This is a genomic window from Streptomyces melanosporofaciens (genome assembly GCF_900105695.1).
GTDB lineage: Bacteria > Actinomycetota > Actinomycetes > Streptomycetales > Streptomycetaceae > Streptomyces > Streptomyces antimycoticus.
In genome coordinates this window covers 5,027,473-5,142,365 of sequence record NZ_FNST01000002.1, presented here as the reverse complement: position 1 = coordinate 5,142,365, position 114,893 = coordinate 5,027,473, and the positions used below count along the sequence as shown (strand labels likewise).

General features: G+C 71.4%; 98 protein-coding genes, 5 tRNA genes, 7 pseudogenes and 1 riboswitch (2 of these 111 only partly in view). Of the genes and pseudogenes, 30 read left to right on the top strand and 80 right to left on the bottom strand.

All coding sequences use genetic code 11. The annotated features are described in order from the left end of the window. The 4 genes from BLV72_RS25165 to BLV72_RS25150 form a co-directional block, all read right to left on the bottom strand. Positions 1-1,224: the 5' portion of a polyamine ABC transporter substrate-binding protein gene (locus BLV72_RS25165; RefSeq protein WP_093465008.1), read on the bottom strand. The gene continues 24 nt to the left of window position 1, outside the view; only the first 1,224 of its 1,248 coding nucleotides appear in the window; its start codon is at positions 1,222-1,224; its stop codon lies beyond the left edge, outside the window. An 81-nt stretch (positions 1,225-1,305) separates the two neighbouring features. Beyond that, a complete protein-coding gene (locus tag BLV72_RS25160) occupies positions 1,306-2,826 on the bottom strand; it encodes a gamma-aminobutyraldehyde dehydrogenase (protein WP_093465006.1) in 1,521 nt (506 codons plus the stop codon). 267 nt (positions 2,827-3,093) lie between these two features. Further along, a complete protein-coding gene (locus tag BLV72_RS25155) occupies positions 3,094-3,516 on the bottom strand; it encodes a DUF4190 domain-containing protein (RefSeq protein ID WP_093465004.1) in 423 nt (140 codons plus the stop codon). Between the two features lie 153 nt (positions 3,517-3,669). Then, positions 3,670-4,584, bottom strand: coding sequence for a DUF4190 domain-containing protein (locus BLV72_RS25150; RefSeq protein ID WP_093465002.1), 915 nt, complete (start codon positions 4,582-4,584; stop codon positions 3,670-3,672). A gap of 112 nt (positions 4,585-4,696) precedes the next feature. Between BLV72_RS25150 and BLV72_RS25145 the strand changes: the two genes are divergently transcribed. After that, positions 4,697-5,719, top strand: a complete 1,023-nt coding sequence (locus tag BLV72_RS25145) for an adenosine deaminase (RefSeq protein ID WP_093465000.1) — start codon at positions 4,697-4,699, stop codon at positions 5,717-5,719. Beyond that, on the top strand, positions 5,716-6,405 hold the full coding sequence (locus BLV72_RS25140) for a glycerophosphodiester phosphodiesterase (protein ID WP_093464998.1): 690 nt from the start codon (positions 5,716-5,718) through the stop codon (positions 6,403-6,405). Before BLV72_RS25145 ends, BLV72_RS25140 begins: the two co-directional genes overlap by 4 nt. On the opposite strand, the gene BLV72_RS25135 is transcribed toward BLV72_RS25140, so the two are convergent. Then, a complete protein-coding gene (locus BLV72_RS25135; RefSeq protein WP_093464996.1) occupies positions 6,406-7,692 on the bottom strand; it encodes a glycoside hydrolase family protein in 1,287 nt (428 codons plus the stop codon). 77 nt (positions 7,693-7,769) lie between these two features. Next, positions 7,770-9,221: a gamma-aminobutyraldehyde dehydrogenase gene (locus BLV72_RS25130; RefSeq protein ID WP_093464995.1), complete on the bottom strand. Its 1,452-nt coding sequence runs from the start codon at positions 9,219-9,221 to the stop codon at positions 7,770-7,772. Positions 9,222-9,399: 178 nt separating this feature from the next. On the opposite strand from BLV72_RS25130, the gene BLV72_RS25125 reads away from it, so the two are divergent. Next, positions 9,400-9,870, top strand: coding sequence for an Lrp/AsnC family transcriptional regulator (locus BLV72_RS25125; RefSeq protein ID WP_043235601.1), 471 nt, complete (start codon positions 9,400-9,402; stop codon positions 9,868-9,870). 2 nt (positions 9,871-9,872) lie between these two features. Continuing rightward, positions 9,873-11,234, top strand: a complete 1,362-nt coding sequence (locus tag BLV72_RS25120; RefSeq protein WP_093464993.1) for an aspartate aminotransferase family protein — start codon at positions 9,873-9,875, stop codon at positions 11,232-11,234. Between the two features lie 159 nt (positions 11,235-11,393). On the opposite strand, the gene BLV72_RS25115 is transcribed toward BLV72_RS25120, so the two are convergent. Beyond that, the gene (locus tag BLV72_RS25115; RefSeq protein WP_093464992.1) at positions 11,394-12,938 is read right to left on the bottom strand and encodes a PucR family transcriptional regulator; all 1,545 of its coding nucleotides are present in this window, start codon (positions 12,936-12,938) and stop codon (positions 11,394-11,396) included. 265 nt (positions 12,939-13,203) lie between these two features. On the opposite strand from BLV72_RS25115, the gene BLV72_RS25110 reads away from it, so the two are divergent. From BLV72_RS25110 to BLV72_RS25090, 5 genes are all read left to right on the top strand, one after another. Beyond that, on the top strand, positions 13,204-14,679 hold the full coding sequence (locus BLV72_RS25110; protein ID WP_093464990.1) for a sodium:solute symporter family protein: 1,476 nt from the start codon (positions 13,204-13,206) through the stop codon (positions 14,677-14,679). Between the two features lie 88 nt (positions 14,680-14,767). Then, positions 14,768-16,444, top strand: a complete 1,677-nt coding sequence (locus BLV72_RS25105; RefSeq protein WP_093464989.1) for a thiamine pyrophosphate-binding protein — start codon at positions 14,768-14,770, stop codon at positions 16,442-16,444. 169 nt (positions 16,445-16,613) lie between these two features. After that, complete coding sequence (locus tag BLV72_RS25100) at positions 16,614-17,339, top strand: ABC transporter ATP-binding protein (protein WP_093464987.1); 726 nt, start codon at positions 16,614-16,616, stop codon at positions 17,337-17,339. Then, positions 17,321-18,577, top strand: coding sequence for a hypothetical protein (locus tag BLV72_RS25095; protein WP_093464986.1), 1,257 nt, complete (start codon positions 17,321-17,323; stop codon positions 18,575-18,577). Before BLV72_RS25100 ends, BLV72_RS25095 begins: the two co-directional genes overlap by 19 nt. A 105-nt stretch (positions 18,578-18,682) precedes the next feature. Beyond that, a complete protein-coding gene (locus BLV72_RS25090; protein WP_093464984.1) occupies positions 18,683-19,780 on the top strand; it encodes an LOG family protein in 1,098 nt (365 codons plus the stop codon). Between the two features lie 107 nt (positions 19,781-19,887). Here the strand turns inward: BLV72_RS25090 and BLV72_RS25085 are convergent, their stop codons facing one another. The 9 genes and pseudogenes from BLV72_RS25085 to rpsB all read right to left on the bottom strand — a co-directional run bounded on the left by BLV72_RS25085 (position 19,888) and on the right by rpsB (position 29,728). Then, complete coding sequence (locus BLV72_RS25085; RefSeq protein WP_093464983.1) at positions 19,888-20,925, bottom strand: ABC transporter ATP-binding protein; 1,038 nt, start codon at positions 20,923-20,925, stop codon at positions 19,888-19,890. Further along, complete coding sequence (locus tag BLV72_RS25080) at positions 20,926-22,539, bottom strand: ABC transporter permease (RefSeq protein WP_093470528.1); 1,614 nt, start codon at positions 22,537-22,539, stop codon at positions 20,926-20,928. Positions 22,540-22,634: 95 nt separating this feature from the next. Continuing rightward, entirely contained in the window at positions 22,635-23,708 is a 1,074-nt protein-coding gene (locus BLV72_RS25075; protein ID WP_093464981.1) for a thiamine ABC transporter substrate-binding protein, read from the bottom strand. Continuing rightward, positions 23,704-23,808: riboswitch (TPP riboswitch) on the bottom strand. Its footprint overlaps the gene before it by 5 nt. A gap of 73 nt (positions 23,809-23,881) precedes the next feature. Next, entirely contained in the window at positions 23,882-24,988 is a 1,107-nt protein-coding gene (gene rlmN, locus BLV72_RS25070) for a dual-specificity RNA methyltransferase RlmN (protein WP_093464980.1), read from the bottom strand. Between the two features lie 72 nt (positions 24,989-25,060). Continuing rightward, a pseudogene (locus BLV72_RS25065) lies at positions 25,061-26,241 on the bottom strand (phosphatidate cytidylyltransferase). Then, a complete protein-coding gene (gene frr / locus BLV72_RS25060; protein ID WP_059144208.1) occupies positions 26,241-26,798 on the bottom strand; it encodes a ribosome recycling factor in 558 nt (185 codons plus the stop codon). The pseudogene BLV72_RS25065 and the gene frr overlap by 1 nt, the downstream one beginning before the upstream one ends. A gap of 104 nt (positions 26,799-26,902) precedes the next feature. After that, positions 26,903-27,685 (bottom strand): UMP kinase, encoded by a 783-nt coding sequence (gene pyrH / locus BLV72_RS25055; RefSeq protein WP_014055206.1) that lies wholly within the window; start codon positions 27,683-27,685, stop codon positions 26,903-26,905. Positions 27,686-27,840: 155 nt separating this feature from the next. Beyond that, positions 27,841-28,677: a translation elongation factor Ts gene (tsf, locus tag BLV72_RS25050; protein WP_093464978.1), complete on the bottom strand. Its 837-nt coding sequence runs from the start codon at positions 28,675-28,677 to the stop codon at positions 27,841-27,843. Between the two features lie 109 nt (positions 28,678-28,786). Beyond that, the gene (gene rpsB, locus BLV72_RS25045; RefSeq protein ID WP_093464977.1) at positions 28,787-29,728 is read right to left on the bottom strand and encodes a 30S ribosomal protein S2; all 942 of its coding nucleotides are present in this window, start codon (positions 29,726-29,728) and stop codon (positions 28,787-28,789) included. 314 nt (positions 29,729-30,042) lie between these two features. On the opposite strand from rpsB, the pseudogene BLV72_RS50060 reads away from it, so the two are divergent. Then, positions 30,043-30,699 (top strand): annotated as a pseudogene (locus BLV72_RS50060) (peptidoglycan DD-metalloendopeptidase family protein); the annotation flags it as partial. Positions 30,700-30,974: 275 nt separating this feature from the next. Here the strand turns inward: BLV72_RS50060 and BLV72_RS25035 are convergent. From BLV72_RS25035 to proS, 18 genes are all read right to left on the bottom strand, one after another. Beyond that, positions 30,975-31,514, bottom strand: coding sequence for a TetR/AcrR family transcriptional regulator (locus tag BLV72_RS25035; RefSeq protein ID WP_078644001.1), 540 nt, complete (start codon positions 31,512-31,514; stop codon positions 30,975-30,977). 93 nt (positions 31,515-31,607) lie between these two features. After that, complete coding sequence (gene whiG, locus BLV72_RS25030; protein ID WP_014055202.1) at positions 31,608-32,441, bottom strand: RNA polymerase sigma factor WhiG; 834 nt, start codon at positions 32,439-32,441, stop codon at positions 31,608-31,610. Positions 32,442-32,570: 129 nt separating this feature from the next. Continuing rightward, entirely contained in the window at positions 32,571-34,013 is a 1,443-nt protein-coding gene (gene dprA, locus BLV72_RS25025) for a DNA-processing protein DprA (protein ID WP_093464975.1), read from the bottom strand. After that, the gene (locus BLV72_RS25020) at positions 34,013-35,635 is read right to left on the bottom strand and encodes a YifB family Mg chelatase-like AAA ATPase (RefSeq protein WP_093464974.1); all 1,623 of its coding nucleotides are present in this window, start codon (positions 35,633-35,635) and stop codon (positions 34,013-34,015) included. Before BLV72_RS25020 ends, dprA begins: the two co-directional genes overlap by 1 nt. Continuing rightward, positions 35,635-35,994: a YraN family protein gene (locus tag BLV72_RS25015; protein WP_086710348.1), complete on the bottom strand. Its 360-nt coding sequence runs from the start codon at positions 35,992-35,994 to the stop codon at positions 35,635-35,637. Before BLV72_RS25015 ends, BLV72_RS25020 begins: the two co-directional genes overlap by 1 nt. Positions 35,995-36,087: 93 nt before the next feature. Then, entirely contained in the window at positions 36,088-36,396 is a 309-nt protein-coding gene (locus BLV72_RS25010) for a DUF2469 domain-containing protein (protein ID WP_004944840.1), read from the bottom strand. Positions 36,397-36,435: 39 nt separating this feature from the next. Continuing rightward, the gene (locus BLV72_RS25005) at positions 36,436-36,966 is read right to left on the bottom strand and encodes an NUDIX hydrolase (RefSeq protein WP_093464972.1); all 531 of its coding nucleotides are present in this window, start codon (positions 36,964-36,966) and stop codon (positions 36,436-36,438) included. Beyond that, the gene (gene lepB, locus BLV72_RS25000; protein WP_093464971.1) at positions 36,959-37,729 is read right to left on the bottom strand and encodes a signal peptidase I; all 771 of its coding nucleotides are present in this window, start codon (positions 37,727-37,729) and stop codon (positions 36,959-36,961) included. The genes BLV72_RS25005 and lepB (BLV72_RS25000) overlap by 8 nt, the downstream gene beginning before the upstream one ends. A 96-nt stretch (positions 37,730-37,825) precedes the next feature. Next, positions 37,826-38,662, bottom strand: coding sequence for a signal peptidase I (gene lepB, locus BLV72_RS24995; RefSeq protein WP_093464969.1), 837 nt, complete (start codon positions 38,660-38,662; stop codon positions 37,826-37,828). Positions 38,663-38,708: 46 nt separating this feature from the next. After that, a complete protein-coding gene (lepB, locus tag BLV72_RS24990) occupies positions 38,709-39,899 on the bottom strand; it encodes a signal peptidase I (RefSeq protein WP_167746400.1) in 1,191 nt (396 codons plus the stop codon). Further along, a complete protein-coding gene (lepB, locus tag BLV72_RS24985) occupies positions 39,892-40,728 on the bottom strand; it encodes a signal peptidase I (protein ID WP_093464967.1) in 837 nt (278 codons plus the stop codon). Before lepB (BLV72_RS24985) ends, lepB (BLV72_RS24990) begins: the two co-directional genes overlap by 8 nt. Before the next feature lie 70 nt (positions 40,729-40,798). Then, entirely contained in the window at positions 40,799-41,149 is a 351-nt protein-coding gene (gene rplS / locus BLV72_RS24980) for a 50S ribosomal protein L19 (protein ID WP_014055193.1), read from the bottom strand. Positions 41,150-41,281: 132 nt separating this feature from the next. Continuing rightward, positions 41,282-42,112, bottom strand: a complete 831-nt coding sequence (gene trmD / locus BLV72_RS24975) for a tRNA (guanosine(37)-N1)-methyltransferase TrmD (RefSeq protein WP_093464966.1) — start codon at positions 42,110-42,112, stop codon at positions 41,282-41,284. Then, positions 42,109-42,735, bottom strand: coding sequence for a ribosome maturation factor RimM (rimM, locus tag BLV72_RS24970; protein WP_093470527.1), 627 nt, complete (start codon positions 42,733-42,735; stop codon positions 42,109-42,111). The genes trmD and rimM overlap by 4 nt, the downstream gene beginning before the upstream one ends. An 81-nt stretch (positions 42,736-42,816) precedes the next feature. Beyond that, positions 42,817-43,056, bottom strand: a complete 240-nt coding sequence (locus tag BLV72_RS24965; protein ID WP_003980229.1) for an RNA-binding protein — start codon at positions 43,054-43,056, stop codon at positions 42,817-42,819. Between the two features lie 2 nt (positions 43,057-43,058). Then, the gene (gene rpsP / locus BLV72_RS24960) at positions 43,059-43,502 is read right to left on the bottom strand and encodes a 30S ribosomal protein S16 (protein WP_093464964.1); all 444 of its coding nucleotides are present in this window, start codon (positions 43,500-43,502) and stop codon (positions 43,059-43,061) included. 155 nt (positions 43,503-43,657) lie between these two features. Further along, the gene (locus BLV72_RS24955) at positions 43,658-44,251 is read right to left on the bottom strand and encodes a hypothetical protein (RefSeq protein ID WP_014055189.1); all 594 of its coding nucleotides are present in this window, start codon (positions 44,249-44,251) and stop codon (positions 43,658-43,660) included. A gap of 159 nt (positions 44,252-44,410) precedes the next feature. Beyond that, on the bottom strand, positions 44,411-45,826 hold the full coding sequence (proS, locus tag BLV72_RS24950) for a proline--tRNA ligase (RefSeq protein WP_093464963.1): 1,416 nt from the start codon (positions 45,824-45,826) through the stop codon (positions 44,411-44,413). Between the two features lie 307 nt (positions 45,827-46,133). On the opposite strand from proS, the gene BLV72_RS24945 reads away from it, so the two are divergent. Further along, positions 46,134-47,024 (top strand): methyltransferase domain-containing protein, encoded by an 891-nt coding sequence (locus BLV72_RS24945; protein ID WP_093464961.1) that lies wholly within the window; start codon positions 46,134-46,136, stop codon positions 47,022-47,024. An 86-nt stretch (positions 47,025-47,110) separates the two neighbouring features. On the opposite strand, the gene ffh is transcribed toward BLV72_RS24945, so the two are convergent. The 5 genes from ffh to nsdA all read right to left on the bottom strand — a co-directional run bounded on the left by ffh (position 47,111) and on the right by nsdA (position 54,932). Continuing rightward, positions 47,111-48,655: a signal recognition particle protein gene (gene ffh, locus BLV72_RS24940; RefSeq protein ID WP_093464960.1), complete on the bottom strand. Its 1,545-nt coding sequence runs from the start codon at positions 48,653-48,655 to the stop codon at positions 47,111-47,113. A 215-nt stretch (positions 48,656-48,870) separates the two neighbouring features. Next, positions 48,871-51,465: a [protein-PII] uridylyltransferase gene (locus BLV72_RS24935; RefSeq protein WP_093464958.1), complete on the bottom strand. Its 2,595-nt coding sequence runs from the start codon at positions 51,463-51,465 to the stop codon at positions 48,871-48,873. A 124-nt stretch (positions 51,466-51,589) separates the two neighbouring features. Then, positions 51,590-51,928, bottom strand: a complete 339-nt coding sequence (locus BLV72_RS24930) for a P-II family nitrogen regulator (RefSeq protein WP_014055184.1) — start codon at positions 51,926-51,928, stop codon at positions 51,590-51,592. Further along, a complete protein-coding gene (locus BLV72_RS24925; RefSeq protein ID WP_093464957.1) occupies positions 51,925-53,211 on the bottom strand; it encodes an ammonium transporter in 1,287 nt (428 codons plus the stop codon). The genes BLV72_RS24930 and BLV72_RS24925 overlap by 4 nt, the downstream gene beginning before the upstream one ends. 206 nt (positions 53,212-53,417) lie before the next feature. Beyond that, positions 53,418-54,932, bottom strand: coding sequence for a transcriptional repressor NsdA (gene nsdA, locus BLV72_RS24920; protein ID WP_093464956.1), 1,515 nt, complete (start codon positions 54,930-54,932; stop codon positions 53,418-53,420). A gap of 450 nt (positions 54,933-55,382) precedes the next feature. Between nsdA and BLV72_RS24915 the strand changes: the two genes are divergently transcribed. Continuing rightward, entirely contained in the window at positions 55,383-56,054 is a 672-nt protein-coding gene (locus BLV72_RS24915) for a bifunctional DNA primase/polymerase (RefSeq protein ID WP_093464955.1), read from the top strand. Positions 56,055-56,275: 221 nt separating this feature from the next. Here the strand turns inward: BLV72_RS24915 and ftsY are convergent, their stop codons facing one another. From ftsY to BLV72_RS24890, 5 genes are all read right to left on the bottom strand, one after another. Further along, on the bottom strand, positions 56,276-57,496 hold the full coding sequence (ftsY, locus tag BLV72_RS24910; RefSeq protein WP_093464954.1) for a signal recognition particle-docking protein FtsY: 1,221 nt from the start codon (positions 57,494-57,496) through the stop codon (positions 56,276-56,278). 35 nt (positions 57,497-57,531) lie between these two features. After that, complete coding sequence (locus BLV72_RS24905; RefSeq protein ID WP_093464952.1) at positions 57,532-58,182, bottom strand: response regulator; 651 nt, start codon at positions 58,180-58,182, stop codon at positions 57,532-57,534. A gap of 298 nt (positions 58,183-58,480) precedes the next feature. After that, positions 58,481-60,580: a sensor histidine kinase gene (locus BLV72_RS24900; protein WP_093470526.1), complete on the bottom strand. Its 2,100-nt coding sequence runs from the start codon at positions 60,578-60,580 to the stop codon at positions 58,481-58,483. Between the two features lie 34 nt (positions 60,581-60,614). Next, entirely contained in the window at positions 60,615-60,923 is a 309-nt protein-coding gene (locus BLV72_RS24895; protein WP_093464951.1) for a hypothetical protein, read from the bottom strand. Positions 60,924-61,060: 137 nt separating this feature from the next. Further along, positions 61,061-61,459: a hypothetical protein gene (locus BLV72_RS24890; protein ID WP_093464949.1), complete on the bottom strand. Its 399-nt coding sequence runs from the start codon at positions 61,457-61,459 to the stop codon at positions 61,061-61,063. 203 nt (positions 61,460-61,662) lie between these two features. On the opposite strand from BLV72_RS24890, the gene BLV72_RS24885 reads away from it, so the two are divergent. Continuing rightward, positions 61,663-62,649: an LLM class flavin-dependent oxidoreductase gene (locus BLV72_RS24885; protein WP_093464948.1), complete on the top strand. Its 987-nt coding sequence runs from the start codon at positions 61,663-61,665 to the stop codon at positions 62,647-62,649. Positions 62,650-62,691: 42 nt separating this feature from the next. Here the strand turns inward: BLV72_RS24885 and BLV72_RS24880 are convergent, their stop codons facing one another. The 4 genes from BLV72_RS24880 to BLV72_RS24865 all read right to left on the bottom strand — a co-directional run bounded on the left by BLV72_RS24880 (position 62,692) and on the right by BLV72_RS24865 (position 69,611). Then, positions 62,692-64,110, bottom strand: coding sequence for a sugar porter family MFS transporter (locus BLV72_RS24880; RefSeq protein WP_093464946.1), 1,419 nt, complete (start codon positions 64,108-64,110; stop codon positions 62,692-62,694). Positions 64,111-64,326: 216 nt separating this feature from the next. Then, complete coding sequence (locus BLV72_RS24875) at positions 64,327-68,508, bottom strand: AAA family ATPase (protein WP_093464945.1); 4,182 nt, start codon at positions 68,506-68,508, stop codon at positions 64,327-64,329. A 238-nt stretch (positions 68,509-68,746) separates the two neighbouring features. Continuing rightward, positions 68,747-68,956: a hypothetical protein gene (locus tag BLV72_RS24870; RefSeq protein ID WP_093464943.1), complete on the bottom strand. Its 210-nt coding sequence runs from the start codon at positions 68,954-68,956 to the stop codon at positions 68,747-68,749. Between the two features lie 373 nt (positions 68,957-69,329). Beyond that, complete coding sequence (locus BLV72_RS24865) at positions 69,330-69,611, bottom strand: acylphosphatase (RefSeq protein ID WP_093464942.1); 282 nt, start codon at positions 69,609-69,611, stop codon at positions 69,330-69,332. A gap of 191 nt (positions 69,612-69,802) precedes the next feature. On the opposite strand from BLV72_RS24865, the gene BLV72_RS24860 reads away from it, so the two are divergent. After that, on the top strand, positions 69,803-70,729 hold the full coding sequence (locus BLV72_RS24860) for a CAP domain-containing protein (RefSeq protein ID WP_093464940.1): 927 nt from the start codon (positions 69,803-69,805) through the stop codon (positions 70,727-70,729). A 146-nt stretch (positions 70,730-70,875) separates the two neighbouring features. Next, complete coding sequence (locus BLV72_RS24855; protein WP_093464939.1) at positions 70,876-71,349, top strand: winged helix-turn-helix transcriptional regulator; 474 nt, start codon at positions 70,876-70,878, stop codon at positions 71,347-71,349. On the opposite strand, the gene mutM is transcribed toward BLV72_RS24855, so the two are convergent. The 9 genes from mutM to BLV72_RS24810 all read right to left on the bottom strand — a co-directional run bounded on the left by mutM (position 71,265) and on the right by BLV72_RS24810 (position 80,671). Continuing rightward, positions 71,265-72,197 (bottom strand): bifunctional DNA-formamidopyrimidine glycosylase/DNA-(apurinic or apyrimidinic site) lyase, encoded by a 933-nt coding sequence (gene mutM / locus BLV72_RS24850; RefSeq protein WP_093464938.1) that lies wholly within the window; start codon positions 72,195-72,197, stop codon positions 71,265-71,267. The genes BLV72_RS24855 and mutM overlap by 85 nt on opposite strands. Positions 72,198-72,315: 118 nt before the next feature. Further along, on the bottom strand, positions 72,316-73,152 hold the full coding sequence (gene rnc / locus BLV72_RS24845) for a ribonuclease III (RefSeq protein ID WP_093464937.1): 837 nt from the start codon (positions 73,150-73,152) through the stop codon (positions 72,316-72,318). Between the two features lie 19 nt (positions 73,153-73,171). Beyond that, on the bottom strand, positions 73,172-73,345 hold the full coding sequence (rpmF, locus tag BLV72_RS24840) for a 50S ribosomal protein L32 (RefSeq protein WP_009714764.1): 174 nt from the start codon (positions 73,343-73,345) through the stop codon (positions 73,172-73,174). A gap of 2 nt (positions 73,346-73,347) precedes the next feature. Beyond that, positions 73,348-73,938 carry a YceD family protein gene (locus BLV72_RS24835; RefSeq protein WP_228053356.1) on the bottom strand — a complete coding sequence of 197 codons (591 nt, stop codon included), beginning with the start codon at positions 73,936-73,938 and terminating at the stop codon, positions 73,348-73,350. A gap of 202 nt (positions 73,939-74,140) precedes the next feature. Then, positions 74,141-75,253 (bottom strand): F0F1 ATP synthase subunit B, encoded by a 1,113-nt coding sequence (locus BLV72_RS24830; protein ID WP_093464934.1) that lies wholly within the window; start codon positions 75,251-75,253, stop codon positions 74,141-74,143. 107 nt (positions 75,254-75,360) lie between these two features. Continuing rightward, positions 75,361-75,870 (bottom strand): pantetheine-phosphate adenylyltransferase, encoded by a 510-nt coding sequence (coaD, locus tag BLV72_RS24825; protein ID WP_093464932.1) that lies wholly within the window; start codon positions 75,868-75,870, stop codon positions 75,361-75,363. Then, the gene (gene rsmD, locus BLV72_RS24820) at positions 75,867-76,454 is read right to left on the bottom strand and encodes a 16S rRNA (guanine(966)-N(2))-methyltransferase RsmD (protein ID WP_093464931.1); all 588 of its coding nucleotides are present in this window, start codon (positions 76,452-76,454) and stop codon (positions 75,867-75,869) included. The genes coaD and rsmD overlap by 4 nt, the downstream gene beginning before the upstream one ends. 162 nt (positions 76,455-76,616) lie before the next feature. Next, positions 76,617-78,776, bottom strand: coding sequence for an ATP-dependent DNA helicase RecG (recG, locus tag BLV72_RS24815; protein WP_244321432.1), 2,160 nt, complete (start codon positions 78,774-78,776; stop codon positions 76,617-76,619). 128 nt (positions 78,777-78,904) lie between these two features. Beyond that, entirely contained in the window at positions 78,905-80,671 is a 1,767-nt protein-coding gene (locus BLV72_RS24810; RefSeq protein ID WP_093464928.1) for a DAK2 domain-containing protein, read from the bottom strand. A gap of 264 nt (positions 80,672-80,935) precedes the next feature. Here BLV72_RS24810 and rpmB point away from each other — a divergent pair. Further along, positions 80,936-81,046, top strand: a pseudogene (gene rpmB, locus BLV72_RS52065) (50S ribosomal protein L28); the annotation flags it as partial. Between the two features lie 177 nt (positions 81,047-81,223). Here the strand turns inward: rpmB and thiD are convergent. Next, positions 81,224-82,063, bottom strand: coding sequence for a bifunctional hydroxymethylpyrimidine kinase/phosphomethylpyrimidine kinase (gene thiD / locus BLV72_RS24800; protein WP_093464926.1), 840 nt, complete (start codon positions 82,061-82,063; stop codon positions 81,224-81,226). A 159-nt stretch (positions 82,064-82,222) separates the two neighbouring features. Then, positions 82,223-83,188, bottom strand: a complete 966-nt coding sequence (locus tag BLV72_RS24795) for a thiamine-phosphate kinase (protein ID WP_093464925.1) — start codon at positions 83,186-83,188, stop codon at positions 82,223-82,225. A gap of 137 nt (positions 83,189-83,325) precedes the next feature. On the opposite strand from BLV72_RS24795, the gene BLV72_RS24790 reads away from it, so the two are divergent. Next, positions 83,326-83,559 carry an Lrp/AsnC family transcriptional regulator gene (locus tag BLV72_RS24790; protein ID WP_014055158.1) on the top strand — a complete coding sequence of 78 codons (234 nt, stop codon included), beginning with the start codon at positions 83,326-83,328 and terminating at the stop codon, positions 83,557-83,559. A 74-nt stretch (positions 83,560-83,633) separates the two neighbouring features. Then, the gene (locus BLV72_RS24785; RefSeq protein ID WP_093464924.1) at positions 83,634-84,077 is read left to right on the top strand and encodes a DUF3515 domain-containing protein; all 444 of its coding nucleotides are present in this window, start codon (positions 83,634-83,636) and stop codon (positions 84,075-84,077) included. 11 nt (positions 84,078-84,088) lie between these two features. On the opposite strand, the pseudogene BLV72_RS24780 reads toward BLV72_RS24785, so the two are convergent. From BLV72_RS24780 to BLV72_RS24770, 3 genes and pseudogenes are all read right to left on the bottom strand, one after another. Next, a pseudogene (locus BLV72_RS24780) lies at positions 84,089-85,260 on the bottom strand (D-alanine--D-alanine ligase family protein). 34 nt (positions 85,261-85,294) lie between these two features. Further along, entirely contained in the window at positions 85,295-86,296 is a 1,002-nt protein-coding gene (locus tag BLV72_RS24775; RefSeq protein WP_093464922.1) for an NAD(P)H-dependent glycerol-3-phosphate dehydrogenase, read from the bottom strand. Further along, positions 86,293-87,057: a lysophospholipid acyltransferase family protein gene (locus BLV72_RS24770; protein WP_059144166.1), complete on the bottom strand. Its 765-nt coding sequence runs from the start codon at positions 87,055-87,057 to the stop codon at positions 86,293-86,295. Before BLV72_RS24770 ends, BLV72_RS24775 begins: the two co-directional genes overlap by 4 nt. Positions 87,058-87,228: 171 nt before the next feature. Here BLV72_RS24770 and cofC point away from each other — a divergent pair. Next, positions 87,229-87,843, top strand: a pseudogene (cofC, locus tag BLV72_RS24765) (2-phospho-L-lactate guanylyltransferase); the annotation flags it as partial. A 313-nt stretch (positions 87,844-88,156) separates the two neighbouring features. Here cofC and BLV72_RS24760 read toward each other — a convergent pair. The 4 genes from BLV72_RS24760 to leuC form a co-directional block, all read right to left on the bottom strand. Then, positions 88,157-88,729: an HU family DNA-binding protein gene (locus BLV72_RS24760; protein ID WP_093464919.1), complete on the bottom strand. Its 573-nt coding sequence runs from the start codon at positions 88,727-88,729 to the stop codon at positions 88,157-88,159. Between the two features lie 125 nt (positions 88,730-88,854). Beyond that, the gene (locus BLV72_RS24755) at positions 88,855-89,100 is read right to left on the bottom strand and encodes an SCO5555 family protein (protein ID WP_093464918.1); all 246 of its coding nucleotides are present in this window, start codon (positions 89,098-89,100) and stop codon (positions 88,855-88,857) included. Between the two features lie 124 nt (positions 89,101-89,224). Further along, a complete protein-coding gene (leuD, locus tag BLV72_RS24750) occupies positions 89,225-89,818 on the bottom strand; it encodes a 3-isopropylmalate dehydratase small subunit (protein WP_093464916.1) in 594 nt (197 codons plus the stop codon). Positions 89,819-89,824: 6 nt separating this feature from the next. Next, entirely contained in the window at positions 89,825-91,255 is a 1,431-nt protein-coding gene (leuC, locus tag BLV72_RS24745) for a 3-isopropylmalate dehydratase large subunit (protein WP_093464915.1), read from the bottom strand. Positions 91,256-91,397: 142 nt separating this feature from the next. Between leuC and ndgR the strand changes: the two genes are divergently transcribed. Continuing rightward, positions 91,398-92,114 carry an IclR family transcriptional regulator NdgR gene (ndgR, locus tag BLV72_RS24740; protein WP_030834082.1) on the top strand — a complete coding sequence of 239 codons (717 nt, stop codon included), beginning with the start codon at positions 91,398-91,400 and terminating at the stop codon, positions 92,112-92,114. 18 nt (positions 92,115-92,132) lie between these two features. On the opposite strand, the gene BLV72_RS24735 is transcribed toward ndgR, so the two are convergent. Continuing rightward, positions 92,133-92,624, bottom strand: coding sequence for a DUF4188 domain-containing protein (locus tag BLV72_RS24735; protein ID WP_208905714.1), 492 nt, complete (start codon positions 92,622-92,624; stop codon positions 92,133-92,135). A 94-nt stretch (positions 92,625-92,718) separates the two neighbouring features. Between BLV72_RS24735 and BLV72_RS24730 the strand changes: the two genes are divergently transcribed. Continuing rightward, entirely contained in the window at positions 92,719-93,360 is a 642-nt protein-coding gene (locus tag BLV72_RS24730) for a MerR family transcriptional regulator (protein ID WP_093464913.1), read from the top strand. A gap of 77 nt (positions 93,361-93,437) precedes the next feature. Here the strand turns inward: BLV72_RS24730 and BLV72_RS24725 are convergent. The 8 genes from BLV72_RS24725 to BLV72_RS24690 form a co-directional block, all read right to left on the bottom strand. Continuing rightward, positions 93,438-93,513: transfer RNA gene (locus tag BLV72_RS24725), tRNA-Glu, on the bottom strand. A gap of 22 nt (positions 93,514-93,535) precedes the next feature. Next, a tRNA-Gln gene (locus BLV72_RS24720) sits at positions 93,536-93,607 on the bottom strand. A 13-nt stretch (positions 93,608-93,620) separates the two neighbouring features. After that, positions 93,621-93,693, bottom strand: a tRNA-Glu gene (locus BLV72_RS24715). A gap of 31 nt (positions 93,694-93,724) precedes the next feature. Beyond that, positions 93,725-93,797, bottom strand: a tRNA-Glu gene (locus BLV72_RS24710). A gap of 50 nt (positions 93,798-93,847) precedes the next feature. Next, a tRNA-Gln gene (locus BLV72_RS24705) sits at positions 93,848-93,919 on the bottom strand. A gap of 168 nt (positions 93,920-94,087) precedes the next feature. Beyond that, positions 94,088-95,575 (bottom strand): glutamate--tRNA ligase, encoded by a 1,488-nt coding sequence (gltX, locus tag BLV72_RS24700; RefSeq protein WP_093464912.1) that lies wholly within the window; start codon positions 95,573-95,575, stop codon positions 94,088-94,090. After that, a complete protein-coding gene (locus BLV72_RS24695) occupies positions 95,568-96,359 on the bottom strand; it encodes a fumarylacetoacetate hydrolase family protein (protein WP_093464910.1) in 792 nt (263 codons plus the stop codon). The genes gltX and BLV72_RS24695 overlap by 8 nt, the downstream gene beginning before the upstream one ends. Positions 96,360-96,480: 121 nt before the next feature. Then, entirely contained in the window at positions 96,481-96,696 is a 216-nt protein-coding gene (locus tag BLV72_RS24690) for a hypothetical protein (protein WP_093464909.1), read from the bottom strand. 566 nt (positions 96,697-97,262) lie between these two features. Between BLV72_RS24690 and BLV72_RS24685 the strand changes: the two are divergent. The 8 genes and pseudogenes from BLV72_RS24685 (at position 97,263) to BLV72_RS24650 (ending at position 107,778) form a co-directional block, all read left to right on the top strand. Next, positions 97,263-101,185: pseudogene (locus tag BLV72_RS24685) on the top strand (sensor histidine kinase). A 9-nt stretch (positions 101,186-101,194) separates the two neighbouring features. Next, the gene (locus BLV72_RS24680) at positions 101,195-101,608 is read left to right on the top strand and encodes a roadblock/LC7 domain-containing protein (RefSeq protein WP_093464907.1); all 414 of its coding nucleotides are present in this window, start codon (positions 101,195-101,197) and stop codon (positions 101,606-101,608) included. 101 nt (positions 101,609-101,709) lie between these two features. Continuing rightward, positions 101,710-102,119, top strand: a pseudogene (locus BLV72_RS24675) (DUF742 domain-containing protein). Next, complete coding sequence (locus tag BLV72_RS24670) at positions 102,100-102,684, top strand: GTP-binding protein (protein WP_078643928.1); 585 nt, start codon at positions 102,100-102,102, stop codon at positions 102,682-102,684. Before BLV72_RS24675 ends, BLV72_RS24670 begins: the two are co-directional and overlap by 20 nt. A 333-nt stretch (positions 102,685-103,017) precedes the next feature. Then, positions 103,018-106,050 (top strand): sensor histidine kinase, encoded by a 3,033-nt coding sequence (locus BLV72_RS24665; RefSeq protein ID WP_093464906.1) that lies wholly within the window; start codon positions 103,018-103,020, stop codon positions 106,048-106,050. A 10-nt stretch (positions 106,051-106,060) separates the two neighbouring features. Next, the gene (locus BLV72_RS24660) at positions 106,061-106,474 is read left to right on the top strand and encodes a roadblock/LC7 domain-containing protein (RefSeq protein WP_020868201.1); all 414 of its coding nucleotides are present in this window, start codon (positions 106,061-106,063) and stop codon (positions 106,472-106,474) included. Positions 106,475-106,556: 82 nt separating this feature from the next. Continuing rightward, positions 106,557-107,219, top strand: coding sequence for a DUF742 domain-containing protein (locus tag BLV72_RS24655; protein ID WP_093464904.1), 663 nt, complete (start codon positions 106,557-106,559; stop codon positions 107,217-107,219). Further along, on the top strand, positions 107,200-107,778 hold the full coding sequence (locus BLV72_RS24650; protein WP_078610434.1) for a GTP-binding protein: 579 nt from the start codon (positions 107,200-107,202) through the stop codon (positions 107,776-107,778). Before BLV72_RS24655 ends, BLV72_RS24650 begins: the two co-directional genes overlap by 20 nt. 171 nt (positions 107,779-107,949) lie before the next feature. On the opposite strand, the gene BLV72_RS24645 is transcribed toward BLV72_RS24650, so the two are convergent. The 5 genes from BLV72_RS24645 to BLV72_RS24625 form a co-directional block, all read right to left on the bottom strand. Further along, on the bottom strand, positions 107,950-108,189 hold the full coding sequence (locus tag BLV72_RS24645; protein WP_093464903.1) for an acyl-CoA carboxylase subunit epsilon: 240 nt from the start codon (positions 108,187-108,189) through the stop codon (positions 107,950-107,952). 56 nt (positions 108,190-108,245) lie between these two features. Continuing rightward, a complete protein-coding gene (locus tag BLV72_RS24640) occupies positions 108,246-109,829 on the bottom strand; it encodes an acyl-CoA carboxylase subunit beta (protein WP_059144154.1) in 1,584 nt (527 codons plus the stop codon). A 332-nt stretch (positions 109,830-110,161) separates the two neighbouring features. Further along, entirely contained in the window at positions 110,162-111,760 is a 1,599-nt protein-coding gene (gene cimA / locus BLV72_RS24635) for a citramalate synthase (protein WP_093464901.1), read from the bottom strand. Between the two features lie 346 nt (positions 111,761-112,106). Then, entirely contained in the window at positions 112,107-113,192 is a 1,086-nt protein-coding gene (locus BLV72_RS24630; protein WP_093464900.1) for a branched-chain amino acid aminotransferase, read from the bottom strand. A gap of 201 nt (positions 113,193-113,393) precedes the next feature. Further along, positions 113,394-114,437: a 3-isopropylmalate dehydrogenase gene (locus BLV72_RS24625; RefSeq protein WP_093464898.1), complete on the bottom strand. Its 1,044-nt coding sequence runs from the start codon at positions 114,435-114,437 to the stop codon at positions 113,394-113,396. Between the two features lie 128 nt (positions 114,438-114,565). Here BLV72_RS24625 and BLV72_RS24620 point away from each other — a divergent pair, with 128 nt between their 5' ends. Then, on the top strand, positions 114,566-114,893 hold the 5' portion of the coding sequence (locus BLV72_RS24620; protein ID WP_093464897.1) for a purple acid phosphatase family protein. It continues 1,256 nt past the right edge of the window; only the first 328 of its 1,584 coding nucleotides appear in the window; the start codon lies at positions 114,566-114,568; its stop codon lies off the right edge, out of view.

Genomic DNA, 114,893 nt, shown 5'->3' with positions numbered 1-114,893 from the left:
CTTGTCCTCGAATGCCGCCTCTTCCTTGCTGGAGAGCGAGCGGAAGGCGTGGGACTTGGCGGCCATCTCCTCGTCCGGAAGGATCAGCGGATTGTCCGCCAGCGCCTTGTCGATCTTCGCGAGCTCCTCGCGCACCCCGTCGACCGGGCAGACGTAGTTGATGTACGCGGCTATCTTCGCGGCGACCTTGGGCTCGTAGAAGTAGTCGATGAGCCGTTCGGCATTCCTCTTATGGCGCGCCTTGTTGGGCACCAGAAGGTTGTCCGTGGCCGTCATATAGCCGGCGTCGGGGATGGCGAACTCGATCTCGGGGTTGTCCGACTGGAGCTGGATCAGGTCCCCGGCCCAGGCCATACAGGCGGCGATGTCGCCCTTGGTGAGGTCTCCGGTGTAGTCGTTGCCGGTGAAGCGGCGGACCTGGCCCCGGTCGGACGCCTTCTGGAGGCGGGCGATCGCGGCGTCGTAGTCGTCGGCGGTGACCGTCTCGGGGTTCTTGCCCATGTCCAGGAGGGTCAGCCCGACGGTGTCGCGCATCTCGGTCAGCAGCCCGACCCGGCCCTTGAGCTTGGGGTCCTCCAGCAGCTGGGAGACCGAGGTGACCTTACGGCCGCCGGTGGCCTTCTTGTTGTACGCGATGACGGCGGGGATGCCGGTCCACGGGTAGGAGTGGGCGCGGCCCGGGTCCCAGTCCGGGGTGCGAAAGGGTTTCCCCAGGTTGGTGTAGGCATGGGGCAGTTGGGCGGGGTCCAGGGGCTGTATCCAGCCGAGCCGGATCATCCGGGCGGCCAGCCAGTCCGTGACGCAGATGAGGTCGCGGCCGGTGTCCTGGCCCGCCGCAAGCTGCGGCTTGATCTTGCCGAAGAACTCGACGTTGTCGTTGATGTCCTCGGTGTACTTGACCTTGATGCCGGTACGGCGCTGGAACGCGTCCAGGGTCGGATGGCGGCCGCCCTTGCCGACGTCCATGTACTCGGTCCAGTTGGAGAAGGCGAGCCGCTTCTCCTCGGCCGAGTGGTCATCTGAGGCGTTGTCCACCTCGGTGCGCCCCGCGGGCGGGATACCGCAGCCGCCGAGCGCCCCGAGCCCGCCGACGGCGATGGCCCCGGCGCCTCCCGCGCGCAGCAGGGAGCGGCGGGTGAGCGCCATCCGGCCGCTGGTCATGGAGCGCCGTATCGCGGCGATCTGCGGTGGGGACAGGCTCTCGGACTCGTGCCGTGCTTCCATAAGCTGTGCCTTTCGAGGGTGTCGGCCGGTGGCGGCCCGGCCGAGGCCACGCGGAGGTGGCCGCACATTCAGGTCTGTCGGTCAGGTCTGTCGATCTCCGAAGACCGTGCGGTGCCAGTCCTTGCGGACCACTGCGGTGTTGTCGAACATCACGTGCTTGACCTGCGTGTACTCCTCGAAGGAGTACGCCGACATGTCCCTGCCGAAGCCGGACGCCCGCACACCGCCGTGCGGCATCTCGCTGATGATCGGGATGTGGTCGTTGATCCACACGCACCCCGCCCGGAGCTCGCGGGAGGCGCGGCCCGTCCGGTAGACATCGCGGCTCCAGGCGGAGGCGGCGAGACCGTAAGGGGTGTCGTTGGCGAGCGCGATGCCCTCGTCGTCGCTGTCGAAGGGGACGACCGCCAGGACCGGGCCGAAGATCTCGGACTGGACGATCTCGCTGTCCTGGGGCGCGCCGGTGATGAGCGTGGGCCGGTAGTAGGCGCCCTTGGCGAGGTCGCCCCCCGGGATCTCGCCGCCGGTGACGACGGTGGCGTAGCCGCGGGCCCGGTCCACGAAGCCCGCCACGCGGTCGCGCTGGGCGTGGGAGACCAGCGGGCCGAGGTCGGTGTGCGGATCGAAGGGGTCGCCGAGCCGTACGGACGCCATGAGTTCGGCGACGGCGGCGACGAACGCGTCGTACAGCGGGCGCTGGACATACGCGCGGGTGGCGGCGGTGCAGTCCTGTCCGCTGTTGATCAGCGCGCCCGCGACGGCGCCGTGCGCGGCGGCCTCCAGGTCCGCGTCGTCGAAGACGACGAAGGGTGCCTTGCCGCCGAGTTCGAGATGGATCCGCTTGACGGTGGAGGTGGCGAGTTCGGCGACGCGCTTGCCGACCGCCGTCGATCCGGTGAAGGAGGTCATCGCCACCGCGGGGTGGGAGACCAGCCATTCGCCCGCCTCCGGGCCGGTGCCGCTCACCACGTTGATGACGCCGTCCGGAAGGCCCGCCTCCGTGGCCGCCTGCGCGAACATCAACGAGGTCAGGGGCGTCAGTTCGGCGGGCTTCAGCACGATGGTGTTGCCCGCGGCGATGGCCGGGAGGACCTTCCAGGCCGCCATCTGGAGGGGGTAGTTCCAGGGGGCGATGGAGCCGATGACCCCAATGGGCTCGCGGCGGATGTACGAGGTGTGGTCACCGCTGTACTCGGCGGCGGCCTTGCCCTCCAACTGGCGGGCGGCGCCCGCGAAGAAGGAGACGTTGTCGATGGAGCCGGGCACATCGAACTCGGTGCTGAGCTTGATGGGCTTGCCGCACTGCAGCGACTCGGCGTAGGCGAGGTCGTCCGCGCGCTCGGTGAGCACCGCGGCGAAGCGGTGCATCGCGTCGGACCGCTCGCCGGGGGTGGCGCCCGCCCATTCGGGGAAGGCGGCCTCGGCCGCGGCCACGGCCGCGTCGACATCGGCCGCACCGGCGAGCCGGTAGCCGAACACCTGCTCGCCGGTGGCCGGGTCGACGACCTGATGTGTGCCCTCGGAGCCGCCCTGGCGCAGGCGGCCCGCGATGTACTGGGCACCGTCGGCGAACCGCTCCGTCACGTCGAACCGCTGATCCATCGCGCTCTCCTCCGCCGGTCCGCCCCAACGAGGCGCGGCGTAGCTCCAACCGGAATTGAAGGCCGATCCTGACAGAGAGCCTTCGCTTCAACAAGGGATTCCGTTGTTGCTTTTTGATTTCGCGACGGATTCAGTGATCAGAGCGGCTTCGGCGTCACCGTTTCCGCGTCGGATGCCGGTCCGGACCGACGGTTTGGACAGCCGGGCCGGACGCCGCTCCGGACGCCCGGTTCGGACGCTGACCGGATGCCGGTCCGGACCGTCGGTCTAGAAGATGGAGTCGAGGGCGGCGTCCACCGCCAAGATGTAGATCACCGGGAGCACCATGCCGATGATTCCGCAGACCAGACCGGCGGTGGCCGAGCCTGCGTTGTTCGCCTGACCCCGGCCGACCTTCCCCTTGCCTATGGCGCCGAAGGTGATCGCCAGGATGCCGAGGATGACCGCGAAGACCCACAGGAAGTAGGTGATCCCGCAGACCAGACCGACGATGCCGCAGACCAGCGCGGCCGTGCCCATGCCGTTGTTCGGCTGCATCGGCATCCCGGCCGCCCCCGGATAGACGGGCGGCGCGGCGGGGTAGCCGGCGCCGGGGTACTGCGGTGGCTGGGCCGGCGGCGCGGGCGTGGCGTAGGGATTGGCCTGGGGGTCGTACGGATCCTGCGGCGGGCCGGGCATGGAGCTGGACATCGGTGGTCTCCCCTCCTGGTAAACGTCCGGCAATGTTATGGGCATGCCTCATCCCGGGACAGCTCGATTGCCCAGGTCGGCGCCGCTGTCGACGGCGCCTGTCGGTGCGGGGTGGGAGAGTCCCGGGAAGCCGGTCGCGTTGCCGCAGGCGCGTCAGCGGCCGATATCGGCGAGCGGGAGCACCACCGCGCTCGAGACATCGGCATAGCCCGGATCGTCGCCGCTGTCCGAGCCGTCGTCCGCGGTGGCGATGTAGACAAAGATCATGACGACGCTCGCCACCACGGCGACCACCCCGAGGATCACCCCGGCGAGCGCCGAACCGCCGTTGGTCGCCTCGCCGCTTGCCGCCCTGACGCGGCCGAGCGCCCCGAAGACGATCGCGAGCACACCGAGGACGATGCCGAGCACGATGCTCGGGGAGAGGACCAGGCCGATGATGCCGAGCACCAGGGCGGCCGTGCCATGGCCGTTGTTCGGCACAAATGTCCCGCCCGGCCAGCCCTGGCCGTACGTCCCTCCGGGGAAGGCGGTGCCCGGATATCCGGTGCCGGAGTACCCCGTGCCGGGGTGGGCGGTGCCCGGGTAGCCGTAGCCGGGGAAGCCCGGCACCCCGCCGTACGGGGACTGCTTGGGGGGCGCCTGCTGGCCGTATCCGGGCCGGCCGTATCCCGTCGGCCCGTAGCCCGCTGGACCGTACGGCCCGGCGACCGGATAGGCGCTGGGCGTGCCCGGGCCGGTCGGCGCGGGCGGTGGCGGGGGCACCGCGCCCGGCGCGGCCACGGGGCCCGGCCGGGGCGGCGGAGGGGGCGGGGGCGTCGGGCCCGGCATGGCGGGATAGGAGGTGAGGGTCGGCTGCTCGGCCACCGGGGGGCGGGGAGCCGGAATCCCTTGTTCGTCCGCCGCCTTGTCCATCGGGCCCTTGTCCATCGGGCCCTTGTCCATCGCGACCCGCTGCGCCGGTGGAGCCCAGGGATCGCGCTCGAGCGGTTCGGGCTGCCTCGGCTGCCCGGGCCGCCGTGGCTCATCCTGCGCCTGCGGCTCGGACGGGTCGTGCTGGTCGGCCATGAAGCTCCCCCACAAAGACGTCCGCCCATGCTACGGCCTGCGGCGAGCCCGTCCGCGGCACACCATACGATGACCGGAACCCGCCGTCGGCGGGCGTCTCCCGGAGGTTTCGTTGACCGATCTGACCACCTTCATCGCCGGGCTGCCCAAGGCCGAGCTCCATGTGCACCACGTGGGGTCCGCGTCCCCGCGCATCGTGGCCGAGCTGGCCGCCCGGCACCCCGACTCCAAGGTGCCCACCGACCCCGAGGCCCTCGCCGAGTACTTCGTCTTCCGGGACTTCGCGCACTTCATCGAGATCTATCTCTCCGTGGTGGACCTGATCCGCGACGCCGAGGACGTCCGGCTGCTGACCTACGAGATCGCCCGCGACATGGCCCGGCAGAACATCCGCTACGCCGAGCTGACCGTCACCCCCTACAGCTCGACCCGGCGCGGCATCCCGGACACCGCCTTCGTGGAGGCGATCGAGGACGCCCGTAAGGCGGCCGAGTCGGAGTTCGGCACGGTGCTGCGCTGGTGCTTCGACATTCCCGGCGAGGCCGGTCTCGAGGCCGCCGAGGAGACCGCCCGGATCGCCTGTGAGCTGCGCCCCGAGGGGCTGGTCGGCTTCGGCCTCGGCGGCCCGGAGATAGGGGTGCCGCGCCCCCAGTTCAAGCCGTACTTCGACCGCGCCATCGCCGCCGGGCTGCGCAGCGTGCCGCATGCGGGCGAGACCACTGGACCGCAGACGATCTGGGACGCCCTCATCGAGCTGCGGGCGGAGCGCATCGGCCATGGCACCAGCGCTGTCCAGGATCCGAAGCTGCTCGCCCATCTCGCGGAGCACCACATTCCGTTGGAGGTCTGCCCGACCTCCAACCTCGCCACGCGCGCCGTCGCCACGCTCGATGAGCATCCCCTGAAGCAGATGGTCGACGCCGGGGTGATCGTCACGATCAACAGCGACGACCCGCCGATGTTCGGCACCGACCTCAACACCGAGTACCAGGTCGCGGCCCGGCTGCTGGACTTGGACGCGGCGGGCGTCGCGGCGCTCGCGAAGAACGCCGTCGAGGCGTCCTTCCTGGACGCCGAGGGCAAGGCGCGGCTCGCCGCGGAGATCGACGCCTACACGGCGGTCGCGGGCCGATGAGGGCGGCGGGGGCGCGATGCGTCCCGGTCGGCCACCGCGGCGACCCGTATGTGTGCCGTGAGAACACCCTGCCCTCCATCCGCTCCGCGGTGGGCGCGGGGGCGGGCGCGGTCGAGATCGACGTACGGCTGACCCGGGACGGCGTGCCGATGCTGCTCCACGACGCCACGCTGAAGCGGCTGTGGGGCCATGACCGGCCGCTGTCCGGGCTGACCGCCGACGAGGTGCGGGAGCTGACCGGCGGGGGCGTCCCGACCCTGCGCGAGGCACTCGCGTGCGCCGGCTCCACCCGGCTGCTGATCGACCTGCCGGACGCGTCGGCCGCGCCCGCCGCCGCCGCCCAGGTGCGGGAGAGCGGGGCGGGCGACCGGGTGTACTACTGCGGCGCCCTGGCGGCCCTGCACGCCGTGCGCCGCGCGGAGCCGACCGCCGAGATCGCGCTGACCTGGACCACGCTCGCCCCGCCGGCCCCGGCGCTGCTGGCCGCGCTGCGCCCCCGGTGGCTCAACTACCGCTTCGGGCTGGTCTCCCGGGAGCTGGTCGCCCGCCATCACGCCGACGGGCTGCTGGTCTCCGCCTGGACCGCCGACACCCGCCGGTCGATGTCCCGGCTGCTGAGGGCGGGCGTCGACGGGATCACCACCAACCGGGTCGGCGCCCTGGCGGCCCTTCTGCTCAGCGGCTGATCAGCGGCTGACCGCGCGGCGGGCGGAGGCGCCGCCCACCCACAGGTCGTTGCTGCCCGCGATGACGACCTCCCCGTCGGCACGGGTGGTGATGGCCGAGGGCAGCGCATCGCCGCAGCCGAGCTCGGCCCGCTCGGCGTCCGCGCCGAAGCCGGTCCACACCATGCCGCAGAAGAGGTGGTCCCCGCTGCGGAGGCCGAGGAGCACCAGCGCGCCCGAGCCGTCGACGCTCGCGCCCCGTATTCGCCCCTCGCCCAGCACCGAGGTGTCCTCGACCGTCCAGTGCAGGCCGTCCGCGCTGGTCAGCACGGAGGGTCGGTCGGGCTCGCCGTAGTCCTCGCGGCCGCCGTAGGAGCGGGCGCCGTAGGCGATCCACCGGCCGTCGTGCCACAGCACGCCGCTGACCGGGGCGTAGCCGTGCAGCCGGGGGGTGAGCGCGGTGCGCCAGGTGCGTCCACCGTCCGTGGACGCCCAGACCGGCAACTGTGGCCGGCCCTGCCCCTGGGCGTTGCCGCCGATGGCCACGATCCGGCGGCCCTCGGCGGCCATGGCCAGCACGCCCGTCCTGGTGAGGGAGGCGCCCTGAGCGTCGGGCAGCTCCGGGAGCCGCCGGCGCCGGACGGTCCTCCCCTGGTCCGTGGAGATCCATACCGTCGGTACGAGCCGCCGCTTCTCGGTCACCGAACCGCCGAGGACCAGCCGCTGCCCGCTGCGCACCATGACGGCCGCGCCGCCCGGGTCCCGGGCGCCCGGTTCGGCATCCGGATCCGGCTCCACGGGCGGGACCTCCAGGTCGGCCAGCCGGTGGACGCGCCCCGAGCGGTCGAGGCGGGAGAGGGACGTGCCGGCCGCGTACACCGAGCCGTCCTCGCCGGACAGCACCGCCCTCCCGGCGAGCCCGCCGCCGCCCCAGCCCTCGGCGCCGTTTCCCGGAGCCATGTCCCCGGGCACCTCGCCGGGGGTGGTACCGGTCTCCGGGGCCGGATCGAGCGAGAGCTTCGTACAGGCCGCGTCGCCGGTCCAGTTGACACCCACGTCGCGGTGGCCGTTGCTGTACGTGCCGAGGCCGAGGACGCAGTCGCCGTACGGCACGAGCGCGTCGAGGCCGTGTTCACCGCCGCTGTCCTTGGTGATCGCCGGGTACTGCACCGCCCCGGCGTAGTGCCGGAACCCCAGCTCGGACGCGGCCGGGCCGCCCTCATTCTTCTCGCCGCAGCCCGCGATGGCCGGCAGGATCGCGGCGGCCGCCGCGATCCACCGACGTCCGGATTTCCCCCACTTGGTCATGACAGGGGATCCTGCCATGACCAAGTGACAATCCCGGCGCGGGAATCGGCCGGGGGCGGCCCGGGATCGGCCCGGGATCAGCCCAGCGACGTCATGACGTGCTTGATGCGGGTGTAGTCCTCGAAGCCGTAGGCGGAGAGGTCCTTGCCGTAGCCGGACTTCTTGAAGCCGCCGTGCGGCATCTCGGCGACCAGCGGGATATGGGTGTTGATCCAGACACAGCCGAAGTCCAGGGCCTTGGACATCCGCATCGCGCGGGCGTGGTCCTTGGTCCACACCGACGAGGCCAGCGCGTACTCCACACCGTTGGCGTAGGAGATCGCCTGCGCCTCTTCGGAGAAGGTCTGCACGGTGATGACCGGGCCGAAGACCTCGTTCTGGATGATCTCGTCGTCCTGCTTGAGCCCGGAGACCACGGTGGGCGCGTAGAAGAAGCCCTTGTCGCCGACCCGGTGGCCGCCCGCCTCGACCTTGGCGTGGGCGGGCAGCCGGTCGATGAAGCCGGTGACCTGGGCCAGTTGGTTGGCGTTGTTCAACGGGCCGTACAGCACGTCCTCGTCGTCGGGCGCGCCGGTCTTGGTCTCGGCGGCGGCCTTGGCGAGCGCGCTCACGAACTCGTCGTGGATCGACTCGTGGACCAGCACCCGGGTGGCGGCCGTACAGTCCTGGCCCGCGTTGAAGAAGCCCGCGACCGAGATGTCCTCGACCGCCTTGGGGATGTCGGTGTCCTCGAAGACGACCACGGGGGCCTTGCCGCCGAGCTCCAGATGCACCCGCTTGACGTCCTTCGAGGCACTCTCGGCGACCTGCTTGCCGGCCCGCACCGAGCCGGTGATGGACGCCATGGCGGGCACGGAGTGCTCGACCATCAGCCGGCCGGTCTCGCGGTCGCCGCAGATCACGTTGAAGACGCCCTGCGGATGGCCCAGTTCCGCCAGCACTCCGCCGATGATCTCGGCGATCAGCACGGTGGAGGCGGGCGTGGTGTCCGAGGGCTTGATGACGACCGTATTGCCCGCGGCGAGGGCCGGGGCGAACTTCCATACGGCCATCATCATCGGGTAGTTCCACGGTGCGACCTGGGCGCAGACCCCGACCGGCTCACGCCGGATGATCGAGGTGAGCCCCTCCATGTACTCACCGGCCGAGCGGCCCTCCAGCATCCGGGCCGCGCCCGCGAAGAAGCGGATCTGGTCGATCATGGGCGGGATTTCCTCGTCCCGCGTGAGACCGATCGGCTTGCCGGTGTTCTCGGACTCGGCGGCGATCAGCTCCTCCGCCCGCGCCTCGAAGGCATCAGCGATCTTGAGCAGTGCCTTCTGCCGCTCGCCGGGCACCAGGTCGCGCCAGGCCGGGAAGGCGGCCTCGGCGGCGGCCATCGCCGCGTCCACGTCCGCCGCGCCCGACAGCGGCGCGGTGGCGTAGGGCTCGCCCGTGGCCGGGTTGACCACCTCCGTGGTCCGCCCGTCCGCGGCGTCCCGGAACGCTCCGTCGATGTAGTTGCGCAGACGACGCAGTTCGGTGGTCACGTGCCACCCCTCCTGTCAGCTGTCCGATGGGTGAGACACCCACAGTAGTCGCCGGGGCTGCGCTTTCAACATACCCGCCACACCAGAACAACGGAATCAGTGTTTTTAGGGCCCCTGAACGACGGAATTCATCGATGAAGGGTTGCGACACGGGCGAGGCTCGTGCACAGTGAGGGTCGTGGCCACACCTGACAAGAACGGCACGACCCTCGACTCCGTATCCCTGGCGATCATTGAGCAGCTCCAGGAAGACGGCCGCCGGCCGTACGCCGCCATCGGAAAGGCCGTGGGGCTCTCCGAGGCCGCCGTGCGGCAGCGCGTGCAAAAGCTGCTCGACCAGGGCGTGATGCAGATCGTCGCCGTCACCGATCCTCTCACCGTGGGGTTCCGGCGGCAGGCGATGGTCGGCATCAACGTCGAGGGCGATCTCGACCCGGTCGCGGACGCGCTGACCGCCATGGACGAGGTCGAGTACGTGGTCGTCACCGCGGGTTCCTTCGATCTCCTGATCGAGATCGTCTGCGAGGACGACGATCACCTCCTCGAAATGATCAACAAGCGGATCCGCACACTGCCCGGTGTGCGCTCCACCGAGAGCTTCGTCTACCTCAAGCTCCGGAAGCAGACCTATACCTGGGGAACGAGATAGCAATGAGCGCCGACCTCTCCAAGACGGCGTACGACCACCTGTGGATGCACTTCACCCGCATGTCGTCGTACGAGAACTCCCCCGTGCCGACGATCGTGCGCGGTGAGGGCACGTACATCTACGACGACAAGGGCAAGCGGTACATCGACGGCCTGGCCGGCCTGTTCGTGGTCAACGCGGGCCACGGCCGGGTCGAGCTTGCGGAGACGGCCTACAAGCAGGCCCAGGAGCTCGCCTTCTTCCCGGTGTGGAGCTACGCCCACCCCAAGGCCGTCGAGCTCGCCGAGCGGCTCGCGGGCTACGCACCCGGCGACCTGAACAAGGTCTTCTTCACCACGGGCGGCGGTGAGGCCGTCGAGACCGCCTGGAAGCTGGCCAAGCAGTACTTCAAGCTCACCGGCAAGCCCACCAAGCACAAGGTCATATCCCGGGCGGTGGCCTACCACGGCACCCCGCAGGGAGCCCTGTCGATCACCGGGCTGCCGGGGCTCAAGGCCCCCTTCGAACCGCTGGTCCCCGGTGCCCACAAGGTCCCCAACACCAACATCTACCGCGCCCCGATCTTCGGCGACGACCCCGTGGCGTTCGGCCGCTGGGCCGCCGACCAGATCGAGCAGCAGATCCTCTTCGAGGGCGCGGACACCGTGGCCGCGGTCTTCCTGGAGCCGGTGCAGAACGCGGGCGGCTGCTTCCCGCCGCCGCCCGGGTACTTCCAGCGGGTCCGCGAGATCTGCGACAAGTACGACGTGCTGCTGGTCTCGGACGAGGTCATCTGCGCCTTCGGTCGGCTGGGCACGATCTTCGCCTGTGACAAGTTCGGCTACGTCCCGGACATGATCACCTGCGCCAAGGGCATGACCTCGGGCTACTCCCCGATCGGTGCGTGCATCATCTCCGACCGGCTGGCCGAGCCGTTCTACGAGGGCGACAACACCTTCCTCCATGGCTACACCTTCGGCGGCCACCCGGTCTCGGCCGCGGTCGGCGTCGCCAACCTCGACATCTTCGAGCGCGAGGGCCTCAATCAGCATGTGCTGGACAACGAGGGCGCGTTCCGGTCCACACTGGAGCGGCTGCACGATCTGCCGATCGTCGGCGATGTCCGGGGGAACGGTTTCTTCTACGGCATCGAGCTGGTGAAGGACAAGGCCACCAAGGAGTCCTTCGACGAGGAGGAGACCGAGCGGGTCCTCTACGGCTTCCTCTCCAAGGCGCTGTACGAGAACGGGTTGTACTGCCGGGCCGACGACCGCGGCGACCCGGTCGTGCAACTGGCGCCGCCGCTGATCGCCGATCAGGCGCTGTTCGACGAGATCGAGCAGATCCTGCGGGCGGTGCTGACGGAGGCGTGGACCAAGCTCTGACGGTCGGTCGCTTCGGCAGCCCGAGGCGGCGCGGTTCGGGCTCGCTTGAGGCTCGGGCACATGTGAAGCGCAGGCTCACGTGGGGCTCAGGCCCGGTTGGGGTTCAGGCCCGGTTGGGGCTCAGGCCCAGCCCACGTGAGACTCAGGCCCACGTGAGACTCAGGCCCACTTGAGGGCGAACCACAGCTCCATCCGGACGTCCGCGTCGCCCAGGTCCACATCCAGCAGGGCCTCGGCGCGGGCGATCCGCTGACGGACCGTATTGCGGTGCACCTCCAGTGCCACCGCCGTACGGTCCCAGCTGCCGTGCAGCGACAGCCACACCCGCACCGTCTCCAGCAGCGCCGGTGCGCCGTCGAGCGGCGCGAGCAGGGCCCGGCCGTGCGCCCCCGCCTCGGCCGGGTCCACCAGCGAGACGACCCCGCCCGCGCGGGCCGGGCCGTGCCGCACCAGCGGCACCCGCTCGGCGACGGCCCGCCGCAGCGCACGGGCGGCGTCGGCGCCACCGCGCGGCAGATCCGCGGCCGGTACGGGCGCCCCGACGCCCAAGGTCCAGCCGGGCTGTGCCCGTACCTCCGCCTCACCTGGCACGAGGGCGCACAGCCCGTCCCCGTCGAGGTCGACCAGCGGCGTCCCGAGCCCGGCCGCGAGCGCCGCCGCGGCCAGCAGTCCGTCGTCCCGGCCGCGGCCGCGCCGCCGCCCGTGCACCACGGTCCACAGCCCGCCGCCCTCCCGGGTCCCGGATCTCACCTCGGGGGCCGTCCCCGCCTGCCCCGGCGAGCGGCTCAGCAGCCCGGCCACCCGTGCCGGTTCGGCGCCGAGCATCAGCCGTACCAGCGCCGCCGTGCGCTCGGCCTCGGCCCCGATCACCCGCCGCGCCGTCAGCAGCGACAGCAGCACCACGGCCACCCCCACGATCGCCCCGTCCGCGCCGTCCCGCCGGGGAGCGCAGACGCCGAGTGCGAGCCGGTCCTCCGGCCCCGCCGGGCCGCCCAGCCCGTACGCGGTCAGCTGCAGCTCCGCACCGTCCGCGCCGGCCGCCCTGCCCGCCGCCGAGGACGGGCCCGAGCGCAGCCGCGCCGCGAGCGCGCCGAGCGCCGTACGGGCCTCCCGCGACGGCCGCGGTCCGGCGGCCGCCAGCTCCGCGCCGTCCGGGTCGTAGAGCACCGTCCATGCCCCGAGGTGCTGGCCCAGCTGCCGCAGCACGGCCGGTACGGGGTGCGGGCGCGCCGCGGCCGTCGCCAGCGACTGCTGTGCCTCGGTGACGCTCCGCAGCTCATGGTGGCGGCGCTCGGCCATGGCGTCCCAGACGGCGCTCGCGACGGCGGTGAAGGTCGTCTGCCGCGGCACCTCGACCAGCGGCAGCCCATGCCGGTCGCACGCCTCGACCAGCGCGCGGGGCACCGTGTCGTGCACCGGTGCGATGCCGAAGCCGAGCGCCGCCGCGCCCGCCTGGACCGTACGGGCCACATAGCGGTCCCAGTAGGTGCCTGCGCCCGCCGCCTCCGGGCAGTGCACCCCCGCGCTGAGCAGCAGCTCGCCGCCCAGCAGATACGGGACGGGGTCCTCCATCTCGCTGGTGTGGACGAAGTACACGGGCGTGTCCGCCTCGCGCGCCCCCGCGACCTGCCGCAGCCCGAGGGCGGGGTGGCCGAGGAGGGTGGCGAGCGGGACGGGGGCCGTAGGGGGTACGCGGTCGTTCATCACGGCGGGCCTCGCGTGGGGACGGTTCGTAGAGGACGGTTCGTACATCCCGGGGATCGGGAGTGGAGGAAACGTACACTTCCCGGACGCTCCGGCGACACCTAGGGTCTCCGTCACTCCCCACATTCCCCGCACGCCCCGTACTCCCCCGCACTCCCCACGACCCGATCCCCGCGGATCGCCGGGACCTCCCCCATCCCGTGCGGCTCCGCTCGCCCGATCTCCCGACCGCTAGCCGACCCCCGCCGGACCGAGGAGCACCGCCATGACCGCTGTCGACTACACCGTGATCGTCGTCTATCTCGCGGGCATGCTCGCGCTCGGCTGGTGGGGCATGCGCCGCACCACGTCCACCAGCGACTTCCTGGTCGCGGGCCGACGGCTGGGGCCGTTCATGTACTCCGGGACGATGGCCGCGATCGTGCTCGGCGGCGCGTCCACCATCGGCGGCGTCGGGCTCGGCTACCAGTACGGGCTCTCCGGCGCCTGGATGGTCATCACCATCGGCCTGGGGCTGCTGGCGCTGTCGGTCTTCTTCTCGGCGCGCATCGCCCGCCTCAAGGTGTACACGGTCAGCCAGATGCTGGATCTGCGCTACGGCGGCTCCTCCGGGCTGATCTCGGGCATCGTGATGTGGGGCTACACCCTGATGCTCGCGGTCACGTCGACCATCGCCTACGCCACCATCTTCGACGTGATCTTCGGCCTGGACCGGGTCATCGCCATCGTGCTCGGCGGGGCGATCGTGGTCTGTTACTCGACGCTCGGCGGCATGTGGTCGATCACCCTCACCGACATGGTGCAGTTCGTGGTCAAGACGGTGGGCGTGCTGCTCCTGCTGCTGCCGATCGCGGTGGTGAAGGCGGGGGGCTTCGGCGCGATGAAGTCCGAACTCCCCCACGGCTACTTCTCCCCCCTGGGCATCGGCGGCCAGACCGTCTTCACCTATGTGCTCATCTACTCCTTCGGCATGCTGATCGGCCAGGACATCTGGCAGCGGGTCTTCACCGCCCGCGATGACAAGGTGGCCCGCCGTGGCGGCACCGCGGCCGGTACGTACTGCCTGGCCTACGCGGTCGCGGGCGCGGTCATCGGCACGGCGGCGAAGGTGCTGTACCCCAAGCTGGACGCCCCGGACGACGCGTTCGCGACCATCGTCAAGGACTCTCTCCCGGTGGGCGTGAAGGGGCTGGTGCTGGCCGCCGCGCTGTCCGCGGTGATGTCCACCTCCTCGGGCGCGCTCATCGCCTGCGCGACGGTGGCCAACAACGACATCTGGGCCCGGCTGCGCGGCCGTACGCTCCGTACGGCCGGTGGCTCCCACGACGAGGTCGGCGGCAACCGCGTCTTCATCCTCATCATGGGCATCGCCGTGATCGGCATCTCCGTCGCGCTCAATAATGTCGTGGAGGCGCTGACCGTCGCCTACAACGTGCTGGTCGGCGGGTTGCTGATGCCGATCCTGGGCGGGCTGCTGTGGAAGCGCGGCACGGGCGCGGGCGCCCTGGCCTCGGTCGGTGTCGGCGGCCTTACGGTCATCGCGCTGATGGGGTGGAAGGGCATCCTCGCCAACGAACCCATCTACTTCGGGCTGCTGGCCTCGCTGGTGGCGTATGTGGCGGTCAGCCTCGCCACCAAGCCGACCGACGCGGTGATCCTCGACGCCTGGCGGCGCCGACTCGCCGGTGAACCGGCCGCCCCCGCCTCCGAGACCACCAGCCCGGCCACCGCGGGCGCCTGACACGGCCTCGCGCCCCCACACCGGCACCGCCATACATACCCCTCCCTCATCCGCGCCTCCATGCGCCCCGTCAGAAAGGCACCACCCCATGCCCACCGCACAGCGCGCGCGTCACGGCGGCGATCTCGTCGTGGAGTCCCTCACCGCGCTCGGGGCGAGCACCGTGTTCGGGCTTCCCGGACAGCACGCTCTCGGGGCGTTCGACGCGCTGCGGCGGTCCGGGCTCACCTATGTGGGGCTGCGGGTGGAGAACAACGCCGGATTCGCCGCCGACGCCTTCGCGCGTGTCACCGGCACGGTGGCGCCGCTGCTGGTGTCCACCGGGCCGGGGGCACTCATGACGCTCGCCGCGCTGCAGGAGTCGGCGGCGGCTTCCGCGCCCGTCCTGGCCATCGGCAGCCAGGTGCCGACCGCGGGGCTCGGCGGCGGGCGCAAGGGCTACCTCCATGAACTCGTCGACCAGAAGGCGTCGTTCCGCGACATCGTCAAGTCCGTCCACACGGTCCGTACCGCCTCCCAGATCCCCTCCGCGGTCGCCGCCGCCTGGGCGTCCGCGCTGGAGGCCCCCGCCGGGCCGGTGTGGCTGGAGATCCCGCAGGACGTGCTGCTCGCACCGGTCGCCGTGCCGCCGGTGACCTCCCTGCGCGCCGAGCCCCGGTCGCTGCCGCCCCGGCCCGAGCTGACGGCGGAGGCCGCGAGGCTGCTGAGCGCCGCCGAGCGTCCGGCGATCCTGGCCGGCGGCGGAGTGGTGCGCGCCGGGGCACGGCAGGAGCTGCGGGCGCTGGCCGAGGCGCTGGACGCGCCCGTGGCGACGACCTTCGGCGGCAAGGGCGCGTTCCCCTGGGATCATCCGCTCTCGCTCCAGTCCTGGCTGGAGGACGCGCACAGCACCGAGTTCCTGGAGGACGCCGACGTCCTGCTGGTCGTCGGCTCCGGACTGGGTGAACTCTCCTCCAACTACCACACGTTCCGCCCGCGCGGCCGTCTGGTCCAGATCGAGGCCGATCTCGGCAAGCTGGAGTCCAACCACCCGGCGCTCGGCATCCACGCCGACGCCCGCGAGGCGCTGGCCGCCCTCGCCGAGGCCGTCACACCGCGCCCGCCGGGCACGGCGGCCAAGGCCGCGGCCGGGCTGCTCACCCGGGTGCGGGAGCGGATCGACGCGCAGGGCCTGGAACTGGAGCAGCGGGTGCTGGGCGCGGTGCGGGACGCGCTGCCCGATGACTCCCCCAGCTTCTGGGACATGACGATCCTCTCCTACTGGGCCTGGTCGGCCTTCGATCCCCGTGCGAGCGCCCTGCACTCGGCCCAGGGCGCGGGCGGTCTCGGCTACGGCTTCCCGGCCGCCCTCGGCGCCGCCGCCGCTGATCCCGGACGGCCGGTGCTGGCCGTGTCGGGCGACGGCGGGGCGATGTACTCGATCGCCGAACTCGCCACCGCCCACCAGTACCGGCTCCCCGTCACCTGGCTGATCGTGGACGACGGCGGCTACGGCATCCTGCGCGAGTACATGACGGACACGTTCGGCGAGGCGACCGCCACCGAGCTGTCCCGCCCGGACTTCGTCACGCTGGCCGAGTCATTCGGCGTCCCGGCGGTCCGTACCACACCCGAGCGGCTGCGCGCGGACCTCGCCGGCGCCCTCGCGGCCCCCGGGCCGTCGGTCGTGGTGCTGCCCGCGCTGCTGCGGATGTTCGCGCCCACTCACCTCGACCGGCTCGCCGACGGCGGCCCCGGTGACGGCCCCGGCTCCGATCAGGGCTGATCGGAGCCGGAGCCCGATCAGGGCTGATCGGAGGAAATGGGGGCCGCCCGCGCCGAGCCTGGGCGCGGGCCCCCACCCGAGTCCTTACCGTGCCAGTGACCCATTGGCTTCGCGCTCGTTCACCCAACCGGGGGAATGAGACGATCGCAGGTAAGGCGAGGTGCTCGGGATGGTGGCTCCGCCGGACGACGACATGCTCGCGGCACGCACCGTGTCGTATGCCTACGGCGGCTCCCCCGCCCTCCTCGGTGTCTCCCTCGGCGCCCGAGAGGGCGAGATCCTCGCCGTCACCGGTCCGCGGGGCTGCGGCAAGACCACCCTCCTCACCTGCCTGGCGGGCCAACTCGTCCCGGACGGCGGAGAGGTGTGGTTCAAGGGCGTCCCCGTGCACAGCCTCCCCCCGCTCGGTCTCGAACGGCTGCGGCGCGACCACTTCGGCTGGATCGGCACCGAGCCCCACCTCATCCCCGAGCTCACCGCCTGGGAGAACGCCGCACTCGCCCTGATGCTGCGCGGCACCGGGCGGCGCGCCGCGAAGAGCGCCGCGTGCGAGTGGCTGGACCGGCTCGACGTCGGCGAATGCGCCCGGGTGCGGCCCGCCGCGCTGCTGCAGTCCCAGCGCCAGCGGGTCGCCATCGCCCGTGCCCTGGCCGCCGGGCCCAGCGTCCTCTTCGCCGACGAGCCCACCGCCCCGCTGCACCAGGCCGACCGCGCCCAGGTGCTGCGCACCCTCACCTCGGCGGCCCGCTCCCACGACATCACCGTCGTCCTCGCGACTCATGACCAGGAGGTGGCCACCCTCGCCGACCGCACCGTCGCCCTGCTCGACGGGCGCCGGGTGGGCTCGGACCCCTCCGAGACGGAAGGCAGGGCCGCGTGCTCAGCCTCCGTCTGACCCGCGGTGCCCGCCCATCGGTGCTGCTGCGGCGGTCGCTGGTCACCGTCGCGGCGGCGGGCGCGAGCTTTCTGCTGCTGAGCGCCCTCGGATTCGCCTCGGGCCATCCGGCGGACTCACAGGGCGCGGTGGGGCGGCTGCTGTGGTGCCTCGTGCCACTGGCCGCGACCGTCCATCTGGCCGTCGCCGTGGGCCGCGCCGACCCCAGCACCGGGCCGGGCCCCGGGTTCGCCGCGGCCGGGCTCGGCCCGGCACGTGCGGCACTGCTCGCGGCGGTCTCGATGGCTGCCGCCTGCGCGCTCGGCGGTGTGCTGGCGCTGCTGGTCTTCCTGTCCCTGCGTGGCGACCTCGGCTCCTGGCTGGACTGGGCCGGAAGCGGGGCGGTCGGTCGGCAGCTCGGCAGCGGTCGGCCGCTGCCCCTGGCCGGCACCGTGACCCTGCTCGCCGTCGTCCCCGTGCTGGTGGGCGCGGCGTGTGCGGCCGGGCTGTGGCCCCGGCAGCCGCGGGCCGGGCACCAGCCGCCGCCCCGCCAACCACGGGGCGCCCGACGCCCGGTGGTCCCGGCCCCGTCCACCGTCGTGACGGGGCCGATCGCGCCCTGGCCCCACCGGGCCACCTCCGGCCTTCCGTGGGGCATCGCCCTGACCGCGGCCGGGCTCGCCCTCCAGGCATACGCGAGCGGCGACGCGCCCCCGCACCCCGACGCCCTGCTCGCCGTGCCGGGCCGGCTCGGCGGCAACCCGCCCGGCGTGGTGGGCGGCTGGGCGCTGGCGGCGCTCGGGCTGGTGCTGGCCGGGCCCGGTCTCACCCATCTGTGCGGCAGGCTGCTGGCCGTCGGGCGGCCTGGTGTGCTGCGGCTGCTGGCCGGGCGCATGCTCCAGCAGGAGGCCGGTCTGATCGGACGTCCGGTCGGCGCGCTGTGCGCGCTGGCCGCCGCCGGATACACCGTCCTGGAGCTGTACGGAAGGGCCTCCGGGCCGTCCGGCGCCCATGCCTTCGGCCTCCTCACCGGTCTGGGCGCGGCGCTGGTCACGCTGTGCGCCGCGGCCACCACCCTGACCGCGGTCGTGGAGGCGAGGAGCGCGCGCGAGCGCACGACGGCCGCGCTGCTCCGCCTCGGCGCCCCGGCCCGGCTGCTCCGCGGAGCGGCCGCGCTGCGCGCGACGGCCCTGCTGGCGCTGCTGGTGCCGCTGGTGTGGGTGGTGGCGCATCTCACGGCGATGCCGTTCCACCGCTGAATCTCTCGGGTGTTGGTGTCCATGCCTGGATTGTGCGACCGAGCGGCCCGGTGACGATTGCCTCAATCCACAGCCCCCCACCTCCGGTGTGATTAGCATGTCGGCGTGCAGGAACCAGACCGGGAAATAGAGTCCATCGAGGAGTTCGACCAGGTCGTCGCCCGCGGCACCCTGGCCGGGTTCCGGGTCCAGTCCGTGGACCTGACGAGCCGTACCGCGGCGCTCCTCTCCACCGACACCAGCGAGGCGGTCTTCCTCGGCTGCCCGATGGAGTCCGAGGCGGCCGCGAAGGTCCGGGCCGGGAGTGCGCTGGTGTTCCCGCCGGTGCCGGATCTGCCGTTCGATCCGTACCGCGGCACCCTCTACTCGCCCGCGCAGCTCTTCGAGGGCCTCACCGAGCACGGTTACGCGCGGACGCCGGACGCGCTCGCCTACGCCTGGTTCCAGCGGACCAAGACGGACGGCGACATCTTCGCCTCGATGCTGCGCTCCATCCACGACGACGCGATCTCCGACGCGCTCGACGAATTCCTCGTCGGGACGCGGGTGGTGGGTGTCATGGGCGGCCACGCGCTGGAGCGCGGGTCCGAGGCGTTCGCGGGCGCCGCACGCCTCGGACGGAACCTGGCGCGGACCGGTCTCACGGTCGCGACGGGCGGCGGGCCGGGCGCGATGGAGGCCGCGAACCTGGGCGCCTACGCGGCCCCGCACGAGGACGCGATGCTGGACGAGGCGCTCGAACTGCTCGGCAAGACGCCCTCGTTCCGGCCGTCCATCGGGGCGTGGGCCGAGGCCGCCTTCGCGGTGCGCGAACGCTGGCCGGACGGCGGTGCGTCGGTCGGCATCCCCACCTGGTTCTACGGACACGAGCCGCCGAGCGCGTTCGCCTCGCACATCGCCAAGTACTTCGCCAACGCCACCCGGGAGGACGGGCTGTTGGCACGCTCGACCGCGGGCGTGGTCTTCCTGCCGGGCGCCGCCGGAACCGTCCAGGAGATCTTCGACAACGCGACGCCGAACTACTACGAGTCGCGCGGTGAGCCCACCCCGATGGTGCTGGTGGACCGGGACCACTGGACCCGGCGGCTGCCGACCTGGCCGCTGCTCGAAGCGCTCGCGGAGGGGCGGTCCATGAAGGCCCGTATCGCACTGGTGGACTCGGTGGACGAGGCACCCGAGGCGCTGCTGTCGCTGTTGGGCTGACCCGAGCTCAGGAAGGCCCCGGCGCGGAAGAGCGCCCGCGCCAGGGGCCACGGGCCCGGCGCGCCGTTGTCCCGGCGTCAGGACCCCCGCCGCCAGGAACTCCCGCCTCAGGACTCGGCGTCCAGCAGCACCACATCGTCCGGGTCGAAGGCCACCCCCACCCGGGCCCCCGCCTCCGGGGCGTCCCGCAGGGCGCAGGACGCCTCCAGGGGCGGCGCGGCCGGGTCCGGCAGCCGCAGGACGAGCGCCACATGGTCGCCGCGGAAGGTGTGTGTCTCCACGGTGCACGCCAGCCCCTCCTCGGGGTCCGTCAGCCGCACCCCGGCCGGGCGGACCAGCAGCCTGGTGGGGCCCGGCCGGGAGCCGGACGGAACGGGCAGCTTGCCCCAGCGGGTGTCGGCGACCTCGCCGTCCACCATCGCCTCGACCACATTGTCGAAGCCGAGGAAGCGGGCGACGAACTCGGTGGCGGGCCGCTGCCACACCTCCAGCGGGGTGCCGGTCTGGGCGATCCGGCCGTTGTCCATCACCACCACCCGGTCCGCGAGGGCGAACGCCTCGCCCTGGTCGTGGGTGACCGCGAGGACGGTGGTCCCCAGCCGTGCGAAGAGCTCGCGGAGCTCCACCACCAGCCGCTCCCGCAGCCCCCGGTCGAGCTGGCCCAGCGGCTCGTCCAGCATCAGCAGCTTGGGCCGCGGGGCCAGCGCGCGGGCGAGCGCCACCCGCTGCTGCTCGCCGCCGGAGAGCGAGTCGACGGGGCGGCGCTGGGCGCCCGGCAGCCCCACCAGCTCCAGCAGTTCGGCGACCCGGCGATCCGCCTCCGCGCGCCCCACCTTGCGCATCCGCAGCCCGAAGGCGACGTTGCCGCCCACGTCCCGCTGCGGGAACAGCTGGTGGTCCTGGAACATCAGCCCCACCCCGCGCCGATGCGTGGGCACCCCGTTCTGGTCCTGTCCGGCGAGCCACACCCGGCCGGCGTCGGCGCGCTGCAGCCCGGCCACCACGCGCAGCATGGTGGACTTGCCGCTTCCGCTCGGGCCCAGCACACAGACCGTCTCGTGCTCGGCGACTTCAAGATCCACGGCGTCCAGCGCGTCGCGCCGGCCGAACCTTACGGTCACCTCGTCCAGTCGCAACAGCGTCATTCAGAACTCTCCGGAACGGTCGGTGCGGATGCGCTCGAGCGCCAGCAGCGATCCGGCGCAGACCAGCATCAGGATCGTGCTCAGGGCCATCGCCTGCCCGTAGGAGAGCTGTCCGGCCCGGCCCAGGAACCGGGCGATGGCGACCGGGAGGGTCGGCTGGTCGGGGCGCGCGATGAAGACGGTCGCCCCGAACTCGCCCAGGGAGACGGCGAACGCGAAGCCCGCCGCGACCACTACGGCCCGTCCCACGAGCGGCAGGTCCACTTCCCGCCAGACCCGCCACGGGGACGCCCCGAGCACGGCCGCCGCCTCCCGGAGCCGGTGGTCCACCGCCCGCAGCACGGGCAGCATGGTCCGTACGACGAAGGGCACGCCCACCAGGGCCTGGGCGAGCGGCACCAGGACCCAGGAGGCACGCAGATCCAGCGGGGGCTCGTCGAGGGCGATCAGGAACCCGAATCCCACGGTGACGGCCGATGTGCCCAGCGGCAGCATCAGCAGCGCGTCGAAGCCCCGTACCAGCCTGCCCGCCTTACGGGTGAGCGCGGCGGCGGCGAGGCCGCCCACGGCGAGGGCGAAGACGGTGGCGACCGCCGCGTACCGCAGGGAGTTCCCGATGGCCTCCATGGGGGCCACGAAGAAGGTGCCTCCGCTGTCGGCGGCCGACTTGAGCGCCTCGTAGTAGGTGAAGCCGTAGCCGTCCGGTCCGTTCAGCGAGCGTTCCACCAGCACCGCGAGCGGTGTCACGATCAGCAGCGCGACCACCACCAGCACGCCCCACAGCAGCGCCCACTGCGCGGGGCCGTTCGGCCGGCGCGCCGTGCGGCCGGGGTCGACGAGCCGCAGGGCGCTCTCCCGGCGCCTTACGGTCCACGCGTGCAGGGCCAACACGGCCGCGACCGCGGCGAACTGGACGAGGGTGAGCACCGCCGCCGTGGGCAGATCGAGCAGTTGCGCGGTCTCGCGGTAGATCGCCACCTCCAGGGTGGCGTAGCGGGGGCCGCCGAGGATCTGGATCACGCCGAAGGAGGTGAAGGTGAACAGGAACACCATCAGCGCGGCGGCGGCCAGTGCGGGCGCCAGCGCGGGCAGCGTCACCCGGCGCCAGGCCGACAGCCGGCTCGCGCCCAGCACCCGCGCGGCCTCCTCCTGACGCGGGTCGAGCTGGGCCCACAGCCCGCCGACGGTCCTGACGACGACCGCGTAGTTGAAGAAGACATGGGCCAGGAGGATCGCCCAGACGGAGGTGTCGAGCCGCACCCCCCACAGCTCGTCCAGCAGCCCGCCCCGGCCGAGCAGGGCCAGGAAGGCTGATCCGGCGACGACGGTCGGCAGGACGAACGGCACGGTCACCACGGCCCGCAGCAGCCCCTTGCCGGGGAAGTCGAAGCGGGCGAAGACATAGGCGCCGGGCAGCGCGAGCGCGAGCGTGAGGGCGGTCGACGCGACCGCCTGCCAGCAGGTGAACCACAGGACGTCCAGCGTCGCCGGATCGGTCACCACCTCGGCGATCCGGCCGAACCGCCACTGCCCGCCGACGCGCAGCCCCCGGGTGACGATGGCGGCCACCGGATAGGCGAAGAAGACCGCGAAGAAGGCCAGCGGCACCGCCATCAGGGCGAGCCGGAGGGCGAGTGCGCGACGGCCGCCGCCGTCTGCCCGGTCGGCCTTACGGTGGCCGTCGGCCGCCTTACGGTTCTCGCGGGGCTCTACAGGACCAGCGAGGACCATGACTTGACCCACGGCTCACGGTTCTTGGCGATCTTCTGCGGCGCCAGGGTGGCCGAGTCGGCGATCCTGGTCCCGTATCGGGTGAACAGCTCCGGCAGCTTGGCGTCCTCGCGCGCCGGGTTGACGTACATGTTCAGCGGGACGTCCTCCTGGAACCGCTTGCTCAGCAGGAAATCCAGCAGCGCCTTGCCGCCCTTGGTGTTGCCCGCGCCGTTCAGCAGCCCGGCGAACTCCACCTGCCGGAAGCAGGTGCCCGTCGCCACCCCGGTGGGGGCCTTGGCGGGCTTGGTCTTGGCGTCGGCCACCTCGGCGGGCGGGCTCGATGCGTAGGAGACGACGAGCGGCCGGTCGCCCTTGCCGCCGCCGGCCGAGCCGGAGAACCGGTCGTAATACGCCTGCTCCCAGCCGTCGACGACCTCGACACCGTTGACCCGCAGCTTCTTCCAGTAGCCCTTCCAGCCGTCGTCGCCGTACTTGGCGGCCGTGGCCAGGAGGAAGCCCAGACCGGGGGACGAGGTGGCCGCGTTCTCGGTGACGAGGAGGTTCTTGTAGGCGGGCTTGGTCAGATCCTCCAGCGTCCGGGGCGGCGCCAGCTTCTTCTCGGCGAAGTACTTACGGTCGTAGTTGACGCAGATGTCGCCGAAGTCGACGGGGGTGACGCGGTGCTCGGCCCGGTCGAGCTGAAGGGCCGCCGGGACCTTGTCGAGGCCCTTGGCCGTGTAGGGGGTGAACAGGTCGTTGTCGAGCGCCCGGGAGAGCAGGGTGTTGTCGACGCCGAAGAACACATCGCCCTGGGGGTGACCCTTGGACAGGATCGCCTGGTTGACGGCGGCTCCGGCGTCGCCCCCGGCCTGCACCCGCACCTTGTAGCCGGTCTCCTTGGTGAACTCCTTGAGGACCGCCTTGGAGGCCGCGAACGAGTCGTGCGTGACCAGGGTGACCGTCTTGGAGTCCGCGCCGCTCCGGGAATCCTCGCCGCAGCCGACGAGCGCGCCCAACGCCAGTGAGCCGAGGAGGGTGGCTGAGATGGCACGCCGAAGCTGGCTGTTCATGGTGATGCTGACTCCCTACGCCGGTATGACCCGGATCAGGTCCGAGGGTCTGCGGCCGTGCCGCACTCTCAGCGCTCTGAGCGCTCCCCTGTCGGAATGTTCATTTGTACGGATGTTCAGTTTTACGACGATCGCATGATGCGACGATGCCCAGGCACCGTATCAGCCGGTCCTCAACGCTCCGAAGCCGCCAGCTGTCCGCAGGCCCCGTCGATCTCCTGGCCACGGGTGTCCCGGACGGTCACCGGCACCCCGTGCGCCTCCAGGGCCGCCACGAACGCCTTCTCGTCCTCGGGCCGGGACGCCGTCCACTTGGAGCCGGGCGTCGGGTTGAGCGGAATGAGGTTCACATGCACCCGGCGGCCCTTGAGCAGCCGGCCGAGCAGATCGGCGCGCCACGCCTGGTCGTTGATGTCCTTGATCAGCGCGTACTCGATGGAGACCCGGCGGCCGGACTTCTCCGCGTACTCCCACGCGGCGTCCAGGACTTCGCGCACCTTCCAGCGGGTGTTGACCGGCACCAGGGTGTCGCGCAGCTCGTCGTCGGGCGCGTGCAGCGACACCGCGAGCCGGCACTTGAACCCCTCGTCGGCGAAGCGCAGCATCGCCGGCACGAGGCCGACGGTCGAGACGGTGATCCCGCGCTGCGAGAGGCCGAGGCCATCGGGCTCGGGGTCGGTGAGCCGGCGGATGGCGCCGACGACCCGGTTGTAGTTGGCCAGTGGCTCGCCCATGCCCATGAAGACGATGTTGGACAGCCGGGCCGGCCCGCCGGGGATCTCACCGTCGCGCAGGGCCCGCATCCCGTCGACGATCTGGTGCACGATCTCGGCGGTGGACAGATTGCGGTCCAGCCCCGCCTGGCCGGTGGCGCAGAACGGGCAGTTCATCCCGCAGCCCGCCTGCGAGCTGATACACATGGTCACCCGGTCCGGGTAGCGCATCAGCACGGACTCCACGAGCGTGCCGTCGAAGAGCCGCCACAAGGTCTTGCGCGTGGTGTCGTCGTCGCAGCTGATGTGGCGCACCACGCTCATCAGCTCCGGCAGCAGCCCGGCGGCCAGCTTCTCGCGCGCGGCGGCCGGAATGTCGCTCCACTGTGCGGGGTCGTCGACGTAGCGCGCGAAGTAGTGACGCGACACCTGACTGGCCCGGAAGGGCTTCTCCCCGAGGGCGGCGACGGCCTCCCGGCGCTCGGCGGGTGTGAGGTCGGCAAGATGCCGCGGGGGCTTCTTGGCCCCACGCGGCGCGACGAAGGTGAGTTCTCCGGGCTTAGGCATGGTTCACCCAGTGTCGCAGACATACGAAGGGCCCCGCGCCAGGTGTGGCGCGGGGCCCGTGGGCCGGGGTCGTCAGCCGCCGCCCACGAAGATCACCAACAGCAGCCACACCACCGGCGCGGTGGGCAGCAGCGAGTCGAGCCGGTCCATGATCCCGCCATGGCCGGGCAGCAGCTTGCCCATGTCCTTGATGCCGAGGTCCCGCTTGATCATGGACTCGCCGAGGTCGCCCAGGGTCGCGCTGACCGCGACGGCCAGACCGAGCAGCAGGCCCTGCCACCAGACGCCGTCGTCGATGAGGTACTGCATGCACAGCGCGCCCGCGACCATCGCGAAGGCCACCGCGCCCAGCAGCCCCTCGCGGGTCTTGCCGGGGCTGATCCGCGGTGCCAGCGGATGCTTGCCGAAGCGCCAGCCCACCGCGTACGCGCCCGTGTCGCTGACCACGGTCAGCAGCAGGAAGGTGAGGACCCGCCACGGGCCGTCCTCGGTGTCCAGCATGAGCGCCACGAAGGTGGCCAGGAACGGCACGTAGAAGGCGGCGAAGACGCCCGCGGTGACATCCCTGAGGTAGTTGTCGGGCGGTTCGGTCATCCGCCAGACCAGCACCGCGAGCGCCGTGAGCGCCACCGCCACCACCGCGCCCTGGGCACCGCGCACATAGCCCGCGACGATCATGGCGACCCCGCCGACCGCGAGCGGCACCAGGGGGACCCGGATGTCCTTGCGCTCGGTCAGCCGCGAGGTCAGCTCCCAGAGCCCGACCACCACCGCAACCGCTACCACGCCGACGAACACCGGCTTGTAGATGAAGAGCGAGGCCACGATGATCACGCCGAGGCCGACGCCCACCCCTATCGCGGCGCGCAGATTACGGCCCGCGCTCTTCTTCCCCTGCCCGGCACCGGTGCCACGCGCGCCGCCGTCCGCGGAGGCGGGGTCGGGCGCGGGCTCGGGGGGCATCGGCGGACGTCCGGCGGGCTGCCGGGGTCCGGGCTGCGGCTCCCGCTCGTCGCGGAAGAGGGGGCCGCTCAGCCGAGCGGCCCCCCGGTCACGGTCGGCGGCCTCGCCGGAGTCGCCGCCGCCTGCGTGGGGCACGGTGGGCATGGGGCGAGTCTGCGCCGCTTCGCCCACCTCGTGCGCGGGACCCGCCGAAGAAGGAGCCGCCGCCCAGCCGTAGCCGGGGGAGGTGCCCTGACCGCCCGGCCCCCGGAATCCGGCGCTTGGTGGGGCCCCCAGGAAGAGTCGTTCATCAGACCTCGAGCAGCTCGGCTTCCTTGTGCTTGAGCAGCTCATCCACCTGCGCGACATACTTCGCCGTGGTGTCGTCGAGCTCCTTCTCGGCGCGGCGCCCCTCGTCCTCGCCGACCTCGCCGTCCTTGATCAGCTTGTCGATGGACTCCTTGGCCTTGCGCCGGACGCTGCGGATCGAGATCTTCGCGTCCTCGCCCTTGGCCTTGGCGACCTTGATGAACTCCTTACGGCGCTGTTCGGTGAGCTCGGGGAACACCACCCGGATGATGTTGCCGTCATTGCTCGGGTTGACGCCCAGATCCGAGTCCCGGATCGCCTGCTCGATGTTGCGGAGCGCGGTCTTGTCGAACGGCGTGACCACGGCCATGCGCGGCTCCGGCACCGAGAACGACGCCAGCTGATTGATCGGCGTCAGCGCACCGTAGTAGTCCGCCACGATCTTGTTGAACATCGCCGGGTGCGCACGCCCGGTGCGGATCGCGGCGAAGTCCTCCTTGGCGACCACAACGGCTTTCTCCATCTTCTCCTCGGCCTCGAGGAGGGTCTCTTCGATCACCACTTGCTCCTGGTGTTATCAGTAAGCAGAGCCTCGCCCCTGCGTGCGTCTTCTCCTGCACGGTGTCCGACCGGCAGGCCGTTGTCCATCCCCCGTTCGAGCCGTCAGGCCCGGGAGCCCTGGTCGCTCACCAGCGTGCCGATCTTCTCACCCTTCACCGCGCGGGCGATATTTCCTTCGGCCAGGAGCTCGAAGACGAGGATGGGCAGCTTGTTGTCCCGGCAGAGGGTGATCGCGGTGGCGTCGGCGACCTTGAGGTCCCTGGTGATCACCTCGCCGTACTCCAGGGCGTCGAACTTCACCGCGTCGGGGTTGCGGGCGGGGTCGGAGTCATAGACCCCGTCCACGCCGTTCTTCCCCATGAGCAGGGCCTGCGCGTCGATCTCCAGCGCTCGCTGGGCCGCGGTGGTGTCCGTGGAGAAGTACGGCATGCCCATACCCGCGCCGAAGATGACCACGCGCCCCTTCTCGAGGTGGCGCACCGCACGCAGCGGAATGTACGGCTCCGCGACCTGGCCCATGGTGATGGCGGTCTGGACGCGGGAGTCGATGCCCTCCTTTTCCAGGAAGTCCTGGAGGGCGAGACAGTTCATGACGGTTCCGAGCATGCCCATGTAGTCCGAGCGGGCCCGGTCCATACCGCGCTGCTGCAGCTCCGCACCGCGGAAGAAGTTGCCGCCACCGATCACGATGGCGATCTCGGCGCCGTCCCTGACCACGGCGGCGACCTCGCGGGCGATGGCGTGCACGACATCGGGGTCGACACCGAGTCCCCCGCCTCCGGCGAACGCCTCGCCGGACAGCTTCAGCATGAAGCGACCATGCTTGGCCGCACCGTGCGCGTTCTTGTCATCGGCGGCCTGTTTGGCGTCCGCGCCGTGATTCATTGGAGATCTCCTCGTGCACATACGAAGAAGGCCACTGCCGGACGGGTCCTGTTACGACCTCTGCGGCAATGGCCTCCTCGTCACATCTGCGGCCGACCGGTTGACGGTTGGCTGACTACGACCCTATCGGGGTCGAGGGTCATTCGCTGCTCGGCTCAGACGCCGACGCGGAAACGGGCGAAGCGCTTGAGCGAGACACCGGCCTCGTCCAGAACCTTCTGGACGGACTTCTTGTTGTCCTTGGCGAACGGCTGGTCCACCAGGACGTTCTCCTTGAAGAAGCCGGTGACGCGACCCTCGACGATCTTCGGCAGGGCGCCCTCGGGCTTGCCCTCCTCGCGGGCCGTGGCCTCGGCGACCCGGCGCTCGTTCTCGACCGTCTCGGCCGAGATCTCGTCGCGGGTGAGGAACTTCGGGGCGAACGCGGCGATGTGCTGCGCGACGTCCTTGGCGACCGTGGCGTCTTCCTTGTCCAGCTCGACCAGGACGCCGACCTGCGGCGGCAGGTCCGGGCTGGTGCGGTGCATGTACGCCGCGACGTAACCGCCGGAGAACTGCGCGAAGCGGTCGAGGACGATCTTCTCGCCGAGGGTCGCGTTGGCCTCGTCGACGAACGCCTGAACGGTCTTGCCCGCCTCGATCTCGGAGGAGAGCAGAGCGTCCAGGTCGGCCGGGGAGGTCTTGGCGACGTGGGCGGCGATGGCGTCCGCGACGGCCACGAACTTGTCGCCCTTGGCGACGAAGTCCGTCTCGCACTTCAGCTCGACCAGCACGCCGGAGGTCTTGTCGTCCGCGATGACGGAGACGACGGCGCCGTTCTCGGCGCTGCGGCTCTCACGCTTGGCCACGCCCTTCTGGCCCTTGACGCGCAGGATCTCGACGGCCTTGTCGACGTTGCCCTCGGCCTCGTCCAGCGCCTTCTTGCAGTCCATCATGCCGGCGCCGGTCAGCTCACGGAGCTTCTTGACGTCAGCGGCGGTGAAGTTCGCCATGATCTGTGAATCTCTTCTCGAAAGTCGAAAGCTCTACGGGTGAACGGCGGGGGCGGCGCCGTGGCACCGTCCCCCGCCGTCATACACCGTCTGAGTGACGTCTGAGTGGTCAGCCCTGCTCGGCGCCCGCGGCGGGGGCCTCGGCAGGAGTGGCTTCCTCGGCGGGCTTGGCGTCCTCAGCGGGCTTGTCCGCGGCGGCCTCGGCGGGCTTGTCCGCAGCGTCCTCGGCAGGCTTGGCATCCTCGGCGGGCTTCGCCTCGGCGTCGTCGGCCTTCTTCTCACCCTCGAGCAGGTCGCGCTCCCACTCGGCGAGCGGCTCGCCCGCGGCCTTGTCGGCCTTCTCGTCACCGGTGGCGACGCCGGAACGGGCGATGAGGCCCTCGGCGACGGCGTCGGCGATCACCCGGGTGAGCAGGGTGACGGAGCGGATCGCGTCGTCGTTGCCCGGGATCTTGTAGTCGACCTCGTCCGGGTCGCAGTTGGTGTCGAGGATCGCGACGACCGGGATCCGGAGCTTGCGCGCCTCACCGACGGCGATGTGCTCCTTCTTGGTGTCGACGATCCAGACGGCGCTCGGCACCTTCTGCATCTCGCGGATACCGCCGAGGGTCTTCTCCAGCTTGGCCTTCTCGCGGGAGAGGACCAGGAGCTCCTTCTTGGTGAGGCCGGAGGCGGCCACATCCTCGAAGTCGATCTGCTCGAGCTCCTTCAGGCGCTGCAGGCGCTTGTAGACGGTCGAGAAGTTGGTGAGCATGCCGCCCAGCCAGCGCTGGTTGACGTACGGCATGCCGACGCGGGTCGCCTGCTCGGCGATGGCCTCCTGCGCCTGCTTCTTCGTGCCGACGAACATGATGGAGCCGCCGTGGGCGACGGTCTCCTTGACGAACTCGTAGGCGCGGTCGATGTACGACAGCGACTGGAGCAGGTCAATGATGTAGATGCCGTTGCGCTCGGTGAAGATGAAGCGCTTCATCTTCGGGTTCCAGCGGCGGGTCTGGTGCCCGAAGTGGACGCCGCTCTCCAGCAGCTCCCGCATCGTGACGACGGCCATGGCCGTACTCCTTGAGGTACTCGGTTCCACGGCGGCCGGGCGGCCGCCGCTCCTGACGTCCCGACGCGCCTGCCATGGACGAGGCCCTTTCGGGGGTCGTCCAAGGACCGAGGGGCGCGGCCACCGAGCTGACCGATGCGCGATCGGAGCGTCGGTGGCGGGGCGTGCGAAGTCGATCCGGTGACCCGGATCGCCATAAGAAGTGTACGGGACGGGTACGGTGCCGGGTGACGGCGTTATCCACAACCGGTGAGTAGTCCCCCGATTCCGTCCATGATCCACCCGTTTCGGGTCGCCGGGCCATCGTGGCGGACATGCGAAGGCTTGTGGTGGGTTGGGCTCTTGCCCTGGTGATTCCGGCGCTTCCGATCTTGTCCGTGCTGCCGGTGACGACGGCGCCTCTTCCGGCGGTACCTCTTTCGGCGGCGCGGGCCGCGGCGGCTGACCCGGGCGCGGCGCCGGGGCTGGGCGAGGTGCCGGGTCGGGGCGCGGCGCCAGGTCTGGGGCAGGTGCCGGGTCCCGGCGGGGTGCCGAGTCCGGGCCGGGTGCCGGATCCCGGCGGGGGATCGTTGACTGCCGTGGCGTCCGCTCCGGCTGAGGGGCCCGCTCCGGCTGAGGGGCCCGCGCCGAGGACGAGGCCGGGCGGGGAGCGGTCGTGGCCGGTCGACGGTGGGCCGGGCGCGGTGCGGCCGGCCGTGCTGAGAGGCTGGCAGCCGCCTCCGGCGCCCTGGGCGGCGGGGCATCGCGGGGTCGACCTCGCGGCTCGCCCGGGAGATCGGGTCAGGGCGGCGGGCGCGGGTCGGGTGAGCTTCGTGGGGCCGGTCGCGGGCCGTGGTGTGCTGGTGATCGAGGTGTCCGGGACCGGCTCCCCTCCGCTGCGCACCACCTATGAACCGGTGCGCGCCACCGTGGCCAAGGGTGAGCGGGTGGCCGCGGGGCAGGTCGTCGGCGTGGTGGCGCCGGGCCCCTTCCACTGCCGGTCCGGCTGTCTGCACTGGGGGCTGCGGCGCGCGGACCGCTATCTCGATCCCCTGTCGCTGCTGCCGCCGTCGATGCTGCGGGGCGGGCCCTCCCGGCTGCTCCCCGTGTTCGGGGTGCGCGAGGCGCCCACGGTCTCCGCCCTCGCCTCCCCCGCCGGGGACACCCGGCTGCCGGCGGCCGCGGCGCTGGTGGCGGCATCCCTGTGGGCCCGGATCCGTCTGGGCCGCCCCCGCGCGCCCGGCGGCGTGGAAAGGAGCGGCGGAGGTCAGCCCCGGACGCCGCGCAGGGCCATGGCGACGGCCGCCTCGGTGATCCGCTCGGGGTCCTCGGCCGCGCCGAGCTCGATGCGCCGGACCGCGGCGTCCACCACTCCCTGGAGCAGCACGGCCGAGAGCCGCGGCTGCTCATGCCCGAGGGTCGCGAGGGCCTCGACCACCATGGCGATCAGTCCGCCATGGGCGGCGCGGATCTTCTCCCGCGCGCCCGAGTCCAGCTCACCGGCGGAGATCGCCACCACCGCGCGGTGGCGGCGGTCGCCGACGAGCGCCAGCTGCCGGCGGACATACGCCTCGATCTTCGCCTCCGGCCCGTCGGCCCGCTCCATGGCGGCCTCGACCTCGGCGGCCCAGACCGGGAAGTCGACGGCGCACAGCTCCTCGACCACGGCGGCGCGCGAGCGGAAGTACTCATAGACGGAGGACCGTGCGAGTCCCGTGCGCTCGGCGAGGGCGGGGAAGGTCAGCGCCTCCGTGCCGCCCTCGGACAGCAGGGTGCGGGCGGCCTCCAGCAGGGCCGCGCGCTGCATCGTTCGGTGCTCGGCCACTGAGGCCGCTCGAATCCTGGGCACCCGACCACTCTACGGAAGAGGCCACTGTGAGGGCGATGCCGGAGGGACGATTCAGCGTCCTACGTCGGCGAGTTTCGCCCGCAGCTGGAGCACCGATTTGGTGTGGATCTGGCTGACCCTGCTCTCGGTGACGCCGAGCACCTGGCCGATCTCGGCGAGCGTGAGGCCCTCGTAGTAATAGAGCGTGACCACGGTCTTCTCCCGCTCCGGGAGGGTGTTGATCGCTCGGGCGAGCAGCCGGCGCAGCTCCCGGTCCTCGGCCACCTCGACCGGGTTGTCCGCGGCGGTGTCCTCGAGGGTGTCCATGAGGCTGAGTCGGTCACCGCCCTCGCCGCCGACATGCAGCAGCTCCTCCAGGGCGACCACATTGGCGAGCGACAACTGGCTGAAGACACCGTGCAGTTCCTCGATGCTGATGTCCATCTCGGCCGCCACCTCGGCCTCCGAGGGGGTGCGGCGCAGCTGGGCCTCCAGCGTGGCGTACGCCCGCTCCACGGCCCGGGCCTTCTGACGGACCGACCGCGGGATCCAGTCCAGTGCCCGCAACTCGTCGATCATCGCGCCGCGGATCCGGGTGATCGCGTAGGTCTCGAACTTGATGGCGCGCTCGGGGTCGAACTTCTCGATGGCGTCGATGAGCCCGAAGACCCCGGACGAGACAAAGTCCGCCTGCTCGACATTGGAGGGCAGCCCGACACTGACCCGGCCGGCCACATATTTCACCAGCGGTGAGTAGTGCAGGATCAGCTGCTCCCGCAGCCGGCCGTCGCCCGTGGTCTTGTACGACCGCCACAGCTCGTCGAGCGATGAGGGCGCGGCAGGGCGCACCGCGCCGCGAGCCGCGGGCGGCGCCGCGCTGTCAGACCCGGAGATGTGCTGGGGCATTCGTCGCCTTGAGCCGTTCTGCCATGACATGGGTGAGGACGTACGCTTCCGCCGGAAACCTTGTGAGCGTAGCGTGACTACGGCGTCGCGGTATGCGAAGGGCTTCGGCTCGGCGGTGTGCGGATACGGTCATCGCCTCAACCCTTTCACCCGATTGCCCCGATTCGGGGGATCGCCTCGCCGTGCGCCGTCACCCGGGCTCACGGGACGGACCAACTCCCATCGATCGCCATGACGTTCGACAAAGCCCAGGGCGAGCAGTTCATGGAGCCGGCCCAGGGCCTCGTCGCAGCCGGTCCCGGATTCCCGGGCCACCTCCCGCAGGTCGTTGCCGCCTCGTGCCGACAACGCTTCGAGCACCCGTGCCGTCACGGGATCGAGCAGGTCCCGCTCGACCAGCGGGCCCCGCCGCTCCGGGGCGAGGTCTCCGATGCCGCCGATGAGCTCGGCCACTTCGGCGGCGTCGGTGACCAGGACGGCCTCACCGCGCAGCAGTTCATGCACCCCGACGGACAGCCCGCTGGTCACCGGCCCCGGCACCCCCATGGTGGACCGCCCGAGCTGTTGTGCCCGGCGCGCGGTGACCAGCGATCCGCTGCGGAACTGGGCCTCGACCACGACCGTGCCCCGGGTGAGCGCGGCGATGACCCGGTTGCGGAGCACGAATCTGGGGCGCGTCGGATGCGCTCCGGGCGGCAACTCGGCCAGCACCAGGCCCTGTTCCGCGATGCGCTCGATCAACTCGGCATGCCCGCGCGGATAGGGGACGTCCACACCGGAGGCGAGCACCGCGATGGTGGCCCCGCCCGCGGCGAGCGCCCCTCGGTGAGCCGCGCCGTCCACACCGTGGGCCGCACCGGAGACGACCACCCAGCCCCGCTCGGCCAGCCCGGCGCCGAGCGTCGCCGCGACATGCGCGCCGTAGTCGCTGCAGGCCCGCGCACCCACCACGGCGACCGAGCGCAGCGCCCACATCCGCAAGCCGGCCGGGCCGCGCACCCATAACCCGACCGGGCGAGCGTCCCCGAGATCGTCCAGCTGACCGGGCCAGTCCAGATCCCCGGGGCAGATGAACCGCCCTCCGCACCGGGCGATCAGCGCGAGGTCGGCGACCGGGTCCAGCCCGGCAGCCCGCAGGGCGCATCCGGCCAGCCGGTCCCCGGTCGCCCCGGGTGGGGGCTTGCCCTTCCCGGTGAGCGCCCGACACAGCGCCACCGGCCCCATGCGACGCAGCCAGCGCCCCACCGCCTGATCCCCGGGCTCCACGAGCCGGGTGAGCGCCGCCCGCGCGAGCCGCTCCTCATCCGGGACACCCCACCGCTCGGGGAGCCCCTGCTCCTCGCCCAGGACGCCGTGCCCCGCGTCCAGGACGCCCTGTCCCTCGCCCGGGGCACCGTGCCCCTCACCCCGGACGCCGTGCCCCTCGCCCAGGGCTCCGTGCTCCTTGTGCGGGCCGCTATGGCCCTCATCCAGGGCTCTGTGCCCCTCCTTCGGGACGCCCTGTCCCTGCCAGGGCTCCGAGAACAGGGCGGGAACGGCGGCGCCGCGGCCGCCTGCCGAAGGCGCGGACATCAGCGCTCCCCCGCCGCGACCGGCACCCCGCGGCTGATCCCGGTGCGCAGCTGCAGCGCCTGGGCGATGTCCGGCGCCTCGGGCCGGTCGTGCCCGGCCAGGTCGGCGACGGTCCAGGCGACCCGCAGCACCCGGTCCAGCCCTCGGGCGGTGAGCAGCCCGCGCTCCATATCGCGCTCGGCCTCGCGCAGCGCACCGGAGAAGGGCTGCCAGCGGGTGCGCAGCTCATGGCCCGGCACCTCGCTGTTCAGCCGCCAGGGGGTGTCCTGGAGGCGGGCGGAGGCCCGCTCCCGGGCCTCCCGGACCCGGGCCGCGACGGACGCGCTGTTCTCCGCCCCGAGACGCGCCCCGGTGAGCTCGGCCCGGCTCACCGCCTCGACATGGACGCGCAGGTCCACCCGGTCCAGCAGCGGCCCCGACAGCCGTGCCTGATAGCGGCGGACCGTGGTGGGCGTGCACTCGCAGACGTCGCCCACCAGTCCGTAGCGCCCACAGGGGCAGGGATTGGCCGCCAGCATCAGCAGGAAGCGCGCCGGCATCCGCATCATCCCGGCGGACCGGGCCACCACGACATGCCCCGACTCCAGGGGCTGCCGCAGGGCGTCCAGCGCCTTCCCGCTGAATTCGGGAGCCTCGTCCAGGAAGAGCACTCCGCGGTGGGCGAGCGAGACCGCGCCGGGTCTGGGCAGGCCGTTGCCCCCGCCGACGAGCGCGGCCATGGTCGCCGAGTGATGCGGGGCGCAGTACGGCGGGCTCTTTACCAGCGGCTGACCCGGCGGGAGGACCCCGGCGACCGAATGGACCGCGGTGACCTCCAGGGCCTCCTGCTGGGTGAGCGGCGGCAGCAGCCCCGGCAGCCGCTCGGCCAGCATGGTCTTCCCGGCGCCCGGAGGCCCGCTGAGGAAGAGGTGATGCCCGCCCGCGGCCGCGACCTCCAGGGCGGTGCGCGCGGCCCGCTGCCCGGCGACCTCGGCCATATCGGGCAACCCAGCCCCGCTTCCGGGCACGGCGGCGACACCGGTGCCCATACCGGCGCCGGGCACGGTGAGCCCCGCCAGCATCGGATCGGGGCGGCCCAGCTCCTGGGTCTCCTCCTCCTCGGGCACCGGCTCGTCCGTCAGCACCGCGATCAGCTGGCGCAGGCTCCGCACGCCCAGCACCGAGACGCCCGGCACCAGGGCCGCCTCCCCCGCCGTCTGCTCGGGGACCACGACCTGGCGGTATCCCGCCTCGGAGGCGGCGAGCACGGCGGGCAGCACCCCGCGGACGGGCCGGACCCGGCCGTCCAGGCCCAGCTCTCCGATCATCATCAGATCAGCGATCTCACGCGGGTCCACGCGCTCGGCAGCGCCGAGCACCGCACAGGCCACGGCCAGGTCGAAGCCGCTGCCGCCCTTGGGGACGGATGCCGGGCTGAGCCCGACCGTGAGCTTTCTCTGCGGCCATTCGCCGCCGGAATTGACGACGGCCGCGCGGACCCGGTCCCGGCTCTCCACCAGGCTCTTGTCGGGCAGCCCGACGAGGGTGAAGGCGGCCACCCCCGGCTCCAGATCGGCCTGGACCTCGACCACGACGCCCTCGACCCCGACCAGCGCCACCGAGCAGGTGCGGGCGAACCCCATCAGGCCACCCCTCGCACATGCTCGACCACGGGCGCGCCCCGGCGGGGCAGCACCACCGCCACCACGTCGATCCGCACGCCGCCCGGCGGCGGGCCGCCGTGCCGCTCCAGCCAGCACTCCGCCAGCCGCCGCAGCCGCTCGGTCTTGTCCGGTCGGACGGCCGCCATCGGATGCTCGTAGCCACCCTCGCGGCGCGTCTTGACCTCGCACACCACCAGCGCACCGGCGTCGAGCGCGACGATGTCGATCTCGCCGTCCCGGCACCGCCAATTGCGCTCCAGGACGGTCATCCCGGCTTCCGCCAGCCTGCGGACCGCCACATCCTCGCCGTAGCGGCCCAGCGCTCCTCGGGCGTTCATTCGGCACCACCTCCGGCACCGACTGTGAGGCCCCCGCGCCCCCCTCAGGGATCTTGGAGAATTCCTGTGGACGACCGCCCGGCTGTGGACAACTCAGCCACTCGGAAGGTCGAGGTCGCTCTTGTTCAGCTCCTCGATATTCACGTCCTTGAACGTGAGAACCCGTACCTGCTTCACGAAACGGGCCGGGCGGTACATGTCCCAGACCCAGGCGTCGGCCATCGACACCTCGAAAAAGACCTCACCCTGAACCGAGTGCACCTGCATCTCGTAGTCGTTGGTGAGATAGAAGCGGCGTTCGGTCTCGATCACATATTTGAACAGACCGACGACATCGCGGTACTCCCGGTAGAGCTTCAGCTCCATCTCGGTCTCGTACTTCTCGAGGTCCTCGGCGCTCATGGCATGTTCCCCTTCAGCCGTGCGTCCCCCCATTGTGCGTCAGACGCGCTCAGTCTCCAGGATCACCGGTGCACCCGGGGGTCCCTCGACGAGCAGCGTACGCAACAGCTCCGGCAGCCGCGTCGGGTACACCGGCTCGGTGGCCGTGGCCAGCTCATCCGCCGTCCACCACCGCAGCCCGGCCACGCTGCGCCGCTCCAGCTCCGTCAGCCCGCTGCCGGCCCGTGCCGTGGTCTGTCGGGTACGACACAGGTAGTACCACTCGTCCTGGTCCCAGCGCCGCCCGGCGAACGGGAAGGAGCAGATCCGCCGCCACAGCAGCGGCCCGAGCCGCACATCGGTGATCCCGGTCTCCTCCGCGAGCTCCCTGAGCGCCGCCTGCTCGCGGCTCTCCTCGCCCTCCAGGCCGCCTCCCGGGGTGAACCACCACGTCGACGAGGGATCGTCCGGCTCGAAGCCGTGCAGCAGCAGGATGCGGTCCTGTGGATCCAGCAGCACCACCCGTGCGACCTTCCGCAGCCGCCGCTCGTCCGTGCCGGTCGGCCCGGCTTCGCCGGCCTCCTCAGCCACGCGCGGCCACCTTTCCCTTCGCCGCCTGGTCCCGCCGTGCGCCGCCGCCCGCCCTGCGCCGGACGAGGGGCCCGTAGGCCGCGCCCACCAGGATCAGCACGGCGCCGGTGACGATCGAGATCAGGATCGGCCCCAGCGGCCCCGGCTGCGAGATCCCGCCCGGCAGCGCCTTGAAGGCATCGGGTCGCCCCACGGTGCCCCAGGACCCCAGCGGCCAGGCGGTGGCATCCACCCGGGCGTCCACGGCGCCCCGCTCCACGGCGCCGCCCGCCTCGTCGGTGAGATGCACCCGGGAGTCGAGGGAGTCGCTGCGATGGTCGCCCATCAGGAACAGCCGGTTCTTGGGCACGGTGGTGGCGAAGACCGTCGAGGACGCCTGCTCCTCGGAGCGCAGATACGGTTCCTCGAAGACCTTGCCGTTGACCCGCAGCCGGCCCTGCTTGTCACAGCACTCGATCCGGTCGCCGCCGACCCCGATGACCCGCTTCACCATGGGCAGGTCGCCCCACACCTGGTCGCGGAAGACCACCACGTCGCCGCGGCGCACCTCGCCGCCGTCGACCCGCTGCGCCAGCACCCGGGCACCCTTGGCGATCGTCGGCGCCATGGAGTCGGTCGGGACGGTGTAGGGCTTGTAGAGCACCGCGCCCCAGACGAAACCTCCGAGGAACAGCACACACCCGAGGGCCACCGCCACCCCGGACAGCACGCTGCCCGGCGTACGCCGCGGTGTGCCGCCCCCGACCCCTTGGGCTCCGCTCATTCCAGTGCTCCCGCCGTACGCAACAGACGTAGAAGATCAGGTTCCGTGTGCCCTGGGGCACACGGGACCGCACCTTACCCGGCGGTACGAGCCCCGTCAGCAGTCGGCGGTCAGCCGGTCCGGCCGGGCCTCGGCCTCGGCCCGGACCTTGGCGATCAGCCTGCGGCGGCGCCACAGCACGATCGGCACCGCACCCGCGAGCCCCACGGCCGAGGGGGCCATCGCGGCGGCCGCGCCCAGACCCGGCTGGTCGAAGGTGCCCGGCACCGACAGGGTGGACCAGCGGTCGATCGGCCAGGCGACGACGAACGCGCGCCCGACGACATCGTCCACCGAGACCGTGCCGTTGTTCAGGTTCTGGTGGTAGCGGGAGTCCAGCGAGTCCTGGCGGTGGTCGCCCATCACCCAGATCCGGCCCTCGGGCACCTTGATCGGGCCGAACGGCTTCTCGTCACAGGGGGTGTTCCCGGGGAAGATGTACGGCTCGTCCAGCGGCTTGCCGTTGACCACGACCTTGCCGCCGCGCTTGCAGGAGACGGTGTCCCCGCCGACCGCGATGACCCGCTTGATCAGGTCCTTCTCCTCCGCCGACGGCATCAGCCCGATAAAGCTGAGCGCCTTCTGGATGCCCTCGGCGACCGGGCCGGAGTCACTCGTCTGGGTCTCGCCGAGCCAGCCGCCCGGGTCATGGAAGACGACCACCTCGCCGCGCTGCGGCTCGGAGCCGAACCACGGGGTGAGCTTGTCCACCAGCACCCGGTCGCCCCGCTGCAAGGTGTTCTGCATGGAGTCGGACGGAATGGAGAACGCCTGCACCAGGAAGGTCTTGATCAGCAGCGCCAGAGCCAGCGCGATGATGACCAGGATCGGCAGCTCCTTCCAGAAGGAGCGCGCCTTCTTCGGCTTCCCGAGCTTCCCGGGCCCGCCGGGCATCCCGGGGCCCGGCTTCGCCGACGCCCCGTCCTCGGGCCCGGACGGGTCAGTGGCGCCGGGTCCGTCCGGGGGGCCGGAGGGTTCCCCCCCGCCATCGGCTCCGTGCGGGTCCGACGCCCTGGGGCGGGCAGCCGTCTTGTCCGTGGGTGCACCGGCTTCGGGCGCCTCGTCCGTCCCGTCCGTGGGGTGCTCTCCCGTCGCCCCGGGCTGCCTCTCGGGCTCTTCGTGACCGGATCGTGCGCCGACCGCCAAATCCCCCACATCCACTCCTCACGCCTGACTGCCGCCTGCCCCACGAACGGCGCAGGATCACCACTCCCATAACGAGCGGGAGTTCCGCAGGGGTCGGGAGCTGGACCATTCCTTGCTGATCCATGGGGGACAGCCTATGCGCCGCGCCCTCGGCCTGTGTCGCCCCACTCGGCGCGTCCTTGACGGAAGCGTAGGTGTCCGGCTCCTCGAGCCGCCGCATATGCCCGAACGGCCAGGCGATCACCACGGCGCGGCCGACCACCATGTTGTCCGGGACCGTGCCCTGATAAGGCTCGTCGAGATGGACGCGGGAGTCGGCCGAATTGGACCGGTGATCCCCCATGACGAACATCCGCCCCTGAGGGACGGTCACCTTGAACTGCCGCTGCGACGGCGGGTTCCCGGGGTGCAGATACGGCTCGTTCAGCGGGGTCCCGTTGACGGTGACCTTACCGTTCGTATCGCAGCACGCCACGGTGTCGCCGCCCACCGCGACCACTCGCTTGATCAGGTCCTGCTCGTCGCTGGACGGCAGCAGGCCGATGAAGGTCAGGAACTCCTTGCCCTGCTTGATGACCGGCGGGTCGTCCTTGGGGGGCTTGCGCTCGTCATCCAGCCAGCCCCCGGGGTCCTTGAACACCACCACATCGCCGCGCTCCGGCTTCGAGCCGAACCACGGGGTGAACTTGTCCACCAGCACCCGGTCGCCGATCCGGATGGTCTGCTCCATCGAACCGGACGGAATGACGAACGCCTGCACCAGGAAGGTCTTCAGGACGAGCGCGATCACCAGCGCCACGCCCACCAGGATCGGTATCTCCTTGACGGCCGAACGGCGCCGCCTGCGCTTGATACGGCGCTGGATCCTGCGCCGCTCCGCGCGCCCGCCGACCCGGCGCTCGCCCGGCGCACGGGTGGCGTCCACACCGGCGGGCGGATCCACCGTCCGGCGCGCCTTGGCCCGAGGCCGCCCGCGGCTACCCATGGGCACCACCGGGGGCGTCGGAGGATATGGCGCCGGGCGCCGCGGGCACGCCCTCGAAGGCGTCCGTACGGGGGACACCGGACCAGCGGCCGAACGGCCAGCCGATCCATGCGGCGCGGCCGATCACCTTGTCGACGGGGACCGTGCCCCCGCCCGGTGCGCCCAGGTAGTCGCGTGAGTCCCGGGAGGCGCCGCGGTGGTCGCCCATCACCCACAGCCGCCCCTCGGGCACGACGATGTCGAAGGGCACCCGCGAGGGGCTGTCCCCGGGGTGCAGATAGCGCTCGTCCACCGGCCGGCCGTTCACCTCGATCCTCCCCCGCTTGTCGCAGCAGGTGACCCGGTCACCACCGATGCCCACCACGCGCTTCACGTAGTCGGACTCGGCCGGTTCGGCCAGCCCGACCGCCGCGGCAGCCTTGCGCAGCAGACCGGTCACCGGGTTTCCGGACGGCCCCTCCTCGCCGAAGGAACCGGCTCCGTCGAACACGACAACGTCGCCGCGGCGCGGATCGTCCCCGAAACGGTAGGCGAGCTTGTTCACCAGCACCCGGTCCCCGGGACGAAGGGTGTTCTCCATCGAACCGCTGGGGATCAGGAACGGCTGCAGTACCAAGCCGCTCACCAGCAGCACGAGCGCGGCGCAAGCGGCCGCGAGCAGCGCTCCGCGCCGCCATCGCCCGCCGCCGGCCAGCCATTGCGGCAGCCGCCCGGCGGACGAGGGCTCCCCGGCCCGCGCCGGAGCACGCGAAGAGCGCGACCGCCCCTCGTGCTCCTTCTCGGAGCCCCGGGAGCGGTCGCGCTCCGCGAGCTGTCCTTCGGTGTCCATCGGGCCAGAGCCTATCCGGCCCGGCCGGATGATCCGGCGGTAGCTCAGTAGTCGCGCAAAATCGCCGCGATCAGTTGTCGCGCTTCTCCTTGATCTTGGCGGCCTTGCCGCGGAGGTCGCGCAGGTAGTACAGCTTCGCCCGGCGCACATCACCGCGGGTGACGACCTCGATCTTCTCGACGATCGGGGTGTGCACCGGGAAGGTGCGCTCCACGCCGACGCTGAAGCTCACCTTGCGGACGGTGAAGGTCTCGCGGACACCGGAGCCCTGGCGGCGGATGACGACGCCCTTGAACTGCTGGACACGGGAGCGGTTGCCCTCGATGACGCGGACGTGGACGTTGACCGTGTCGCCGGGGCGGAAGGTCGGGATGTCGCTGCGCAGCGACGCGGAGTCGACGGTGTCGAGCAGGTGAGACATGATCGTCTGCTTTCCTCGCTGATGCCACAGGTCATCAGCGGCATATCGGATGATGATTCGGAGTGCCGCCCTCATCGGGTGGGCGTCGGTCCCCCTGTGGCAGGGGCGCACACCCGGACGTACGGCAGCGGCCTATTCTTCCACGGCCCGGTCCGGCCGCCCAAATCGGGCCCCACCGGTCCCGGGCAGCTCCTCCCAGCCCAGCTCGGCCAGGAGCGCGCGGTCGTGCTTGTCGAGCGTCGAGGGGTCGCAGCGCTCGATCAGATCGGGGCGGTTCTCGCTGGTGCGGCGGAACGCCTCGTCGCGGCGCCAGCGGCCGACCCTGCCGTGGTGGCCGCTGATCAGCACCTCCGGGATGGAGCGGCCGCGCCACTCGGGGGGCTTGGTGTAGACGGGCCCCTCCAGGAGATCGGCCATCGCGCCGGGGGCGAAGGAGTCGTCGCGATGCGACTCGGCGTTGCCCAGCACACCCGGCAGCAGCCGGGCCACCGCCTCGGTGATCACCAGCACCGCGGCCTCGCCGCCGGCCAGCACATAATCGCCGATCGAGACCTCGTGCACCTCGAGCCGCTCGCCGTACTCCTCGATCACCCGACGGTCGATGCCCTCGTAGCGGGCGGGCGTGAAGACCAGCCAGGGGCGCTCGGCGAGCTCGACGGCCAGGGCCTGGGTGAACGGACGGCCGCTCGGGGTCGGCACGATCAGCGTGGGCTTGACCAGCCCCTCCGCCTCGCCCGACGCCATGATCGAGTCAAGCGCCTCGCCCCAGGGCTCGGGCTTCATGACCATGCCGGGGCCGCCGCCGTACGGGGTGTCGTCGACCGTGTTGTGCCGGTCGTGCGTGAAGCCGCGCAGATCGTGGACCCGCACATCGAGTTGGCCGCGGGCGCGTGCCTTGCCGACCAGCGAGACGTTCAGCGGCTCCAGGTACTCGGGGAAGATCGTGACGACGTCGAGCCTCATGACGGATCGTCCTCACGCCCGCCCGCGCTGTCGTCCTTACGGCCGCCGTCGGTCTCGTCCTTCTCACGGCCGCTCGCGGCCTCGTCCTTACGGCTGCCCGCGATCTCCGCCTCGGCCTCGTCGAGCAGGCCCGGCGGCGGGTCGATCACGGCGCGCTGCTCCTCCAGATCGATCTCCGGCACGAACTCGGAGACGAACGGGATCATCACCTCGCCCCCGTCGGGGCGCTTCACGATCAGCAGGTCCTGGTACGGCAGATGGGAGATCTCGGAGACCCTCCCGACCTCGGTGCCGTCCACGGTGACCACGTCGATGTCGATCAGCTGGTGGTCGTAGAACTCCTCGGGGTCCTCGGGGAGTTCCTCGGGGTCGACCTCCGCGATCAGCAGGGTGTTGCGCAGCGCCTCCGCGGCGCTGCGGTCGCGTACGCCCTCGAAGCGCAGCAGCAGCCGGCCGCTGTGCACCCGGCCGGACTCGATGGTCAGCGGCCCGGCCGAGGCGGGCTCGGTGGTCAGCACGGCACCCGGGCCGAGCCGCAGCTCCGGCTCGTCCGTCCGCACCTCGACGGTGACCTCGCCCTTGATGCCATGGGCACGGCCGATCCGCGCGACAACCAACTGCACGATGCGATGTCCCTTCACACACACGGGCCGGGGACGGCCCAAAGCCCTCCCCGGCCCGTGCCGGTGCTCTTCTTGATCGCCTCAGCGGACCTGATCGACGTCGACGAGGTCGACGCGGATCCCGCGGCCGCCGATGGCGCCCACAACGGTGCGCAGGGCGCGTGCGGTGCGGCCGTTGCGGCCGATCACCTTGCCGAGGTCATCGGGGTGCACCCGGACCTCCAGCACACGCCCACGCCGCAGGGTGCGCGAGGCCACCTGCACGTCGTCGGGGTTGTCGACGATGCCCTTCACCAGGTGCTCGAGGGCCTCCTCGAGCATCCTCAGGCCTCAGTCGACGCGGTGGACTCAGCGGACTCAGCCGCCTCGTCCGACTTCTTCTCGGCCTTCTTCGCCTTCTGGGTGATCGCCTCACCCTTCGGCTCGTCACCGGCGTCCTTGGCGGCCGCCTCGAACAGGGCGCGCTTGTCGGCCTTCGGCTCGGCGACCTTCATCGGAGCCGGGGCGGGCAGACCCTTGAACTGCTGCCAGTCGCCGGTGACCTTCAGGATGGCCAGCACGGGCTCGGTCGGCTGCGCGCCGACCTTCAGCCAGTGCTGCACACGCTCCGAGTCGACCTCGATGCGCGACGGGTTCTGCACCGGGTGGTACAGGCCGATCTCCTCGATCGCCCGGCCGTCACGGCGGGTGCGGGAGTCGGCGACGACGATGCGGTAGTGAGGCGAACGGATCTTGCCCAGACGCTTCAGCTTGATCTTGACTGCCACGGAAGTGGTGTCTCCTGGTCTTGACGTGGTTGAGCACTGCGACGTGCCGCGTGGGGTTGCGGTACCCGAGTGCCCGATGGACGCGTCAGCCGGAGGAGAGAGGGGTCCTGGTCGGCTGTCGAGTACAGCAGACCATTCTGCCACACCGGGACAGGTCAGCCGACCGCGGCCACCGCCTCCGGAATACGGAAGGGCTTACCGCATCCACCGCACATGATCGGTGCCTGGGCCAGCACCGACGGGACGACCCGGACATTGCGCCCGCAGTCGCACACCGCCTTGACCCGGACGCCGCCACCGGACGAGCCGTGTCGCGCGGCGGGCCCGCGGAAGGTGCGGGAGGTCTCGGCGGTGGTCGCCACGGTGTGTGCCTTCAGCGCGCGCTGGAGACGGTCGATCGTGGTCCGGTACCGCTTTCTCGCCTCGGGGCTGAGGGTGACCAGCGAGAAGCCGCTACTGGGATGCGGCTCCTCCGGGTGGTCGAGCCCCAGCTCCTCGGCGATCGCCAGGAACCGGCGGTTGTGGTAGCGGCCGGCGCGTGAGGTGTCACGGACACCGCGGGCGGCGGCGATCCCATGGACTGCCTCATGCAGCAGCCGTTCGAAGGAGAGCTCGGCGCCACATGCGGACGACGACTCTCCGATCAGCGATTCGGGCGCGGCGAGATCCGGCAGCTCGGAGTGGTGCCGTTGAATATCGGCCCACGCCTGCGCCAGCTCTGCGGCGAGAACAGGTGGTGTCGTGCTCACGTCGTGCTAACGAGCAGGACCGGTCCGGTGTTCCGATTCCGGGGCATCCCAAATAATTTGCACGTACCAGTCAGTTCACGGTGATGTACGACGACGAGGGGCGGGTGCGTAAATGTGTGGATGAGCCACGCACCGTGCATCAAGCCGGTACGTACCGCCTCAGTAGGCCCTCGCGACGATGGCGACGTTACCCGGCGCGTCATCGGCGTCCGGCACCGCCCCGTCCTCGGTGATCAGACACCGGACCGACACGGACCGCTCCGCGAGCGCCGCCTCGCCCTCCGGCCCCAGGTCCGCCCACCGGATGCGGGCCCAGCCGCCCGCGGCCGCGGCCTCGGCGGCCTCCTCCATGGTCGCCACCTCCGTGGTGCGCGCCTTACGGCGCTCACGGGCCTGCCGCAGCAGCAGCGCCTGGTCCTCCTCCAGGACCTTGGGCAGCAGCTCCGGCAGCAGTTCGGCACGCACCGGCTCCTTGCCGCCGGGGATCCGCCGGGCCACCATCGCGGTGCCGCCCTCCAGGTCGCGCGGGCCGACCTCGACCCGGACCGGCACGCCCTTGAGTTCCCAGTCGACCGCGCGCCGGCCGAAGGGGGTGTCCGTACGGTCGTCGACATGGACCCGCACGCCCGCCGCGGTGAGCAGCTCGCCGATCTCGCGGACCTTGGCGAGCACCGAGTCGTCGCCCTTGATCGCCAGCACCACGACCTGGATCGGGGCCAGCCTCGGCGGGATCCGCAGGCCGTTGTCGTCGCCGTGCATCATCACCAGCGCGCCGACCATCCGGGTCGTGCTGCCCCAGGAGGTCTGCCAGACCAGCTCCTGCTCGCCGTCCTTGGACAGATAGCTGGTGTGGAAGGCCCGGGCGAAGTTCTGACCGAGCTCATGGCTGGTGCCCAGCTGCAGCGCCTTGCCGTCGCCCATCATCCCTTCGAGGGTGAGGGTGTTGAGGGCGCCGGCGAACCGCTCCCGGGCGGTCTTGCGGCCCAGCACCACGTCCATCGCCAGGACGTCCTCCATGAACCGGGCGTAGACCTCGCGGTGGATCCGGGCGGCGAAGTCCCTGGCGTCCTCGTACGACGCGTGCGCGGTGTGCCCCTCCTGCCACAGGAACTCGGTCGTCCGCAGGAACAGCCGCGGCCGTAGCTCCCAACGCACCACATTGGCCCACTGGTTGATCAGCAGCGGCAGATCGCGGTAGCTCTGCACCCACTTGGAGAAGTACTCGTTGACGATCGTCTCGGAGGTGGGCCGGACGACGACCGGCTCCTCCAGCTCCTTACCGCCGCCATGGGTGACGACCGCGAGCTCCGGCGCGAACCCCTCGACGTGATCGGCTTCCTTGGCCAGATACGACTGCGGGATGAAGAGCGGGAAGTACGCGTTCTGGACGCCGACCGCCTTGATGCGGGCGTCCATGTCCTGCTGCATCCGCTCCCACAGCCCGTACCCATACGGTCGGATCACCATGGTGCCGCGCACCGGGCCGTTGTCGGCCAGCTCGGCCTTGTTGATCACATCCTGGTACCAGCGGGGGAAGTCCTCCGACCGCGGGGTGAGCACGGGAGTCTTGGCCATGGCGCCGATCGTACGGCGGCGGGGTACCGAACTGTGAATCAAGCAAAAACGAGCCGATCAGTGCCGGCCATCGCCCGCCACCGGCCGCCGGCCCGGCGGAGGTCAGGGGGCGGTTCGGGAGCGAGACGTACGCACAGGTGCGCGGGGGCGCACAAAGGGGGCACGCAAGCACGGCCGTGAAACCTCTGGACGCGGGGACGGATGCGGAGTTCCCTGGCATTTGGGGGTGGGACGTCACACCGCACAACGGCGGATGTGACACCGAATCTGACGACGGCACTGCTCTTCGCTGATTGGGGCCCTTTCGATGACATTTACGCTCGTACAGCGGCATCGCCCGCACCCCTCCTCGTCGCGAACGACGGACGCCCACGCTCGCACCCGCGACTGGGCGGAGATCCAGGAGCGGATGCTGGTCCCGCTGTACGAGGCCGTGTACGAACGGCTGGACGTCGGCGCCGGGACCCGACTGCTGGGCCTGGGCTGCGGCTCCGGGCTCGCCCTCCTCATGGCGGCCGCGCGCGGCGCCACGGTCTGCGGGGTGGACACGGACGAGCGGCGCCTGGACCTCGCGCGCGAGCGGCTGACGGCCGTGGGCGCGCCGGGCGGCCCGGCACTGCCCACCCGGCTGGGCCTCGGCGGCCCGGAGAGCCCCTGCGTACAGGAGGCCGCGGCGGAGTCGGCCTTCACGGTGGTGACCGCCTTCGAGCCGCTGTCGGCCCTGGGCGCGGCGGGCCCCGGGGCGGCGGTGTCCACCCTCGCGGCCGCCGCGGCGCGCACCGAACGCGGCGGGGCCGTGGTGCTCGCCGGATGGGGACCGCCGGAGCGCTGCGCCACCTCCGGGGTGCTGCGGGTGGGCGACCGGCTCGCCGATCCGATGGACTCCCCCAGCCACCACCGGGAGGTGCCCCCTCCCGCCCGCTGGCGGCCGTGCGGCCGCGACGACCTGGAGGAACTGGCCGCGCCGGCCGGGCTGCGGCCCGACGGATCGGGCCGGGTGGCCTGCCCGTTCGGGTACGCCGACATGGACAGCGCGGTGCGCGGGCTGCTGTCGACGCGGCTGTTCGACGCGGCGGAGCAGGTCACGGATCCGATCCAGGTCCGCAAGGAGATCACCGAGGCGCTCCATCCGCATCAACGCGCGGACGGCACGGTGTGGATGCCGAACGTCTTCCGCTATCTGATCTGCCGCGTCTGAACGGGACCGTCACGTAAGGCCCCTGACGGTGTACGCAGGGGCCTTACGGTTCGTTCGTACGGGGACGCCTCGGGGGCCGGGGCGGCTCAGCCCATGAACTTCTTGAACTCGTCGGGGAGTTCGAAGTCCTGGCCGTCCTGTCCGGCGGGCAGCCCGAACGCGCCGCCCTGCTCGCGGCGCGCCGCCGCGGCCTGCTCATCGGCCTTGCGCTTCATGGGGTTGCCCGAGCGCTGCTTGCCCTTGGCCTTCTTCTGCTGCTTGCCCTTGCGCTTGCCGCCGCCACCGACGCCCGGCATACCCGGCATCCCGGGCATCCCCGGCATGCCGCCCTGGGCCATCTTCGACATCATCTTGCGTGCGTCGAAGAACCGCTCCACCAGGTTCTTGACCGCGCTCACCTCGACGCCGGAACCGCGGGCGATACGGGCGCGGCGCGAGCCGTTGATGATCGTGGGGTCCTGGCGCTCGCCCGGGGTCATCGACTTGATGATGGCCGCGGTGCGGTCCACTTCCCGCTCGTCCAGGTTGTTGATCTGGTCCTTCATCTGGCCCATGCCCGGCAGCATGCCGAGCAGCTTGGAGATGGAGCCCATCTTGCGGACCTGCTCCATCTGCGCCAGGAAGTCGTCGAGCGTGAACTCCTTGGGGCCCTTCGCCAGCTTGGCCGCCATCTTCTCGGCCTCTTGCTGGCTGAAGGTCTGCTCGGCCTTCTCGATCAGGCTGAGCATGTCGCCCATGCCGAGGATGCGGGACGCCATGCGGTCCGGGTGGAACGCGTCGAAGTCGTCCAGCTTCTCGCCGTTGGAGGCGAACATGATCTGGCGGCCGGTGACATGCGCGATGGACAGCGCGGCACCACCGCGCGCGTCGCCGTCCAGCTTGGAGAGCACCACACCGTCGAAGCCGACGCCGTCGCGGAACGCCTCCGCGGTGTTCACCGCGTCCTGGCCGATCATCGCGTCGACGACGAAGAGGACCTCGTCCGGGCTGACGGCGTCGCGGATGTCGGCGGCCTGCCGCATCAGCTCCTCGTCGATACCGAGGCGGCCCGCGGTGTCGACGATCACGACGTCGTGCTGCTTGGTCTTGGCGAACTCGATCGAGTCCTGCGCCACCTTGACCGGGTCGCCGACGCCGTTGCCCGGCTCGGGGGCGAAGACGGCGACGCCGGCCCGCTCCGCGACCACCGAGAGCTGGTTGACGGCGTTGGGGCGCTGGAGGTCACAGGCGACGAGCAGCGGGGCGTGGCCCTGGCCCTTCAGCCAGCGGCCGAGCTTTCCGGCGAGCGTGGTCTTACCGGCACCCTGCAGACCCGCGAGCATGATCACGGTCGGCGGCTGCTTGGCGAAGCGGAGGCGCCGCGCCTCGCCGCCGAGGATGCCGATCAGCTCCTCGTTGACGATCTTGATGACCTGCTGGGCGGGGTTGAGCGCCTGGGAGACCTCGGCCCCGAGGCTCCGCTCCTTGACCTGCTTGATGAACGACCGGACGACGGGCAGCGCCACGTCGGCCTCGAGCAGGGCGATCCGGATCTCGCGTGCCGTGGCGTCGATGTCCGCCTCGCTGAGGCGTCCCTTGCCCCGGAGGTTCTTGAAAGTCGCTGCGAGGCGATCGGAGAGGGTATCGAACACGGTGGTCGCGAATCCTTCGGTCGGATGTCGGGTCGGTGGTCGGCCTCCAAGGGTATCCGCCCGTCGCGGGAACGGTCTGCCCCCGGGCGTGCGACGTCCGGGCGGGGTGTCTTCCCCCACCCCGCCCCTTCCCGAACCGGGGCTGCGCCCCGGGCCCCGTTCCGGGGGCTCCGCCCCGGACCCCGCTCCTCAAACGCCGGAGGGGCTGGGGAGTCTCAGGTGTCGGACGGGCTGGTCAGTGCTCGCTCCACCTTCTGAGCCACCTCGGCCGCTCGCATGGGCTTCAGGGGGGCGCCGGAGTTGTCCGTGACATAAAACGCATCCACGGCGTTGGCGCCGAGGGTGGAGACGTGGGCGCTGCGTACCGCGACGCCGGTGTGCTCCAGGGCACGGCCGATTCGGTGCAGCAGGCCGGGGGCGTCCTGGGCGCGGACCTCGATCACGGTGGCGAGCTGGGAGCCGCCGGGTGCGACCGTCACCCGTGGTGGCGGGGCGTGCACGCCGCGGCGGCGGGGGTACTTGCGGTAGGCGGCCTCGCGCTCGGCCAGGCGGGCGACGATGTCGAGCGAGCCGTCCAGGGCGCGGAGCAGGTCGTTCCGCAGTCGGGCGGCCTGTGGCAGCGAACCGTACTCGGCGGCGACCCGCCAGCTCAGCAGCAGCACCCCGGCCGCCGCGCCCGCCGCGTCCAGCTCCGACGGCAGTTCCAGAGCGCGCAGGTCCGCCGCGCGCACGGTAAGGCGGTGCAGGGCCAGGACGCCGGCCGCTGTGTGCAGGACGCCGGGCTGGTCGGGGACGGCGATGAGCAGTTCCACGCCGATCGGCTCGGGGGCGGTGCTCTCGTCCTCGGGACGCCCTTCGGCGGCGGCCGTAAGGAGGCCGTCGGTGAGGAGGCCGCCCGTCTCGCCCGGTGCCAGCGCCTCGGAGCGTGCGTGCAGGGCCAGTACCGGGCCGCCGGTGCGCCATGCCTCGATCGCGAGGCGTTCCTGTTCGGCCGTCGTCTGCTGCGGGGTGGACCAGTCGTCGGCGGGTTCGCCCGCGAGCACTGCCGCGACCCGCTTGACCAGGTCGGCGACGAGGGAGCCGCGCCAGGCGCTCCAGGCCGCGGGGCCGGTGGCGAGCGCGTCGGCCTCGGTGAGGGCGTGCAGCAGTTCCAGGGTGGTGGCGCCGCCGACGGCCTCGGCGACCGAGCGCACCGTGGCCGGGTCGTCCAGGTCGCGCCGGGTGGCGGTCTCGACGAGCAGCAGATGGTGGCGTACGAGGGTGGCGAGGACCGCGACGTCCGCGCGGTCGAAGCCGATGCGGGCGGCGACATCGCGGGCGATGGTCTCCCCGGCCACCGAGTGGTCGCCGGGCCAGCCCTTGCCGATGTCGTGCAGCAGGGCGGCGACCAGCAGCAGATCGGGGCGGCCGACCCGGCGGCTGAGCGCGCTGGCCCGGACCGCGGTCTCGACCAGATGCCGGTCCACGGTCCAGCGGTGGACGGCGTTGCGCTGCGGACGGCAGCGCACCCGCTCCCAGTCCGGCAGCAGCCGGGTGATCAGTCCTTCGGCCTCCAGGGCCTCCCACACGCCGACGGTGGACTCGCCCGCGCCCAGCAGCGTGATCAGTTGCTCCCTGGCCTCGGGCGGCCACGGCACGGGCAGCGGCCGGGCGGCGGTGGACAGCCGCCTTACGGCGTGCGGCGACAGCGGAAGTCCGGCCTGGGCGGCGGCCGCGGCGGCCCGCAGGGTGAGCACGGGGTCGCGGTCGGGGCGCGCGGTGCGGGCCAGCACCACCTCGCCGTCCTGTTCCACGACGCCCTCGGCGAGCGGGCTGCGCTCCCCCGCGTCCGCGGCGCCCCCACGGCCGCCCGAGCGCCCGCCGCGGCCGCCGAGCAGTCCGCGCAGCCGGGGCCGGGCGGCCGAGCGGGCGCGCAGCACCCGCTCGACCTCGCGCCAGGTGACATCGCTCGCGTAGGAGATGACCCGGGCGGATTCGTAGATCTGGCGCAGCAGGGCGTCGGCGTCCAGCAGCCCGAGGGCGGCCGCGACCTGGTCCTGCTCCTGGAGCGCGAGGCGGTCGGCGGCGCGGCCGGTGGACAGATGGAGCGCGTCGCGGGCGTCCAGCAGCCGCCGCCGCGCGTCGTCGAGGCCCTCGCGGGGCGCGTCGGCGAGCCAGGAGGCGGCGATGGCGCGCAGCGCGGTGGCGTCGCGGAGCCCGCCGCGGGCCTCCTTCAGGTCGGGTTCGAGCAGGAACTGCAGCTCACCGTGGCGCTCGGCGCGCTCCTGGCACAGCGCGTGGAGTTCGGGCAGCCGCCGGGGGGCCTGGGCGCGCCAGTCGGCGAGGACGGTGGTGCGCAGATCGGCGGTGAGCGCCTGGTCGCCCGCGATATGGCGTGCGTCGAGCAGGCCGAGCTGGACCTTCAGATCCTCGGCGGCGGTCGCGCGGGCCTCGTCGGGGGTGCGCACCGAGTGGTCGAGGGCGAGGCCCATGTCCCAGACCGGGTACCAGAGGTGGTCGGCGAGCGCGGCGAGCGCCGAGCGGTCGGCGGAGCCGTCGTGCAGCAGCAGCACATCGAGGTCGCTGCGCGGGGAGAGTTCGCCGCGTCCGTAGCCGCCGACCGCCACCAGGGCGACGCCCCGGCCGATCCCGGCGGTCTGCGTCCCGCCGGTGAGCAGCGCGGCCAGCCACTGGTCGGTGAGTTCGGCCAGGGCGGAACGGCGCGGCGGCCCGGACCGCGACCCCTCCTGGAGGAGTCGCAGCCGGGCCGCCGCGTAGCCGCCGGGCCCCGAGTCGGTGGTGTCGGTCGTGGTCTCGAGGCTTTCCGTCAACTCGGCTCCCTGTCAGCGTGCGACTGGTTGTCCGGCTCGTGCCGGGCCCTTGGAGGGCGGCCGGGCCCCGGCCCTCGGAGGGCGCCCGGGCCGCGGCCCCCAGCGAGCGTCCCGGCCCCGGCCCTCAGAGGGCGTCCGGGCCGCGCTCCCCGGTGCGGACCCGGACGGCGGTCTCGACGGGGACGCTCCAGACCTTGCCGTCCCCGATCTTTCCGGTGCGCGCGGCCTTGACCACGACATCGACGAGGTCATCGGCGTCCTCGTCCTCGACCAGCACCTCTATGCGCACCTTGGGCACCAGGTCGACGGTGTACTCCGCGCCCCGGTAGACCTCGGTGTGGCCACGCTGACGGCCGTAGCCGCTGGCCTCGGTGACGGTCAGGCCCTGGACGCCGAACGCCTGCAGCGCTTCCTTGATCTCGTCGAGCCGGTGCGGCTTCACGACTGCGGTGATGAGCTTCACGCGTCCACCTTCTTGTTGTGCGGCTTCTGCGGCGCGGACGCGCCGGTCGCGGCGGGCACCGTACTACGGGCGGATCCGCCCACCGCGCTGAAGTCATAGGCGGTCTCGGCGTGGAACGCCTGGTCGATGCCGCCGAGCTCCTCGTCCTCACTGGCCCGGAAGCCGATGGTCACGTCGATGAGCTTGGCGAGGAGCCAGGAGACGACGAAGGAGTAGAGCAGCACCGTGAAGGCGCCGAGCGCCTGCTTGCCCAGCTGGGCCGCGCCGCCGACGCCGTCGGTGGCCAGGACGCCGACCAGGAGGGTGCCGATGAGACCGCCGACCAGGTGCACCCCGACCACGTCGAGCGAGTCGTCGTAGCCCAGCTTGTACTTGAGGCTGACGGCCCAGGAGCAGACGACACCGGCCACCAGGCCGATCACGATGGCGCCCCAGGCGTTCACCGCCGCGCCCGAGGGGGTGATGGCGACGAGGCCCGCGACCGCGCCGGAGGCGGCGCCCAGCGTGGTGAACGCGCCGTGCCGGATGCGCTCGTAGGCGAGCCAGCCGAGCATCGCGACACCGGTGGCGACCTGGGTGTTGAAGGCCATGTTGGCGGCGGTCCCATTGGCGGCGAGGGCGGAGCCGGCGTTGAAGCCGAACCAGCCGAACCACAGCAGACCGGAGCCGAGCATCACCAGCGGCAGGTTGTGCGGGCGCATCGGGTCCTTCTTGAAGCCGATGCGCTTGCCCAGCACCAGGGCCACGGCCAGGCCCGCGGCCCCCGCGTTGATGTGGACCGCCGTGCCGCCCGCGAAGTCGATGACCTCCTTCTTGAACAGCCAGCCGTCGGCCTGCCAGACCCAGTGGGCCACCGGGAAGTAGACGACCGTGGTCCACACCGTGATGAACAGCGCCCAGGCGCCGAACTTGACGCGGTCGGCGACGGCTCCGCTGATCAGCGCGGGGGTGATCACCGCGAACATCAGCTGGAAGAGCGCGAAGGCCAGGACCGGGATCGCGTCGGGCTTCTCGCCCCACAGCGACGTCGGCTCGATGCCCTGGAAGCCGATGTGGTCGAGATTGCCCAGCAGCCCGCCGCCGATGTCATCGCCGAAGGTGAGCGAGTAGCCGAACAGCACCCACAGCAGCGAGACGACACCGAGCGAGATGAAGGACATCATCAGCATGTTCAGGGCGCTCTTCACCCGCACCATGCCGCCGTAGAAGAAGGCCAGGCCGGGGGTCATCAGCATCACGAGCGCGGCGCTGATCAATACGAACGCGGTATTTGCGCCATTCAATGTGGACGTCTCCTCGAAACGACGGCCCGTGCGGGCAGGACATCGGGGGCCGGTATTCGCCTCGAGGTTGGCGCAGCACCGTTTCAGCCGATGCCGCCCGATGTTTCACCACAGTGACGAAGGCCGCGGGAGTGTTACGTGCCGATGAACCGCGGCTGTCAGGGCGGAGCCCTCCGTTACCGTGTCGCAACCACCGCCGGGACCGCTCAGACGGCCTGGCCGGGCCCTGCCGCTCCCGGGGTGTCGGGCATGAGGGTGGCCAGCCGCTCGCCGAGATCGGCGATCTGAGGCACGTCGCCGAAGTGACGCACCGCCGTGTCCACGGTCTTGCGCAGCCGGTTGTTGACCCGCTCCGAGCGCACGCGCTTGGCGAGCGGCAGCGCCTGGCCTGCGACCTCGGCGGCCTGCTCGGGCTCCTTCTGGAGGAGATGGACGGTGGCCATGCCGATCAGGTTGAGCGCATACGAACGCTGGGGGCCCGCGTCGTTCTCCGTCTCCTGGCCGAAGAGCTTCACGGCCTGGCGCATCACCGGGTCGGCCATCTTGGCGTAGGTGGGGCTGCGGCCGGCGACATAGGCGAGATCGCGGTAGGAGTGGGCGTTCTCCGCGTTGAGCTCGGCCTCGGAGAAGAAGCGGATCCAGTCGGGGTCGCCGTCGCCCTTGGCGCAGTCGGCGAAGGTGTCCTCGGCCATCTTCACCGCGCGGTGGCATTTGCTGGGCTGGCCCATATTGGCGTAGGCGCGGGCCTCCATCGCATACAGCATGGCCTGGGTGCGCGGGGTGGCGTTCTCCCGGCTGCCGTACTGCGCGAGGTGGATCAGCTCCAGCGCGTCGTCGGGCCGGCCGACGTGGATCATCTGGCGGCTCATGCCGGAGAGGATGTACGAGCCGAGGGGGCGGTCCCCGGACTCCTTGGCGGCGTGGAGGGCGAGCACGAAGTACTTCTGCGCGGTGGGCTGGAGCCCGACGTCATAGCTCATCCACCCGGCCAGCTGGGCGAGCTCGCCCGCGACCTTGAACAGCCGCCGGGAGACCGCCTCCGGATGGGGCTCCTGGAGCAGGTCGGTGACCTCGTGCAGCTGGCCGACCACCGCCTTGCGGCGCAGCCCGCCGCCGCACTGGGCGTCCCAGGCGCGGAACATCACGATGGTGGACTCCAGCAGCTCGAGCTCCGGCTCGGAGAGCCGGGAGACCCGGCGCGCGCGCCCGCCGTCCGCCGCCTTGGCGCCGCCGGGCTGTCCGCTCGTGGAGGGCACCAGCCAGCGCTGCATGGGCTCGATGAGGGCGGGGCCCGCGGACAGCGAGAGCGAGGTGCCGAGGAAGCCGCGGCGGGCGAGCATCAGATCGCTGCGGGAGAACTCGCCGATCAGCGCCACCGTTTCGGGCCCGGCCCAGGGAAGATCCACACCGGACACGGACGGTGACCGGTGGACGGCGCGCAGCCCGAGGTCCTCGATACCCACCACACAGCCGAAGCGCTCGGAGAACAACTCCGAGAGAATCTGCGGAATCGGCTCCCGGGGCTGCTCGCCGTCCAGCCAGCGGCGCACCCGCGAGGTATCCGTGCTGATGTGGTGGGCGCCTAACTGCCGTGCCCTGCGGTTGACTTGGCGCGCCAGCTCCCCCTTCGACCAGCCGCTGCGCACGAACCACGACTGCAGTTGCGCATTGGGGCGCTTCCCAGCACCGCCGCCGCTGTCGTCCACCCGGAACGCCCCCATCCCACGAATCTTCCCGAACCGCCACCAGAATGCCTTCTGTCACGGTCAGTTGTCCCCGGGATGCGACGTATCAACCGTCCCGACAGGGAACCGCCTCATGCCAGGGGCATGTACCGATCCGTACTCCGCCCGTCGTCAGCTCGCGTTCGAGCGAGCACCACATCCAGGGACTGCGCACTGAAAGTAATCCTACGATCACGCCCCCGGCGAGGCGGTTCCCGAAAACGCCACCATTCGCCACCCCTTCGAATGAACCCGGTTGCCGGTTCGCACGATTCACTTGACACCGGGGCGACGGGAACAGGTGAAGGGGTGCAAGCAGGGGCGCACGGGTCGCGCCTCACCACCTCCGTCACATCGGAGCGCACTCTGCCGCGCCTCGTCGGCGACGGAGCGTCATCGCGACGTTCCGGTTCGTAACCATCCAGAGCGGAACCCGTTGGAGGGGGCATGGGCTTCACGATCGGCGGCAACCGGGACATGCGGTCCGGCTCACGGCGCCGCGGCCGTACGTCCGAGTCCACGACGGTGGCGGAGTACACCGGTCTGTGGGGCTGGGACGTAGTACCGGGCGCGCGGGCGGCACGGAGCTCGGGGGGCGGCAGAAACGAATGTTCATGCGGTGACCACGGCTGTCCCTCCCCCGGCGCGCATCCGCTCTCCTTCGCCCCCGGCGTCCCGGCGGGCGCCACGCTCGACGCCGCCACGGCCGCGTGGGAGCAGGTCCCCGGGGCGGCCGTGCTGCTGCCCGTGGGCCGCTCGTTCGACGTCCTGGAGGTCGCGGAGTACGCGGGCGGACACGCCCTGGTCCGGCTGGAGCGGATGGGGCTGCCCCTCGGCCCGGTGGCCGTCACCCCGCACGGGCGCGCCCAGTTCTTCGTCGCCCCCGGCGCCGCCGCCGAACTGCCCGAGCTGCTGTACCGCATGGGCTGGGACGACGCCGACCTCGATCTGCGCTGTCTGGGCCCGGGCGACCACATCACCGCCCCACCCTCGGACCTCGGCGGCCTCGGACCGGTCCGCTGGCTGCGCCCGCCGACCCTCGACACCGCGGGCCGCCCACCGCACGCCCGGCTGGTCCTGGGCACCCTCGCCTATCTGAGCCACCGGGCCGGGGCCTGAGGGAGCGCTCTCCTCTTGCGCGAGCGCCCGTACGCGGGCTCTGTTTAGCCGAGCGCCCCGTACGCGGGCGCACCGTACGCGAGCGCTGCGTACGCGAGCGCTGTGCCCGTATGCGGGGCGCCCCGTGCGCGGGCGCTGTGAAAGCCGTACGCGAACGCCGGACGGGCCGGGAGTCGACCCCGGCCCGTCCGGCGCGATACGGGTGATCCCCCACCACGGCCTCAGCCGCCGATCAGCGCGTCGACGAACGCCTCCGGCTCGAACGGCGCGAGATCGTCCGCGCCCTCGCCCAGCCCCACCAGCTTGACCGGGACCTTCAGCTCACGCTGGACCGCGACGACGATGCCGCCCTTGGCGGTGCCGTCCAGCTTGGTCAGCACGATGCCGGTGATGTCCACGACCTCCGCGAACACCCGCGCCTGCACCAGGCCGTTCTGCCCGGTCGTGGCGTCGAGGACCAGCAGCACCTCGTCCACCGCGCCGTGCTTCTCCACGACCCGCTTGACCTTGCCCAGCTCGTCCATCAGACCGGTCTTGGTGTGCAGCCGCCCGGCGGTGTCGATCAGGACGACATCCGCGCTCTCCGCGATGCCCTCCTTCACCGCGTCGAAGGCGACCGACGCCGGGTCACCGGCCTCCGGACCCCGGACCGTACGGGCGCCGACCCGCTCGCCCCAGGTCTGCAGCTGATCGGCGGCGGCCGCGCGGAAGGTGTCGGCCGCGCCCAGCACCACGGACTTGCCGTCGGCGACGAGCACCCGGGCCAGCTTGCCGGTCGTGGTGGTCTTACCGGTGCCATTGACGCCGACGACCATGACGACGCCCGGCTTCTCCTCGCCGTTCGCGCCCACACCGCTCTCGGTGTGCACCGAACGGTCGGCCTCGGTGCCGATGAGGCGCAGCAGCTCCTCGCGCAGCAGAGCGCGCAGTTCCTCGGGGCTACGGGTGCCGAGCACCCGGACGCGCTCCCGCAGCCGCTCGACCAGCTCCTCGGTCGGAGCCACACCGACGTCGGCGGTCAGCAGCGTGTCCTCGATCTCCTCCCAGGTCTCGTCGTCGAGGTGCTCCCGGGACAGCAGCGTCAGCAGCCCCTTGCCCAAAGTGGTCTGGGAGCGGGACAGCCGGGCGCGCAGCCGGACCAGCCGGCCGGCGGTCGGCTCCGGGACCTCAAGCGGCGGGACCTCGGGCGGGGCGGCCGCGGGTGCCTCCGCGGCCGGGGCCTCGGTCCCCGGAAGGTCCACCTCCTCGATGGTTCTGCGTGGTTCCTCACGCGGGGTTTCGGCCTCCTCGCCGACGTGCGGCTCGGCGGGCGGCGCGGTGACGGTGGGGCTGCTGGGCGGGGGCGGGGGCAGCCGCTTCTTCTTGCGGCCGCTGATCACGAGCCCGCTGATCGCGGCGACCGCGACCACAGCGATGACTACGGCAAGGATGAGGTATTCCATAACGCCCCCCAGTATCAGCCACGAGGGGGAGCGAGTCATTCGCCTCCCAGCCCGGCCTGCCGGGCGCGCACGATCGCCTGGGCGCGGTCGCGCACTTGGAGCTTGGCGAAGATCGAGCCGACGTGATTGCGCACCGTCTTGTCGGTGACCACCAGCCGCTGGGCGATCTGCCGGTAGCCGAGACCGGCCGCCAGCAGGTCCAGCACCTCCCGCTCCCGGGCCGTCAACGTCGGGAACGCCTCCTTGGCGGACGCCGAACCCGAGGCGCCGACCAGCGCCCCGAGCCGCTCCGCCATCCGCGGGCTGAACACCGCGCCGCCCCGCGCCACGGTGTGCAGCGCCCGCAGGATCTCGTCCCGGCCCGCGCCCTTGAGCAGATAGCCGCGGGCCCCCGCGCGCACGGCGGCCAGCAGACTGTCGTCGTCCTCCGACATCGTCATGACCAGCACCCGGATCTCGGGGTGATCGCACAGGATCCGCCGCGTCGCCTCCAGACCGGACCGGCCCGGCAGCCCGAGATCCATCACCACCAGATCCGGACCGGTGCGCACGGCCTCGGCGATCGCACCGTCCGCGCAGGCCGCCTGACCGACCACGGCGAACGCGTCATCGAGATTGACGGCGGCGGCCAGCCCCTCACGGAACAGGGGATGATCGTCCACCAACAGCACCCGCCACTGCGCCACGCTCTACAGCTCCCTTCTTTTTTGGGGCTCGGTTCGCCTCCGGGGCGCTCCAGTCGCTGTCGACGGTCGACCGTGCTCGGTCGCCCACGCGGCGGAGCCGCATATCGATCGCAGCCCTCGCTCCCTGCGCGCGCTCTCCCCTTCGACAGCGACGCGCCCCTTCGGCTCTCTCGCCGGAAGACCCCAGCGCCCAATGCGCCAGGGCACCCTTCGACCCGTCTTACTTGCCGCTGGGAGGTCCCCGGCCGGTAAGGCCAAGCGTCCGGAATCTGTACGGCACCCCGAGACCCCACGCCGCCTAAGGCGCCCGGCTCATCGGTCTGCTCGTCTTGAGCAGCGCCCGGCACGCCTCGTGGCCCGTGGGCTTCCGGTGCTCCTCGGGGTTCCCGTGTTCGCCCGGTCCGGCGAGCGGCAGTACCGCGTGCACGACCGTGCCGGTCGCCGATCCGGCCACCGAGCAGGAGCCGCCGATCTCCTCGGCCCGTTCGGTGACCGACGCGAGACCCACACCGGGCACCGCGGTCTCGCGCAGCCCGCTCCCGTCGTCGGTGACCTTGACCTCCAGGGTGTCCGGGCCCGCGGTCAGCTCGACGCTCACCTGGCGCGCCCTGGCGTGTCGTACGGCGTTGGTCAGCGACTCCGCCGCGATCCGGTACGCGGCCGTCTCGACGCCGGGCGACAGCGGAGGCAGCGCCGCGGGGCGGCTGGCCACGCTGACCCGTAGTCCGGCGACGCCCAGCCGGTGCGCCAGGTCCCGGACCGCACCGGCCAGTCCGCGCTCGGCCAGCGCGGCAGGGGCCAGGCCCGCGGTGATCCGCCGCACCTCGACCAGGGCCTCGGCGAGCGTCTCGGCGGCCTCGCACAGTTGCGGGGTGGCGGGGTGGCCGGGCGGACAGGAGGTCTGCGCGATGTCCAGGCGCAGCCTTACGGCGGCCAGTTGGGGGCCGAGTCCGTCGTGGATCTCCCGGCGCAGCCGACGGCGCTCCTCTTCGCGCGCGAGCACCAGCCGCTCCCGGGCGGCCTGGGCCTCCTCGGCCAGGCGCAGCGCGGCGAGCGCGGGGGCGGCCTGGTCGGCGAGGAGGGAGAGCAGTCCGCTGTCGCGCTCCGCCGGGGTGCCGGAGCCGTCGCGGGAGACCTCCAGGCGGCCGACGGTGCGGCCGTGGTGGCGCAGCACGAACGTCTGGACCGGGCCGGTCAGCTGGGCCCCCTCGGAGGCCAGCCGCCGGGGCCCGGCGCGGGTGTCGACGCTGACGGCGGCGCCGGATACGCCGAGGTCCTCCACGGCGCTGCGGCAGATCTGCTGGGGCACCTCGCCGGGGTGCGGTGCCTGTTGCAGCCGTACGGCGAGGGCGCTCACCGCTTCGTGCGGGCGGGCCCGGGGCCCGTAGAAGGCGCGCTCGACGCAGAGGGTGAGCCAGCGGGCGCTGGGCCGCAGGCCCCAGCCGAGTACGAGGGCGCATCCGGCGGTGACGGTGGTGGCCCCGCTTCTTACGGAGGGGAGTCCGGCCTGGACGGCGACGACCGCGCAGACCACGACGGCCGCCAGTGAGGTGAGCACGAAGGCGCGGGCGAGGCGGTGGCTGGTGGAGCGGTCCAGCCGCCATATGCCGGTGCGGGCGACGCCGAGGCAGATCGCGGCGGCCCATACGGCGCTGCCGATGGTGCGGGCCACGATGGTGGGCACGCCCTCGCCCCACTGGGAGAGGAGGAGTGAGACACAGGCGGGATAGGCGGTGGCCAGCAGTGCCCAGTCGCGCCGCTCGGCGCCGCGTGAGAGGGCGGCGCGGCAGCACAGGGCGGCGGTCACGGCCGCCGCGACGCTGCGCAGCACCCAGGGTTCGGCCTCGGCGTAGGTGTCGAGGTGGTCGAAGGCCCACTGGCCGCCCGCGGTGGCGAACGCCGGGTTGAGCACGGAGCCCACCCGGGGCTCGCTGATCAGCCACAGCCCCGCGTACCCCAGCCAGTAGCCGGACGCGCCCATGCTGATCACCCACCACTGCCACCGGCGGCGCCCGCCCCGGGGGAACAGCCACAGCGGCAGCAGCAGTACGGTCAGCGGGCGGCAGGCCATCTTGGCGGCGGCGAGCAGCAGGGACAGTACGGCGCCCGTGGTGCCCAGGTCGGCCAGGCCCAGCAGACCGGCCGCGGCCGAGGGCAGCAGCCACAGGCCGCCGGCCACCAGCAGGACGCCGCCGTAGCGCCGGGCCTCGCGCTCGGCCAGCAGCAGTACTCCGACGCCCAGCACCGGGACGCCCACGGCGACCCGGGTCAGCACGGTGGCGCCCCGGGGGTGGGGATAGGCGAGCGCGAGCCACTGGTCGTTGACCCTCAGCATCCCGGCCACCCATCCGGCCAGGACCACCACGATCAGCGCCGATACCCCGCCCGCGGCGCGCACGGCGCGGTCCTTCGGCAGTGCGGCATGTCGCATCTCAGCCGGCGGCCGGCCCGGCGGTCAGGGCGCGCGCCACGCGGGAGCCGCCTCTGGCCCACAGCGTGACGTAGTTGTCGTTGCGGCCGGGTCGGCACTTGTACTCGTCCCACTTGTGCCGCTCGATGCCCGCCTTGCCCGCGCGCTTGCAGGCCGCGGTGGTGTCGTAGTGCCCCGCCTCCCGCCAGGCGGTGTCCTCGGACGTGGCGGCCGGGGAGGAGGCGGTGGCGGGTGAGGCGGCCGCGGTCCACACGACGGCCCCGGCGCTCAGGCCGAGTGCGATCACCGTGCGGATTCGGGTAGGGCGCATGGTCGTTCTCCTTGGTCTCGCCCGAGCCCTACCCGCCGCCGCGGCCGTGAAAGTGCGCGGTTGCCGCGCCCCACCCGAACCGGTGACCTCCTAGCACCCCCGTTCCGTATCCCGTCGGCGGCGCCGGGGCCGGATGCTCACCACACGAGCACCAGCACGGCGACGGCGATCGTCTCGGCCTCTTCGTAAGGCAGTCCGAAGCGCATCAGGGCGAGCATGATGGGCTGCGCCGCCCAGACCTCCAGCGCGTCCAGGAAGTTGGCGAGCCGGTGTGCGTACCGGCGCACCATCGCGGTTTCGCGGGGGCTCAGCCGGCTGAGCAGCTTGGCCAGCAGTGCGCCCCCGTGGTGCAGGGCGGTCACCAGCAGCCGCTGCCGGATGAGTCGCGCGGCCTCGGGGTCCGGGGCGGCGCGGGAGAAGAGCGCGGCCTTGGCGGATTCCAGGTCCCCGGGGTCGCCCGCGGTCAGCCGGACCCGGACGATGAGGTCGTCGATGTCGGCCGCGGTGATGAGTGATTCCCCCGTGCTGATGGTCACGCACCCCTCCTCAGTTGGCGTTGTGGGCTGCGGCCCATGGGGCGGGCCGACTCTTACGATCGGCCGCCCCGCGTCCCAGGCACATGAGTCATCCGTCCCGGCCATGCCCGGTCGGTGGACCGAACGGCCCAAGCGGGTGGCGATTTGACGGCCCGTCAGCTACGGTCCGGCTGCCGCATCCGCGACGAAGGAGGACATCCGCCATGCCCGTCACGGTCGTACGCCTCAACCTCGTCGATCCCGACGCGACCCCGCGCAGCCTGTCCGAGCGGTACCGCGCCGCCCTCGAAATGGCGTCCTTCGCCGATGAGCGGGGCATCTCCACCCTCCAGACCGAGGAGCACCACGGCTCTCCCGACAACTGGCTGCCCGCCCCGCTGCCCTTCGCGGGCACGCTGCTGGGCGCCACCCGCCGGATCACCGTCACCCTCTCGGCGCTGATCGCGCCGCTGTACGACCCGCTGCGGCTGGCCGAGGACCTCGCCGTGCTGGATCTGGCCAGTGGCGGGCGGCTGATCACGGTGGCGGGGATCGGCTACCGGCCGGAGGAGTACGCGGCCCAGGACAAGGACTGGAAGCGGCGCGGGGTGCTGCAGGACGAGGCGCTGGAGACGCTGCTCGCGGCCTGGACGGGTGAGCCCTTCGACTACCGGGGCCGCACCGTCCGGATCACCCCGCGCCCGTACACCCGGCCGCATCCGCCGCTGCTGGTCGGCGGCAGTTCGCAGGCGGCGGCCCGCCGGGCGGCCCGCCTCGGCCTGCCGTTCTTCCCGAGCGCGCATCTGCCGGAGCTGGAGGCGTACTACCACGCGCGGCGGGCGGAGTACGGCACCGAGGGCTGGTGTCTGATGCCCCCGGCGGCCACCCCGCTGCTGCATCTGTCCGAGGATCCGGACCGGGCCTGGGCGCGGTACGGCAGCCATCTGCTGTACGAGGCGCGCAGGTATGCCTCCTGGCAGCAGGGCACGGTGCGCTCGGCGGTGCGTTCCCGGGCCGAGGACCTGGCGGCGCTGCGCAGCGAGGGCGTCTACCGCATCGTCACCCCCGAGGAGTGCGTCGCGTACGCGGCGGAGGGCGGCGAGCCGGCGAGCCTGGTGCTCCATCCGCTGTGCGGGGGGATGCCGGTGGAGGAGGGCTGGCGGTCCCTGCGGCTGTTCGCGGAACGAGTGCTGCCCCGCCTCAAGGACTGAGGCGGGGCAGTTCTCCTGTGCGAGGAGTGGGCGGCGGGGGGGTTAGCCCATCTCCTCCAACGCCTTGCCCTTGGTCTCCGGCACCCACTTGAGGATGAACGGGATCGAGAGCAGAGCGAAGGCTGTGTACATGACGTACGTGGCCGACAGGTTCCATTCCGACAGGCTCGGGAAGCTGGCGGTGATGGCCCAGTTGGCGATCCACTGGGCGGAGGCGGCGACACCGAGGGCCGCGGCGCGGATCTTGTTCGGGAACATCTCGCCGAGCAGGACCCAGACCACCACACCCCACGAGAGGGCGAAGAAGAGCACGAAGGCGTGGGCCGCGATCAGCGCGAGGACACCCTGGGCGTGCGGCAGCTTGCCGTCCACCAGGTGCGCCGAGAAGGCCCAGGCCACCAGGCCGAGGGAGACGGCCATGCCCACGGAGCCGATGAGCGCGAGCGGCTTGCGGCCGATCCGGTCGACGAAGATCATCGCGATCACGGTGCCGAGGATGTTGATGATCGACGTGGTGAAGGAGTAGAAGAACGAGCTGCTCGGGTCGACGCCGACGGACTGCCACAGCGTCGAGGAGTAGTAGAACGCCACGTTGATGCCGACGAGCTGCTGGAAGACCGAGAGCCCGATGCCGATCCAGACGATGGGCAGCAGACCGAACCGGCCGCCGAGGAGGTCCTTGAAGGTGGACTTCTCCTCACTGCGCATGGCCCGGTCGATCTCGGCGACCCGCACATCGAGGTCCACGGTCTTGCCCTCGACCTCTTCGAGGACCTGCTTGGCCTGCTCGGTCCGGCCGGCGGCGATCAGGAAGCGGGGCGACTCGGGGATGGCGAAGGACAGCAGCCCGTAGAGGACGGCGGGGATGACCATGACGCCGAGCATCCACTGCCAGGCCTCCAGGCCGGCGATCTCGCCGCGCTGGTCGCCGTCGGCGAGGTTGAGGATGCCCCAGTTGACGAGCTGGGAGATGGCGATGCCGACGACGATCGCGGCCTGCTGGAACGAGGCGAGCCGGCCACGGTAGGCGGGCGGGGCGACCTCGGCGATGTAGGCCGGGCCGATCACCGAGGCCATGCCGATGCCGATACCGCCGAGCACCCGCCACATCGCCAGGTCCCACAGCGAGAAGGGCAGCGCCGAGCCGACCGCGCTGATCGTGAAGAGGGCGGCGGCGATCTGCATGACGCGGATCCGGCCGATCCGGTCGGCTATCCGGCCCGCGGTGGCGGCGCCGATGGCCGAGCCGATCAGGGCGATGGCCACGACCTGGGCAAGGGCCGCGGAGCCGATGTCGTACTTGCCCCGGATGGCTTCGACCGCTCCGTTGATCACCGAGCTGTCGTAGCCGAAGAGAAAGCCACCCATCGCGGCGGCGGCGGTGATGAAGATGACATGGCCGAGGTGGTCCGGCTGGGCCTTGCGGCCCTCGGCTCCCTCTGCCTGCACGGTGGTGGACAACGTGAACTCCTGACGCCCGTCCGGCAACGCTGCCGGACGTGGGGGGACGGCTGGCCCTTCCAGCGGAGGCTGCTGAGGCGTCGACCACCACTTGAAGGTAAAAGCAACGTTGCAGAGACTATTCCTTCAAGTTTCGAAGTCAATAGAGTGTGACGAAGAAGTCGTTCCAGCACGGCGACATGCAGCAGCATGTCTTGACTTCAAGTATTGAATCGGTCACCGCAAGCGCTGACTGATGACCTTTGAGACGCCGTCACCCTGCATGGAGACGCCGTACAGCGCGTCGGCGACCTCCATCGTCCGCTTCTGGTGCGTGATCACGATCAGCTGGGAAGCCTCCTGCAGCTCCTGCATGATCCGGATCAGCCGCTGCAGATTGGTGTCGTCGAGCGCCGCCTCGACCTCGTCCATCACATAGAACGGGCTCGGCCGCGCCTTGAAGATCGACACCAGCAGGGCCACGGCGGTCAGCGAGCGCTCACCGCCCGACAGCAGCGACAGCCGCTTGACCTTCTTGCCCGGCGGCCGGGCCTCCACGTCCACGCCCGTGGTCAGCATGTTCTCGGGGTCGGTCAGCACCAGCCGCCCCTCCCCGCCCGGGAACAGCCGTGAGAAGACGCCCTCGAACTCGCGCGCCGTGTCCCGGTAGGCCTCCGTGAAGACCTGCTCGACCCGCTCGTCGACCTCCTTGACCACCTGGAGAAGATCGGCCCTGGTCTTCTTGAGGTCCTCCAGCTGCTCGCTCAGGAACTGATGCCGCTCCTCCAGCGCCGCGAACTCCTCCAGCGCCAGCGGATTGACCTTGCCGAGCTGCTGGTACGCGCGCTCCGCGGCCTTCAGCCGCTTCTCCTGCTGCGCCCTCACATACCGCACCGGCTGATTGCGCGGATGCTCGCCCGCGGCTGAGCCGCTATCGGATGCATTCTCCGGCAGCACCTCCCCTTCCGCGGGAAGGGACGGCGGGACGAGCTGGTCGGGGCCGTATTCGGCGATCAGCCCGGCCGGTTCGACGCCCAGCTCCTCCAGCGCCTTGCTCTCCAGCTGCTCGATCCGCATCCGCTTCTCCGCCCCCAGCACCTCGCCCCGGTGCACCGAGTCGGTCAGCTTGTCCAACTCGCCCTTGAGGTCGCGCCCCAGGCCGCGGGCGGCATCCAGCTCCCGCTCGCGCTCGGCCTTGGCGCGCTCGGCGGCGTCCCGCTCCTGCCCGGCCCGTACCAGCGACACCTCGACATGGGCGAGCAGCTGACGGGCGCCGGAGGCCACGGCGGAGGCCACCTGGGCCTCATGGCGCAGCCGGGCGCGCAGCTGCTCGGCGCGGGCCCGGGCCTCGCGCTCGGCGCGCGCGCCCCGGTCGAGCGCGTCGGCCCGCCCCGCGAGCCCCTTGACGCGCTCCTCATGCGTACGGACCTGGAGCCGCGCCTCCATCTCGGTCTGCCGGGCGTTGGCACCGTCGGCCGCGAGCCGGTCTCGTACGGAGGTGTCGGGCTCCTCCTCACCCGGTTGCTCCTCGGCCACCGCCAGCCGCTCGGCCAGCTCCTCCGCCTCCTCGGTCGCCCGCTCCAGTGCCTCCTCGGCCCTGGTGACGGCCGCGGCCGACCGCTCGGCCTCCCCGGCGGCCCCGCGCGCCTGCCCGGCCAGCCGGCCCAGGGACTGCGCGACCCGCGACTTCTCCCGGTCCGCCGCGCTCCGGCGGCCCGCCAGCTCCTCGACCAGCGCCAGGCACTCGGCCCGCCGCTCCTTTGCCGCGCGCTGGGCCCCGGCCAGCTCCTCGCACCGTACGGCGAGCCGCTCGAGCTCCGCGGCCGCCTCGTCGACGGACGCCTGCACCTCCAGCAGCGAGGGTGCCCCGGCCGACCCGCCCTGTGCGAAGTGCGCCCCGAGCAGATCGCCCTCGGCGGTCACGGTCGTCAACTCCGGCCGCCGCGTGAGCAGTTCCTCGGCCTCCTCCAGGGTCCCGACCACCACCATGCCGTCGAGCAACCGCCTTACGGCGGGCAGCAGCTCCGCGGGCCCGGCCACCAAATCCGCCACCAGCGGGGAGACTTCGGTCACCGCGGCCTTACCGGGCTCATCGCGGGTGACGGCCCCCTCGGGTGCGCCACCCGTAACGCTCGCCTCTGCCCCGGCGGGATACGGCACCCGGGCGGAAGCGGCCGAGGACGGCCCAGCGACGGCGGCGACCGTGGCACCGGGCTCCCAAGCGGGTGGGGCGCCGTCAGACGCCGCATGGGGATCGCGGCCCTCGTCCCCGGACGCCTCCGGCCGCGTCCCCGGCACCACGGGCCGGTCCGCGCCGGGCCCTACGGACGCGCTCGCGGCACCCGTGCCGCCCCGGCTCGCGGCGTCGGCACCCGGCGCGCGGCTGCCCGGGGCAGCACCGCCGGGCGACGCCCCCGCGGTATCGGCGACGGCCTGTGCGGACCCCGAGGCCGCACCCCAGGAGTCCGCTCCGCCGTGCCGAGAGCCGTCGTCGGAACCGGAGGACCCGGCTACCGGACCGTCCGGGGACCGCGTGCCCGGTACGGCGACGGCCCCGTCACCCGCGCCGGCAGAGCCACCCGCCCGGCCGCCCGGCGCCGATTCACCGGAGGCGGCGTGCGGGGCGCCGGGACCGCCCGGCTCCGAGGCGGCGGCCGGGGGCCCCGCGGGGCCGGAGGCGGCCGTGGTCAGGTCGGGGGCGGCCGTGGTCAGGAGAAGAGCGGCGCGGCCGGCGTCGTCGGCGCGCAGGAGGCGGATCGCCTCGGCCGCCGCGCGGGGGCCGGTGACGGCGATCGCGTCGGCGGCGGCGCCCAGGGCCGCGGCGACGGGGACCTCGAAGCCCGGGGTGACGGTGAGGAGTTCGGCGGCGGGGCCCAGGAGTCCGCCGAGGCGGTCGGCGGCGGCCAGCAGGGCGCCCGTGCCGTCCTTACGGCGCAGGCCGAGGGCGAGGGCGTCATGGCGGGCGGAGGTCGCGGCGCGCTCACGCTCGGCGGCCGTCGCGGCCTCGCGGGCCGTGCTCAGCGCGGCCTCCGCCTCGGCCAGCTCGCGCTTGGCGGCCTCATGGCGCTCCGCCAGTTCCGCGTCGTCCGCGTCGAGTCCGTCGACCTCCGCCTTGAGCTGCTCGTACTCCTCCTGCGCGGCGACCGCCCGGGTCTGTGCCTCGTCGCGGGACGCGGCCAGCCGCTCGATCTCGGCGCGCGCCGAACCGGCCCGGCTGCGGGCCGCGTTCACCTGGCCCTGGAGCCGGGCGAGCCCTTCGCGGCGGTCGGCGATGGCACGGGCCACGTCCTTCAGACGGCGCTCCTCGTCGGCCAGGCTGCGCTCCAGCTCGGCCCGGTGCGCCACGGTGTCCTCCAGCGCCCGGCTCGCCGCCTCCAGGGCGGCCTCCAGCTCGGCCTCCTGCTCCCGGATGCGGGCCGCCTCGCGCTCCATGTCCTCCGGGTCACGGCCGCGCCGCTCCTCCCCGGGGGCGGAGGTGGCGCTCTTGACCCGCGCGTCCGCCAGGCTGATCGTGCCGCGCACCCGCTCGGCGAGCTGCGAGAGCTCGTACCAGGTCTGCTGGGCGTCCCGGAGCCGGGGCGCGAGCTGCCGCACCTGCTCCTCCAGCGCCGCCTCGCGCTGCTGGGCCCCCCGCAGCTCGGCCTCGGCGGCCTCCTTGCGCCGCTTGAGCTCGGCCTCGTCGGCGATCTCGGCGCGCAGCGCCTCGCGCAGGGTCACCAGGTCGTCGGCGAGCAGGCGCAGCCGGGCGTCGCGCAGATCGGCCTGGATGACGGCGGCCCGCCGGGCCACCGCGGCCTGCCGGCCGAGCGGCTTGAGCTGGCGGCGCAGCTCGTCGGTGAGGTCCTGGACGCGTGCGAGGTTGGCCTGCATGGCGTCCAGCTTCCGCAGCGCCTTCTCCTTGCGCTTGCGGTGCTTGAGGACACCCGCGGCCTCCTCGATGAAGGCGCGGCGGCCGGTCGGGTCGGCGTGCAGTACCCCGTCGAGCTGGCCCTGCCCGACGATGACGTGCATCTCACGGCCGATGCCGGAGTCGGAGAGCAGCTCCTGGATGTCCAGCAGCCGGCAGGTGTCCCCGTTGATCTGGTACTCGCTGCCGCCGTTGCGGAACATGATCCGCGTGATGGTGACTTCGGCGTAGTCGATCGGCAGCGCGCCATCGGCGTTGTCGATGGTGAGCGAGACCTCGGCGCGGCCGAGCGGGGGACGGCCGGTGGTCCCGGCGAAGATGACGTCCTCCATCTTGCCGCCGCGCAGGGATTTGGCACCCTGTTCGCCCATGACCCAGGAAAGGGCGTCCACGACATTGGACTTGCCCGAGCCGTTGGGGCCGACGACGCAGGTGATCCCCGGCTCGAACCGGAGCGTCGTGGCGGAGGCGAAGGATTTGAACCCTCGCAGGGTCAGGCTCTTGAGATGCACGCCATTGGACTCTACCCGCCACCCCTCTTCCGGCACCGTCCCGTGACGGTGGCGCCGCACTCCCGTCCCGGCTTTTTCTCGGTTTCAGCAATGATCGGTTTCACCACTGGGAGAGAGGGGCACATCAGTCGGTAAGGGTGGCTCGGAGACCACTTGGGAGACGACGAAGGGACGCCGAGGCGTCCCTTGAAGATTCTCAAGCGGCTGACGATGCAGCCCGACCGGCCCTTGGGCTGGGTCAGGCGAGCGCAGGCTCCGCCTGGGATACGTCGATGCTTTCGAGCAGCGAGTCGCCGTGGTGGTGAGCGGCGGCGGACAGTGCGTCGTTCTCGGCCTGAATCCGGACGAGCTCGGATTCAAGATCCTGGACGCGCTGCTGTAGCCGTCGCATCTCGGCGAGGACTCGGGGGTCGGAACCGCCGACGTAACCGAGAAGCGCCTTTGCCATGATGGATGGTCCTCCACACTGAGTGACCGACCGAAGCGGTGTGGGTCGTGAGGGATTTGCACCCGCGATGCTTGCCGAAATTACTACCGTGCTGCGCGGCAAACAGTTAAGGTGCGCGGGGCTTCCAGCGTCTCACCAATTGGTTTGAGGGTCAACACGATCACATGCCGACGGGGCCGCAAGGGCCGGGAGCACACGGGCGGCGAACTGTGCCGACCCCTCTCCAGAGGACCCATGGCGGTCGGGGATCTTCCGTGACACCGCAGCCTTCCACGGCGCGGCGCCGTTGGCAACCATCAGCCGATTTCTGCTCACCGTGCGCAGGGAAGGCGTGGTCAGCGGGGTACCGCGGAGGGTGCCTCCGGTGAGTTGATCAACGGATTTCGAAGGTGCCGTAACCACCGCGCGGTGTGTCCCAGATCTCGGTGATTCCCTCGACTTTCCCGGGCGTGTCGCCATCCCGGAGCCATTCGAGCAGCTGTTCGCATTCCGCACGCGGGCCCTCCGCGACCACCTGCACCCGCCCGTCGGCGAGGTTGGAGGCAAAGCCGACGAGGGCCCCGATACGCAGCGCGTTGGCCCGGGTGTACCAGCGGAAGCCGACGCCCTGGACGTGGCCGCGGACCCACACGGTGAGGCGGACTCTCTCGTTCATACGCGCACGCTAACCCCACGCGCGAGCAGGCGCTAAACCATCCAATTAGCAACTGTGCACGCGCGTTGGGGCCCGAATGGCGTACAGTCCCGGCTCAACGAGACTCACCCACACGAGTGATACATGGCTCGCGCACACGAGTGACACATTTCGAGCGACTTTTGACGCCGAGAACACAAGGAAGGCAGGAGATGGGCCGCCATCGACGATCTGCCCCCGGGGCCGTGGCGCACGAGGCCATCGCAGGCCGCCACCGGGGACCGCACCGGAGCCCCCTCGCTCCGGTCCGGACCGGACTGTTGGGCGTGTCCGCCGCCGTCGCGGTCGGCGCGGTGGCGATGGCCTCCGGACTCGTTCCGGGAGACGGCTACCAATTGGGCGGGGGCAATGACTCCGCCGGACAGGTCCAGGCGGGCGGTCCCACCGACTCGGGCCTGGAGACACAGGGCTCGCAGTCCGCGGCCCCCACCGGCCGCAGCTCGATACCGCCCAGCCGCGGCGACGACCGCCCTCACGCACCCTCCACAACTCCCTCCAAGACCCCTTCCAAGCCCTCCGGCACGCCTTCCACCACACCGCCGGAGCAGCCGGGGCCCTCCGCGCCCTCCGGGCACGGCGGAAACAACGGAAACGACGGAAACGGCAAGGGCGGCTCCAAGGGCGGCGGGCACGGGAAGCCGTCCCGTACGCCCACGACGGAACCGACCGCACCCGCGCCCCCCGCGGAGTCGGCCGGCCCCGAGACCGCCTCGGAGACCGAGGTCCTCACCCTCGTCAACGAAGAGCGCGAGAAGGCCGGCTGCGCCCCCGTGACGGCCGACCCCAAACTCGCCCAGTTGGCCGAGGACTTCAGCGAGGACATGTCCCTTCGCCAGTTCTTCGACCACATCAGCCCCGACGGCGACAGCCCCTGGGACCGCGCCGAGAGCGCCGGCATCCTGGACCTGGGCGGGGAGAACATCGCCCGCGGCCAGTCGGACGCACAGGCGGTCATGGACTCCTGGATGAACAGCTCCGGCCACCGCGCCAACATCCTCAACTGCTCGTTCAAGCGGCTGGGCGTCGGCACCCACTTCGGCACCGGCGGCCCCTGGTGGACCCAGGACTTCGGCTACTGAGCCCCTGAGCGGGCAACCGCGGCCCGTCACCCGCCGAGCCCGGGGCGTACCCATGCGCCCCGGGCTTCGCATACGCCCGCAGCTGCACACTCACCAAGCGAAAGCGCAGCCCTGGAGTCAGCGCTGAGTGCGCGTATGGTGTCTGCATGGACTGTGAACGCACTGGCGCGGCGTCCTCCACGGCGGACGCGGAGAACCTGGCCTTCGACGTGTTCGCCCGCGCCTGCCCCTCGCGCGGCACGCTGGAGCATGTCACCGGAAAATGGGGCGGCCTCATCCTGGGCGCGCTCCACGAGGGCAGCTTCCGCTTCAACGAGCTGCGGCGGCGGGTCGACGGCGTCAGCGAGAAGATGCTGTCCCAGACGCTGCACGCGCTGGAGCGCGACGGTCTGGTGCACCGCGAGGCGCAGCCGACCAACCCGCCCCGCGTGGACTACCGGCTGACCCCGCTGGGCAGCGCGGTCGCCGAGCGGCTGCTGGCCCTGATCTATCTCGTCGAGGACCGGATGCCCGAGGTGCTGAGCGCCCAGGAGCGCTACGACACCGTGCGCGCCGAGAGCGGCGAGGCGGCCGGGCGGGACGCCGGGCGGGCCACGATGGCCGGGCGCGGCGGGCGCTGACAGCGCGGGCAGAAGTAGCTGGAGCGGTTCATCCAGGGGCGGCGGCGCATCGCGGTGCCGCAGCGGCGGCACGGCTCGTCCTCGCGGCCGTACGCGTCCAGGGAGCGCTCGAAGTACCCGGACTCGCCGTTCACATTGACGTAGAGGCTGTCGAAGCTGGTGCCGCCGACCGCCAGCGCCGCGGTCATCACCTCGCGCACATGGCCGAGGAGTTCGGCGGCGCGCGGGCGGGCGAGCGTCGCCGTCGGCCGGTCGTAGTGCAGCCGGGCGCGCCACAGCGCCTCGTCGGCGTAGATGTTGCCGACCCCGCTGATCAGCGACTGGTCCAGCAGGGCGCGCTTGATCGTGGTGCGGCGGCGGCGCAGCGCGGTGTGGAAGGCCGCCTCGTCGAAGGCGGGGTCCAGCGGGTCGCGGGCGATGTGCGCGATGGCGTCCGGCAGGCCCTCCAGGTCGCCGGGGACGGTGTCGTGCAGCGAGAGCCCGCCGAAGGTGCGCTGGTCGACGAAGCGCAGCTCGGTGCCGGCGTCATCGGCGAAGCGGACCCGGATGCGCAGATGCTTCTCGTCGGGGGCCTCGGCCGGCTGGACCAGCAGCTGCCCGCTCATCCCGAGATGGGCCAGGATCGACTCGGCGGCGGCGTCATCGTCGAACGGCAGCCACAGGTACTTGCCGCGGCGGCGTACGATGCCGGTGCGGCGGCCCCTGAGCCGGGCCGCGAAGTCCTCCGCGCCGCCGAGGTGGCGACGGACCGCGCGCGGATGCAGCACCTGGACCTCGGCGACCGTACGGCCGCTGACCCAGCGCTCCAGTCCGCGGCGGACCACCTCGACCTCGGGCAGCTCGGGCAACGGGGGCCTCCTTGGGCTTGAGCCCTCACCGCCCCCGGGCGGAACGGCCGGGCGGGCCGTCCGCCACGGGGGCGGTGAGAGGTGTTACGGACGTGACGGACGGTACGGGGAAGGGCGATCAGCGTGCCGAGGAGGCCGTGTCGGCGGCGGCTCCGCCGTCGGCCGTCGTGGTGGCGGTTCCGGCGTCGGCCGCCTTGGCCTTCGCCTGAGCCTCGTCGGCAGCCGCGCGAATCGCGCGCCAGGCGGCCTCGGCCGCCTGCTGCTCGGCTTCCTTCTTGCTGCGGCCGGTGCCGGTGCCGTACGCGACACCACCGACGCGGGCAGCAGCCGTGAAGGTCTTCTCGTGGTCGGGACCCGTCTCGGAGACCAGGTACTCCGGGACCCCGAGCCCCTCGGTGGCGGTCAGCTCCTGGAGGCTGGTCTTCCAGTCCAGGCCGGCGCCGAGGTTCGAGGACTTCTCGATCAGCGGGTCGAAGAGCCGGTGCACCAGCTCAGCGGCGGCGTCGAGCCCCCGGTCGAGATAGACCGCGCCGATCACCGCTTCAAGGGTGTCGGCGAGGATGGAAGCCTTGTCCCTGCCCCCGGTGCCCTCTTCGCCCCGGCCGAGCCGGATGAAGGCGCCGAGATCCAGACCGCGGCCCACTTCAGCGAGCGCGCGCGAGTTCACCACCGCGGCCCGCAGCTTGGCCAGCTGGCCCTCGGGCAGGTCGGGGTGGATGCGGTACAGCGTGTCGGTGACCACCAGGCCGAGCACGGAATCCCCGAGGAATTCCAGCCGCTCGTTGGTGGGCAGCCCGCCGTTCTCGTACGCGAAGGAGCGGTGGGTCAGCGCACGCACCAGAAGGGCGGACTCGAGCTGGTACCCGAGCCGCCCTTCCAGGATCGTGTGAGACGAGGCCGTGTCCGCCTGGGACGCTTCACCGCGCTTACGCGGGGGCGTAGTGGCGTCTGACATAGAGCCTGTCACCCGCCGATCAGACCTCGAGGACCTGGCGGCGGTTGTAGGTGCCGCAGCTCGGGCACGCGATGTGCTGCTGCTTCGGCTCGTGGCAGCGCTCGCACGCCACCAGGGTGGGGACCGCAGCCTTCCACTGCGACCGGCGGTGGCGCGTGTTGCTGCGCGACATCTTCCGCTTCGGAACAGCCACGGCTACTTCTCCTGTGGGTCATCCCCGCGCTCGCGGGGTGCGTTGTCCTTCTCGCCGTCCCTCATGGTCTCGGCGAGTCCCTGCAGTGCCGCCCAACGGATGTCGGCGGCATCGTGGTGGTGGTCGGGGTCGTCCGCGAGACGGGCGCCGCATTCGGCACACAGCCCCGGGCAGTCCTCCCGGCACACCGGCTGCAGCGGCAGTGCGAGCACCACCGCGTCACGCAGCACGGGCTCGAGGTCGAACAGGTCGGCCTCGAGGAAGAGCCTGTCCTCCTCCTCGGCGTCGTCGCCGGTATCCGCGTCGCGGCTCCGGTCGTCGGCGTCGGGGTAGGAGTACATCTCCTGGAAATCCGCTTCGAGCTCTCGCTCCAGCGGCTCCAGACACCTTACGCACTCCCCCGTCAGCGGTGCACGGGCGGTGCCTGTGACAAGCACCCCTTCCATGACCGACTCCAGGCGGAGGTCCAGCTCGACGGTCGCGCCTTCCGGCACCCCGATGACCTCGATGCCGAGGTCCTTCGGCGCCGCCACGGAACGGGAGATCCTTTTCAGCGCACCAGGACGACGGCCCAGCTCGCGCGTGTCGAACACGAGAGGGGCACGGTGGTCGAGGCGGGCGTTCAGGGCTTCCTGCTTTCTACGCTGCGGCGGGCTACCCGATCATTCGCTACGAAACGGGCAGCCGAGATCGCGGACGTACACGCGACCGAAGAGCCAGGATACTGGACAGGCCGCCGTAGACCCAATCCGCCCGGTGGGGGCGGAGTTCTGGCGGTCCGGGACGTACGGGGAGCTAGCGGCCCTGCTCGTACTGGCGGAGCTGATCGAGGTCGATCATGCTCGTGTCGAACAGGCTGGTCTCGTCGAGCGCGGCGCCCGACTGCTGCTGCTGATGGTGCTGCGGCGGCTGCTGGGGCTGCTGGGGCACATAGCCCGCGTTCGGGTCGTAGCCCTGGGCCTGGGCCTGCTGCTGCCAGGCGTAGGCGTCCTGCTGATAGCCGCCCTGCATGGCGTACGGGTCCTGCTGCTGCGGGACGTACGCCTGCTGGTCCTGCTGCGGTACGTAGGCCTGCTGCTGGTAGCCGTACGCGTCCTGCTGCTGATAGCCCGCGGTGGCGGCGTAGTACGCGGCGTCGGCGGCCGCCTGATCGGGCTGGGCCACGGGCTGGGCGACGGCCGCCTGGGACTGGGCGAGGTCCGCCAGATAGTCGTCGTCGGTGGTCCGCAGGGCCATGCCGGCCTCGTCCTGGGCCGCCATATGGGCGCCGAGCTCATCGGCGGGCCGGGCCCCGAGCAGCTTCTGGCGGCCCCGGCCGACCGCCTCCAGGGTCTTGGAGAGGACCGCCGAGACGGCCCCCAGCTTGGTGTCCACGTACTCGTCGGCGCGCTGCCGCAGGGTCGCCGGGTCGGCGCTGCGCTCCGGGCCCTCGTCGGACTGCTCGAAGCCCTCCTCGGCGCCGGGAGCGCGGCCGAGCAGCTTCTCCCGGCCGCGGCCCACCGAGCCGATGGTCTTGGTGAGCACGACCTCGAAGTTGGCCAGCTTGCTGTCCACGTAGTCGTCGGCCTCGGCCCGGATCTCCTCGGCCTCCCGGCGGGCCTCGGTGAGGATCCGGTCGGCCTCCTCCTGGGACTTGCGCACCATCTCCGTGTCCGAGATCAGCGAGGCGCCCTGGGCGTGCGCGGACTCGATGATCCGCCCGGCCTCCCTGCGGGCCTCCTCCACCATCTGGTCCCGGCCGCCGATCAGCTCCTGGGCGTGGGCCAGGGAGTCCGGGAGTGCCGCGCGCACCTCTTCGAGCATGGCGAGCAGCTCGGCGCGGTTGATCACGCACGAGGCCGACATGGGCATGGACCGGGCGCCGCCGACGGTATCGACGATCTCGTCGAGCTTCTTCTGCACGTCCACTGTGGGTGCTCGCAGACTGTCTGGATGCGGATGGGAACGGAGAACGAACGGGACGACTGTACGGCGAGCGGACCGCTCCCGGACAGCCGCTGACGTCCCGTCAGCCGTTACTTCCGGCCGAGCCGCTCGGAGAGCGATTCCAGCACCACCGGGGGCACCAGGTGGGAGACGTCGCCGCCCCAGGCCGCGACCTCCTTGACCAGGCTGGAGGAGAGGAAGCTGTAGGTGGGGTTGGTGGGCACGAACAGCGTCTCCACGCCGGAGAGGCCGTTGTTCATCTGGGCCATCTGCAGCTCGTAGTCGAAGTCGCTGACGGCCCGCAGCCCCTTGACGATCGCGGGGATGTCCCGCTGCTTGCAGAAGTCGACCAGAAGTCCATGGAACGCCTCTACCTTGACGTTTCCGTACTCCTCGGTGGTCTGGCGGAGGAAATCGATCCGCTCCTCCACCGTGAACAGGCCCTGCTTCGACTTGTTGATCATCACGGCGACGTGCACGACGTCATAGAGCTTGGAGGCACGGCCGATGATGTCGAGGTGTCCATTGGTGACGGGGTCGAACGACCCCGGGCAGACTGCGCGGCGCAACGGAAGTTCCTCGCTCTCGGATCCGGTCATGACGCGTTCTCGCACGTCGAGGCGGCGCGACCGTACCAAAGCGTGCCCTCGCCGTAGCGACGGGCCCGTAGCCCCTCGAATCCGGCAGGCCACACGAACTCCCCACCTCGTGTGCTCCGCTCAACGGTGGCCAGCGCGTCGGCCGCTAGCCAGCCATTCCCCAGGAGTGTGAGGAGGATCTCGCGGAGTTCGGCGTCGGTGACGGCGTAGGGCGGATCCAGAAAAACGACGTCGTACGGGCCGGTGACGGGGGCCTGTCCGGTGATGGTCTGTTCGGCCTTGCCGGTGCGCAGCTCCGCGCCGGGCAGACCGAGCGCCCGGACGTTCTGACGGATCGTGCGGGCCGCCCGCGGGTCGGACTCGACCAGCAGCACATGGACGGCGCCGCGGGACAGCGCCTCCAGGCCGACCGCGCCGGAGCCGCCGTACAGGTCGAGGACGCGCACTCCGTCCAGCGAGCCGAGCAGCGACTCCCAGGTGGAGAACAGGCCCTCACGCGCCCGGTCCGAAGTGGGTCGGGTGCCGTTTCCCGGCGGCACGGCCAGGCGGCGTCCGCCGGCCGCTCCGGCGATCACGCGGGTCATGGGTGGTGGCAGTCCTTCGCGGTGGTCGGGGCAGCGGCGCACCGCGCCCGTCCGGGCGGGGCCGCCGCACCTCCACGATATGGCGTACGGCGGCGGGCGGTGGCCGCGCGCTCGGATCGCGGGGCCCGGCCCTTGTCTCAGCCTCGTCTCCCAGCTCGTGTCTCAACCCTTGTCGAGGTACTCCTCGCGCTCCTTGTCCAGCAGGGCGTCCAGCGCGGTGCGCAGCTCCGGATATCCGGTCAGCTCCGGGTCGTCCGCGACGATCGCGGCCGCCTCCTCCCGGGCCGCCGCGATGACCTCCTCGTCGTCGATGACGGCGAGGACCCGCAGCGAGGAGCGGACCCCGGACTGGGCCTGGCCGAGCACATCGCCCTCCCGGCGCTGCTCCAGGTCGATCCGGGACAGCTCGAAGCCGTCGAGCGTGGCCGCGACCGCGCCCAGCCGCGCCCGGGCGGGGCTGGCCTCGGGCATGTCGGTCACCAGCAGACACAGCCCGGCGGCCGAGCCACGGCCGACACGGCCGCGCAGCTGGTGCAGCTGGGAGACGCCGAACCGGTCGGCGTCCATGATCACCATGGCGGTGGCGTTGGGGACGTTGACACCGACCTCGATGACGGTCGTGGCGACCAGGACGTCCACCTCGCCCGCGGCGAAGCGGCGCATCACGTCGTCCTTGGCCTCGGGCTGCATCCGCCCGTGCAGCACCTCCACCCGCAGATCGCTCAGCGGCCCCTTGATGAGCTGCTCGGCTACCTCGACGACGGCCAGCGGCGGGCGCTTCTCGGCCTCGTCCTCGGGGGACGGGCTCGCGGCGCCCTTGGACGCGTCCCCCTCGTCGCCGGCGTCGTCCCCGATCCGCGGGCACACCACATATCCCTGGTGCCCGGCGGCCACCTCCTCGCGCACCCGCTCCCAGGCGCGGGTCAGGAAGTGCGGCTTGTCCTTGGCGGGCACCACATGGGAGGCGATCGGGGAGCGGCCCGAGGGCAGCTGGTCCAGGACGGAGGTCTCCAGGTCGCCGAAGACGGTCATGGCGACGGTGCGCGGGATCGGGGTGGCCGTCATCACCAGCAGATGCGGGGGCTGCTTGCCCTTGGAGCGCAGGGCGTCGCGCTGCTCGACCCCGAAGCGGTGCTGCTCGTCGACGACGACCAGCCCCAGGTCGTGGAACTGGACCTTGTCCTCGATCAGGGCGTGGGTGCCGATCACGATCCCGGCCTCGCCGGTGACCAGGTCCAGCAGCGCCTGACGGCGGGCCGCGGCGCCCATGGAACCGGTGAGCAGCACCACCTTGGTGCCCTGCTCCGCGCCACCGAGCATTCCTCCCTCGGCCAGCTCACCCATCATCTCGGTGATCGAGCGGTGGTGCTGCTGGGCGAGCACCTCGGTGGGCGCGAGCATCGCCGCCTGTCCCCCGGCGTCCACGACGCCGAGCATCGCGCGCAGCGCGACCATGGTCTTGCCCGAGCCGACCTCGCCCTGGAGCAGCCGGTGCATGGGGTGGTCGGTGGCCAGGTCGGCGAAGATCTCCTCGCTGACCCGGCGCTGGCCCTCGGTGAGGGTGAACGGCAGCCGGGCGTCGAAGGCCGTCAGCAGCCCGTCCGGAACGGGCTTGCGGGGCGCCGCGGGCAGTTGGGCATCGGCCCGGCGCCGCCGGGCGAGCGCCACCTGCAGGACGAACGCCTCGTCCCACTTCAGGCGGTCCCGGGCCAGCGCGATATCGGTCTTGGTGGCCGGTCGGTGGATCTTGCGCAGCGCCTCGGGGAGCGTGGCCAGCCCCCGGCCCTCGCGGAGGCTGTCGGGGAGCGGGTCGACGAGCCCGGCCAGCGCGGTCTCCTCGTGGCCGGCCGGGCCCAGCACGGTGTCGATGGCCTGCTGGATCTGCCAGGACTCCATCTGCTTGCACGCCGGGTAGAGCGGCAGCAGCTGATGGGCGAACGCCTCCACGGCCTCCGCGCCGCTCTCCGCGCCCAGCGTCTTGAACTCCGGGTGGGCCAGCTGCCGCTTGCGGTTGAAGACCGAGACCTTCCCGGCGAACATCGCGCGGGTGCCGGGCTGCAGCTCCGACCGCGGCTTGTGGACACCCTTGCCGAAGAAGACCAGCTGGAGACGGCCGCTGCCGTCGGTGATGGTGACCTCCAGCCGGCGGCCCCGGCCGCCGTTGAACGTATGCACCCGGGCGTCGGCGACCTGCGCCACCACGGTCACATGCTCGTCCAGGGGCAGGTCGGACAGCCGGGTCAGCTCACCGCGCTCCGCGTACCGCCGCGGGTAGTGGTGCAGCAGATCGCCGACGGTGTGCAGGTCGAGATGGTCGGCCATCACCTTCGCGGTGTTGCCGCCCAGGACCTTCTTCAGTGGTTCATCCAGCACGGGCACGCGTCCATTGCACACCACGGGAGTGACAAAGCGGGTGACGAGCGGGGTGATTCAGGGTCCGGCCGCCGGTCTCATTCGATGCCTATGATCAGCGGCGCGGTGGGCTGACCACCGTGGTAGACGACCGTGTCGACGGCGAAGTGCCCCTCCCGCACATGCCGCTCCAGCCGTTCGGCGACCTCGTCGGGCAGGCCCGCGCCGAGCACCAGCGTGACCATCTCGCCGCCCGAGGCCAGCATCCGGTCCAGCACCGTCTCGGCGGTCGCGGCCAGCTCCGAGCCGATCACCGCCACATCGCCGTCGATCATGCCCAGGACATCCCCGGCCTGGCACACCCCGGCCATGGTCCAGGACTGGCGCTCGGCGACGGCCAGTTCCGCGTAGCGGGTGGCGCCCGCGGCCGAGGTCATGGCGACCACGTCCTCGTCGAAGCTGCGGGCCGGCTCGTGGACGGCGAGCGCGGCGATGCCCTGGACGGCGGAGCGGGTGGGGATCACCGCGACCCGTACGCCCTCGGCGCGGGCCTGGGCCGCGGCCGCGGCCGCGGTGTGGCGCAGCTCGGTGTCGTTCGGCAGCAGCACGACCTCCCGGGCGCCGGCCCGGCGGACCGCGTCGACCAGTTCACCGCTGCCGGGCGGCTCCCCGGGGCGGGTGGCGACCGCGGTCGCGCCCGCCTCGGCGCACAGCGCGGCCAGCCCGTCCCCGGGGACGACGGCGACCACGGCACGGCCCGTGCGCTCGGTACGCGGGCCGCCGGTGGGGCCCTTGGCGCCGGGCTGATCCGGCAGGACGACGACCGGGCCCGGCCGTGCCGGGCCGTCGGCGCCCGCCTTACGGGCGGCGGCACCGTCGAAGTGGGTGATCCGGATGCGGTACGGGCGCCCGGCCTGGATGCCCGCCTCCACGGCCGCCCCCGCGTCGTCCACATGGACGTGCACATTCCACAGGCCGTCGCCGCCGACGATCACCAAGGAGTCGCCGAGGGTGTCCAGCCGCTCCCTCAGGGCGGCCACGGCCATGTCGCCGGCCTCCAGGAGGTAGATCACCTCGAAGGCGGGCCCACCGTCCGCGGCGTCGTCGGCGGGACAGCCCACGGGATCCTGCCCAGGCGTCCCGGCGGGGGCCGGGGCGTCACGGGTCGGGCCGTCACCGCGGGAGCGGACGGGCCCGAGCGCGGCGGGCGCCTCGCCCGACAGTGCCTCGGCGAGCCCGCCCAGGACCGTCACCAGGCCGTAGCCGCCCGCGTCGACCACCCCCGCGCGGGCGAGGACGTCGAGCTGGCCGGGGGTGGCCTGGAGCGCCGTGCGGGCGCTCTCGTAGGCGGCGCGGGCCACCGTGGCGGCGTCGCCGGTGGCGCGCCCCGCGCCCTCCGCGGCGGCCACGGCGACCGTAAGGACGGTGCCTTCCACGGGGTGGGCGACGGCCAGGTAGGCGAGGTCGGCCGCGCGCCGCAGCGCCAGCCGCAGTCCGTCCGCCTCGTCCGTGCCCCGGTCCCCCTGCGCCGAACCGTCGGCCAGGACGTCCGCCATGCCGCGCAGCAGCTGCGCCAGGATCGTGCCGGAGTTGCCCCGCGCGCCGATCAGGGCGCCATGGGCCATGGCACGCACCACGTCGGCGAGGGTGGGACGGGAGGCGGCGGCCGAGGCGGCATGGCCGTCGAAAGCGGCGTCGACCGCCCGGGCGGCGGACTCGACGGTCAGATACAGATTGGTGCCGGTGTCCCCGTCCGCCACCGGATAGACGTTGATCGCGTCGATCTCCGCGCGGGCCCGGCCCAGCGCGTCCAGCGCGAGCCCGCACCAGGTCCGTACCGCATCGGCGTCGAGCGTGTGCGGCACGTAACGTCCTCCTCGGAGGCTGCTGGGGCGGGGGCGGGCATCGCGTCACCGCAGGGTAGTCGCCGCCCTCGGCGGGTGCCGGGCCAGCCATGATAGTTTCGTTGTACGGGAGTGGCCGTTGTATGCTGCTCCGGTTGCCCGATGCGAATCGGGCCATTCCCCCAGGCGCCGCCGATCCACCGCGATCCAGGCAACGTCAGGGGCATCCGTTCAGTGTCCTGTCTCCTCGCGGGAAGCGAGGGTGACCCGTCTTTGGAGTAACCCGTGGCTGCCAACTGCGACGTCTGCGGCAAGGGGCCGGGCTTCGGCAACAACATCTCGCACTCGCACCGCCGCACCCGCCGTCGTTGGAACCCCAACATCCAGACGGTGCGCGCTGTGGTCGGTCGTACCCCGAAGCGGCTCAACGTCTGCACCTCGTGCATCAAGGCCGGCAAGGTTTCGCGCTAGTCGTCTAGTCGCAGGGCCTCCCCGCGCGAGCGGGAACCGGTACGCCGAGGCCGGTCCACCATGGACGTGGACCGGCCTTTTCGCGTGCCCTTACGCACGCGCTCAGTCGGTTCCCTCCCGCAACCACCCGTGGTCGACCGGGCCGATGCCCGCGCCCAGGGGGAAGCCCGCCGCGATGGCGCCCGTGACGTAGTCCTTGGCCGCCGTGACGGCCTGAGGGACCTCGTATCCGCCCGCCAGATACGTGGCGATCGCCGCGGCGAGGGTGCATCCCGTGCCGTGCGTATGGCGGTTGTCGTGGCGGGGCGCCCGCAGCCAGTGCTCCTCGGTGCCGTCGGTGAGCAGATCCACCGCCTCGCCGCCGGGCAGATGGCCGCCCTTGATCAGCGCCCACCGCGGGCCGTGGCCCAGCACCGCCCCGGCCGCCCGCCGCTGATCGTTCTCCGACTCCACCCGGACGCCGGTGAGCTGAGCCACCTCGTCCAGGTTGGGCGTGGCGACGGTCGCGGTCGGCAGCAGCTTCGTACGGACCGCGTCGAGCGCCTCGGTGGCCAGCAGCGGGTCACCGTGCTTGGAGACCCCGACCGGATCGACGACCACCGGCGCGGGCAGATCCGCGAGCAGCGCGGCGACGGTCTCGACCAGTTCGGCGGTCGCCAGCATGCCGGTCTTGACCGCCTGGACGCCGATGTCGTCGGCCACGCTGCGGAACTGGGCCCGTACGGCCTCGGCGGGCAGCTCCCAGGCGCCCTGAACGCCCAGGGAGTTCTGCGCCGTCACCGCGGTGATCACGCTCATGCCATGGGCGCCCAGGGCCAGCATGGTCTTCAGATCGGCCTGGATACCCGCACCGCCGCCGGAGTCCGATCCGGCGACGGTGAGGACGCGCACGGGCGCCGAGCCGTCATGGGAGGGGCGGGGGATACGAGGAGGCAGGACCATGGGGCCGAATCTACTCGCCGCCCCCACGCCCCCGAGATCCCCCCTCGGCGCCCTTACCGCCGGCTCTGCTCCCTCACCAACGACTCGGCGCCCTTACGGCTGACTCGACGCCCTTACGGCGGACTCGACGCTCTTACCGCCGACGCGGCTCCCTTACCGTCACTCGGCGCCCTTGTCGCCGAAGTGGTCCCACCCCCCATGGGCCCAGGGGGCTCCGTCCACCGTCACCTGGGGCAGCGCCGACGGGTTCAGCACCTCGCCGATCACCTTCCAGCGGGCCGGCAGCTTGGCGTCGGGCGGGAAGGTGGCCACGATCGCGTGGTCCTCTCCCCCGCTGAGCACCCACTGCAGCGGATCGACGCCCACCGCCTGGCCGATGTCCGACATCTGCGAGGGGATGTCGATATCCCCCGAGCGCAGATCGATACGGACCTTGCTGGCCTCCGCGATATGCCCGAGGTCGGCCACCAGCCCGTCGCTCACATCGGTCATGGCGGTCGCGCCGAGCCCGGCGGCGGCGGGACCGGCGTGGTACGGCGGCTCCGGCCGGCGGTGCGCCTCGACGAAGGCCCGCGGCGAGCGGAAGCCGCGTGAGAGCACCGCGTGCCCGGCCGCCGACCAGCCAAGCCACCCGGTGACGGCGACAACGTCGCCGGGCTGGGCACCGGATCGGGTGACCGGCTCGTGGTTGCGCAGATCGCCCAGGGCGGTGATGGCCACGGTGATGGTGTCCCCGCGCACCACATCGCCGCCGACCACGGCCGCGCCCGCGACCTGGCATTCGTCGCGGATGCCGTCCATCAGCTCGGCCGGCCAGGTCACCGGCAGATCGGCGGGGACCACCAGGCCGAGCAGCAGCGCGGTCGGCACCGCGCCCATGGCCGCGATGTCGGCCAGGTTCTGGGCGGCGGCCTTACGGCCGACGTCATAGGCGGTGGACCAGTCCCTGCGGAAGTGCCTGCCCTCCAGCAGGACATCCGTACTGGCCACGACCCTCCGGTCGGGCGCGGCCACGACCGCGGCATCGTCACCGGGCCCCAACCTCACCGCCGGGGTGGTGGTGAGCCGGGAGGTGAGCTCTCTGATGAGCCCGAACTCCCCCAACTCGCCCACGGTGCCCTTCATCCCATCGCCCCTTCGTGCTCGTGGCCGCTTGCCCACCACGCCGCGCTCCCCGCGCGGGTCTCCCCGCGCCGCATGGCGACGCGGTACCGTGGCGTCCCTTCTCCCCACATGATCCTCGTAGCCGCCCTGGAGGTTCCGTGGTACAGGCGTACATCCTGATCCAAACCGAGGTCGGCAAGGCCTCGACCGTGGCCGACGTCATCGCCAAGCTCCCCGGGGTGATACAGGCGGAGGACGTCACGGGCCCTTACGACGTGATCGTCCGCGCCCAGGCCGATACGGTCGATGAGCTCGGCCGCATGGTGGTCGCGAAAGTCCAGCAAGTCGAAGGCATCACTCGAACCCTGACCTGCCCGGTCGTCCATCTCTAGCTCCCCCGTATGCTCGGCCGGTGAATTGCGCACACCGTAGTCTCGCCCAACGGCTCGTTCCGCTCTCCGCCACCATGGCGCTGGCCCTGGTGTCGATGGCCGGTTGCACCTTCACCGGGGATTCCGACGACGGTGTGGCGCTCGCGGTTCCCACACCGTCCGCACAAGCGGCGGCGGTGTGCCGGGCGCTCCACAAGGAACTGCCCACCACCGTGAACGGGCTGAAGCGGGGCACCGCCGAGCCCGCCTCGGACTACACAGCCGTGTGGGGGGACCCCGCCGTGCAGCTGCGCTGCGGGGTCCCCCGGCCGGAGGCCATGGGCTCCACGACCGAGTCGGCCGGGGTGAACGGCGTCGAGTGGCTGCCGGAGAAGCAAAAGGACGGCTACCGCTTCACCACCGTACTTCGCCGGGCGTATGTCGAGGTGACCGTGCCCGGGAAGTACGCCCCCGAGGTCAACGCCCTGCTCGACCTCGCCGAGGCCGTCAAGAAGACGGTGCCCAAGGGCGTGGCCTAGGGGCCGGGGCCCTAGCGCAGCCCGGTCGAGCGGCGCAGCGCGGCCTGCAGCAGCCGGTCCACCAGCTCGGGGTAGCTCACACCGCTCTCCTGCCACATGCGCGGGTACATCGAGATCGGGGTGAAGCCGGGCATGGTGTTGATCTCGTTGATCACGAACTCGCCGCTGTCCAGCAGGAAGAAGTCGGCCCGGACCAGCCCCTCGCAGGACGCCGCCTCGAACGCGGCCACCGCGAGCTCCTGGACCCGCCGGGTCTGCTCCTCGGTGAGCGGCGCCGGCACGATACCGGCCGCCGAGTCGATGTACTTCGCCTCGAAGTCGTAGAAGGAGTGGGAGGAGACCGGCGGGATCTCGGCGGGCAGGCTTGCGCGCGGCCCGTCCTCGTACTCCAGCACCCCGCATTCGATCTCGCGGCCGCGCAGCAGCGCCTCCACGATGACCTTCGGGTCGTGGCGCCGGGCCTCCTCGATGGCCTCGTCCAGATCCGCCGGGTCCTCGACCTTGGTGATGCCGATGGACGAGCCGGCCCGCGCGGGCTTCACGAAGAGCGGCCAGCCGTGCTCCGCGGCGAACTCCACGATCCTGCGGCGGGCGGCGGAAGGTTCCTGCTGCCACTCCCGGGGCGGATCACCTCGTACGGGCCGACGGGCAGCCCGAAGGAGACGAACACCCGCTTCATGTACTCCTTGTCCATGCCCACGGCGGAGGCGAGCACCCCGGCGCCCACATACGGCACCCCGGACAGCTCCAGCAGCCCCTGGAGGGTGCCGTCCTCGCCGTACGGGCCGTGCAGCATGGGGAAGACGACGTCGACGTCGCCCAGTGCCTTGGGCACCGACCCCGGCTCGCTGTAGACGACCTCGCGGTTCCCCGGGTCGACCGGGAGGACGACCGACCCCTCTCCGGACTCGGCGAGCCGTTCGACGCTGGGCAGCTCGCGGCCCGCGATGCCCATCCGCTCGGGCTCGTCGGCGGTCAGCGCCCAACGGCCGTCAGCGGTGATGCCGATCGGCATCACGTCGTACTTCTCGCGGTCGATGGCGCGCAGCACGGCGCCCGCGGTGACCACCGAGATGGCGTGCTCGGAGCTGCGGCCGCCGAAGACGACGGCGACGCGCGGCTTGTGCCGCTCGCCTCCGGAAGAAGCCGGGACAGGGCCTGAGGAAGGGGTCTGGCTGCTCATATCGCGTTGAGGTTACCTTGCGGTCCGCGCGGCGTCAGTGCCGCTCGGCCTTGGCACTGCGGGACATCAGCTCTTTGAGTGCGACAAGCGGCTGTTTGCCGTCGTGCACGATCTCGACGACGGTCTCGGTGATGGGCATGTCGATGTCGAAGCGGCGGGCGAGATCCAGCACGGACTCGCACGACTTGACGCCCTCCGCGGTCTGCTTGGTGACCGCGATGGTCTCCGCCAGCGTCATCCCGCGCCCCAGGTTGGTGCCGAAGGTGTGGTTGCGGGAGAGCGGGGAGGAGCAGGTGGCGACGAGGTCGCCCATGCCCGCCAGGCCCGCGAAGGTGTGCGCGTCGGCGCCCATCGCCAGGCCCAGCCGGGTCGTTTCGGCGAGGCCGCGGGTGATGAGCGACGCCTTGGTGTTGTCACCGAGCCCCATACCGTCGGCGATGCCCACGGCCAGCGCGATGACGTTCTTCACCGCGCCGCCCAGCTCGCAGCCGACCACATCGGTGTTGGTGTACGGGCGGAAGTACGCGGTGTGGCAGGCGGTCTGGAGGCGGCGGGCCACGCTCTCGTCGGGGCAGGCCACCACGGAGGCGGCGGGCTGCCGGGCGGCGATCTCCTTGGCGAGGTTGGGCCCGGTGAGCACCGCGACGCGCTCCGCGGGCGCCTTGGCGACCTCCTGGACGACCTCGCTCATCCGCTTGGCCGTGCCGAGTTCGACGCCCTTCATCAGGGAGACCAGTACGGTGTCGGCGGCCAGCAGCGGGGCCCAATCGGAGAGGTTGCCGCGCAGCGTCTGGGAGGGCACGGAGAAGACGGTGAACTCCGCGCCGGCCGCGGCCTCGGCCGGGTCGGTGGTGGCCCGCACCCCGTCGGGCAGCCGTACCCCGGGGAAGTAGTCGGGATTGGTGCGGCCGGTGTTGATGGCCTCGACGACACCGGGCCGGCGGCCCCACAGCGTCACCTCGCAGCCGGCGTCGGCGAGCACCATCGCGAAGGCGGTGCCCCAGGAGCCGGTGCCGAAGACGGCGCAGCGCGTCACTTGCTCTCCTCATCGGCCAGCGGGAGCGGCGGGCCGTCGGTGCTGGTGCTGGTGCTGGTGGGCCGGTCGTGCCGGTGAACGGGCGCCGGCTCTCCGCGCACCTCGGAGAGGAGGTCGGTGATGGCGTCCATGATGACGTCGGTGGCCGCCCGGAGGACCTCCGCGGTGGGCTCCTGGCCGTAGAACCCGGACAGGTCCACCGGCGGGCCGGCGAGCACCTTGAGCGTCTTGCGCGGGAAGAGGCGGACCCGCTTCTCCTTGGCGTACGGCGGCACGGCCTCGTTGGCGCCCCACTGGGCGACGGGGATGACCGGGGCCTTGGTGAGCAGCGCGACCCGCGCCGCGCCCGTCTTTCCGCGCATGGGCCACATGTCGGGGTCGCGGGTGAGGGTGCCCTCGGGGTAGAAGGCCACGCACTCGCCCTTGTTGATGGCGTCCACGGCGGCCCGGAAGGCGTTGGCGGCGTCGGTGGACTCGCGGTAGACGGGGATCTGGCCGGTGCCGCGGAGCATGGAGCCCATGAAGCCGCCCCTGAAGAGGGCGGCCTTGGCGAGGAAGCGCGGCACCCTTCCGGTGTTGTACTGGAAGTGCGCGTAGGAGAGGGGGTCGAGATACGAGTTGTGATTGATCGCGGTGATAAATCCACCGTCGGCGGGAATGTGCTCCATTCCGTGCCAGTCCCGCTTGAACAGAACCACCAGCGGCGGTTTGCACAAGACCGCTGCCATGCGGTACCAGAAGCCGATTCTGCGGCCGGACACTCGGAACATCCTCTCTTGGACCCTGCTGACCTGCTGGCTTGCTGTCGTCCCCGGCAGCCGCACAAGTGTCGCTCCAGGCACCCTGTCTGTCGAGAACACCGTAACCCCGCACGTCTTCGGCGAGCCGGGCAGCAGGTCAGAATGAGGCCCGTGGGAAGAAACGGAGCCCCTGTGACCTGGACCCTCGTGGTGCCGCTGAAGCCCTTGTCACGGGCCAAGACCAGGCTCTCCGACGCCGCCGGTGACGGCCTCCGGGCCTCGCTCGCGCTCGCGTTCGCTCAGGACACGGTGGGCGCGGCGCTGGCGAGCCGCTGGGTGCGAGGGGTGACCGTCGTCACCGACGACCCGCTCGCCGGACGTGAGCTGTCCGCCCTCGGCGCCCGGATCCTGCCCGACTCCCCGGGGCGCGGGCTGAACGCGGCGCTGGCGCACGGCGCCCTCGCGGTCCGCGGGGAGCGCCCGGGGGCCGCCGTGGCGGCGATGAACGCCGATCTCCCGGCGCTGCGGACCGTTGAGCTCGACCTGGTGCTCGATGCAGCGTCCGGCTTCTCACGCGCCTTTCTGGCGGATGCCGCGGGGGTGGGCACGACCCTCCTTACGGCGGCGCCCGGCGCCGATCTGGCACCCGCCTTCGGGGGCCCCTCACGGGCCCGGCACCGGGCGTCGGGGGCGCGGGAGATCGAGCTTGCGGGGGTGGACTCGGTGCGGCGCGACGTGGACACGGCCGGGGATCTGCGCGCGGCGGTGGCCCTGGGCGTGGGCGACCACACCAGGGCTAGGCTGGCGGACATGCAGGGAACCGCCTATACGTACGACCCCGAGACCCGCGCCGGCAGTGTGCTGCTCGACGACGGCACCCCGCTGCCGTTCGACACCGCGGCCTTCGACGCCGGGGGGCTGCGGATGCTGCGCCCGGGCCAGCGGGTGCGGATCGAGGTGGAGGGCGAGGGCGAGCAGCGCCGGGTCGTCTTCGTCACGCTGCAGACGTTCTGAGCACTGCGGACAGCACCGCGGAGAACACGCGGACAGCACCGCGGGCCGGGCTCCCTCGGGGAGCCCGGCCCGGCGCGTGAACAGTGCGGCGCCCGTGCGCCGCCGGCTAGCGCTTCCTGGCGGTGGTCTTCTTCGTGGTGGTCTTACGGGCGCTCGTCTTGCGCGCCGGGGCCTTCTTCGCGGCGGCCTTGGCGGGCGCCTTCTTGGCCGTCGTCTTCTTGGCGGGGGCCTTCTTGGCGGCGGCCTTGGCCGGGGCCTTCTTGGCCGTCGCCTTCTTGGCCGTCGTCTTCTTCGCAGGAGCCTTCTTGGCGGTCGCCTTCTTGGCCGCGGCCTTCTTCGCCGCCACCTGGAGGCTGCCCTTGGGAGCCTTCTTCACGGCGACCTCACCGCCGCGCGGGAGCTTCTTGGAGCCGCTCACCAGGTCCTTGAACCCCTGGCCGGCACGGAAGCGGGGCACCGAGGTCTTCTTGACCCTCACACGCTCCCCGGTCTGCGGGTTACGGGCGTACCGGGCAGGCCGTTCCACCTTCTCGAACGAACCAAAACCAGTGACTGAAACTCGCTCCCCGGCGACGACCGCCCGGACGATGGCGTCCAGAACTGCGTCGACGGCTTCGGCGGCCTGCTGACGGCCGCCGACCTTGTCGGCAATCGCTTCTACGAGCTGCGCCTTGTTCACGTCTTCCCCTTCGGAGACATTGCCGGAATCAATGTGTTCAAGCCTTTTCGCACGTTAGGCAGATATATACCGCAAATCAAACACGAAACGGGCTAATCACCCTTGTGCCGCAACACACTCGATCGTCACGGACTTCCGTCGGTGTCGGGATCTTGGGGGAAACGGCCCTCGTCGAGGTCGTTCATCAACCGCTCCAGGCGCTTTGCCGCGTCTGCGAGATCGTGTTTCGCCGCTGAGGTGATGACCAGCAGCTTCCGGGACAGCGCCATCCGTACGCCCTCCGGGACTTGCAGTGCGCGCACCCTTGCGTGCGCTTCCTTGAGCCGGTCGGCGACGAGGCCGTAGAGCTCGAGTTGGCCGTCGCGTTCCATGCACTGATTGTGCCATCTGAGGCGAGTTGTCGCTTCACGGGGCCTCAACATGCCGATGCGCCGCCGGTCCGAGGACCGGCGGCGCATCTTGCCAAACCCGCTCTGTACAGGGAGAACCGGGGGGTCAGACCTCCACCGTGCTCGGCTTGAAGGAGGGACGACGCGCCTCGTACGCGGCGATGGATTCGTCCTCCCTGAGGGTGAGGCTGATGTCATCCAGCCCCTCCAGGAGTCGCCACCGGGCATTCTCGTCAAGCTCAAAATCAGCCGTGATGCCCTCGGCTCGAACCTGGCGGTCGACGAGGTCCACGGTGACCTCCGCGGTGGGGTCCGCCTCGACCAGCTTCCACAGCCGGTCCACGGTCTCCTGCGGCAGGACGACGGTCAGCAGCCCGTTCTTGAGGGAGTTGCCGCGGAAGATGTCGGCGAAGCGGGACGAGATGACGGCCTTGAAGCCGTAGTTCTGCAGCGCCCACACCGCGTGCTCGCGCGAGGAGCCGGTGCCGAAGTCGGGACCGGCCACCAGAACCGTTCCGCCCTTGTACTCGGCCGTGTTGAGCACGAACTCCGGGTCCTTGCGCCAGGCCTCGAAGAGCCCGTCCTCGAAGCCGTCGCGGGTGACCTTCTTGAGCCAGTGCGCCGGGATGATCTGGTCCGTGTCCACATTGCTGCGGCGCAGCGGAACGGCCCGGCCGGTGTGCGTGGTGAATGCTTCCATGACTGCTCAGGCCCCCACGGGAGTCGATACGGCCGCGTCGGACAGATCGGCGGGCGAGGCCAGATGGCCCAGTACCGCGGTGGCGGCGGCGACCTGCGGCGAGACCAGGTGGGTCCGGCCGCCCTTGCCCTGCCGGCCCTCGAAGTTGCGGTTGGAGGTGGACGCCGAGCGCTCACCGGGCGCGAGCTGGTCTGGGTTCATGCCCAGGCACATCGAGCAGCCCGCGTGCCGCCACTCGGCGCCGGCGGCGGTGAACACCTTGTCCAGCCCCTCCTCGACGGCCTGCAGGGCGACCCGCACCGAGCCGGGGACCACCAACATCCGTACGCCGTCGGCCACCGAGCGGCCGGACAGCACCGAGGCGGCGGAGCGCAGGTCCTCGATGCGGCCGTTGGTGCAGGAACCGACGAAGACCGTGTCCACCGCGATGTCGCGCAGCGGCTGACCCGCCGTCAGGCCCATGTACTCCAGGGCCTTCTCGGCGGCGAACCGCTCGCTGGCGTCCTCGAAGGAGGCCGGGTCCGGGACCGACTCCGACAGCGGAGCGCCCTGGCCGGGGTTGGTGCCCCAGGTGACGAACGGGGCGAGTTCTGAGGCGTCGATGACGACCTCACGGTCGAAGACCGCGTCGTCGTCGCTGCGCAGGGTGCGCCAGTACGCGACGGCCGCGTCCCAGTCGTCGCCCTGGGGGGCGTGCGGGCGGCCCTCCAGATAGGCGAAGGTCGTCTCGTCCGGAGCGATCATGCCCGCGCGGGCGCCCGCCTCGATGGACATGTTGCACACGGTCATCCGGGCCTCCATCGAGAGCTTCTCGATGGCGGGGCCGCGGTACTCGAGCACATAGCCCTGGCCGCCGCCGGTGCCGATCTTCGCGATGATCGCCAGGATCAGGTCCTTGGCGGTGACGGTCTCGGGCAGCTCGCCCTCGACGGTGATCGCCATGGTCTTGAACGGCGCGAGCGGCAGCGTCTGGGTCGCCAGCACATGCTCGACCTGGCTGGTGCCGATGCCGAACGCGAGCGCGCCGAAGGCGCCGTGGGTCGAGGTGTGGCTGTCACCGCACACCACGGTCGTACCGGGCTGGGTCAGTCCGAGCTGCGGTCCCACCACGTGGACGACGCCCTGCTCGACATCGCCGAGCGGGTGCAGCCGGACACCGAACTCCGCGCAGTTCTTGCGCAGCGTCTCCAACTGGGCGCGGGAGACGGGGTCCGCGATCGGCTTGTCGATGTCGAGGGTGGGGGTGTTGTGGTCCTCGGTCGCGAGGGTGAGATCGGTACGACGGACCGTGCGGCCGGCCTTGCGCAGGCCATCGAACGCCTGCGGGCTGGTCACCTCGTGCAGCAGGTGCAGATCGATGAAGAGCAGGTCAGGCTCGCCTTCGGCGTGCCGGACGACATGGTCGTCCCAGACCTTCTCCGCGAGTGTCCGTCCCATCGCATTCCCTCCGGCCGGCGCCAGTGCCGGCCCAGCTTGTCTCGACTGCGTGCCCTGGTCTGCGGGCCCGCCATTTACAGAGTGGCGGGTCTGCCGGGAAAATGAACTTGCGTTTCACACTGTGAGACGCGAGTATCGTCCCATGGACAACACTAGCGGCGTCGGCGTTCTCGACAAGGCGGCTCTGGTCCTGAGCGCCCTGGAGTCCGGCCCGGCCACCCTCGCCGGACTGGTCGGGGCGACCGGTCTCGCCCGCCCGACGGCACACCGGCTCGCGGTCGCACTCGAGCACCACCGGATGGTGGCACGCGACATGCAGGGACGCTTCATTCTGGGCCCCCGCCTGGCCGAGCTGGCGGCGGCGGCGGGCGAGGACCGGCTGCTCGCCACGGCCGGTCCCGTGCTCACCCATCTCCGGGATGTGACCGGCGAGAGCGCGCAGCTCTACCGGCGCCAGGGAGACATGCGCATCTGTGTCGCCGCGGCCGAGCGGCTGTCCGGACTGCGGGACACCGTGCCGGTCGGCTCCACCCTCCCGATGAAGGCCGGCTCGGCCGCCCAGGTCCTGATGGCCTGGGAGGAGCCGGAGCGACTGCACCGCGGACTGCAGGGGGCCCGGTTCACCGCCACGGCCCTGTCGGGCGTACGACGGCGGGGCTGGGCCCAGTCGATCGGCGAGCGGGAGCCCGGGGTGGCGTCCGTCTCCGCGCCCGTGCGCGGCCCGTCCAACCGCGTGGTCGCCGCCGTCTCGGTCTCCGGACCGATCGAGCGGCTGACCCGCCACCCGGGCCGGATGCACGCCCAGGCCGTCATCGACGCGGCCGCCCGCCTGACCGACGCCCTCCGCCGAGGGAATTGATCACGCGCACCCCCGGGGTCACGCCTTCTTCAGCGACAGCCGGTCGGCCGCCCGGTCACCACGGCGGCCGACCGGGACGACCCCGGTGGCCTTGCCCAGGCCGAACGCCGGCATGTTGATGTAGACCGCCTCATGCGCCCCGGCCGGTACGACATAGGTCTCGTGCCAGAAGCCGACCTTGCCCCGGCCCTCCCGCATCCGGCGATTGAACGCCGCCCAGGCGGGACGGTGCTCCTTGTCCTGGGCCGACGCGTACTCCAGCAGCCGCTCGTGCGAGTCCCAGTACTGGACGACGTAGAGCACCCGGGGCGCGCCGAACAGCAGCTGATAGCCCAGCATCCCGCTCCCCTTGTCCTGCGACAGCTCGCGGAGCATCCGCGGCATCGCCTTGAAGACCGGCAGCCAGCTGCGCAGTGCGCGGAAGCGGTTGATGCGCATGCCGATCAGGAAGACGGTGACCTCCCCCTCGGCCTCGGCGGTCATACGGCCGGCGAACAGCTCGGTACCCATGGTGATCCCCTTGTCCCCACGTCGGGATAGTCTTGGATAGCGGCGCTATCCATTGCTTGGATAGTGTCACTCTCCAATGGAAGGTGCAACAGGGATGCGACTGGCGGAGCTCAGCGAGCGCAGCGGAGTGCCCACCGCGACGATCAAGTACTACCTGCGCGAGCGGCTGCTGCCGCCGGGAGAGCGGATCACCGCCACCACGTCGGAGTACGGCGAGGAGCATCTGCGCCGACTGCGGCTGGTGCGCTCGCTGATCCAGGTCGGCCGGATGCCGGTGGCCACGGCGCGCGAGGTGCTGGAGGCCGCCGAGGACGAGTCGCTCAGCCAGAACACCCGGATGGGAGCCGCGGTCTGGGCGCTGCCGCACGGCCCCGAGCCCGACGAGGACGATCCGCACGCGGCGCGGGCCCGGGAGCAGGTGGACACCGTGCTGCGGCGGATGGACTGGTCGCACGGCCAGGAGCTGGGCGACACCTCCCCCGCCTACCGGATGCTGGTCGCGGCCATCGCCTCGCTGGACCGCCTGGGCTATCCCCATGACACCGAGCACCTTGTGGTGCACGCCCGGCTGGCGGGTGAACTGGCCGTCGCCGACCTGGACCTGGTGGAGACCTACGACACCCCGCCCGAGCGGATCGAGGCGGTGGTGGCGCTGACGGTGCTCTATGAGCCGGTGCTGCTCAGCCTGCGGCGGCTCGCGCAAACCGAGGAATCCGGGCGCCGCTTCGCGGAGTGAGCCGTGGCCAGGGCGTGAATTCACGGGGTGACCAGGACACGAAAAAGCCCCCCGCGCTGTCGCGGAGGGCTTTTCGCTGGTACCCCCGACCGGATTCGAACCGGCGCTACCGCCTTGAGAGGGCGGCGTGCTAGGCCGCTACACAACGGGGGCCTGAATCAGCACAAGTGCTGCGCTGGGCTACCAGGACTCGAACCTAGACTAAATGAACCAGAATCACTCGTGCTGCCAATTACACCATAGCCCATGGTATAGACCAGTACCCCCGACCGGATTCGAACCGGCGCTACCGCCTTGAGAGGGCGGCGTGCTAGGCCGCTACACAACGGGGGCCCTAGCGATCTCCGTCTTGCGAAGAGATCCGTACCCCCGACCGGATTCGAACCGGCGCTACTGCCTTGAGAGGGCAGCGTGCTAGGCCGCTACACAACGGGGGCTTGGTCCTGCTCTGATCAAGAGATCCACCGATCATCCGAGAGATCTCTTGCTGGGGTACCAGGACTCGAACCTAGACTAAGTGAACCAGAATCACTCGTGCTGCCAATTACACCATACCCCACCAAAACGCCACCCCCGTAAGGGGTTTTGTTTGGCTTGCGCCCCGGTCCGGCCTCTCGGCCCGCCCGTCCGGCGCAGGAAGAACATTACCCGATGGTGGACGGGCCACCAAAACGAGTATCACCGCGAGTGGCGCCGCCTCACAGGCCCAGGCAGCGCCCCACGCCCCCTATCCGGCCAGCTTCGCCAGCGCCGCGTCCACCCGGGCCAGCGTGCGCTCGCGGCCCAGGACCTCCAGGGACTCGAACAGCGGCAGTCCGACCGTGCGGCCGGTGACCGCGACCCGCAGCGGGGCCTGGGCCTTGCCCAGTTTGAGGCCGTGCTCCTCGCCGGCCGCGAGGACCGCGGCCTTCAGGGTCTCGGCGTCCCAGTCCGCCTCGGCGAGCCGGGTACGGACCGAGGCCAGGAGCGCGTCCGCGCCCGGCTTCATCGCCTTGGTCCAGGACGTCTCGTCCTGGGCGGGCTCGTCGAGGAAGAGGAAGTCCACATTCGCGGTGATGTCGGACAGGACCGTCAGCCGGGTCTGGGCCAGCGGGGCCAGCGCCGCGAAGGCGGCCGCGTCGAAGGCGTCCGGGGACCACGGCGCGTGCGGGGCCTTCAGCCAGGGCTCGCACGCCTCGATGAACGCCTTCACATCCAGCAGCCGGATGTGGTCCGCGTTGATCGCCTCGGCCTTCTTGAGGTCGAAACGCGCCGGGTTGGCGTTCACTCCCGAGATGTCGAACGCCTCGACCATCTCCGCCGGCGAGAAGACGTCCCGGTCGGAGGAGAGCGACCAGCCCAGCAGGGAGAGGTAGTTGAGCAGTCCCTCGGGGAGGAAGCCGCGCTCCCGGTAGAGGTTCAGCGAGGACTGGGGATCGCGCTTGGAGAGCTTCTTGTTGCCCTCGCCCATGACATACGGGAGATGGCCGAACGCGGGCACCGTGCCGGGGCCCACACCGATCTCGGCGAGCGCCCGGTAGAGCCCGATCTGCCGCGGGGTGGAGGAGAGCAGGTCCTCGCCGCGCAGCACATGCGTGATCTCCATCAGCGCGTCGTCCACGGGGTTGACGAGCGTGTAGAGGGGCGCGCCGTTGGCCCGCACGATGCCGTAGTCCGAGACGTTCTCGGGGGTGAAGGTCAGCTCACCGCGCACCAGGTCGGTGAAGGTGATCGGCTCGTCCGGCATCCGGAAGCGCACGATCGAGACGCGTCCCTCGGCCTCGTACGCGGCGATCTGCTCGGCGGTCAGGGTGCGGCAGGTGCCGTCGTAGCCGGAGGGCCGGCCGGCCTTGCGGGCCGCCTCGCGGCGCTCCTCCAGCTCCTCGGCGGTGCAGTAGCAGCGGTAGGCGTGGCCCGCCTCCAGCAGCTTGTCCGCGACCTCGCGGTAGAGGTCCATCCGCTGCGACTGGCGGTAGGGCGCGTGCGGGCCGCCGACCTCGGGGCCCTCGTCCCAGTCGAAGCCCAGCCAGCGCATGGCGTCCAGCAGCTGGGTGTAGGACTCCTCGGAGTCGCGCGCGGCGTCGGTGTCCTCGATGCGGAACACCAGGGTGCCGCCGTGGTGACGGGCGAAGGCCCAGTTGAACAGGGCCGTGCGGACCAGGCCGACATGGGGGTTGCCGGTCGGCGAGGGACAGAAACGAACTCGCACGGGGGCGGAGGGGGATGCGCTAGCCACGCTTGATCACCTTGTTGGTGAGAGTGCCGATGCCTTCGATGGTGACGGCGACCTCGTCGCCGACGGAGAGCGGGCCGACGCCCGCCGGAGTGCCGGTGAGCACGACGTCGCCGGGGAGCAGCGTCATCGCCTCGGTGATGTGCACGATCAGATCCTCGATCGGGCGCACCATCTCGCTCGTCCGGCCGAGCTGACGCTGTTCACCGTTGACGGTGCACATGATGCCGAGATCGGCGGCGCGCGTCAGGTCGATATCGGTCTCCACCCAGGGGCCCAGCGGACAGGAGGCGTCGAAGCCCTTGGCCCGCGCCCACTGCTTCTCGCTCCGCTGGGCGTCGCGGGCCGTGATGTCGTTGCCGCAGGTGTAGCCGAGGATGACGTCCTTGACGCGGTCACGCGGAACCTCACGGCACATCCGTCCGATCACCACGGCCAGCTCGGCCTCGTAGTGCACCTCGGAGGAGAAGGAGGGATACGTGATGGGGTCGCCGGGGCCGATCACGGAGGTGGACGGCTTGAAGAAGACGACCGGGACGTCGGGGACCTCGTTGCCCAGCTCCGCCGCGTGCTCGGCGTAGTTGCGCCCGATTCCGACGACCTTGTTCGGCAGGACGGGCGGCAGCAGCCGGACCTTGCTCAGCGGGACCTTCTGGCCCGAGCGCTCGAATTCGGCGAAGGGGTGGCCCTTGATGATGTCGATGACGGGGCCGTCCTGATCGGACGGCTCACCCTCCACCACGCCGAAGGCGACGTTGCCGTCGATGGAGAATCTGGCGATGCGCACGGGAAGCCTTGGCTCCTTGACTGAACTCGCTGGAGACTGACGCTCCAGGCTATCGCTCCGCGTCCCGCGCGCCGCCGTCCCGCCTGCCGGGAGTGGTGGCGTCCGCCACAGCCCCGGGGAATCAGTGGCCCGGGGCCTCGGTCAGCACGGTGCGCTTGGGGTTCGCGGTCCGGTTCGGCAGGTCGACGCGCTGCTCCGGCTGCTCCTCGGGCGCGGCCGACAGGTCGTCGGCGTCCTTGATGCCCTGGGCGTCCCCCAGCTCTTGGACGTCCTTGAGATGGGCCAGGGTGGTGCGCCGCGGGTTGGCTATGGAGTGGAACATCATCGTCGTCTTCACGTGGTTTACGCCTCGTTCTTGTCGTCCGTACCGGCTGTGTAAAGCGTCAGGCTAGAGGCGGCCTTGCCCATCGATTCGCAGGAAAAGTCACCGCCGGTCTGTGATATTGCTCACGAACGATCAGGCAAAAGCCGCATAGGAGACAGTTACGCAATCGCCCTAAACGGACATCGCCTACCTGAACCTGACGTTCCGCTCTTGATCATCGCTAGCCGGACACTCGATTGCGACCTTCGGTTCGTACACGAAAGTCCGTTATCGCCGACATGACTTTCTACGTCCCGTAATAAAGTCCGCACTGAGCGTCACACGGATCACAGCCTTATCCATTGCCCTTGTTGCAGCATCCGGCACTGTGCTGGAATTCCCGGGACCGCCGCGGGAATCAGCCGGCGCGCACGGGGGCGCAGCGACAGAGGCGCCGAGCGGCGGGGGGCTCCTCTTGTCGACATGAAAGGAAGCGCGCCGGTCACTCACGACCGACAGGGGGGATCGCGGTCCCCCACGACTCGACACCGCTCCGCCGGTCCGCCGGAGGAGCGCCTGGTCCAGAGGTTGCGACGCTAGTGCAGGGACGTATCAAGAGGGATGGTATGGGGGCTCCCCAGGCCCGCCAGGGCCGAGGGGATGCTTCGGCGGACCCGGAGCCGCGTGGCGGGACCGACCGCGGCTCCTCGCCCCAGCGCGCCCAGGGGAGCAGCGGCAGGACTCTGGGTGATCAAGGCCCCGAGGCCGGCACGCAGAGCGCTACCCGGATCAGTGCGCCCAGCGGCGGCGGAGACGCGGAGCAGCCGGCCAAGCCGAAGAGCTCCGGCCCCAGCGGGCCCGGCAATCGCATGGCCCTGCGCAACTGGCGCATCAGCACCCGACTGGTCTCCCTGCTCACGCTCCCGGTGGTCGCGGCGACCACCCTGGGGGCGCTGCGCATCGAGGGCTCGCTGGACAACATCCAGCAGCTCGACCAGATGAAGCTGCTCACCAAGATGACGCAGCAGGCCACCCAGCTGGCCAGCGCGCTCCAGGAGGAGCGCGACAAGTCGGCCGGCCCGCTGGCGGGCAAGGGCAACGACAAGGACGACCGGGTCGTCTCCACGCGCGAGGACACCAACCGCGCCATCACGGCCTTCCGCGAGGCCACCCACCAGATCGACCCCGGCGACCAGTCGCTGGCCGGTGTGCAGTCCACGCTCGTCAACATCGACCGTCAGCTCGGCAAGATCAACGAGGTCCGTGACACGGCCTACGACAACAGCCAGTACTACTCGCTGACGGTCCAGAACTACAACGAGCTCATCAACTCGCTGCTGCTGCTCTCCCAGGACATGGCGCAGGCGACCAGCAACCGCGCGATGATCAACAACACCCGCGCGCTCGCCACCTTCTCCTCCGCCAAGGAGTACGCCTCCATCCAGCGCGCGCTCATCAGCGCCGCCCTCGCCGACCCCAAGGGCGCCGACTTCTCCGCCAACGACCGCCGCTTCGCCAGGACCGCGGTCGACAAGGAGAACGAGGCGCTCGGCCGCTTCAAGCAGATCCGCCAGGGCAACTCCGAGGATCTGCTCGAACCGCTGGACAGCCGCCCGGACATCAAGGCGGCGACCATGTACGCCGACCGCGCAGTGCGCGACCCCGAGGGGCTGAAGGCCGAGAAGCGCACCGATCTGGACTGGTACGACCAGGACAGTATCAAGATCGAAGAGATGGGCAAGATCGAGGAGACGCTGCTCAGCGAGATGCAGCAGAAGGCTCGTGAGCTCCGCAACTCCGCCCAGCAGGACGCGATCCTCAACGGTGCGCTGATCCTGCTGGTCCTCGGCGTCTCGCTGGTCGGCGCCTTCGTCGTGGCCCGCTCCATGGTCCGCTCGCTGCGCCGCCTCCAGGACACCGCGCAGGAGGTCTCCCAGAAGCGGCTGCCCGAACTGGTCAAGCAGCTCTCCGAGTCCGACCCGCAGGATGTGGACACCTCCGTCGAGTCCGTCGGTGTGCACAGCCGGGACGAGATCGGAAAGGTGGCCGCGGCCTTCGACGACGTGCACCGCGAGGCGGTCCGGCTCGCCGCCGAGCAGGCGCTGCTGCGGGGCAACGTCAACGCGATGTTCACCAACCTCTCGCGCCGCAGCCAGGGCCTCATCCAGCGCCAGCTCTCGCTCATCTCCGAGCTGGAGAGCCGCGAGGCCGACCCGGACCAGCTCTCCTCGCTCTTCAAGCTGGACCACCTCGCCACCCGTATGCGCCGTAACGGCGAGAACCTCCTGGTCCTCGCGGGCGAGGAGCCCGGCCGCCGGTGGACCCGGCCGGTGCCGCTGGTGGACGTGCTCCGCGCGGCCGCCTCCGAGGTGGAGCAGTACGAGCGCATCGAGCTCAGCTCGGTCCCGGCGACCGAGGTGGCCGGCCGGGTCGTCAACGACCTCGTCCACCTGCTCGCCGAGCTGCTGGAGAACGCCACGTCCTTCTCCTCGCCGCAGACCAAGGTCAAGGTCACCGGTCACGCCCTGCCCGACGGGCGGGTGCTGGTCGAGATCCACGACACCGGTATCGGGCTCTCGCCCGAGGACCTGGCGGCGATCAACGAGCGGCTGGCCTCCCCGCCCACGGTCGATGTGTCGGTGTCCCGGCGCATGGGTCTGTTCGTGGTCGGCCGGCTGTCGCTGCGCCACGGCATCCGCATCCAGCTCCGGCCGTCCGACTCGGGCGGTACGACGGCGCTGGTCATGCTGCCGGTCGATGTCGCCCAGGGCGGCCGGAAGCCGGCGCCGCAGGCCGCCGGCGGAAAGTCGGGCCAGGGTGCACCGGCCGCCGGTGGCGGTCAGGGCAACGGCTCGGCGGGGCTGCTCGGCTCGGCGCCCTCGCGGCGCCAGGTCCCGGGCTCGGGTTCGCGCGCCGCGCTGCCGGGCAACGGCGGCAGCGGACTGCCGACCCGGCCGGTCGGCGCCGGTGCGGGCCCCGCGGGCGGCGCCCCGGGCGGCGGCACCAACTTCTTCGAGGGCGGACGGGCTCCGGGCCCCCGGAGCAACGCCCCCACGGGCCCCGGTGGCCAGGGCGGTCCCGGTGGTCAGGGTGGCCCCGGCGGCCAGGGTGGCCCCGGCGGCCAGGGTGGTCCCGGTGGTCAGGGCGGCCCCGGCGGCCCCTCCGGACGTCCCCCGCTTCCGCAGCGCAACGAGGGCCCGACCGTCGCTCCGCCGACCGGCGCCCCGGCCCGTGCCGACGGGGCGACCAGGGCGGCCGTCCGCAGCTGCCCACCCGCGGCCCCGCGCCCGAGCTTCCGGCCCCGTCCCAGCCCGGCACCAGCTGGGGCGCGCGCGCCGCGGCCGGAGAGGACGACTGGCCGGGCACGCCGCGCGACGCGATCGACACCCCGCGCGGGCATGAGGAGTACGACTCCACGGGCCAGTTCGCCCGTCCGGACCTCGGTGGCTCCGGGGACCGACGCGACCCGTTCGGCAACCGCGGCCCCGGCGACACCGGCGAGCTGCCGCAGCTGAGCGACAGCCCCAACCTGTTCGAGCCGCGCCGCGGGGCCACTGGACCGCAGGGCGGTCAGGGACCGGCCGACACCGGCCAGTTCAACCGGCCCGACTACGGCCGCGGCCCCGGCGACACCGGCGAGTTCGCCCGTCCGGAGCTCGGCCGGGGCCCGGGTGACACCGGTGAGTACGCCCAGCCCCGGTTCGAGGACGCCGCCCCGCGCGGCGGACGCGGCCCCGGGGACACGGGCGAGTTCCCGCGTCCGAACATGGGCGGCCCGGGCGACACCGGCGAGTTCCCGCGCCCGAACACGGGTGACACCGGCGAGTACGCCCGCCCCGACATGGGCGGCACCGGTGAGTACCCGCTGCCCCAGGGTCCCCAGGGCCGGCCCGGTGGGCGCCCGAACGATCCGCTGCCGCCCGCCGGACCCGGCGACGGCCGTACCCCGATCTTCGACACCATCGAGTCGTCCTGGCATCTCAACCAGGCCGAGAACCCGGGCATGTCGGGCTCCCAGGGCGGTGGCCGGTCGTTCCCGTCCGCGCCGTCCGCCCCCGAGCCCACCCCCGGCCGGCCCGCCTCCGCCGTACCGCCGCCCTCGGCCCACGAGCCGCTGCCGGCGGCCCAGGGCATGGGCGACTTCGCCGGGTCGGGCCCCGCGGCGGGCCCCGGCACCAACGGGGCCGGACTGGGCGGCCGGAGCGCGGGTTCCCACTGGCGTACGTCGCCCCACAACGACGAGCGCTGGCGCCGCGCCGAGCAGGTCCGCGAACCCGCGGCCGGCGGTATCACGTCGTCCGGGTTGCCACGGCGGGTGCCGCGCGCAAACCTCGTGGAGGGTGCCGCACACCAGCCGCAGCAGCCCGACGTGGCTGGGCCGCAGGTGTCCCGCGCGCCCGATGATGTACGCGGCAGGCTGACCAACCTCCGCCGTGGAATTCAGCAGGGTCGCCGGGCCGGTACCGGATTCGACGACAACCATGATCGCGGCATTGGCCCGACTTACCAGCAGGAGCGTTAGTTGAGCCCGATGAGCCAGGCGGCGCAGAATCTGAACTGGTTGATCACGAACTTCGTGGACAACACCCCGGGGGTGTCCCACACGGTCGTGGTCTCCGCCGACGGACTCCTTCTGGCGATGTCCGAAGGCTTCCCCCGTGACCGAGCCGATCAACTGGCGGCGGTGGCCTCCGGCCTGACCTCACTTACCGCCGGGGCCTCCCGCATCTTCGAAGGCGGCATGGTCAACCAGACCGTCGTCGAAATGGAACGAGGCTTTCTCTTCATCATGTCCATCTCCGACGGCTCCTCCCTCGCCGTGCTCGCACACCCCGAGTGCGACATCGGCCTCGTCGGCTACGAGATGGCCCTGCTGGTCGACCGCGCGGGCAACGTGCTCACCCCCGACCTGCGTGCCGAGCTGCAGGGCAGCCTGTTGAACTGATCCATCGACCATCCGACGCCTGTCCCCCGGCCCCACGGCCGGGCCCCCACCGGCACCGACCGACGGCACGCCCGTCACCTTGTTGTCCGACCGGAGGATCCATGACCCCGCCCCCCGCCTCGCCCGGCCCGTACGGCGGCTATCACCAATCGCCGTACGGGGGTGAAGGCGACCAGCCATTGGTGCGCCCGTACGCCATGACCGGTGGCCGGACCCGGCCGCGCTACCAGCTCGCCATCGAGGCGCTGGTCAGCACCACGGCCGACCCCGTGCATCTGCAGGGGCTGCTCCCGAGCACCAGCGGATCTGCCATCTGTGCCAGGAGGTCAAGTCGGTCGCCGAGGTCTCGGCGCTGCTGAACATACCCCTGGGTGTGGCACGGATCCTGGTGGCGGACCTGGCAGAGGCCGGCATGGTGGCGATCCACCAGCCCGGGGGCGGTTCGGAAGCGGGCGGTACCCCGGATGTGACACTGCTCGAAAGGGTGCTCAGTGGACTTCGCAAGCTCTAGCGGCGCTCCCCCCGCCCGCGCGACCACCTCGGCGAAGATCGTGGTGGCGGGCGGCTTCGGCGTGGGCAAGACCACGTTCGTCGGCGCGGTCTCGGAGATCAACCCGCTGCGCACCGAAGCCGTGATGACCTCCGCTTCGGCGGGAATCGACGACCTGAGCCATGTCCAGGACAAGACCACGACGACCGTGGCGATGGACTTCGGCCGCATCACGCTCGACGACGATCTCATCCTGTACCTGTTCGGCACGCCGGGCCAGGACCGCTTCTGGTTCATGTGGGACGACCTGGTGCGCGGCGCGATCGGCGCCGTGGTGCTGGTCGACACCCGCCGGCTCGCCGACTGCTTCCCCGCCGTCGACTACTTCGAGAACTCCGGGCTGCCCTTCGTCATCGCCCTCAACGGCTTCGAGGGCCAGCAGCCCTACAACCCCGAAGAGGTCCGCGAGGCCCTGCAGATCGGCCCGGACACCCCCATCATCACCACGGACGCGCGCCACCGCACCGAGGCCAAGAGCGCTCTCATCACCCTGGTCGAGCATGCGCTGATGGCCCGTCTCAAGTAGGGAACGCCGTCCGGAAGTTGTCGGATATCGGACAGAGGACGGGCCGTGTCGCACGACGCGGCCCGCTCGCCGTTCATAACGTTTCGACAGAGATATGACCCGGCTCCCGATACGGAGCGCAGTCGCGTCGCTCCGTTGCGCACTCAAATAGTTCGGTATTCGACATATCTCAGCCATAACGCCCCTTTTTTCTCTGGTCCAGACAACGTACTGAGCGCTTTGCGCACTGTTTGGAAAGCACCTGCGGGGCGTGCTGGAATTCGCTGAACTGGGCAGTCAGGGCTCAGCTGGGAACGGCACAAATGGTGCCGATGCCGAGAGGTTGTTGGTCGAGTGAGGCGAAGCAAGCCGGACCCCGCGCAAGACGCGCGAGGGAACTTCACCCCGCCGCCGCGTTCAGGCACAGCGGCGTCGCCCGCCGAGGCACCGGATCCACCCAGTGGTGGTCGGATCTCCCCTCGGAACTGGCGGGTGCGCGGCCGGCTGTACGCGATCCTGCTCATCCCCGTGCTCGTCGCCCTGGTCTTCGGTGGCTTCCAGGTCGCCTCCTCGGTCTCCACCTGGAACGAGGCGCGGGACGCCGAGCGCACCGCCCTGGTCGTCCGGGCCGCCACCACCTACGCCCACGCCCTGGTCAACGAGCGCGACCTGAGCGCGGGCCCGCTGCTCAGCGGCACCAACGAGGCCACGGTCACCAAGGCGCGGGCCACCAGCGACGCGGCGAAGAAGGACTTCGACAAGGCCGTCGCCGATATGCCGCAGACGCCGACCATGAAGCGCCGCCTCAAAGCCTTCAGAGCCGCCGAACCGCAGCTGGCCTCGCTGCGCCGCAACGCCTACACCGACCGCCTGAACGGTGTGAAGACCGAAGAGGGCTATGTCGCCGTCGAGCACGGGCTGATCGAGTTCGCCAATGAACTGGGCCTGGGCACCGGCAATATCACGTCGTACGGCCGTACCGTCTACGCGGTATCCCTGGCCAAGGGCGCGGAGTCGCTGCAGCGCTCCATCGGCACCCATCTGCTGGTCAAGCCCGGTCCGTCGGCGACCGACCGCAAGACCCAGCTCACCTCCTTCACCTCGTACGTCTATCTCGAGGGCATCGCGCTCGGGGAGTTCGAGGCGGCCGGCACACCGCAGGACGTGACCCGGCTCGAGGACACCCTCACCGCTGCCGAGAAGCGTGCGCAGGAGCAAATCGCCGAGGCGAAGCGGAAGGCCGAGGCGGACGGCGAGAAGTTCGTGGCGCCGCCCGGTATGGACCGGATGCTCAAGGCCATCGGCAGCGGCGCCTCGCCCACCGCGCTGGCCGCCCAGGGGGTCACCCCGGACGCTTGGTTCAGCGCCTCCACGATCAAGTTCAACGCGTACCGGGACGTCGAGCAGACCCTGGTGAACAGAGCCGTGGACGAGGCGGCGCAGATCTCCTCGGACGCCCGCCGCGATGCGATCGTGAACGGCGCGATCGTGGTACTGGCACTGCTCGCCGCCTTCTTCGTGGCCGGCCGGATGGCCCGCTCGATGAGCCATTCCATGCAGCAACTGCGCAACGCCGCCTTCGACGTCGCCGAGAAGCGGCTGCCCGCGGTGGTCGACCAGCTCTCCCGCACCGACCCGGGACGGGTGGACACCCGGGTCAGCTCGATACCGATCAACACCAGGGACGAGATCGGCGAGGTGGCCCGCGCCTTCGACCAGGTGCACCGTGAGGCGATCCGGCTCGCGGCCGAGCAGGCGATGCTGCGCGGCGGCGTCAACGCGATCTTCACCAACCTTTCCAGTCGCAACCAGGGACTCATCGAGCGGCAGCTCACCCTGATCTCCGAACTGGAGAGCCGGGAGGCTGATCCGGACCAGCTTGAGCACCTCTTCCGGCTGGACCACCTGGCCACCCGTATGCGGCGCAACGGCGAGAACCTCCTGATCCTCGCGGGCGAGGAGCCCGGCCGGCGCTGGAACCAGCCGGTGCCGCTGATCGATGTGCTGCGCGCCGCCTCCTCGGAGGTGGAGTCCTACGAGCGCATCGAGCTGGCCGGCATCTCCGAGAGCGAGATCCACGGCACCGCCGTGACCGACCTGGTGCACCTCCTGGCCGAGCTGCTGGAGAACGCCACCACCTTCTCCTCCCCGCACACCAAGGTGCGGGTCACCTCGACCCGGCTGCCCGACGGCCGGGTGGTGGTGGAGATCCACGACAAGGGCATCGGCCTGACCGCCGAGGACTTCGCGGACATCAACCACAAGCTGGCCAATCCGCCGACGGTGGACGCCACGGTCTCCCAGCGCATGGGGCTCTTCGTGGTCGGCCGCCTCGCCGACCGGCACGGCATCCGGGTCCAGCTGCGCCCCTCCGGGGAGCAGGCGGGCACCACATCGCTGGTGATGCTGCCCGAGGCGATCACCCACGGCGGTGGCGGCGAGGAGCTGCCCCAGGACGACTTCACGGTCTCCCGGATCGTCCCCGAGCCGCGGCCCGCACCGGCCTTCGAGGACGTCGGCGAGCTGTCCTCGCGCACCGCCGCCGAGCTGGGTTTCGACGACTCCGCGTACGACCGGGACCAGGGACATCACCAGTTTCAGGGCCAGTACGGCGGAATGGGGGCCACCGGGTCCGAGCGGGATCCGGGGCCCGGCCAGGCGCCTGCCGATCCGCTGGGGCAGTCGGCCTACCAGAATTCCGGCTATTCGCAACCGGAAGCGAATTACGCAACTCAAACGGAACCCGAACAGCAGCCGTACATCGGCTACAACTCCCCCTCTCAACAGGGAGAGTGGGGCGATTCCGGATCTTTCGAGATGCCCTACGCGTCGCAGTTCGGGGCCGAAACGGAATCAGGACCCAGCGCTCCCGAAGTTTCTCGGGACCGCGTAGAGTTCCACCGTCCGGGCCCTTCCCCGAGCGGAATCCACTCGATGACCGACGCCGGGCTTCCGCGTCGTGACAGGCAGTGGCAGCCGTCCGAGGAAACAGGGACACAGGGGATGGCCGGGGACCCGGCGGCGCCGACGGCGCCGGAGCGACCCCGGCAGACACCCCAGCAGCAGGAGGACAGTGCCCCGTGGCAGTCGGAGAACGACCAGCGCTGGCACCGTGCCGAGCGGCTGCGCGACCCGAAGGCCGGTGGGGTCACAACGTCCGGCCTGCCCCGCCGGGTGCCCAAGGCCAATCTGGTCGAGGGCTCCGCGGAGCCGACCGGACAGGGCGGCCCCCAGGTCTCCCGCGCCCCGGAGGACATCCGCGGCAGGCTGAGCAACCTGCGCCGCGGCGTCCAGCGGGGGCGCAGCGCGGGATCCGGGACCCCCGGGCGTGACCAGCATGACCAACAGGGCTTCGGCCCCGGCAGCACCTACGATCAGGAGCGTTAGTGTGAGCCCGATGAGCCAGGCGGCGCAGAACCTGAACTGGTTGATCACCAACTTCGTGGACAACACCCCCGGGGTGTCCCACACCGTGGTGGTCTCCGCCGACGGACTCCTTCTGGCGATGTCCGAAGGCTTCCCCCGTGACCGAGCCGATCAACTGGCGGCGGTGGCCTCCGGCCTGACCTCGCTCACATCCGGAGCCTCGCGCATCTTCGAAGGCGGCGTGGTCAATCAGACCGTCGTCGAAATGGAACGAGGCTTCCTCTTCATCATGTCGATCTCCGACGGATCCTCCCTCGCCGTGCTCGCTCACCCCGAGTGCGACATCGGCCTCGTCGGCTACGAGATGGCCCTGCTGGTCGATCGCGCGGGCAACGTCCTCACCCCGGATCTCCGCGCGGAATTGCAGGGCAGTCTTCTCAACTAGCAAACATGGAGTGCGTTTCGCGCCACCGCGCCATAGGGTGCGGTGGCGCGACCGGCAAGACAGGCGAGTTGGAGGAGGACACGTGGCAACGCCCCCTAGCGGATATCCGTATGCCCACGGGCAGCCGTCCGAGCCGCGCGGAGAGACCCCGAGGAAGCGCTACAACTTCCCCTCCGCGCCCAGCCGTCAGGCCCGCTCTCCACAGCAGCCGGAGCCGCAGCAGGAGCAGCAGCCCCCGCGGCGGCAGCCGCAGCGGCCTCAGCAACAGCCGTACACGCCCTCCTACGCGCCTCCGGCGCCGCAGGAGGGGTCTTGGTACGACGCGCCCTCCGCGCCGCGTATCGAGCCCGTACAGCCGCCTGAGCGCCCCGCTCCGGAACCTTCCTCCCCCGCGGGCGGCACTCATAACCCTCTGGTGCGCCCGTACGCCATGACTGGGGGCCGGACCCGGCCCCGGTACCAGCTCGCCATCGAGGCGCTGGTGCACACCACGGCCGACCCCGCTCAGCTCCAGGGCCAACTGCCCGAGCACCAGCGGATCTGCCATCTGTGCCGCGAGATCAAGTCGGTCGCCGAGATCTCCGCACTGCTCGCCATTCCCCTCGGCGTGTCCCGGATCCTCGTAGCCGACCTGGCCGAGGCGGGGCTCGTCGCCATTCATCAGCCGGGCGGCGACGAGTCCGCCGGCGGTCAGCCTGACGTGACACTGCTCGAAAGGGTGCTCAGTGGACTTCGCAAGCTCTAGCGGTGCAGCCCGCTCCACCACCTCCGCGAAAATCGTGGTGGCGGGCGGCTTCGGCGTGGGCAAGACCACGTTCGTCGGCGCGGTCTCGGAGATCAACCCGCTGCGCACCGAAGCCGTGATGACCTCCGCCTCGGCGGGGATCGACGACTTGACCCACGCACCGGACAAGACCACCACCACGGTGGCGATGGACTTCGGCCGCATCACGCTGGACCAGGACCTGATCCTGTACCTGTTCGGCACGCCCGGTCAGGACCGCTTCTGGTTCATGTGGGACGACCTGGTCCGCGGTGCCATCGGCGCGGTCGTCCTGGTGGACACCCGCCGCCTCGCCGACTGTTTCCCCGCGGTCGACTACTTCGAGAACTCCGGACTGCCCTTCGTCATCGCCCTCAACGGCTTCGACGGACACCAGCCGTACACCCCCGAAGAGGTCCGCGAGGCCCTGCAGATCGGCCCCGACGCGCCGATCATCATCACCGACGCCCGCCACCGCAGCGAGGCCAAGAGCGCGCTCATCACGCTGGTCGAGCACGCGTTGATGGCCCGGCTGCGGTAGCCGAGACCGGCGACAGAAGCCAAAATCCCCTGCTCTCCGAGGAGAACAGGGGATTTGTGCGTTCCCGGTCCGGGGCCGTTCAGGGCGTCCGGTGCGTTCAGGACGCTCGGCGCGGGGCCGGCGGCCTCCGGGCGGTGTGCGGCCGTCCGGAGGCGGCGGGGCCGCTCGCGCTCAGCCCTGCCAGCTGTGCGGCGCGCTGAACGCCGGGCGGCGCTCGAGACGGCGCCAGCGGGCGGCGCTGCGGCCCGGGCGGGTGGAGTCGGCGGTGCGGTAGGTGCCGGCGGCCGCGCGGGCGAGCAGCACCGCGGTGACCGCGGCGAGCTCCTCGGCGTCGGCGTGGCCCTTCTCGACCCGGACCAGGGTGGCCGCCGCCGCGGCGGCGGGATCGGCGATATCGCTCGGTGTGCTCACGGTTTGTCTCTTCTCCCTTGTCGCGCGGGTTTCGCGCGAGGACACGAACTCAGAGGCTACTGCGGCGGGTTGCCGTGCTTACGGGACGGCAGGTCGGCGTGCTTGTCGCGCAGCATCGCCAGCGACCGGATCAGGACCTCACGGGTTTCGGCCGGGTCGATCACATCGTCGACCAGCCCCCGCTCGGCCGCGTAGTACGGGTGCATCAGCTCGGACTTGTACTCCTTGACCATGCGGGCGCGCATGGCCTCGGGGTCGTCGGCGTCGGCGATCTGACGGCGGAAGATCACGTTGGCGGCGCCCTCGGCGCCCATCACCGCGATCTCGTTGGTGGGCCAGGCGTAGGTCAGGTCGGCACCGATGGACTGGGAGTCCATGACGATGTACGCACCGCCGTACGCCTTGCGCAGGATGACGGAGATCCGCGGCACGGTGGCGTTGCAGTACGCGTACAGCATCTTGGCGCCGTGCCGGATGATCCCGCCGTGCTCCTGGTCCACACCGGGCAGGAAGCCGGGCACGTCGAGGAAGGTGACCAGCGGGATGTTGAAGGCGTCGCACATCTGGATGAAGCGCGCGGACTTCTCCGACGCCTCGATGTCCAGCACGCCGGCCAGCGACTGCGGCTGGTTGGCGATGATGCCGACGACCTGGCCGTCGAGCCGGGTCATCGCACAGATGATGTTGGTCGCCCAGCGCTCGTGGACCTCGAGGTACTCGCCGTCGTCGACGATCTCCTCGATGACCTTGCGCATGTCGTACGGCCGGTTGCCGTCGGCCGGGACGAGGTCCAGCAGCGAGTCTCCGCGCCGGGAGGCCGGGTCGTCGGACTCGACGGTCGGCGGGTTCTCCCGGTTGTTCTGCGGCAGCAGCGACAGGAGGTAGCGCACCTCTTCCAGGCACGTCTCCTCGTCGTCGTAGGCGAAGTGGCACACACCCGAGGTCTCGGCGTGCACATCCGCGCCGCCCAGTCCGTTCTGGCTGACCTTCTCGCCGGTCACCGCCTGGACCACATCGGGTCCGGTGATGAACATCTGAGAGGTCTCCCGGACCATGAAGACGAAGTCCGTCAGCGCCGGGGAGTACGCCGCCCCGCCCGCGCACGGGCCGAGCATCACGCTGATCTGGGGGATGACGCCGGACGCCTTGGTGTTCCGCTGGAAGATGCCGCCGTATCCGGCGAGCGCCGAGACGCCCTCCTGGATACGGGCACCGGCGCCGTCGTTGAGGGACACCAGCGGTGCCCCGGCCGAGATGGCCATGTCCATGATCTTGTGGATCTTGGTCGCGTGGGCCTCCCCCAGCGCCCCGCCGAAGATCCGGAAGTCGTGTGCGTAGACGAACACCGTCCGTCCGTGGACGGTCCCCCAGCCGGTGACGACCCCGTCGGTGTAAGGCTTCTTCGCCTCCAGGCCGAACCCGGTCGCACGATGCCGCCGCAGCGGCTCCACTTCGTTGAAGGACCCCTCGTCAAGCAGCAGATCGATCCGCTCGCGAGCCGTCAGCTTCCCCTTGGCCTTCTGGGCCTCGGTCGCCCGCTCGCTCGGGCCGCGCCGAGCCTGCTCGCGAATCGCGTGCAGCTCGGCGACGCGCCCGCGAACGTCACTCGCCTCAGCAGGCGCACCTTCGAGATTGGTCATGCAATGACGGTACGTTCCCGGACCCCCGGAAACGCATGTCAATTCCCTACAACGTCAGGGGCGTTTTGGTGGGCAGGCGGAACAGAACTGGACAGCGGCTTTCCCACTACCTGGTGTCCTAAAGGACTATCGACCCTGTCGGCATCCGACAAACCTCCAGGCGGCGACCGTGCGAGGGGCGGGCTCGACCACCCGGATGGGCGGCGTCCGCTGGAGCGGCGCCGCGGCCGGATCGGGGAACGGAGCACGTCGGCCGCGCTCCGCTCCCCGTACCCTACTCCGGCGGCGGCCGGCGCCACGCGCACCGGGCCCGCGGGGCCGTGAGGCCCAGGTCACTCCTGCGGGTCCACCCCGGCCCGCAGCAGCCCGTAGGCGTAGGCGTCGTCCAGGGCCTGCCAGGACGCGGCGATCACGTTCTCCCCGACGCCGACCGTCGACCACTCCCCCTGGCCGTCCGCGGTGGAGACCAGCACCCGGGTCGTGGACTCGGTGCCGTGCTTGCCTTCCAGGATGCGGACCTTGTAGTCCACCAGCTCCATCGTCGCGAGCTGCGGGTAGATCCGCTCCAGCCCCACCCGCAGCGCCCGGTCCAGGGCGTTGACCGGGCCGTTGCCCTCCGCCGTGGCGACGATGCGCTCGCCCTTGGCCCACAGCTTCACGGTGGCCTCGTTGGCGTGGGTGCCGTCCGGGCGGTCCTCGACGATCGCCCGCCAGGACTCGACCCGGAAGTAGCGGCGGGGACGGCCGTCGACCTCCTGGCGCAGCAGCAGCTCGAAGGAGGCGTCGGCGGCCTCGTAGGTGTAGCCCGCGAGCTCGCGCTCCTTGACCCGCTCGACGATCCGGCCCACAAGGGCGCGGTCGTCACCGAGGTCGATGCCCAGCTCCTTGCCCTTGAGCTCGATGGAGGCCCGGCCGGCCATGTCGGAGACGAGCATCCGCATGGTGTTGCCGACCCGCTCGGGGTCGATGTGCTGGTACAGATCCGGGTCGACCTTGATCGCGGAGGCGTGCAGTCCGGCCTTGTGGGCGAAGGCGGAAACGCCCACATAGGGCTGGTGAGTGGAGGGCGTCAGATTGACGACCTCGGCGATCGCGTGCGAGATCCGGGTCATCTCCTCCAGGGCGCCCTCCGGCAGCACCCGGCGGCCGTACTTGAGCTCGAGGGCCGCGACGACCGGGAAGAGGTTGGCGTTGCCCACCCGCTCGCCGTAGCCGTTGGCCGTGCACTGGACGTGGGTGGCGCCCGCGTCCACGGCGGCGAGGGTGTTGGCGACCGCGCAGCCGGTGTCGTCCTGGGCGTGGATGCCCAGCCGGGCGCCGGTGTCGGCCCGTACGGTGCGGACCACCGCCTCGATCTGGCCGGGGAGCATGCCGCCGTTGGTGTCGCAGAGGATCACCACCTCGGCGCCCGCCTCGTGGGCGGCGGAGACGACCTGCTTGGCGTAGTCCGCGTTGGCGCGGTAGCCGTCGAAGAAGTGCTCACAGTCGAGGAAGACCCGGCGGCCCTGGGACCGCAGGTAGGCGACGGTGTCGCGGACCATCGCGAGGTTCTCCTCGAGCGTGGTGCGCAGGGCCAGCTCCACATGGCGGTCGTGGGACTTCGCCACCAGGGTGATCACCGGCGCCCCGGACTCCAGCAGCGCCTTGACCTGGCGGTCGTCCTCGGCGCGTGCCCCCGCCTTGCGGGTGGCGCCGAACGCCACGAGCTGGGCGTGCTGGAAGTCGATCTCGGCGCGGGCCCGGGCGAAGAACTCCGTGTCGCGCGGGTTGGCGCCGGGCCAGCCGCCCTCGATGAAGCCCACGCCGAAGTCGTCCAGGTGACGGGCGATGGTCAGCTTGTCCGCGACCGTCAGGTTGATGCCCTCGCGCTGCGCTCCGTCGCGCAGGGTGGTGTCGAAGACATGGAAACCGTCGTCGGGCAGATCCTTCATGGTTGGTCTGGCTCCTGTCGGATAAATCTCGGTCTACCGGAATATCCGGTTCCGCGCCCTCCTATGGTCCCTCACGCTTCGCGTCCGGCGGGATGGTCCGGAAAACGAAAAGACCCCTCGCGGGTGCGAGAGGTCTGCGCGCGGGTCTGGGGCACGGTGGCCGCCCCGTACCGGGTCGTACGGGCGGTCACTGCGGACCGGCGCGCCTGCTGCCAATAATCATGACGAACGAGAGCACGGAGGCAGTCTGGCACATTCCGCCCCCGCGCTCTCATCCGTCTCATCATGCGAACCATCGGTGTCAACGGGGTGACACTCACGATCAGCCCAGAGGTGACACCCGTGATCAGCCCAGGGGGTGCATCCAGCCATGCGGGTCCGGGGCGACGCCGGTCTGGATGTCCAGCAGCGCCTTGCGCAGCCGCATCGTCACCTCGCCCGGCTCACCGTCGGCCACCGTCCAGTTCGCCCGGGCGGACTTGACCGAGCCGACCGGGGTGATCACGGCCGCCGTACCGCAGGCGAAGACCTCGGTGAGGGTCCCGTCGGCGTTGCCCTGGCGCCAGTCGTCGACGGAGATCCGGCCCTCGGTGACCTCGTAGCCGAGGTCGGCGGCGATCCGCAGCAGCGAGGCACGGGTGATCCCCGGCAGCAGCGAACCGGACAGCTCGGGGGTCACGATGCGGTTCCCGTACACGAAGTACAGGTTCATCCCGCCCATCTCCTCGATCCAGCGGCGCTCGATCGCGTCCAGCCAGACCACCTGGTCACAGCCCTGCTCGGCGGCCTGGGCCTGGGCGACCAGGGAGGCCGCGTAGTTGCCGCCCGCCTTGGCCGCGCCGGTGCCGCCGGGCGCGGCGCGGACGTACTCCTCCGAGAGCCAGACCGAGACCGGCTGCACCCCGCCGGGGAAGTAGGCCCCGGCCGGGGAGGCGATCACCACGAAGAGGTACTCGTTCGAGGGCCGGACACCCAGCCCGACCTCGGTGGCGAACATGAAGGGCCGCAGGTAGAGGGACTGCTCTCCGTGGCCCGGCACCCACTCCTTGTCCTGGGTGACCAGCGCGTCACAGGCCTCGATGAAGGTCTGGACGGGGAGCTCGGGCATGGCGATGCGGCGCGCGGACGCCTGGAACCGCTCGGCGTTCTGCTCGGGACGGAACGTCGCCACGGACCCGTCGGGGCGGCGGTACGCCTTGAGCCCCTCGAAGATGGTCTGGGCGTAGTGCAGCGTCATGTTCGCCGGATCGATCGAGAGCGGGGCGTACGGCACGAGCTGGGCCTCGTGCCAGCCGCGGCCCTCGGTCCACTTGATGGTCACCATGTGATCGGTGAAGTGGCGGCCGAATCCGGGGTTGGCCAGGATCTTCTCCCGCTCGGCGGCGGGGAGGGGGTGGGACGAGGGCTTGAGCTCGATCGTGGGCGTCGTCATGGCAGGTAGTCCTTCACCTTCGGTTGTGGCGGACCGCGCTCGCACCATCCTGCCCGTGATCGGTACTAGGACGTCCAAGCTCTTCTTCACACAACGGCCCCACCGGGGATTATCTCCTAGGTGGGGCCGTGGAAGGAGCGTTGTGCAACGCGCGGCCCAGGTCGATGGTCGCACCCAGCCGCGCGGTGGCACAGGCTGGGGTCAGCCGGATACTCGGGCGGCGAGCGCGTCGCCGATCTCGTCGGTGGTGCGCGGCGCGGCCGCGTCCCGCCCGGCGAGGTCCTCGGCGACGGCGGCCTCGATACGGGCCGCCTCGTCCCCGTAGCCGAGGTGCGACAGGAGCAGGGCCACCGACAGGACGGTCGCCGTCGGGTCGGCCTTGCCGGTGCCCGCGATGTCCGGCGCGGAGCCGTGGACCGGCTCGAACATCGACGGGAAGGCGCCGGAGGGGTTGATGTTGCCGCTCGCGGCGAGTCCGATGCCGCCGGTGACGGCGGCGGCGAGGTCGGTGAGGATGTCACCGAAAAGGTTGTCGGTGACAATCACGTCGAACCGCTCCGGCTGGGTGACGAAGAAGATCGTCGCGGCGTCGACATGCAGATAGTCGGTGGTGACCTCGGGGTACTCCTGGCCGACCCGGTCGAAGATGTTCTTCCACAGGTGGCCGGCGTGCACCAGGACGTTGTTCTTGTGCACGAGGGTCAGCTTCTTGCGCGGCCGGGCATGGGCGCGCTCGTAGGCGTCCCGGACCACGCGCTCGACACCGTAGGCGGTGTTGAGGCTGACCTCGGTGGCGACCTCGGCCGGGGTGCCGGTGCGCATCGAGCCTCCGTTGCCCACATACGGGCCCTCGGTGCCCTCGCGGACGACCACGAAGTCGATGTCGGGGCGGCCGGCCAGCGGGGTCGGGGTGTTCGGGAAGAGCTTCGACGGACGCAGGTTGACGTAGTGGTCGAAGGCGAAGCGCAGCTTGAGCAGCAGCCCGCGCTCGAGCACGCCCGAGGGCACCGACGGGTCGCCGATGGCGCCGAGCAGGATCGCGTCGTGGTTCTTCAGCGACTCCAGGTCCGCGTCCGGCAGGGTCTCGCCGGTGGCGTGCCAGTGCTGGGCACCGAGGTCGTAACTCTGGGTCTCCAGCTTGACGTCCTGCGGAAGGGCCGCGGAGAGCACCTTCAGGCCCTGGGCCACGACTTCCTGGCCGATACCGTCACCGGGGATCACTGCGAGGCGAATGCTGCGAGACATACCGGGACCCTACCGCTCGTCCCATGCATTGACATAGCTGTTCCAGCATTCGGACATCCGCCCAGCGGCAATCACCCGTTCACCCCCTGTATGGTGCGCTGTTGACCGCCCGGGGGACATTCCGGTCCATGGACACACCACGGTTCGGCGTTCCCGAGCGGCTCGCCCAGCGGATGACCATGGCGGAGCAGCACGAGTATCTGCGGGCCCGGCTCTCCCGGCGCCGGGTGCTGCGCGGGGGCGCCGCCACGGCGGGGACGGTCGCGGGCGCGGGGCTGCTGGGTGGAGCGGCGTGCGCCGCCGACACCAAGCCCGCCCCCGTCGCGAGCCCGAAGCAGGTGACCGCCACGGTGGACGGCGCGCGGGTCGCCCCGTTCGGCCGCCATCTGGCCTTCGGCGCCGATCCGCGGACCCAGATGCGGATCTCCTGGCAGGTGCCGTTCGCCGTGCGCAAGC

Bases quoted from the DNA above. Each gene is read 5' to 3' on its own strand.
- BLV72_RS25160 (WP_093465006.1), bottom strand. From the start codon at position 2,826: ATGGATCAGCGGTTCGACGTGACGGAGCGGTTCGCCGACGGTGCCCAG.
- BLV72_RS25155 (WP_093465004.1), bottom strand. From the start codon at position 3,516: ATGTCCAGCTCCATGCCCGGCCCGCCGCAGGATCCGTACGACCCCCAG.
- BLV72_RS25150 (WP_093465002.1), bottom strand. From the start codon at position 4,584: ATGGCCGACCAGCACGACCCGTCCGAGCCGCAGGCGCAGGATGAGCCA.
- BLV72_RS25140 (WP_093464998.1), top strand. From the start codon at position 5,716: ATGAGGGCGGCGGGGGCGCGATGCGTCCCGGTCGGCCACCGCGGCGAC.
- BLV72_RS25135 (WP_093464996.1), bottom strand. From the start codon at position 7,692: ATGACCAAGTGGGGGAAATCCGGACGTCGGTGGATCGCGGCGGCCGCC.
- BLV72_RS25120 (WP_093464993.1), top strand. From the start codon at position 9,873: ATGAGCGCCGACCTCTCCAAGACGGCGTACGACCACCTGTGGATGCAC.
- BLV72_RS25115 (WP_093464992.1), bottom strand. From the start codon at position 12,938: ATGAACGACCGCGTACCCCCTACGGCCCCCGTCCCGCTCGCCACCCTC.
- BLV72_RS25110 (WP_093464990.1), top strand. From the start codon at position 13,204: ATGACCGCTGTCGACTACACCGTGATCGTCGTCTATCTCGCGGGCATG.
- BLV72_RS25105 (WP_093464989.1), top strand. From the start codon at position 14,768: ATGCCCACCGCACAGCGCGCGCGTCACGGCGGCGATCTCGTCGTGGAG.
- BLV72_RS25100 (WP_093464987.1), top strand. From the start codon at position 16,614: ATGGTGGCTCCGCCGGACGACGACATGCTCGCGGCACGCACCGTGTCG.
- BLV72_RS25085 (WP_093464983.1), bottom strand. From the start codon at position 20,925: ATGACGCTGTTGCGACTGGACGAGGTGACCGTAAGGTTCGGCCGGCGC.
- BLV72_RS25080 (WP_093470528.1), bottom strand. From the start codon at position 22,539: ATGGCGGTGCCGCTGGCCTTCTTCGCGGTCTTCTTCGCCTATCCGGTG.
- BLV72_RS25075 (WP_093464981.1), bottom strand. From the start codon at position 23,708: ATGAACAGCCAGCTTCGGCGTGCCATCTCAGCCACCCTCCTCGGCTCA.
- rlmN (WP_093464980.1), bottom strand. From the start codon at position 24,988: ATGCCTAAGCCCGGAGAACTCACCTTCGTCGCGCCGCGTGGGGCCAAG.
- pyrH (WP_014055206.1), bottom strand. From the start codon at position 27,685: ATGAATCACGGCGCGGACGCCAAACAGGCCGCCGATGACAAGAACGCG.
- tsf (WP_093464978.1), bottom strand. From the start codon at position 28,677: ATGGCGAACTTCACCGCCGCTGACGTCAAGAAGCTCCGTGAGCTGACC.
- rpsB (WP_093464977.1), bottom strand. From the start codon at position 29,728: ATGGCCGTCGTCACGATGCGGGAGCTGCTGGAGAGCGGCGTCCACTTC.
- BLV72_RS25035 (WP_078644001.1), bottom strand. From the start codon at position 31,514: ATGCAGCGCGCGGCCCTGCTGGAGGCCGCCCGCACCCTGCTGTCCGAG.
- whiG (WP_014055202.1), bottom strand. From the start codon at position 32,441: ATGCCCCAGCACATCTCCGGGTCTGACAGCGCGGCGCCGCCCGCGGCT.
- dprA (WP_093464975.1), bottom strand. From the start codon at position 34,013: ATGTCCGCGCCTTCGGCAGGCGGCCGCGGCGCCGCCGTTCCCGCCCTG.
- BLV72_RS25020 (WP_093464974.1), bottom strand. From the start codon at position 35,635: ATGGGGTTCGCCCGCACCTGCTCGGTGGCGCTGGTCGGGGTCGAGGGC.
- BLV72_RS25015 (WP_086710348.1), bottom strand. From the start codon at position 35,994: ATGAACGCCCGAGGAGCGCTGGGCCGCTACGGCGAGGATGTGGCGGTC.
- BLV72_RS25010 (WP_004944840.1), bottom strand. From the start codon at position 36,396: ATGAGCGCCGAGGACCTCGAGAAGTACGAGACCGAGATGGAGCTGAAG.
- lepB (WP_093464971.1), bottom strand. From the start codon at position 37,729: ATGAGCGGAGCCCAAGGGGTCGGGGGCGGCACACCGCGGCGTACGCCG.
- lepB (WP_093464969.1), bottom strand. From the start codon at position 38,662: ATGCCCGGCGGGCCCGGGAAGCTCGGGAAGCCGAAGAAGGCGCGCTCC.
- lepB (WP_167746400.1), bottom strand. From the start codon at position 39,899: ATGGGTAGCCGCGGGCGGCCTCGGGCCAAGGCGCGCCGGACGGTGGAT.
- lepB (WP_093464967.1), bottom strand. From the start codon at position 40,728: ATGGACACCGAAGGACAGCTCGCGGAGCGCGACCGCTCCCGGGGCTCC.
- rplS (WP_014055193.1), bottom strand. From the start codon at position 41,149: ATGTCTCACCTGCTCGACACCGTCGACTCCGCGTCGCTGCGCAGCGAC.
- trmD (WP_093464966.1), bottom strand. From the start codon at position 42,112: ATGAGGCTCGACGTCGTCACGATCTTCCCCGAGTACCTGGAGCCGCTG.
- BLV72_RS24965 (WP_003980229.1), bottom strand. From the start codon at position 43,056: ATGCTCGAGGAGGCCCTCGAGCACCTGGTGAAGGGCATCGTCGACAAC.
- proS (WP_093464963.1), bottom strand. From the start codon at position 45,826: ATGGCCAAGACTCCCGTGCTCACCCCGCGGTCGGAGGACTTCCCCCGC.
- BLV72_RS24945 (WP_093464961.1), top strand. From the start codon at position 46,134: ATGACATTTACGCTCGTACAGCGGCATCGCCCGCACCCCTCCTCGTCG.
- nsdA (WP_093464956.1), bottom strand. From the start codon at position 54,932: ATGGGGGCGTTCCGGGTGGACGACAGCGGCGGCGGTGCTGGGAAGCGC.
- BLV72_RS24915 (WP_093464955.1), top strand. From the start codon at position 55,383: ATGGGCTTCACGATCGGCGGCAACCGGGACATGCGGTCCGGCTCACGG.
- ftsY (WP_093464954.1), bottom strand. From the start codon at position 57,496: ATGGAATACCTCATCCTTGCCGTAGTCATCGCTGTGGTCGCGGTCGCC.
- BLV72_RS24895 (WP_093464951.1), bottom strand. From the start codon at position 60,923: ATGCGCCCTACCCGAATCCGCACGGTGATCGCACTCGGCCTGAGCGCC.
- BLV72_RS24885 (WP_093464948.1), top strand. From the start codon at position 61,663: ATGCCCGTCACGGTCGTACGCCTCAACCTCGTCGATCCCGACGCGACC.
- BLV72_RS24870 (WP_093464943.1), bottom strand. From the start codon at position 68,956: ATGGCAAAGGCGCTTCTCGGTTACGTCGGCGGTTCCGACCCCCGAGTC.
- BLV72_RS24865 (WP_093464942.1), bottom strand. From the start codon at position 69,611: ATGAACGAGAGAGTCCGCCTCACCGTGTGGGTCCGCGGCCACGTCCAG.
- BLV72_RS24860 (WP_093464940.1), top strand. From the start codon at position 69,803: ATGGGCCGCCATCGACGATCTGCCCCCGGGGCCGTGGCGCACGAGGCC.
- BLV72_RS24855 (WP_093464939.1), top strand. From the start codon at position 70,876: ATGGACTGTGAACGCACTGGCGCGGCGTCCTCCACGGCGGACGCGGAG.
- rnc (WP_093464937.1), bottom strand. From the start codon at position 73,152: ATGTCAGACGCCACTACGCCCCCGCGTAAGCGCGGTGAAGCGTCCCAG.
- coaD (WP_093464932.1), bottom strand. From the start codon at position 75,870: ATGACCGGATCCGAGAGCGAGGAACTTCCGTTGCGCCGCGCAGTCTGC.
- rsmD (WP_093464931.1), bottom strand. From the start codon at position 76,454: ATGACCCGCGTGATCGCCGGAGCGGCCGGCGGACGCCGCCTGGCCGTG.
- recG (WP_244321432.1), bottom strand. From the start codon at position 78,776: ATGGCCGACCATCTCGACCTGCACACCGTCGGCGATCTGCTGCACCAC.
- thiD (WP_093464926.1), bottom strand. From the start codon at position 82,063: ATGGTCCTGCCTCCTCGTATCCCCCGCCCCTCCCATGACGGCTCGGCG.
- BLV72_RS24795 (WP_093464925.1), bottom strand. From the start codon at position 83,188: ATGAAGGGCACCGTGGGCGAGTTGGGGGAGTTCGGGCTCATCAGAGAG.
- BLV72_RS24785 (WP_093464924.1), top strand. From the start codon at position 83,634: ATGGCGCTGGCCCTGGTGTCGATGGCCGGTTGCACCTTCACCGGGGAT.
- BLV72_RS24755 (WP_093464918.1), bottom strand. From the start codon at position 89,100: ATGGAACGCGACGGCCAACTCGAGCTCTACGGCCTCGTCGCCGACCGG.
- leuD (WP_093464916.1), bottom strand. From the start codon at position 89,818: ATGGAAGCATTCACCACGCACACCGGCCGGGCCGTTCCGCTGCGCCGC.
- leuC (WP_093464915.1), bottom strand. From the start codon at position 91,255: ATGGGACGGACACTCGCGGAGAAGGTCTGGGACGACCATGTCGTCCGG.
- ndgR (WP_030834082.1), top strand. From the start codon at position 91,398: ATGGACAACACTAGCGGCGTCGGCGTTCTCGACAAGGCGGCTCTGGTC.
- BLV72_RS24735 (WP_208905714.1), bottom strand. From the start codon at position 92,624: ATGGGTACCGAGCTGTTCGCCGGCCGTATGACCGCCGAGGCCGAGGGG.
- BLV72_RS24730 (WP_093464913.1), top strand. From the start codon at position 92,719: ATGCGACTGGCGGAGCTCAGCGAGCGCAGCGGAGTGCCCACCGCGACG.
- BLV72_RS24680 (WP_093464907.1), top strand. From the start codon at position 101,195: ATGAGCCAGGCGGCGCAGAATCTGAACTGGTTGATCACGAACTTCGTG.
- BLV72_RS24660 (WP_020868201.1), top strand. From the start codon at position 106,061: ATGAGCCAGGCGGCGCAGAACCTGAACTGGTTGATCACCAACTTCGTG.
- BLV72_RS24640 (WP_059144154.1), bottom strand. From the start codon at position 109,829: ATGACCAATCTCGAAGGTGCGCCTGCTGAGGCGAGTGACGTTCGCGGG.
- cimA (WP_093464901.1), bottom strand. From the start codon at position 111,760: ATGAAGGATCTGCCCGACGACGGTTTCCATGTCTTCGACACCACCCTG.
- BLV72_RS24630 (WP_093464900.1), bottom strand. From the start codon at position 113,192: ATGACGACGCCCACGATCGAGCTCAAGCCCTCGTCCCACCCCCTCCCC.
- BLV72_RS24625 (WP_093464898.1), bottom strand. From the start codon at position 114,437: ATGTCTCGCAGCATTCGCCTCGCAGTGATCCCCGGTGACGGTATCGGC.